We start from the raw sequence: 102,218 nt of genomic DNA, 5'->3' as shown, positions 1-102,218 counted from the left end.
CCGGCGCTGGCCGATCCGGCACCGCCCGACCAACCCCGGTAGGAGGCCAGCCCTCTGGCCGATCCGGCGCTGGCCGATCCGGCACCGCCCGACCAGGCGCCGCATGAGCCCCCGCAGCCCCATCACCCTCCCCTGGCTGGACCCGGATCACCCGGAGGCGCCGTTCCCGCCGGCGGAGACCGCACTGGACGAACCCAACGGCCTGCTCGCGGCCGGCGGCGATCTCTCGGTGCCGCGCCTGCTCAACGCCTACCGCAGCGGGATCTTCCCCTGGTTCGAGGCCGGGCAGCCGATCCTGTGGTGGAGCCCCGACCCACGCGCAGTGCTGGAACCCGGCGCTTTCCACATCCGCCGCTCGCTGCGCAAGACCCTGCGCAACGCCGGCTACACGGTCACCTTCGACCGCGCCTTCGAGCGCGTGATCGCCGGCTGTGCCGGCCCGCGCGCCCGCTCCGCCGGCACCTGGATCACCCAGAGCATGCAGGAGGCCTATACCGCGCTGCATCGCGTGGGCCACGCGCATTCGGTGGAGGTCTGGCAGGGGCCGCGGCTGATCGGCGGGCTCTACGGCGTGGCCGCCGGCCGGCTGTTCTGCGGCGAGTCCATGTTCAGCCTCGAGCGTGACGCCTCCAAGGTGGCCCTGGCCTGGCTGTGCCGCCACATGGTCGCCTGGGACTGGCCGCTGATCGACACCCAGATGGCCACCGAACACCTGGTGAACCTGGGCGCCGTGGAACTCCCGCGCGACACCTTCCTGCGCTACATCCGCCCGCTGGTCCACGACCCCGGCGCACCGCCCCCGGGCCCGTGGACCCTCGACCCCGCACTGCACCCGCTCGACGCGAACTGGCTGGCCCGGCCCGCCACGCCCGCGCGGCCCTGACGACCTCCCGGACACCGCTCCCGCGCGCTTGCCCGGCCGATGTCACCCCGGTTCACCCTGCTTTATACTCCGGGTATTCCACGCAACCACCTCGGGGAGGTCCGGGTGAATTCGACGATGGCACTGCGTACCCTGGTCCTTCTGGTGCTGATCCTGGCCACCAGCGGCTGTGCGATGTTCTCGCCCTCGCCGCCGCAGGAGCAGAGCAACATCTGCGAGATCTTCCGCGAGGAGCCCCGGTGGTACGACTACGCCCGGGATTCCGAGCAGGAATGGGGCACGCCCATCGCCACGCAGATGGCGATCATCCAGCAGGAATCGTCGTTCCGCTCGCACGTACGCCCCGACCGCGAGCGCCTGCTGGGGATCATCCCCTGGCGGCGGCCGTCCTCGGCCTACGGCTACGCCCAGGCCCAGGACCCGGTGTGGGGCGAATACCGCGAGGATGCCGGCAGCCGCTTCGCCCGGCGCACGCACATGAAGCATGCAACCGATTTCATCGGCTGGTACAACGACCGCACCCGCCGCATGACCGGGGTGTCGCTGGACAACCCGGAGCACCTGTATCTGGCCTACCACGAGGGCCAGGGCGGCTATAACCAGGGCAGCTACCGCGGCAAGCCGGGGGTGCAGCGGGCCGCGCGGCAGGTGCGCGACCGCACCGGCCGGTACGCGAGCCAGCTGGAGAGCTGCGAATCCGAGTTCCGCTGTCGCCGCTTCTGGCAGGTCGGCCCGTTCTGCCGCCAGTAGCCGCCTCGCCGCACCACCCCGGGGCCGACTGCCACGTCGGCTCCGCCTCCTCGCAGTGACGGGGCAAGACCCCCGTCACCGCAACCGTGTTCCCCGCATTGCGACCATAACCCCGTCGTCGCGACCGTGTTCCCGGCATTGTGACCATAACCCCGTCATCGCGAGCGTAGCGAAGCGATCTCCCGGCGAAACCCCCGGCGCCAGTGTCACCCCACCCGACTGCCGCGTCGGCTGCGCCTCCTCGCAGTGACGGGGCGGCGACGAGCCACCGAACACCCCACCGAGCGTCGGCGGTGCCGGCGACCTTGCGGGAACCCGCCGCGGCGTGTTCCATTCTTCGGGCATACCCCATCCGGCCGAAAAGGATCCCCACATGAGCGACAACCCCACCGCTGGCTTCCGCTTCAACCACACCATGCTGCGCGTGAAGGACCCGGACGCGTCGCTGGATTTCTACCGGCGCGTGTTCGGCATGGAGCTGGTGAAGACCCTGGACTTCCCGGAATTCGAGTTCACGCTGTATTTCCTCGCCCGCCAGGACGAAGGTGAGCCGGCGCCGCCGCAGGACGAGGGCGAGCGCACCCGCTGGATGTTCAGCCAGCGCGGCATCCTCGAGCTGACCTACAACTACGGCACCGAGAAGGATCCGGACTTTCACTACCACGACGGCAATACCGAACCGCAGGGCTTCGGCCACATCTGCTTCTCGGTACCCGACCTCGACGCCGCGGTGCGCTGGTTCGACCAGAACGACGTGGAGTTCGTGAAGCGCCCCGACGAGGGCGGGCTGAAGGACATCGCCTTCGTGAAGGACCTCGACGGCTACTGGATCGAGATCCTGGAGCCCGCGCGCCTCACCGGCCTGGGCCGCTGATCCCCTGCTACACCCCTGAAGCCCCCTGACAACCCCTTGCCGTCCCCCGTATCCCGGGGGACGGCTTGCTTCGCCCGTGATACTGTACAAATATACAGTATATGGACGAACGCGCACCCGAAGGCGAAACCGCCCCGGCCTTTGCCGAACTCACGGCGCTGAGCAACTTCTCGTTCCTGCGCGGGGCCTCGCACCCGGAGGAGCTGGTAGAGCGCGCGGCGGCGCTGGGCTATCGCGCGCTGGCACTGACCGACATCGCCTCGCTGGCGGGCCTGGTGCGCGCGCACGAGGCGGCGCAGCGCACCGGCGTGCACCTGATCGCAGGCGCCCGCCTGCGGCTGGCCGACGGCCCCGAGCTGACCGTGCTGGTGCGCGAGCGCACGGGCTACGCCGCGCTGTGCCGCCTGATCACCACCGCACGCGGGGCCGCGGACAAGGGCGAGCACCACCTGACCCGGGCGGATCTGGAGGCGGTCCCGCCGCAGGCCCGCGCCGGCTGGCATGTGCTGCTGCACCTGTGGCCGGAAACCGACGCCCCCGGCCTCTCCGACGCGGCGGCCTGGCTGCGGGCATGGGCCGCGCCGGGCCAGGGACATCTGGCGGTAGCGCTGCTGCGCACGCCCGGGGATCCGGCGCAGATCGCCCGGGCACGGCAGCTCGCGCAGGAACACGACCTGCCGGTGACGGCCTGCGGCGACGTGCACATGCATGCCCGCGGCCGCCGCGCACTGCAGGATGTCCTGACCGCCCTGCATCACCGCTGCACGGTCGCGCAGGCCGCCGGCGAGCTGTTCCCCAACGGCGAACGCTGCCTGCGCCCGCGCGCCGATCTGGCCACGCTGTATCCCGCCGCCTGGCTGTGCCACGCGGTCGCCATCGCCGACGACTGCCGCTTTTCCCTGGACGAACTCGAATACCACTACCCCACCGACCCGCTGCCACCCGGGCGCACGGCCACCGAGTACCTGCGCGAGGAGAGCCTGCGCGGGGCACGCGAGCGCTGGCCCGACGGCATCCCGGAGGCGGTACAGGCGCAGATCGAGCGCGAGCTGGGCACCATCGCCGAGCTGGGTTACGAGCCGTATTTCCTGACGGTCTATGACATCGTCCGCTTCGCGCGCAGCCGCGGCATCCTGTGCCAGGGGCGCGGGTCGGCGGCCAATTCGGCGGTGTGCTACGTGCTGGGCATCACCGCAGTGGACCCGTCGCGCTCGAACATGCTGTTCGAGCGTTTCATCTCCGCCGAACGCGGCGAGCCGCCGGATATCGACGTCGATTTCGAGCACGAACGCCGCGAGGAAGTCATCCAGTACATCTACCGGCGCTACGGCCGCGACCGCGCGGCACTGGCCTGTACCGTGATCCGCTATCGCCGCCGCAGCGCTCTGCGCGACGTGGGCCGGGCGCTGGGGATCTCGCGCGCGCGGCTGGATGCCCTGACCGCCAACCTCGCCGGCTGGGACGAGGGCATCCCGCCCGAACGCCTGCGCGAGGTCGGCCTGGAACCCGACGGCGGCCTGGCCCGCCAGTGGCAGACGCTGACCGCAGAGCTGGTCGGCTTCCCGCGCCATCTGTCGCAGCACACCGGTGGCTTCGTGATCGCCGCCGGGCGGCTCGACGAACTGGTGCCGATCGAGAACGCGGCGATGCCCGAACGCAGCGTGATCCAGTGGGACAAGGACGACCTCGACGCCGCCGGCCTGCTGAAGATCGACGTGCTGTCGCTGGGCATGCTCTCCTGCGTGCGCCGCGCGCTGGCGCTGATGCGGCAGCACCGCGGCCGCGACTGGGGCCTGGCCGACATCCCGGCCGAGGACCCGGCGGTCTACGCGATGCTGCAGAAGGCCGACAGCCTGGGGGTGTTCCAGATCGAGTCGCGCGCGCAGATGAGCATGCTGCCGCGCCTGAAGCCGAAGAATTTCTACGACCTGGTGATCGAGATCGCCATCGTGCGTCCCGGCCCCATCCAGGGCGAGATGGTGCATCCCTACCTCAAGCGCCGGGCGCGCCCCGAACGGGTGCGCTTCCCCAATGCGGAGATCGAGCGGGTGCTGGGGCGCACCCTGGGCGTGCCCATCTTCCAGGAACAGGTGATCGAACTGGCGATGGTGGCGGCCGGGTTCTCCGCCGGCGAGGCCGACGGGCTGCGCCGCTCCATCGGCGCCTGGCGCCGCCGCGGGGATCTCGGCCGCTGGCGCGAGCGGCTGCTGGAGGGGATGCGCGAGCGCGGCTATTCGGCGGAGTTCGCCGAGCGGCTGTATCGCCAGATCTGCGGCTTCGGCGAATACGGCTTCCCCGAGTCACATTCCGCCAGCTTCGCCCTGATCACCTGGGTCTCGGCCTGGCTCAAGTGCTTCGAGCCGGCGATCTTCACCTGTGCACTGCTCAACAGCCAGCCGATGGGCTTCTACGGCCCGGCGCAGATCGTGGCCGATGCCCGCCGCCACGGCGTGGAGGTACGGCCGGTGGACGTGAACCACAGCCTGCCCGAATGCAGCCTGGAGCCCGCCAGCGATGCACCGGACGCGCCGGATGCGCCGCTGGCCCTGCGTCTGGGCTTCAACCGCGTTCAGGGCCTGCGTCGGGAGGTCGCCGAACGCATCCACACGGCCCGCGCCGAGGGCCCGTTCACCGACGTGCCCGAGCTGGTCGCACGCGCCCGGCTGAGCCGTGCCGAGGCCGGCCGGCTGGCGCGCGCCGGGGCCCTGGCCGGGCTGGCCGGCAACCGCCACCAGGCGCGCTGGGCCGCCGATGCGGTGGAGGCCCCGCTGCCGCTGTTCGAGGGCCTGCCACAACACGCCGAGCCCGCCGACGCCCCGCACGAGCCGGGGCAGGCCGGGGACAACGCCCGCACGCCCCTGCTGCCGGTGCCCGACGCGGTGGACGACCTGGTCCAGGACTACGCCACCACCGGGCTCACGCTGGGGCCGCATCCGCTGGCCCTGCTGCGCCCGCAGCTCGAACGCCGGCGCCTGCCGGACTCCGCGACGCTTTCCGCGCGGCGGCGCCCCGGCCCGGCGCGCTACGCGGGTCTGGTGATCACCCGCCAGCGCCCGGGCTCGGCCAACGGCACGGTATTCCTGACCCTGGAGGACGAACACGGCACGCTGAACGTGATCGTCTGGCCCGACCGCGTGGAACGCTTCCGCGCCGAGGTCCTGCACGGCCAGCTGCTGGAGATCGACGGCGAATGGCAGTGGGCCGACGGCGTCGGCCACCTGGTCGCCCGCCGCCTGACCGACCGCAGCACCTGGCTCGGCGAGCTGGTCACCCGCTCCCGCGACTTCGGCTAGCGCAGGCTCAGGCGCGTTCGATGATCACGAAGGCCTGGGCGTAGTCGCGTTCGTCGGAGATACTGAGGTGGACGGGGCCGGCGCCGAGGCGTTCGGCGGTGGCGCGGGCGCGCCCTTCCAGCACGAATTCCGGGCGGCCGCGGGCATCGTGGGTGACGCCGGCGTCGACCAGGGCCATGCCGGCGCCGACGCCGCAGCCCAGCGCCTTGGACAGGGCCTCCTTGGCGGCGAAGCGCCGCGCGAGGAAGCCGGCCGGGTCCTGTGCGGGGAGATCGGCGCGTTCCACCGGATGCAGGATACGTTCGGCGAAACGTTCGCCGTGGCGCGTCCACAGCGCCTGCATGCGCGCCACCTGCACCAGGTCGGTGCCGATCCCGAGGATCACGCCGAGGACCTCGCCCGGGTCACACCGGGTACTGGCCGACCGGCGCGCCCTCGCGCGCGGCGTCCATCAGCCCGCGCATGTGGCTGACCGCCTCGGGCAGCCCGGTGAACAGCGCGCGGGCAACGATCGAGTGGCCGATGTTGAGCTCGTTGAACACCGGGTTGGCGGCGATCGCGCGCACGTTGTCGTAGTCCAGGCCGTGGCCGGCGTTGATCACCAGTCCCATCTGCCGCCCGGCCTCGGCCGCCTCGTTGATCTGCGTCAGCAGCCGCTCGCGTTCGCCGGCATCGGTGGCGTTGGCATATGCCCCGGTGTGCAGTTCCACCACCGGGGCGCCAATGGCCGCAGCGGCCTCCAGCTGCCGCACGTCGGGCTCGACGAACAGCGACACCGCGATGCCCGCCTCGCGCAGGGGAGCAACGAAGGCGGTCAGGCGCTCGCGCTGGCCGATGGCATCCAGTCCGCCCTCGGTGGTCAGTTCCTCGCGGCGCTCGGGGACGATGCAGCAGTATTCCGGCCGCAGGTCCAGCGCGATCGTCTGCATCCCGTCGGTGGCGGCCATCTCCAGGTTCATGGGCACGGTCAGGCGCGGCTTGATACCGAACACGTCGTCGTCCTGGATGTGCCGGCGATCCTCGCGCAGGTGCAGGGTGATGGAGTCGGCCCCGCTGGCCTCGGCCAGGCGCACCGCCTGCATCAGGTCCGGGTACGGCGTGTGCCGCGCCTGGCGGATGGTCGCGATGTGGTCGAGGTTGACCCCCAGCTTGAGCGCGGGAACGGATGCGGCGTCGGTCATGATATCGGTTTCCTGTTCAGAGCAGACCGCGGGTTTGCAGCGGCCGGCCGTCGAGATGGGCGTCGATCAGCGCGCGCATGAAGTCGCGGCTGGCCCGGGCGAGATTATCCGGGACGTCCCGCCCGCTGGCCAGTGCCTGCAGCGCACCGCCGGGCACGGCGCCGGCGGTGCGGGCAGGCACGTCGTGCAGGCCGTGTTCCGGTTCGTAGCGATACCAGGCTTCCGGCTCGAGATCATCCGGGTCGATGAACGCGAGACCGGAATCCAGCCCCCCCAGCAGCTGCCACTCGGCCCGGCGCAGGATGCGATCCGCCGGACGGTCCAGCGCGAGATCGGTGTAGGCCCCGGTCAGGGTCTGCAGGGTGTCCTCCAGCGGGGCATCGCGCGGGAACAGGCGCAGCACCAGTTCATTCAGATACAGGCCGCAGACCAGCCGGCGCCCGGTCAGCGGGTACACCCGGCGTTCCTCGGCCACATTCAGGCTGGGCAGTTCGCCGCGCCCGCGCCAGGCGAGATCCAGCAGCACGAACGGGCGCACGCTGCCGGCGCGCCCGCGCGCCACCGCGGCGACGCGCCCCGCCCGCTCGGTGACCAGTTCCACCACGCGGCTGTTCTCGCGCAGCGGACGCGAATGCAGGACCACGCCCGGGGTGACCTCGCTGGCGGCGCTGCTCATGTACGGATTCCGGTGGCTACCGCGGTTCCTCGATCCCGAGTTCGCGCAGGGCCCGCGGGCTGCGCGACCAGTCCGCCTCGACCCGCACGGTGAGGTTGAGCATCACCTTGCGCTCCAGCAGCGATTCGAGCTGGTGGCGCGAGGCCTGGCCGATCTGCTTGAGCCGGCGCCCGCCCTTGCCGATGACGATACCCTTCTGGCTGTCGCGCTCGACCAGGATCACCGCGTCGATATGCGCGGTGCGCGGCGTGTCTTCCCAGTTCTCGACGCGCACGGCGACCGAGTAGGGCACCTCCTCGCCCAGCTGTTCCAGCATGGCCTCGCGGATCATCTCCTCGGCGCGGAAGCGTTCCGGGCGGTCGGAGAGCTGGTCCGGGTCGTACAGGAACGGGCCCTCGGGCAGGTGGTTGCGGATCTCCTCGATCAGCCCCGGCACGTTGGTTCCGCGGCGCGCGCCGATGGGTACCACGCCGGCATACGGAAACGCGGCCATGCGCTGTTCGATAAACGGCAGCAGCTCTTCCTTGTTCTTCTGCCGGTCGACCTTGTTGATCACCAGCAGTGCCGGGCGCCCGGAGCTGCGTATCGCCGCCTCGATGCGCTCGTCGCCCTCGCCGAAGCGGCCCGCTTCGGTCAGGAAACAGATCAGGTCGGCATCCGCCAGCGCCTGGCTGGCCGTGCGGTTGAGCACCTGGTTCACCAGCTTGGTCCGTTCCTGGTCGATCCCCGGGGTGTCCATCAGCACGATCTGGTCGTCACCCTCGGTGACGATACCGAGGATGCGGTTGCGCGTGGTGTGCGGCCGGCGAGTGGTGGCCGCCAGCTTTTCGCCCACCAGGCGGTTCATCAGGGTGGTCTTGCCCACGTTGGGGCGGCCGATCAGCGCGACCAGCCCGCAGCGCGTGCCGTCGCGTGCCTCGTTCTCGGGTGTATTCATTGTTCCTGGGTCTGCTGGAGCCGGTGGAGGGCCGCTTCGGCCGCGGCCTGTTCGGCCCGGCGACGGCTGGAGCCGCGTCCGTGCTGTCCCCAGCCCTGGGTGGGCAGATGCACGGCCACGGTGAAATGGCGCTGATGGTCGGGTCCGGAGACCTCCAGCACCTCGTAGACCGGGAGTTCCGCGTTGCGGCCCTGCAGTTTCTCCTGCAGCCGGGTCTTCGGGTCCTTCAGGGTCTCGGCGGCGGGGAGGTTTTCCAGACGTTCGGCGTAGAGCGCGAGCGTGAAGTCGCGCGCGGCGTCGAAGCCCGCCTCGCGATAGGTGAGCCCGATCAGGGCCTCGACCGCATCGGCAAGGATGGAGTCGCGCCGCTGGCCGCCGCTCTTGCGCTCGCCCTGGCCCAGATTGAGCGTCCCTTCCAGGCCGGTCTCGCGCGCCAGGGCCGCCAGCGATTCGCGATTCACCAGCGCGGCCCGCAGCCGGGTCAGATCCCCCTCGGGCGAGTCCGGCAGGCGCTCGTACAGGGCATCGGCGACCACCAGGCCGAGCACCGCGTCACCGAGGAATTCCAGGCGCTCGTTATTGCGCCCGCCGGCACTGCGATGGGTCAGCGCCTGGCGCATGCCTTCGCCATCCCGCACCGCCTCGGGCAGCAGGGTTCGAAAATCCCGTTCAGCCATGCACGTCTGGATCCTTCCGTTCCCGTCCCGGTCGCATGTCGTCAGTCCGCCAGGGTCGCGGAATAGGAGAACTGCGCGACGATGTCGATGTTGCCCAGAAAGCCGCGCCGGATCTCGTAGTCGATCATCATCGCCGGGCCTTCGTCGCCCTCGCCAACCGAGAAGTGCTCCTCCTCGATCTCCTCCGGCACCGTGTTCAGCTGAAAGCGCCGGTTCATCTCGCTCCACAGCTCGTCTTCGCTCTTGTCGGCCGCCCCGGGCTGCTCCGCCACGTCCTGCATGATCGAGCGCACCGTCATGTACTGGGTGTACTGCGTGCCCATCTGGATGATGAAGGTCAGCACGATCAGGGCCAGGAAGATCATGGCCATGATGGTGGTTGCCCCGGCGCCCTTCATTCTGGTCTTCGATTGCATGGTTACCCCCGTCCCTGTCATGTATCAGCGTATGGCCTGCCCGATCCGGGAAAAGTCCATATGACTACCATTGTAATCCCAGTGCAGCCAGATGAAGAGCGCACGCCCCACCAGCAGCTCCTCGGACACGAAGCCCCACGACCGGCTGTCGTTGGAGTTGTCGCGGTTGTCCCCGACCATGAAGTAGTGCCCCTCCGGCACGACCACCCGGCCATCCGCGGTCGGGCGATCCTCGCGCATCAGGGTGTTGTACGTCCGGTCGCCCATGTTTTCTTCGAACAGCGTGGCACCGGACATCACCGCACCGGAGCCCTCGCCGTCGAAGGTGCCGACCTCTTCGGCCGGCTGCGGCTCGCCGTTGACGTACAGCACGCGGTCGCGAAACTCGATCTCGTCGCCGGGCAGGCCCACGACGCGCTTGATGTAGTCCTCGGCCGGATTGCGCGGATACTTGAACACCGCGACCTCGCCGCGTTCCGGGGCCCCGGTGTCGAGGATCTTCGTGCGCGTGACCGGCAGGCGTACGGCATAGGAGAACTTGTTCACCATGATGAAATCGCCCACCAGCAGGGTCGGCATCATGGAGCCCGAGGGGATGCGGAACGGTTCGGCAACGAATGAGCGCAGGACCAGCACGATCAGCAGGATCGGGAAAAACGAACGCGAGTAGTCCACGTACCACGGCATCTTCGCCCGACGTTCGGGGCTCAGCCGTCGGCGCAGCACCGCCCATGCCAGCCAGATCAGGCCGGTTACCGCGGTCGCCACGACCAGGATCAGTTCCAGATTCGCCATGTTGTTTCCCCGCCCCCGCTACCGGCCCGACGGCCCGGTGGTTCCCGTCATTTCTCGTCCACCGAGAGTACCGCGAGAAAGGCCTCCTGCGGAACGTCCACCTTGCCGATGGACTTCATCCGTTTCTTGCCTTCCTTCTGCTTCTCCAGCAGTTTGCGTTTGCGGCTCACGTCCCCGCCGTAGCACTTGGCGAGCACGTTCTTGCGCATCGCCTTGACCGTCGAGCGCGCGATGATCTTGGAGCCGATCGCCGCCTGGATGGCCACCTCGTACATCTGCCGCGGAATGATCTTCGCCATGCGCTCGGTGATCTCGCGTCCACGCGACTCGGATTGATCCCGGTGCACGATGGCCGACAGCGCATCCACCCGGTCGCCGTTGATCAGGATGTCGACCCGCACCAGCGGGGCCGCCTGGAAACGCAGCGGGTGGTAGTCGAACGAGGCATAGCCTCGGGTTGCGGACTTGAGCCGGTCGAAGAAGTCCAGCATGACCTCGGCCATCGGCAGTTCGTAGGACAGCTGCACCTGACGCCCGTGATAGGCCATGCGGGTCTGCACCCCGCGCTTTTCCACGCACAGGGTCATGACCGCGCCGACGTACTCCTGCGGCACGAGGATATTCGCCTCGATGACCGGCTCGCGGATCTCGGCGACCTCGTTGTTCGGCGGCAGCTCCGAGGGATTGTGCACGGACACCACGCTGCCGTCGTTCTTTTCCACCTCGTAGACCACGGTGGGAGCGGTATTGATCAGGTCCAGGCCGTATTCGCGCTCCAGGCGTTCCTGCACGATCTCCATGTGCAGCATGCCGAGAAAGCCGCAGCGAAAGCCGAAGCCCAGGGCCGCCGAGGTTTCCGGCTCGAACGACAGCGCGGCATCGTTCAGGCGCAGCTTGTCGAGCGCGTCGCGCAGGTCGTTGAAGTCGTCCGCGGAGACCGGGAACAGGCCGGCGAACACCCGCGGCTGGATCTCCTGGAACCCGGGGATCGGCTCGTCCGCCGGGTTGTTGAAGTCGGTGATCGTGTCACCGACCTTGGCCCCGGAGATGTCCTTGATGGTGGCGATCATGTAGCCCACCTCGCCGACGTCCAGATACTCGCGATCCACCGGCTTGGGCGTGAACACCCCCACGCGATTGACCTCGTGCGGGCGCTCCACCGCCATCGCCTTGATCTTCTGGCCGGCGTGCAGGCGCCCGGCCTTGACCCGCACCAGGGCCACCACGCCCAGGTAGTTGTCGTACCACGAGTCGATAATCAGCGCCTTCAGCGGGGCTTCCGAATCGCCCTGCGGCGGCGGGATGCGCCGCACCAGCTCTTCCAGCAGCTCGCTGATGCCCTCGCCGGTCTTGGCCGACACCCGCAGGGCGTCGGTGGCCTCGATCCCGATCACGTCCTCGATCTCGTCGGCCACGCGGTCGGGTTCGGCCGCGGGCAGGTCGATCTTGTTGAGGACCGGCACGACCTCCAGCCCCTGGTCGATGGCCGTGTAGCAGTTGGCCACACTCTGAGCCTCGACACCCTGGGAGGCATCCACCACCAGCAGCGCGCCCTCGCAGGCGTACAGCGAGCGCGAGACCTCGTAGGAGAAATCCACGTGGCCCGGGGTGTCGATGAAGTTCAGCTGGTAGCGCCGGCCGTCGTTGGCGTCGTAGTACAGCGACACGCTCTGCGCCTTGATGGTAATCCCGCGCTCGCGCTCGAGATCCATGGAGTCCAGCACCTGCTCCGACATCTCGCGCTCGGTCAGCCCGCGACAGCCCTGGATCAGGCGGTCCGCCAGGGTCGACTTGCCGTGGTCGATGTGGGCGATGATGGAAAAATTGCGGGTCAGACGGGTATCACTCATGCGGGCCCCAGCAGGTCCAGCAGTGCCTCTCGATCAAGAAAGTGGCAGCAGAGAATGTCGCCGTCGACGGCAAGAACCGGCACCTTGGTGTTGTAGCGTTCCCGCAGGTCCGGGTCCTCGTCGATGTCGACGACGTCGAGCGTAAAAGTATAACGGCTTTGCAAAGCAAAAAGCTCTGCGAGCATGTGCTCGCAGAGCCCGCAGCCTTCGCGATGGTACACCGTCAGTTGCGTCATGTGCGATGCACCGGCCCCGAAACCCGGCCCCGACACCCGGGACCGGCCGGCGGCCCCGTCAGTCCTGCGGAATGCGCAGGGCGATGAAGGTGGGGTTGCCACCGCGCTGGATCAGCACCGGGACGGTCGTGCCGGGGCCGGCCTGCTCGACGCGCTCTTCCAGCTCTTCCAGCGAATCCACCGGCTGCCGCGCGAACTGCACGATCACGTCACCCGGCCGCACGCCGGCGCTGCGCGCGGGGTTGTCCTCGACCTCCAGCACCACCAGGCCGTTGTCGACGCCGAGCTCCTCGCGCGTTTCGGCATCCAGCGGCTCGAGGCGCATGCCCAGAAGGCTCTGCGGCTCGGGCCGGGCCTCGCCCGGCTGTTCGGGGGCCGCGCGGCGTTCGGCAATGTCTTCGGGCAGCGCCTCGATGGTGACCTCGAGGGTCTTGTCCTCGGAACCGCGCCGAATGTCCACTTCGACCTCGGCACCCACCGGCGTGCGGCCGACGATCGGCGGCAGCGCGCTGGAATTCGGCACGTCCAGGCCATTGAAGCGCAGGATCACGTCACCGGCCTCGAACCCCGCCTTCTCCGCGGGGCTGTCCGCCTGCACGCGGGCCACCAGAGCACCGGAGGGCTTGTCCATGCCGAACGACTCGGCCAGATCCCGGGTAACCTCCTGGATCAGCACGCCCAGCCAGCCGCGGGTGACTTCGCCATGGTCGCGCAGCTGGGTCACCACGTCGCCCACCACTTCGATGGGCACTGCGAACGACAGCCCCATGAACCCGCCGGTACGGCTGTAGATCTGGGCGTTGATGCCGATCACCTCGCCGTCCAGGTTCATCAGCGGGCCGCCGGAGTTGCCCGGGTTAATGGCCACGTCGGTCTGGATGAAGGGCACGTAGTTCTCGCTCGGCAGGCTGCGCCCCTTGGCGCTGACGATCCCGGCGGTGACCGAATGATCAAAGCCGAACGGCGAGCCGATCGCCAGGACCCATTCCCCGACCCGGAGCTCTTCGGAGGAACCCAGCTCCAGCGTGGGCAGGTCCTCGGCGTCGATCTTCAGCAGGGCCACGTCGCTCTGCGGGTCGGTACCGACGACCTCGGCATTGAACACGCGGCGATCGGACAGGTGGACCACGATCTCCGAGGCACCCTCGACCACGTGGTTGGCGGTCACGATGTAGCCGTCTTCGCTGTAGATGAAGCCGGAGCCGAGCGAATCACGCTCGCGCTGGCGCGGGTCGCCACCGGAACCCGGGGGCTCGCCGAAGAAACGCTCGAACAGGTCCTCGAACGGTGTCCCTTCGAACTGGCGCATGCCGCCGTGCTCGGGCACCTCGGTGGTGCGGGTGGCCGAGATGTTCACCACCGCCGGGCTGTGTTCTTCCGCCAGCGGCACGAAATCAGGCAGAGGCCGCGCCGAAGCGGGCAGGGACAGGGCCAGAAAGACCAGGGCGACCAGCGCCCATTGCATCGGTTTCAGCATCATTGAACCCCTCTCCGGGAAGCTTGAAAGGACATGCCTCTGGACGCCGCGAAAGCGCGCAAGTTCCCCGCGGGCCGCGGCAGGATCAGCCGGTGCGGGTGGCAACCGGCCGCACTACGCCGCTGCCCGGCTGGCGCGCGAGCACCACCGGCTGGAACGCGGCATCGCGCTGGCTCATCCAGCGGCGCACGCTGAGCAGGCCTGCCCCCAGTCCCGCGAGGCCCGCCAGGAGCAGCATGCCCTCGCCGGCCCCGGGGAACAGGGCCATGCCCAGTGCGGGCACGCCGATCAGTCCGGCCAGCGGCAGCAGATACATCATCAGCGCACCCGCAACCAGCGCGGTATCGCGCACGCCGAGAGTGACGGTATCGCCGGCCTGCAGGTCGCCGGAATGGCCGACCCGAACTTCGATGGGCTTGCGCCCGAGGACGTCCGACAGAATCCCGCTGCCACAACCGCTGCGCGCGGAACAGCTGCCACAGGTGGAACGGCGCTGGATGCGCACGCGGGCGGTGTGCCCGTCCACTTCGATGACTTCACCCTGTTCCTCGATCCAGTCACTCATGCCGCCCCCCAACGGGCTGCGGCGGATGCATGGCAGCAGCGAGGCGCTCCACGGTTTCGCGGGGCACGTCGCCGACGGCCGTGATCTGATAATCGCCTTCGATCCGGGCCACCGCGTGCGTGGCACCGGCGCGGGTCGCGCCCTCGAACCGGCGCTCACCTTCCACCGGCTCTACGTACACCGAGACCGAGGCCAGGCCATCGCTGACCACGAAATAGCGGCCGGGCTGTTCCGGATCATCGCTGCTGCGTTCGCGCGCCACCACCAGGCGGAAGCCCGACGGCAGTTCACTGAAGCCCCAGTCCCGGCCGTCGGGGTCGGGGCGCAGATGTCCGCGCTCGGCGCGCACCTCGATGCGGTCGGCCCCTTCACTGACCGGCTCGAGGGCGGCGTCCGGCACGCGGTCCAGCAGTTCGAGATCGGTAAACGCCAGGCGTTCGAGCAGCTGGCCGCTCCCGGAATAGAGTTCGCTGAGCAGCGGCAGGCCGGTGTCTTCGTGCAGGCAGTAGCGGTGGCTGTAGCGCAGCAGGTCACCGGCGCGGGCCAGCAGCATGCGGCAGGCATGCCCGGCCACGCGGCTGCGACCCTGATCCTTGAGGGAATAGCCATCGTGTTCCGCGAGCAGGTGAACCGGGGAACTTACCGGCCAGCGCGGGGTGGAGCCGGCCTCCGCAGCCTGCCCGCCGGAGGCGGCCCCGGTCCCGGACTGGGCACTGAGACGGTCCACCGAGCGCACGACCTCGCGCTCCTGGCCACTGAGGGTATGCAGCCGCTCGCGATAGCCTCCGTCCTCGACGGCGTGGATCACGCGCACCGTATCGAGGCGATCCTTGCGCTGCAGGACGAATGTCCCCCGGTAACTTTCCGAGTGGACGCTCGCGGACATGCGTTCCAGCCACTCGGCGGGGCCGGGATCACTGGCGATCACCGGCAGCGGGAGCAGGGCGACGGAAGCCGCCAGCACCCAGGGCAGACCTCCGTACATCATGGTTTACTCTTCGCCAACCGAATAACGTACGCGCCCGAAGGCCGCGGAGCCCGGACCGGTCAGATCGGCGTGGTTCTCGAAGTAGCGCACGAAGCGCGGGTCCAGCTCCTCGCCAGGTCCGTCGGCCTCGGGCATGCCGGCGCCGGCGGACGCCTGCTCCGGGCCCTCGGCCGAGCGCGCCGTCTGCACCTCGGCCGGGGGCGCCCCGCCTTCGGCCATGCCGGGCGTCGCGTCACCACCGGGCTGGCCGGCACCCATCATCTGCATGCCCACCAGGGTCACCACCGCCACGGCGGCCGCGACCCCGGTACCGACCACCGGCCGGAACCACCGCGAACGGGTTGCCTGCTCGACGCCGGCGGGAGCCGGCGCGACATGCAGCGGCTCTTCCTCGGCCAGCTGTTCGCGCACGCCCTCAAGCAGGTCCGGTGGCGCGGTCATGCGCATCCCGCCGCGCAGCGAGTCCCCGATCAGGTGATAGCGTTCCCATTGCTTGCGATCTTCCTCCGACTGCAGCAGCTCGTCCACCAGGCGACGCGTCTCGAACGCCTCGGTCTCGTCGTCCACCAGGGCCGAGAGACGCTCCGTCTTGCTGACTTGTTCACTCATACGATCATGCTCATTCAGTCGTTCAACAATGGTCGCAAGGTCTCGTCGATGGCCTCGCGCGCCCGGAAGATGCGCGACCGGACCGTGCCGATCGGACATCCCATGGTCTGCGCGATTTCCTCGTAGCTCAGACCTTCGATCTCGCGCAGAGTGATCGCGGTCCGCAAATCGTCCGGCAGCTCGTCGATCGTGCGCTGGACGGCCGCCTCTATCTCCTGCGACAGCGCTTCCCCCTCGGGGGTTGCATTATCCTTGAGAGCGGAATCGCCCCCCATTTGTTCGGCATCCTGCGCATCGACTTCGGATTCGGGCCGGCGGCGCCCCTGGGAGACGAGATGATTCTTCGCGGTGTTGATGGCGATCCGGTACAGCCAGGTGTAGAACGCACTTTCGCCGCGAAAGTTCGCGAGACCGCGATAGGCCTTGATAAAGGCTTCCTGGGCGATGTCCAGGGCCGTGGCGTGGTCGTGCACATAGCGGCCGACAAGATTCACGATCTTGTGCTGATACTTCAGGACCAGGATATCGAAGGCCTCTTTCTCGCCATTCTGGACACGCCGAACCAGGGCCTCGTCGGAAGCCTTCTCGCTCATCCGGGGACTCCCGTTCGGCGACTCGTCTCCAGTATTCTAGGGTTCATGGACCGCCTGACCTGCATGAAGTTCGAAACCCGCTCGCCGGGGATTGCTCCCGGCTTCCCGGCCATTGCGCAACAAGCGCAAAACGTTACCTGACGCATGGATACAGCACAACAAGCCCGCAAAGCCGACGTGCTGGTAATCGGCAGCGGTGCGGCCGGACTGAGCGCGGCCCTGCATCTCGCCCCGCATCGCCGGGTCGTGGTCCTCAGCAAGGGCCCGGTGGACGAGGGCTCGACCCGCTATGCCCAGGGCGGCATCTCGGCAGTGCTCGACCGCCAGGATTCCTTCGACGCCCATATCGACGACACCATCGACGCCGGTGCCGGGCTGTGCGATGCGGACGCGGTGCGCCGCACCGTCGCGGCCGGGCCCGAGGCGATTCAGTGGCTGCTCAACCTCGGGGTGCCGTTCACGCGCGAATCGTTCGAGGGCCGCAGCCGGCTGCATCTGACGCGCGAGGGCGGGCACAGCGCCCGCCGCGTGGCACATGCCGCCGATGCCACCGGCCGCGCGATCGAGGACGCGCTGGTGCGCAGCACCGGCGACACCGCCAGCATCGACGTACTCGAACGCCATGTGGCGGTGGATCTGATCACCTCGCGGGTGGACGGCGTGCGCCGTGTGGTCGGGGCCTATGTCCAGGATACCGCGACCCGCGAGGTACAGACGATCATGGCGCCCACGGTGATCATGGCTACCGGGGGCGCCAGCCGGGTCTATCTCTACAGCTCCAATCCCGACGGCGCCACCGGCGACGGGATTGCGATGGCCTGGCGCGCCGGCTGCCGCATCGCCAACATGGAATTCATGCAGTTCCACCCGACCTGCCTGTACCACCCCCGGGCCAAGTCGTTCCTGATCTCGGAGGCAGTACGCGGCGAAGGCGGGCTACTGAAGCTGCCGGACGGGGAACGCTTCATGCCGCGCTTCGACGAGCGCGCCGAACTGGCCCCGCGCGACATCGTGGCGCGCGCGGTGGACCACGAGATGAAACGCCTCGGGATCGACCATGTCTATCTCGACATCAGCCACAAGGCGGCGGATTTCATCCGCGAGCACTTCCCCACCATTCACGAACGCTGCCTCGAATACGGCTTCGACATGACGCGCGAGCCGTTGCCGGTGGTTCCCGCCGCGCACTACACCTGCGGCGGGGTTGTGGTGAATCATTTCGGCCAGACCGACCTTCCGGGCCTGTATGCCGCCGGCGAGGTCTCATGCACCGGGCTGCACGGCGCCAACCGCATGGCCAGCAATTCGCTGCTGGAATGCCTGGTCTACGCCCGCGCCGCGGCCGAGCACATCCTGTCGCAGACCGATCTGCCCGCTCCGGAGGCCCTGCCGGTACCGGCGGCCTGGGACGAATCACGGGTAACCGAATCGGAAGAAGAAGTGGTGGTGGCGCACGACTGGGACGAACTGCGCCGGCTGATGTGGGACTATGTCGGGATCGTGCGCACCCGTAGCCGGTTGCTGCGCGCGCAGCGCCGAATCCGCATCCTGCAGGAAGAGATCCACGAATATTACAGCCACTACCGGATCTCGCCCGACCTGATCGAGCTGCGCAACCTCGGCATGGTGGCCGAGATCATCGTGCAGAGCGCGCTGGCCCGACGCGAGAGCCGCGGCCTGCACTATCTGCTGGACTACCCCGAGCGTGACCCGGAACTGGACGGCATCCCCACGGTTCTGGTGCCGCCCTCGCCCGCCGGTCAGCTGGCCGGGCGCGCGGCCGGCGGGAGCTGAATGAACTTTTCGCGGTAGTGGCGCAGCTCGTCGATCGAGTCACGGATGTCCTGCAGGGCCTGGTGCGAAGCGTTCTTCGACAGCCCCTGGAGCACGTCCGGCGCCCAGCGCCGCGCCAGCTCCTTGAGCGTGGATACGTCGAGGTTGCGATAGTGGAACCAGGCCTCCAGCTCGGGCATGCAGCGGGCGAGGAAACGCCGGTCCTGACAAATGGAATTGCCGCACATCGGCGACTGCCCCTTCGGTACCCACTTTTCCAGAAACGCCAGCGTCTCGCGCTCCGCGGCGGCCTCGTCGTGGTCGCTGTGGCGGACGCGATCCAGCAGGCCCGATTCGCCGTGCGTGCGCTGGTTCCAGGCGTCCAGCCCGTCCAGGACCTCCGGCGACTGGAACACCGCGATCACCGGGCCCTCGGCCAGGATCTCGAGGTGCTTGTCGGTTACGATGGTCGCCACTTCGATGATCCGGTCCGTTTGCGGCTCCAGGCCGGTCATTTCCAGATCGATCCAGATCAGATTTTCCGCACTCGCCGTCATTGTCTCTCCTCTGCGGCACTCGGTGGTGCCCTATGATGGCGCGATGCAGTCTATCATCATGGGGACGGGCCCCGGGGCCCGTCGCATCGAACAACGAACAAGACCGGCACCGACGAAGAAGGAGGGCCACATGCGACACCTCACCACCAGTCTGGCCGCCCTGACGCTGGCCGGCGGCATGGCCGCCACCGCGCAGGCCGACGACATCCGGATGGGCCAGGATCTGCACGACAACAACTGCGTCAGCTGCCATGCCGACATGCACGGCGGTGACGGCTCCGACATCTATACCCGCGACGGACGCATGGTCGGTGACCGCGAAGAACTCGTCGCGATGGTCCGGCGATGCGATGCCAACATCGGCACCGCCTTCTTCGATGACGAGATCGAAGCCATCGTGGCCTACCTCAACGATGAATACTACGGATTCGACTGAACCCCCATGAGCGACCTGAAGACGCGTCACTGCCAGGCCTGCGAAGGCTTTACCGACCCGATGCCGGCCGAGGAGGCGACCCGGGCCCTGGGCCAGCTGCACGAATCCTGGGAACTGGGCGGCGACACGAAGGACATCCGGCGCGAGTTCCGCTTTCGCAACTTCCACGAGACCATGGCCTTCGTGAACGCGGTGGCCTGGATCGCCCATGTCGAGGATCACCATCCCGACATGGAAGTCGGCTTCAACCGTTGCCGGGTCCAGTTCTCCACCCACGCGGTGGGCGGACTGACCGAAAACGATTTCATCTGCGCCGCGCGCGTGGATGCGCTGTTCGACTGACCCGTCGATGCAGCCTGCATGAGCCGGTCCGCCCGGAACCCGGGATCCGCGGACAGCACGACCGCGGATCCCCTGCCCGCCCGCGCGCGTGTCGCCGCCCGCCTCAACCAGAGGGCCGACCTCCTCGACGAGGACGGCCATCTGCATCGCGTGCAGCTGCAGCGCCGCACGGGGGATCTGGTCTGCGGGGACCGCGTGGAAACCGACGGCCACCGCATCCTGCGCCGCGAGCCGCGCCGCAATGCGCTGGTGCGGCGCGACGGCTACGGCCGCCGCAAGACCATCGCCGCCGGAGTGGACCGGGTCTGGATCGTGGTGGCGCCGGAACCGGCCCCGGCACGTTTCCTGATCGACCGCTTCCTGGTCGCAATCCACAACCTGCCAGCCGAGCCACGACTGCTGTTCAACAAATGCGAACTGGACCCCGGGGGCGCGCGGCGGCTGGACCGGCAGTACGGCCATCTGGGCCTGCACGCGCTGCCGGTCAGCGTGCACGAAGGCACCGGGCTGGACGCCCTGGCGGCGGCCGCCGAGGGGGGCAGCAACATCCTGGTTGGCCAGTCCGGAACCGGCAAGTCATCGCTAATCGATGCGCTGCTGCGCCGCGCCGGCAACGCGCCGGAACAGGCCCTGCAAACCGCGACCCTGGGGCAGACCGGCGAAGGGCGCCACACCACGACCACGGCGCGCTGGTATCCGCTGGCGGGCAATGGCGCGTGGATCGATTCCCCCGGGGTGCGCGACTTCACACCGGAGCTGGACGACGCTGACGCGCTCGAGCGCGGCTTCCCGGACATCGCCGAACGGGCTCGGGAATGCCGCTTTCGCGACTGCCGGCACGCGGCCGAACCGGGGTGTGCGGTGGGAGCGGCGGTCGCCGCCTGCGAGCTGCCGCGGGAACGGCTGGAGGCCTGGCAGGAGCTGCGAGCGGAGACCCGGCGCCGGGACTGAGCCCGGCAGCGGCCCCGCGGCACGATTCAGAACGAATCAGAAGGTCAGGCCCATCTCCACGCCGAACACCGACGAGGAACCGCCGGATTCGGGACGCATGCCGTCGAATTCCAGCCGCTCCTCCATCCAGCCTTCGGACGATTCCAGCGAATAGTCATCGTAGAACAGGCTCATCGACAGCTCGCTGTCGTTGCGCAGGCGGAGGCTGCCGTCCAGGCTCAGATAGCTGGCGCCGCGCGTGTGGTCGCGCGGTTGCAGGCCAGTCCCCGCACCGACCGTTTCCCGCGAATCGCCCGCCAGCGGCTGACGCACGCCGACCCGCAGCTGGCTGTCAAAACCGCCCGACTCGAAGGTGGGTCCGAAGCTGAAGTCGGTGAAATAGGAAGTGGTACCCGCATCCTCCCGCAGCTGCCCCGGCGCACTGCGCGACTCCATGCCGAAGCCCAGATCGATCCCGTACCCCAGGCCACTGGCCCCCAGGCGCTGACGGAAAGCGCCGGTCGCCTCGAAACGATCGCCCAGGCCGGTGATGTCGTCCTCCGGACGCGACACCGCGTCGGCATCCAGCATCAGGCGGTAACGCGGGTCGGGCCGGGCCTCCCCGCCCGCACCCGCCGCGCCGGAAAAGGAGGACAGGTCGCCCACGGCCGCAACCTGATCGCCGCCGTCGAGATTCAGGGTGCGGGTCAGAGAATAGCGGGTGGTGTCGTCTTCGGCCGCCGCAACCATCGGCGTCGCGAAAACCACGACCAGCATCAGCGGCACCGCCAGCCGGGCAACGACGCGCGCACGGCCCGGGGCATTTTTCCCCCCGCCCATGGCCGTTGTGCCGTCATGATATCCGCGTTGCGTCACGCCCGTTCCCCCGTTTGTCACCGCGCCGGCCTCCCCGGACCGTCGCGTTCGCTAGCCCGGGGGCCAGCCGAGGGGCCGACCGCCGAGCAGGTGCATATGTATATGATAGACCGTCTGACCGCCCTGCTGGTTGCAATTCATCACAGTCCGGTATCCGGCCTCCGCAAAGCCGCGTTCGGCCGCGACCTCCGCCGCAACCCGGGCCATGTTGCCCACCGTCACGGCATCCTCGGCGGCAAGGTCGTTCAGGGTGGCGATGTGCCGCCGCGGAATCACCAGCACATGGTGCGGCGCCTGGGGATGCAGATCCTCGAAGGCGATCACGTCATCGGTCTCGCGGACGATGGTCGCGGGGATCTCCCCGGCGACGATCTTGCAGAAGATACATTCTTCCATGGTGCCTCCACCGCGCCCGGCCGGCGCGGTTTATATCAGTAATCGCGGCGCCCCGACAAGGCGTGCGCCAGGGTCCCCGCATCCGTGTATTCCAGCTCCCCGCCGCTGGGGATCCCCTGCGCGATGCGCGTGGCGCGGATTCCCAGGCGCCCGGCCATCTCGGCCAGATAGTGAGCGGTAACCTCACCCTCCACCGAGGTGTTCGTGGCGAGAATCAGCTCCTCGGTGCCCTGCTGGCGCAGACGTTCCTCCAGCCGGTCCAGCCCCAGCTCCTCCGGGCCGATCCCGTCCAGCGGCGAGAGCCGTCCGAGCAGCACGTGGAAGCGACCGTTGAAATCGGTGGCCGCCTCGATCGCCATCACGTCGCCGGGGCTCTCGACCACGCACAGGACCTGGTCGTCGCGATCGGGATCGAGGCAGCGTTCGCAGGTCTCGCCCGAGGTCAGCGTCCGGCACACCGAGCAGTGGCCGATGTTCTCCACCGCGGCGTCCACCGCCCGCGCCAGGCGCCGCGCGCCCTCGCGGTCGCGTTCCAGCAGGTGCAGCGCCATGCGCCGGGCGGACTTGCCGCCCACGCCCGGCAGACAGCGCAGCGCCTGCACCAGATCGTCGAGTTCGGTATCCACCGCGACCCGGCTCAGAACGGCAGCTTCATGCCCGCCGGCAGGCCCATGCCGCTGGTCAGTTCACTCATGCGTTCCTGGCTGGTGGTGTCCACCTTGTGCACCGCATCGTTGATCGCCGCGGCCACCAGGTCCTCGATCATGTCCGGATCATCCTGAAACAGGCTCGGATCAATCCGAACCTTGCGCGCCTCGTGCTTGCCGGTCAGGGTCACGCTCACCAGCCCGCCGCCAGCCTGACCCTCGATCTCCATCTCGGCCAGCTCGGCCTGCACACGCTGCATTTCTTCCTGCATTTTCTGGGCCTGCTTCATCATGTTGCCCATGCCGCCTTTCATCATTTTCGGTTCTCCTGTCCCGCTGTTCCGGGGTCCTGATTAAGTGTCGGGTCGTCATCGCGCAGGCGCACCGGGCCAAGCTCGGCGCCGAAGCGTTCATGCAGCGCCTGCACCACCGGATCCTGCCGCATGGCGAACTCGGCCTCAGCCTGACGCGCCTCGGCATTTGCCGCAAGACGCGCAGCCGGCGTGTCGCCGCCGGCTTCTTCCTGGTCCACGATCTCCAGACGCACGCTGCGACCGAGATGCGCCTCCAGGGACCTGGACAAGCGTTCCCTGGCCCGTTCCGTACACAGCATGCGGTAGTCGGGTGGCAGCGCGAGGGTCAGCCGCTCCGTGTCCAGCGAACGAAATTCGGCCTGCAGCGCGAGCTCGCGCGCGGTGCCTGCGGGAAGACGTGCAGCGAACGCATGCCAGTCGAACTCGCCGGCAGGCACGGCCGGACCGTCGGGATCCCCGACGGGCTCCGACGACGGTGGCACGGCACCGGCGCCCGCGGCCGGTTCCGGCTTCGCTTCGGCCCGCGGTTCCCGTACCGCGGCCGGCCCCCCGGATTCCGACCGGGGGCTGGCGCGCGACGCCGCGGGCACCGAATCCCGGTCCGGAGCCACGGCCGCACCTCCGGCCTTTTCCTCTTCCTCCGCCGGCGGGACCGGGCGCGATGCGACCGCCGACCCCGATCCCGATCCCGAGGGGGATACCAACGCTGCAGCCGGGGAGCTCCCCGTGCCCGCGCTCCGGCCGGCGGTCGTACCTCCCGACGGGGCGCCCCCGGACTCCGTGTCCGGCGCCCCCTCGGGGCGGAAGGCCAGCAGCCGCAGCAGGGTCATCTCGACCCCCATTCGCGGGTCCGGGGCATACGGCAGGTCACGGACGCCGTGGATCAGGATCTGATAGGCGAGCTGGATCAGCTCGGGATCCTCGCGGCCGGCGGCATCCCGGACCCAATCCAGCCCCGCCTCGCCACTGTCGGCCACCTCGCCCGCCACCTGCAGCACCGCCACCCGGTGCAGCAGCGCGGCCAGTTCGTCCAGCAGGCGAGACCAGTCCGGCCCCAGGGTATCCAGCTCGGCCAGACCGTGGACGAGGGCCGCGCCGTCACCGGCGAACACCGCATCCAGCAGCCCCGTAAGTCGGGTGCGCGGCAGCAGCCCCAGCATGTCGCAGGTCGCGCCCTCGGTCAGCTCCTCGCCCGCGTAGGCAATCGCCTGATCGGTAAGACTGAGGGCGTCGCGCATCGAGCCCTCGGCCGCCTCGGCCAGACGCAGCAGGGCGCCGGATTCGGCGGTCACGCCCTCGGTCTCCAGCACCCCGGTCAGGTATTCGGCGATCAGGGGCGCCGGCATCGGCTTGAGATTGAACTGAAGGCAGCGCGACAGCACCGTCACCGGCAGCTTCTGCGGATCCGTGGTCGCCAGCAGGAACTTCACGTGTTCCGGCGGTTCCTCCAGGGTCTTGAGCAGCGCGTTGAAGCTCTTCTCCGACAGCATGTGCACCTCGTCGATGAGGTACACCTTGAAGCGGCCGGTGGCAGGGGCGTAGGAGACATTGTCCAGCAGCTCACGGGTATCATCCACCCGGGTGCGCGACGCGGCGTCGACCTCGATCAGATCGAGGTGCCGGCCTTCGGCGATCTCCACGCAGGAGCGGCACTGACCACAGGGCTCGGCGGTGACCCCGGTCTCGCAGTTGAGACAGCGCGCGAGAATCCGCGCGACGGTAGTCTTCCCCACCCCGCGGGTGCCGGCAAACAGATAGGCGTGATGCAGCCGCTCCCCGGACAGGGCGTTAGTGAGTGCGCGCACCACATGCGGCTGACCGACGAGATCCCCGAAACGCGCGGGCCGCCACTTGCGGGCCAGAACCTGGTGACTCATGCCTCCCCCATTAAGGAAACGCTGATTAATGGAGCAGTCACCGTGACCTCCGGGCACACGGCCCCACCGGAAAGCGAAACTGGAAGGGAGGTGGCCCGCACCCGCCACACCCCGGCGCCCGACGCAGTTGCTACCGTTGCTCCCTTCCGGGCCTGGCGGGGTTCACAACCTGTCGTCGCGAGGGGACTGATACGGACCACCATAACGCTGTTGGCCGCGAGTCCGGCCAGATGCGCAAGGGTCCGGGTTTCGGGCCGTTGCGTCAAGTTCCGCGGCCCGCCACTCCGGAGAGGATTCCGCCCGAACGCCGACCCCGGCATCATGGGCACAAGCCGGGCGGAGCCGCGACAATAGGATGAGCCTAACTATCAATTAACCAATTAAGATTGGATTTACCAATCGAGTGCCCTTAATCTTGCACCTGTCGTCGGCCACAGGCCGGCACATGACTTTTCACCCGTTTCCGTAACCGCAATCTGCAACAGGAGAGAGAACATGGAACTGGAAAATCGCGAAGGTCAGCGCGTCCCGGAAGTCACCTTCCGCTGCCGCAAGGACAACGACTGGAACGACGTCCGCAGCGCGGACATCTTCAACGGCCGCAACGTGGTGGTGTTCGCCCTGCCGGGCGCATTCACCCCGACCTGCTCCTCGGCCCACGTGCCGCGCTACAACGAGCTGGCACCGGTGCTGAAGAAACACGGCATCGACGAGATCGTCTGCATCTCGGTGAACGACGGCTTCGTGATGGAAGCCTGGCAGGCCGACCAGGAGGCCGACCGCGTCACCTTCCTGGCGGACGGCAACGGCGAGTTCACCGAGAAGATGGGCATGCTGGTGGACAAGAGCGACCTGGGCTTCGGCGAGCGTTCCTGGCGCTATTCCATGCTGGTGCGCGACGGCGTGATCGAGAAACAGTTCATCGAGCCGGATGAACCGGGCGACCCCTTCGTGGTCTCCGATGCCGACACCATGCTGTCGTACGTGGCGCCGGATGCGGCCTGCCCCGAGGACGTGGTGGTATTCACCAAGCCGGGCTGCCCCTACTGCGCCAGCGCGAAGCAGATGCTGGAGGACGCGGACCTGGACTATGAGGAGATCGTCCTCGGCCGTGACGCCAGCCTGCGCAGCCTGCGCGCCGCCACCGGCGCGATGACCGTGCCCCAGGTGTTCGTCGGCGGCCACCGCATCGGCGGCTCCGAAGATCTGGAGCAGTGGATCCACCGCGAGCGCCGGGCAGCGTAAGCCCCCGGCCGGGACGGGCCTGCGCCCCCCGGCCCTGGCCACCCCGGGGTGGCCATCCGTGTCCGCAGGTCTCACGACGGTTCGCCGGACGTGCGGACACGGATGGCGGACCCCGGCGACCGCTCCTTGAGCGCTCGCCGTGGCAGACTTCGAATCAGACTGACAACGAACAGGGAACAGAGCATGGAACACTACGACATCATCGTGATCGGCGGCGGCAGCGGCGGCCTGGCGGTGGCCGAGCGCGCCGCGCCCCATGGCGCCCGCGTCGCCGTGTTCGACCCGAAGCCGCTGGGCGGGACCTGCGTGAACGAGGGCTGCGTGCCCAAAAAGCTCACCTGGTACGCCGCGGAACACATGAGCCAGGCCCGCCAGGCCGGCGAATTTGCCGTGGACGTGGACATCCGGGGCATTCGCTACGGCGAGCTGGCCGAGCAACGGCAAAAGCTGCTCGGCAACCTGAACGACTTCTGGTCCGGGCACCTGGAAAAGCTGGGCGTGACCCACATCGCCGAGCGCGCCCGGCTGAGCGGAAGCGACCGCGTGATCAGTGAAAGCGGCACCGAATACCGAGCCGACCGCATCGTACTGGCCATGGGCGGCGCGCCGGTGGTGCCGCCGCTGGAGGGCGCCGAACTGGGCGCAACCTCGGACGACTTCTTCCAGTGGCGCGAGCTGCCCGAATCCATCGCGGTCATCGGGGCCGGCTACATCGGCCTGGAGATGGCCGGGATGCTGTGCTCCATGGGCGTCAGGACCGACGTGGTCGCGATGGAGGATCGCGTGCTCGAGATGTTCGACCCTGCAATCAGCCGGGCGCTGGACCAGCACATGGAGCATCAGGGCATCGGCCGCCACCTCGGGGTGAAGGTGGCCGGGCTGGGCGGCGAGCCCGGCGCGGTCACTGTGCAGCTGGAAGGCGGCGAAGAACTCGGCCCCTACCAGCAGGTGCTGTGGGCCGTCGGCCGCAAGCCGGCGACCGCGGACATGGGGCTGGAAGAGGCCGGGGTGGAAATCGGTCCCGGCGGCACCATCCCGGTGGACGAATGGCAGGCGACCAATGTCGAGGGGGTCTACGCCCTGGGGGACATCATCGGCAAGGCCCCGCTGACCCCGGTGGCAATCGCCGCCGGCCGGCGTCTGGCCGAGCACTGGTATGCCCCCGAAAACAACCCGGTGCCGGTGGACTACGAACAGATCCCCACGGTGACCTTCACCCATCCCACCGCCGGCATGGTCGGACTGACCGAGCCCGAGGCCGTGGAGCGTCACGGCGACTCGGTGCGGGTCTACGAGACGAGCTTCGGGGGGCTGGACCGGGCGTTTGCCGAGGGCGAGGTCCCGCCGGTGGTGATGAAGCTGGTGTGCGCCGGGAATGACGAAAAGGTCGTCGGCATCCACATGATCGGCCCCCACGTGGACGAGATGCTGCAGGGCTTCGCGGTCGCGGTGCGCATGGGCGCCACCAAGCGCGACCTCGACCTGACCATCCCGCTGCACCCGACCAGCGCCGAGGAACTGGTGACCCTCAAGCAGGGCCGTCCCGGTCGCGCCGAAGGCCTGGCCGAAGCCGCCTGAGCTCCCCCGCGCCACAGGGTCGCGGGTCGCGCCCGGACAGACGTCCGGCAGGCCCGGGACCCCCCGAACGCGCACGCCTGTGGCATACTCCGCGCTACGGAAAAAGCCGCCCGGAGTGCATCTTTTGGCTACCCGCACGGACGTCGAAAACTTCCTTGAAAAACTGCGCGGGGACCTGGACCGGCAGCTGGTGGATATCCCCACCCTGCCGGACATCTCGGTCCAGGCGTTGTTCATCGTGCAGGACGACAACAGCACGATCGCCGATCTGGTCAACCTGATCTCGCGCGACACCGCGCTCGCCTCCCGCCTGGTACGTCAGGCCAACAGCCCCGCCTACCGCGGACTCCATCGCTGCTCCACCATCCACTCGGCGGTCACCCGCCTGGGCATGGAGCGGGTGCGGCAGGTCGTGCTGACCCATTCCATGAAGGAGGTCTTCCAGACCGGCAACGAGGCGATCCGCGAGCGCATGGAGCAGCTGTGGGAACACAGCCTGGAGGTCGCCATACTCAGCTACCTGCTGGCGCGCAAGCAGCGGCACCTCGACCCGGACATCGCGCTGCTCGCGGGACTGGTCCACGACATCGGCGCGGTTCCGATCCTGCGGCGCGCGGAGAAGGTGGAAGTCATCTACGAGGACCCGCGCGCGGTGCAGGCGGCCATCGACGCGGCCCACGTCGCGATGGGCCGTGCCATGCTCAAGAGCTGGAACTTCGACCCGGAGATCGTGCGCGCGGTCGGGGACCACGAAAAGATCCGCCAGGATCCCGGAGACAGCGAACCCGTCTCCTACACCGACATCCTGCAGGCCGCCAACGTCGAATCCTACGGCGCTACCGGGCACCGCCTGGCGGCGGTGGACCGCCACGAAATCCCGGCCTTCCGCCGGCTGACCGGCGATCCCGACCGTCTGACCCTGGACTGGGACACCGACGAGGCCGGGCTCAAGCACATCAACCAGATCTTCGAGTAGCGCAGCGCGCTCGTCCCGCCCTGGCTACAGGTTCTCCGGCAGGCCACCCACAACGTCAAATCCGCCGACAGCGGAAAATCGCCCCGAATTGGTCTAAGGAAACACGGATGAATGCGCACGCTCGCGCGCGAGCCCGGGCTACATAAGGGAGATCGACGCCCGAATCGCTCCGGCCAGCTCTCTGTTCGGAGGTAACGCGCGGGTAAGCGGATCCGGTTTGCCAGCGCCGTCCGGAGATCCCCATGAGTGAACGCCATCTTGTTCAGTTCTACAGCCCCGAAACCGGGACCAGGTCCTATCGACAAACGCAGCGTCGCGGGCGCGCCACCGAGATCGACCTTCCCTACGACATCGAGGCCCGCATCACGCGGGAGCGCGGACAGAATGTCGACGAAGCCCGCACGGGGCGTGTCGTCCTCTACAAGGGCCCCGAACAGGAGCGCATCTGGGCGGGCGAGTGGCAGACCGGGACGACCTTTACCGGGACGCTCCCTGCCGACCTGGAGTTCGAGCCGACCGATGCCCTCATCCTGACGACCGAGATCCGCGACAACGGCGACTTTGCCGTCTGGCCGCGCTGCGAGCCGGTCTACATCGGGGCGCCTGCGTCGCTGGAAACCCCGCGCTGGGTAGCCGTGCGCTTTACCCGGAATCCGGGCGACGGAGACATCTGGCGGGGTGTCGGCTACGTCTGGTATCCGGGGCGGTTCCCCGACATCACCCCCAGCTACCACAAGCGCCGTGACCCCCTGATTGTCCGGGGCCGGCCGGGCGAGCACGACCTGTGGGCGCAGCGCATGACGTTCTGCACCGTCTATCAGCGCTCGGAATTCCAGTATACCGACAAGGGCCACGTCGCGAGTCACTTCAAGCACGAGTACCGCCGGCACGACTACTTCAAACCCCTGCACCTGCAAGTAGGCCTGTTCCGCGACGGCCACCGGAATCAAAGCACGATCCAGTCCACCTGCTCCGGATTCATCGACGAGGACCAGACCGCCGTGATCCTGAGCGCCCCGGGGCGTGTGGTGGAGGTGGACGTCCACGGCACGATGAAAACCCTGTGGGGGGTCCGGAACAAGAAGGACCTGATCACTCCGGCGCCGGGCAACCCGCATGTCTGGACGGTGCACCACCCCGACCATTTCGAGACGGTTCGCAAGGACATCGGGCACTGCTGGCAGATCTGCCCGCACCCGGACGACGAGGGGATCGTGTTCATCGCGGCGTCCCACCATCACTGCATCTATCGGGGCGACCGGCGCACGGGCGAGATCGAGGTGTTCGCCGGGACCGAGCACGAAAAGGGCTACCAGCGCGGCCTGTCCGAGCCTCGCGGCGTCGCCGCCCGCGACGGCTGGCTCTACATCAGCGACTACCGCAACCTGCGTATCGTCCGGACCCCACTGGACGGTGGCGGGGGTCTCGAGGAAGTCATTGCCAGCATGCGTCCGAGCGGCCTGTCGCGGAGACAGGACTTCCCCTTTTGGGACGGCACCCAGGAGATCGACGTACATTTCGACCAGGACGTCGAAGTGATGCGCGAGCGGGCGGTGTGGGGCGAAGCCGGCAAGGCCGCGTTCCTGTACCCGACGCAGATCGACTTCACCTCCGCCGGCGACCTGATCTGCACGCACGACCTGCAATTCTCGGTCTCCAGGATCCGCCTGGGCGATCCCGTGACGATCGAGCACCTGGGCGACGTCCAGTACTACCGGAAGGAGTACATGACCGTCTCGGTGGACCGGGAGGGTTCGCTGTACGCGGTGGACGACTTCATCGTCACCGCCGGCGACGACCGTTCCGACGTGCTGTTCAGCGTAGACGGGGAGAACCTCGGCATCCCCAGCTTCTTTCCGGACGGCGGGGGCTATGACCGCGACTGGAACCGCGCCAGCCGGATGAAATACAACAACCTGTGCATCGTCGGGCGCGGCGCCATGTGGTACGGGGGCAATACCGGCCTCATGCGTGTCACTCGCAAACGCGAGAGCGACCCAAAGATCAACAACGCCAGGTACAAGCGCGGTCGCCGTGCCTTCCGGCGTGCGCCGTCCCCATACCGCCCGGCGCTGGAGCTGGTCCACGGGCCGCGCGGCAACGGGCATTTCGGCCGGGAGACCATCGACGACCTGGGGGCCATGGACGAGCAGGCGTTCCGCAAGTGGCTGGATACGCAGGGCCGGCGGGACATACAGGGCGACGAATTCGACGACCTGTACTACTACATCGCGATGGAATCGGCGACCGGCAAGGGCATGGCCGAGGACGTCGAGGTCGCCGTCCCGGTTGCCCCGCCCTGGCCCGACCCGCAGCCAGGCGAACCAGAGCCCGAGAAGGAGGAGGGAGAGCAAGACGGGACGAGCCGGTAATGGCTGTCCTGGCCGTCACCTGCGGCATGGGCATCGCTCGACTGCCGGATCATGAAGCCCCGGCTGCGATGCCCGCCCGTTCCGGTCACTCCCACTCGATGGTAGCGGGGGGCTTGCCGGAGATGTCGTAGGTGACGCGCGAGATCCCGGGGATCTCGTTGATGATGCGCCGCGAGACGTGGTCGAGGAATTCGTACGGCAGATGAGCCCAGCGGGCGGTCATGAAGTCGATGGTCTCCACCGCGCGCAGCGCGACCACGTAGTCGTAGCGCCGGCCGTCGCCCATGACCCCCACCGACTTCACCGGCAGGAAGACCGCAAACGCCTGCGAGGTCTTGTCGTACAGATCGGCCTTGCGCAGTTCCTCGATGAATATCGCATCCGCCCGCCGCAGCAGGTCGGCGTATTCCTTCTTCACCTCGCCGAGAATGCGCACGCCCAGGCCCGGCCCGGGGAACGGATGGCGATAGACCATCTCGGTGGGCAGGCCCAGCTCGACGCCGATCTTGCGCACCTCGTCCTTGAACAGCTCGCGCAGCGGCTCGACCAGCCCCAGCTTCATGTTCTCCGGCAGGCCGCCCACATTGTGATGCGACTTGATCACGTGGGCCTTGCCGGTCTTGGAGTCGGCCGACTCGATCACGTCCGGGTAGATCGTGCCCTGGGCCAGCCACTTCACGTTCTCGAGCTTGCCCGCCTCTTCGTCGAAGACGTCGATGAACAGCCCGCCGATGATCTTGCGCTTGGCCTCCGGGTCCTCGATACCGGCCAGGGCGCTCATGAAGCGGTCCTCGGCATCCACGCGGATCACGTTCACGCCCAGATGACGGGCAAAGGTCGCCATCACCTGGTCGCCCTCGCCCTCGCGCAGCAGGCCGGTGTCCACGAACACGCACGTGAGCTGATCACCGATCGCCTTGTGCAGCAACGCGCCGACCACCGAGGAATCCACCCCGCCGGACAGGCCCAGCACCACGCGCTGGTCGCCGACCTGCTCGCGCACCCGCGCGGCCATGTCCTCGATGATGTTGTCGGCGGTCCACAGCGCCTCGCAGCCGCAGATCTCGTAGATGAAGCGTTCGAGGATCCGCTGCCCCTGGGTGGTATGCGTGACCTCGGGGTGGAACTGCACGCCGTAGAAGCCGCGGTCCGGATCGGCCATGCCGGCGATCGGCGCGGAGTCGGTGGAGGCCATCAGACGAAAGCCCTGCGGCAGCTCGGTCACGTGGTCGCCGTGCGACATCCACACGTCCAGCATCCCGTAGCCCTCGGGCGTGGTGTGGTCCTCGATATTGCGGAGCAGCGGGGTATGGCCGCGGGCGCGCACCTGGGCATAGCCGAACTCGCGGCGTTCGGAGGGTTCGACGCGCCCGCCCAGCTGTGCGGCCATGGTCTGCATGCCGTAGCAGATGCCCAGCACCGGCGCGCCCAGCTCGAACACCACGTCCTCGGCACGCGGTGGTGCCTCGACGTTCACCGACTCCGGTCCGCCCGAAAGGATGATGCCGGTGGGCGCGAACGCACGGATTTCCTCCGCCGGCATGTCCCAGGCATGGACCTCGGAATAGACTCCGGCCTCGCGGACGCGGCGGGCGATCAGCTGGGTGTACTGGGAACCGAAGTCCAGTACCAGAATGCGATGGGCGTGCAGATCCTGGGTCATGAGGTCATCCACTGCCCCGGCCGGGCGGCCGGGGGGGTGTGTCGGGGATCCGGCCGGCGGGCCGAATCAGTCCATGCGATAGTTCGGGGCTTCCTTGGTGATCGCCACGTCGTGCACGTGGCTCTCGCGCATGCCGGCGGCCGTCACGCGCACGAACTGTGGCTTGCTGCGCATTTCGGCGATGTTCTGCGCGCCCACGTAGCCCATCGAGGAGCGCAGGCCGCCCATCAACTGATAGATGATGGCGACGATCGAGCCCTTGTACGGCACCCGGCCCTCGATGCCTTCGGGGACGAACTTGTCGGCCGGGGCGTTCGGATCCTGGAAGTAGCGGTCGGAGGAACCCTGCTGCATCGCGCCCAGCGACCCCATGCCGCGGTAGATCTTGTACGAGCGCCCCTGGTAGAGCTCGACCTCGCCCGGCGCCTCCTCGGTGCCGGCGAACATCGAGCCCAGCATCACGCAATGGGCGCCGGCGGCCACCGCCTTGGCGAGATCGCCGGAGAAGCGCACGCCACCATCGGCGATCAGCGGCACGTCGGTCCCTTCCAGGGCCCCGGCCACCTCGGAGATCGCGGTGATCTGCGGCACGCCGACCCCGGCCACCACGCGGGTGGTGCAGATCGAGCCCGGGCCGATGCCGACCTTGACTCCGTCGGCGCCGGCGGCCACCAGGTCCTTCGCCGCATCGGCGGTGGCGATGTTGCCGCCCACCACCTGCACGTCCGGGTAGTGCTTCTTCACCCAGGCCACGCGGTCGAGCACGCCCTGCGAGTGGCCATGCGCGGTATCCACCACGACCAGGTCCACACCGGCCTCGACCAGCGCGGCCACGCGCTCGTCGGTTCCCTCGCCCACGCCCACCGCGGCACCCACGCGCAGGCGGCCGCGCTCGTCCTTGCTGGCATACGGGTGTTCGGTGGACTTCTGGATATCCTTCACGGTGATCATGCCGCGCAGCTCGAAGGCGTCGTTGACCACCAGCACCTTCTCGATGCGGTGCTTGTGCAGCAGCCCGAGGATCTCCTCGCGCCCGGCTCCCTCGCGCACCGTCACCAGCCGCTCGCGCGGGGTCATGATCTCGGAGACGGGGGCCTCCATACGGGTCTCGAAGCGCAGGTCGCGCGAGGTGACGATCCCGTGCAGATCGGTGCCGTCCACCACCGGCACCCCGGAGATGTGGCTGTCCCGTGTGAGCCGCACCACGTCGCCAATGGAGGCGTTCGGCCCCACGGTGATCGGCTCGCTGATCACCCCGCTCTCGTACTTCTTCACCTGCCAGACCTCGCGGGCCTGGACCTCGGCCGGCATGTTCTTGTGCACGATGCCGATGCCACCCTCCTGCGCCATGGCGATCGCCAGGCTGGCCTCGGTCACCGTATCCATGGCCGCGGAGACCAGCGGCGCGCTGAGGGTGATGCCGCGACTGATCCGGGTGGAGATATCGACGTCGCGCGGGATGACGTTCGAGTGCCCGGGAATCAGCAGAACGTCATCGAAGGTCAGGGCTTCACCGAGTATCCGCATGCACCACTCCAGACAGGGCCCGGGGACCGGGAGGAAAGAGCCGAACAGTATAGAATCCGGGGCTTGACGGGTAAAGGCGGATCGGGCAGGTGCGTCGCATCCGCAGCGCTGCGAAGTTACCCTTGTATCTCCGCATTCCGAAGGGTCCAGACATGTCATCGACATCCCGTCTTGCCGGCCGCCGCCGGTTCCTGTTCCGCCTCCTGCCGGCAACCGCGCTGCTGGCCGCCGCACCCGCCGGCGCCGACTGGTGGGAACGCGGCCGCGAGGCCCTGGGAAGCCTGACCGGGGGCGACAATGGCAGCGCTCTAAGCCAGGACGAGCGCATCGACGCCCTGCGCGAGGCGCTGTCCATCGCCACCCGCAACGCCACCGGCGAACTGGCGCGCCACGACGGCTTCTGGGGGAATCCGGAGGTGCGCATCCCGCTGCCCGGGCTGGTGCAGTCCACGCGCGACACCCTCGACCGCTTCGGTGCGGCGGGCCCGGTCGACGACCTGCACGAACGCATGAACCGGGCCGCCGAGGACGCCGCCCCGCAGGCCCGCGAGCTGTTCCTGGACGCCATCGAGGACCTGACCCTGGACGAGGCCCGCGAGATCATCCGGGGCCCCGACGATGCCGCCACCCGCCACTTCGAGACCCGCATGAGCGACCCGCTGGCCGCGCGCATGGAACCGGTCATCGACGAAGCCCTGCGCGAATCCGGTGCCATCAGCGCCTACAACGACCTGCTGGCCGAGGTCGAGGACATCCCGTTCGTCGCCGACATCGCCTTCGATCCGGTGGACCACGTACTGGGCTACGCGATGTCCGGTCTGTTCGACACCCTGGCGAAGGAAGAGGCGGCGCTGCGGGCCGACCCGGTCGGGCGCGGCACCGAACTTCTGGAACGCGTGTTCGGAGGCGGCGAATGAATGATTCCGCCGCGGTCCTGACCGTGGCCCAGCTGAACCAGTGCGCGGACGGACTGCTGCGCGACGGGCTGGGATCGGTGCGGGTCGAGGGCGAGGTCTCCAACCTGCGCCGCTACCCGTCGGGCCACCAGTACTTCTCGCTGAAGGACGAGAACGCCAGCGTCAACTGCGTGCTGTTCCGCGGCAACGCGCGGCGCGCCGCGGCCTTCGCCGACGGAGATGCGGTGCAGATCGGCGGGCGCGCCGGCATCTACCCGGCCCGCGGGCAGTTCCAGATCGTGGTCGAACGCCTGGAGCCAGCCGGCGAGGGACGCCTGCTGGCCGCCTTCCAGCGCCTGAAGAAACAACTGGAGGCCGAGGGCCTGTTCGACCCGGCGCGCAAGCGCCCGCTGCCCGCCTGGACCCACCGCCTGGGGGTCATCACCTCCGCCCAGGGCGACGTGCGCCACGACATCGAACGCACCCTGGCGCGGCGCTTCCCGCTGCTGCTGCCGGTCACCCTCTACCCCACCGCGGTGCAGGGCGCGGCCGCCGCCGACCAGATCGTCGCCGCGCTGGAACGCGCCGGCGCGGAGCAGGCAGTGGACGTACTACTGCTGGCCCGCGGCGGCGGCTCGCTGGAGGACCTGCAGGCATTCAACGAGGAGAACGTGGCGCGCGCGATCGCCGCCTGTCCGATCCCGGTGGTTACCGGCGTGGGGCACGAGAGCGACGTCACCATCGCCGATTTCGTCGCCGACCTGCGCGCCTCCACCCCCACTGCCGCGGCCGAGGCGGTCAGCCCCGACGGCCCGGCCCTGCGCCAGCAGCTCGGCGAGATCCGCGCCCGCCTGGAACAACGCCTGGAGCGCCGCATCACCACCGACCGCGCGCGCCTGGAGGCCCTGGCCAAACGGCTGCAGCGCCGCCATCCGCGCCAGCTCCTCGAGCGCCACGACCAGCGCCTGGATGAACAGCGCGAACGCCTGCAAAGAGCCTGGCGCCTGAACCATGAACGGGCCGAGCAACGGGTGCATCGGGCTCGGCTGCGGCTGGCCGGCGCCTCCCCCGGGGCGCGCCTGCAGCAGGCCCGGCTGCGCCTGGAGCACCTGCACAACCGCCTGCAGCACCAGCGGCCCGATCGGGATCTGGCCGCGCGGCGCGAACACCTGCGACGCCTGCAGGCACGTCTCGAGGGGACGACCCGCCGGCAACTGGACGCGCAACGACGCCAGTTCGAGGCCAGCCGGCGCCAGCTGCGCTCCCTGGACCCGACCGCGGTGCTGCAACGCGGCTACGCCATCCTCGCCACCGAGGCCGGCGAACTCCTGCGCGATGCCGCGGCGGTCTCCACCGGCAGCGCGGTCCATGCCCGCCTGGCCCGCGGCTCGCTGGAGCTGGCCGTAACGGGTACACATCCGCAGGGAACGGATGCCGGCGCCGAGTCAGACCGCAAGGCAGCCCCCGGGACCGCCAGCAACCGCCCGGCATCCCGCTCCGACGGAGACCCGTCATGACCGACACCGCCCCCCGCGACCCGTTCGTCCGCGGCCCTGCCGCACCCGACCCCGCCGCACTGGAACGCGAGGTGGCCGCGGCACTGGAGGAGGATCTCGGCCCCGGAGGCATGGCCGCCGACGTGACCGCGGCGCTGGTCCCGGCCGGGCGCCGGGCTCGGGCCTCGCTGTGGCTGCGCGAGGACGCGGTGATCTGTGGCCAGCCCTGGGCGGAGCACGTGCTCGCGCGGCTGGACCCTTCCCTGCGCATCGAATGGACGGTGGCCGAGGGGGAGGCCTGCACCGCGAACACCCGGATCGCCCGCATCGAGGGCCCGGCCCGCCCCCTGCTGGCGGGCGAGCGCGCCGCCCTCAACCTGCTGCAGACCCTGTCCGGCACCGCCACCGAAACCGCTCGCTGGGTAGCGCGCCTGCAGGACCACCACGCGCGCATCCTCGACACCCGCAAGACCCTTCCCGGCCTGCGCCACGCGCAGAAGTACGCGGTGCGCATCGGCGGCGGCCACAACCACCGCCTGGGCCTGTGGGACGCGGTGCTGATCAAGGAAAACCACATCGCCGCCTGCGGCTCCATCGCCGCCGCGGTGCAGCAGGCCCGGACACTGGGCGCGGGTCGCTGGGTGGAGGTGGAGACCGAGAACCTGGACGAGGTCGACCAGGCACTGGAGGCCGGGGCCGACGTGATCATGCTGGACGAGCTGAAGACCGGCGATCGCGCGGAGGCGGTGCGGCGCATCCGCGGGCGCGCCATCTCCGAGGCCTCCGGCGGAGTCTCGGCCGATACCCTGCTAAAGGTCGCCGCGTCCGGCGTGGACTACATCTCGGTGGGGGCGCTGACCAAGCACCTGCGGGCGGTGGACCTGTCGCTGCGGCTGGACGACGACCGCTGAACCGCCGCCCGCGCAGTGCCTACCACCACTTCTCGTATTTGAGCTGCGTCTCGGGGATACCCCAGTCGCCCAGCAGGGTCGCCATGTCCTCGATGAACTCGCGCGAGCCGCAGAAATAGAACAGCGCGTCGCGCGGCAGCTCCAGCGACTCCAGCAACGGGTGCGAGATGCGCCCGGTATGCCCCAGCCAGTCCTCGGCTTCACGCGTTACGGTCAGGGTCACGTCGATATTCGACGCTGAAGCGAGGCGCTCCAGCTCCTCGGGGAACAGGACCTCGTCGCGCCGCGCGACGCTGTAGACCAGATGCGCGTTCACCTCGGGGGCCGATTCGTGCACGTAGCGCAGGATGCTGAACAGCGGCGTCACGCCGATACCGGCGCCCAGCAGCACCACGTTGTCGGCCATGCCGCGCTCGAAGAAGAAATCGCCCTGCCCCGCGGTGATGTAGACAGTATCGCCCTCGCGCGCGGCGGTATGCAGGTGATGGGTCGCGGCGTGGTGATCGGCGTACTTGATGGCCAGCTGCAACCGGCCGTCGTCGCGCGGCGGCGGCGAGACCACCGAATACCCGCCAACGAACGGCTTCGCCTCGCCCTGCGGGATCACCAGATCCAGCCACTGCCCGGCACGCGAGACAAAACGCTGCGGATCCGCCGCCAGGGTGAAGGTCCGGATCAGCGGGGTCACCTGTTCGATGCGCTCGATGCGCGCCGGCATGAAGTGGTCGGGCAACGAGTCCGGGCCATGTTCCATTCGGGATTCCTTGTGGGTTGTCGGGATCGTTCAGGGGGTTGGTCCACCGGCACGGTGGCCCGGGGCGGACGGCGGGCTGACGGTCCGCGCGCTCAGGCTTGCGGGTCTTCGGGTTCGTCCGATTCGCCGCGCAGCTGGCGACGGGCCCGCTGGTACAGGCGCTCCTGGGCGTCGAATCCCAGCGCATCCAGCGACTGCCCCTCGGCAGCCGCCAGAGCCTCCATGCGCCGATAGCGCGCCTCGAACTTGCGGGTACTCCCGCGCAGGGCGCCCTCGGGATCCACGCCCAGGTGGCGCGCCCAGTTGGACACGGCGAACAGCACGTCGCCCACCTCCTCGGCCACCGCATCCGGGTCCACGCCCTCGGCCACGGCCACGCTCACCTCGGCCATTTCCTCATGGATCTTGTCGACCACAGGCCCGGCGTCGTCCCAGTCGAAGCCGTCACGCGCGGCCCGCCGCTGGGTCTTGACCGCGCGCGCCAGCGCCGGCAGCGCCAGCGGGATGTCGTCCATCGCGCTGGCATGGCCCCGCTGCTCGCGGGAGGCGGCCTTGTCGTCCTCCCAGGCTGCCTCGCGTTCGGCATCGTCACCGAAGGCGTGGCCGGCAAACACGTGCGGATGGCGCCGCACCAGCTTGTCGGCGATCCCGCGCGCGACGTCATCCAGATCGAAGCGCCCGGCTTCCTCGGCGATGCGCGCCTGGAAGACCACCTGAAACAGCAGGTCCCCGAGTTCTTCCCGCAGCTCGGCGGTGGAGGCCGCGTCACCGGCGTCACGCGCGACGGCGTCGGCCAGCTCATAGGCCTCTTCGAGGGTATGCGGGACGATGCTGGCGGCAGTCTGCGCACGGTCCCAGGCACAGCCGTGCTCGGGGTCGCGCAGTCGCGCCATGATCTCGCGCAGCCGGGTCAGGGGGTCGGATTCAGTCATGGCCGGGCAGTGTACGGACGGCGGGCGGCCTGCGCCAACGACCCGCAATCACGCGGCGGAAAACCCGGCCGTCGCTGCTGCACGGGCCGGGCTCCGGCCGGACTCGCTGCGGGCCTGCTGCGGGCCTATTTCGGGTCGGCCGGATTGAGACGCGGATGGGTCTCCTCGCCCCACCACCAGACGGCTGCACCGGACAAGAACATGGCGATGGCCACGAACCAGAAACCCCAGTCCACCGTACCGCCCACATGGGCCACGATACCCAGCCCCAGCGCACCGATCCCGTAACCCAGGTCACGCCAGAAACGGTAGGTGCCAATCGCCGAACCGCGCCAGTTCGGATGCGCGATGTCGGCCACCGCGGCACTCAGGTTGGGGTACAGCAACGCCATGCCGAAGCCGGTCACGGCCGCGGCGAACGACCACCAAAGCACGCCCTGGCCGAGCAGGGTCAGGGCCACCCCGGCACCGCAGATCCACATGCCCCAGACGATCGGCTTCATGCGGCCAATGTGGTCAGACAGCCGTCCGGTGGCGAACTGGGAACCACCCCAGACGAAACCGTAGATCCCGACCACCCAGCCAATGGCCGCAAGGCTGAGCCCCTGCTGATAGAGGAACACCGGGTAGAACACCCACACCAGGGCATCCACGAACTTCTCCACCAGGCCGGCCTGGGAAAACGCGGCCATGCGGCGATCGCGCCAGGACATCAGGGTGAACACCTGCCAGGTCGTGGGTGAATCCGCGATGTTCTGCGGATAGCGCGCCACCGGCCCGTCGTTGCGGCCGGCCGCGTGGCGAGCCCCTTCGGCCTTCGCCCAATCCAGGGTCTCGCGCACCAGCAGCACGGTCATGAGGATCGCCAGCGCGATCACCACCAGACCGAAGATCAGCAGACCGACACGCGGACCGAACGCCGCCGCCATGTAGCCGGTAACAATCCCGGCGACCGCCACCCCGACATAGCCGGAGAACTCGTTCATCCCCATGGTGAAGCCGCGCTCGTCGGCCCGGGTGATGTCCATCTTGGCGGTCTGGGTCATCGACCAGGCCAGACCCTGGTTCACGCCCAGCAGCACGGTCGCCGCCACGATCCAGCCCCAGGTCGGGGCGTACAGGATCATGAACGGGATCGGGATGGCCGACAGCCAGCCCAGCAGCAGGACATTCTTGCGGCCCATGCGCTCGGACAGCCGGCCGGCGACGAAATTGAGCGCCCCCTTCACGATACCGAAGGCCACCACGAAGGCCGTCAGCAGCATGAACGAGCCCTCGGCGACGCCGAACTCCTCCTCGGCCAGGGCCGGGATGACCGTACGCATCATCCCGATCGTCAGGCCGACGAAGAAAACCTGGATCAGCTGCTGGCTGAACTGCCCGAGGTTTTCGCGGATGCCATGCGTAATGTGATCGTAGGCCTCGGCGGCCTTGTGCTTGTCCATATTCCGGTTTCCTCTGGAAATGCGTTGTCTCACGGCCGGGGCCCCGGCCGCGTCAGTCCTGCTCATCGGCCAGCGGCAGGCCCGCGTGGCGCCATTCGGCCACGCCCTCCTCCACGCGTTGCGCAGCGATCCCGTGCTCGCGCAGCAGGGCGACGGCCTCTTTCGCCATCAGGCAGTAGGGGCCACGGCAGTAGGCGACCACCGGGCGGTCGGCCGGCAGTTCCTGCAGGCGCTGATTCAGCTCTTGCAGCGGGATGGAGCGCGCGCAGGGGAGATGCCCGGCGGCGTACTCGACCCCGGGGCGCACGTCCAGCACCACCACCTCGCCGCGCCGCGCCTGTTCCAGCAATTCCGGACCGGCGACCGGAGCCAGCTCGTCAACGCACTCGGTCAGCTCGCGGGTGGCCGCCTGCAGCTCCAGCAGGCGCTCCTCCGCGAGCGTGCGCAGCATGACCCAGAAGTCCGCGACGTGGCGGTCGGCGAGACGATAGTGGACATGACGCCCGGCGCGACGGGCTTCCACCAGGCGGGCCTCGCGCAGGGCCTTGAGGTGGGCACTGGCCAGCTTGACGCTGACGTCGGTGTCCGCTGCCAGCTGCTCGACGGTCTTCTCGCCCTGCACCAGCACCTCGATCAGCTCCAGGCGCCTGGGGCTGGCCGCGGCGCGCGTGATTCGCGCCACCTGCTCGTACAGCACGCCCTTCAGTTCGCGCTCGTCCATCCCGGCGTAACGCTCATTCCAATATTCTTTGGAATGAACGATACCGAGACCGGCCCGGCGACACAACCCCGGTTTCCACAGGCCCTTCGGCCCTTGTGCCTTTGTTGCGTGCCACCTATTTCGGAGTAAATTGGTCAACAATTCATTCAGCACATTCTGATTCGCTGAATGAAGCCACAATGCCCCCGGGCATCTTCCTCAAACCAAGGAGGACGTTATGAGCAACCTGATCCAGAACTTTCCGCCGGACGGCGTGGTGACCATCAACCGGGTCATCCTCAAGCCGGAATACAGCATCGACGACCTGCAGGAACGCGTGGCCGTACTGTGCGAGAACGTGAAGACCTACCACTCGGACAGCGGCTTTGTCGGCGGCTTCGTGGCCCTGAACTCGGGCTCGGTGTCCAACGAGGGTTCCACCATCGGCCAGGCCGTGGAGAGCCCGATGAAGGACAAGGAAGCGCTGATCATCACCTTCTGGCGCAGCTTCGAGGAGCACGAGGAGTCGCACCGCAGCGAGACCTTCCAGCCGCTGTTCCAGGAGGTCCTGGACCTGTGCGAGAACGGCAACGAGGAGATCGCCTACGAGATGTTGTGGTCCGGCGCGGCCTACGATCCCGAAGAGGCGAAGGCCGCGCGCGAGGCCAAGGAGACCCACGCAGCCTGATTCGGGCATCTCTCCGGACACCCCTTCGTACGAGAAGCGTGAACTTGCCGGGGCCTTCGGGCCCCGGCTTTTTTGTGCGCGAGCGGTTCTGCGCGAGCGGCTCCGGCGGGGGTCACCGAGTCCGACGGGCGTCCTGCGGGGAGCGGGAAGTCAGTCGTGGTCGCGTTTTTCGGTGGAGCCGGACGAGGCCTCGGAATCCTCCGAGGCAAGGGTATGGGTCTCGGGATCGTAGCGATTCTTCAGTTCGTCCTTGAGGGTGCCTTCCCACAGCGGGATGCCGACGAAATACCCGGCGCGACCGATCAGGTGCGCGGCCACCGGCGCGGTGAGGATGATGAACACCACGATCGCCAGCGCCCGCGCGGTTACCGCACCATCATCGAAAAACACGGCGACGGCTACCACCATGGTCCCGCCCCCCAGAGCACCCGCCTTGGTCGTCGCGTGCATGCGCGTCAGCAGGTCCGGCATGCGCAGGGCGCCCAGGGCAGCCAGCAGCATCAGCAACGAACCCAGCAGCAACAGGAACGCGGTGAGCAGTTCAATCATCACTACGCTCCCCTCCCTTTTCCAGATAACGCGCGAAGCCCACCGCGGCGAGGAACGCGGTGAGTGCCAGGACCACGGCCACGTCGAGGAAGTTGGCCATGCGCGTGGCCACCGCATGGGTCGCGATGAACCCGACCGTCAACGATGCGATCAGCTCCAGCGCCACCACCCGGTCGGGCAGGCTCGGTCCCTTGATCAGACGGATGAAGATGATCACCAGCGCCAGGCTGAGGATCACGAAGGTCGCGGTCACGGCCCAGTCGAGAATCGGCATCAGTCGATCAGCTCCATCACGCGGCTTTCCAGGTCCTGCAGTTCGCGCCTCAGCTTGTCCTCGTCCTGCAGATACATCGCATGAATGTACAGCACCTTGCGATCGGTGGAGACATCCAGGCTGAGGGTGCCCGGTGTCACCGAGATCAGGTTGGCCAGCACGGTGATCTGGGCATCGGTATGGGCGCGCAGCGGGAATGCGATCACGCCGGGCTTCATCAAATGGGTGGGCGTGAGCACGTCCCAGGCCACTACCAGGTTGGCCTTGACCAGATCATAGATGAAGAAGCCGATAAACGAGATCACTTTCGGCACCTTCCAGAAGAAGCTGCTGTGATCCGCCTTGCGGTTGAACGCGACCCACAGCGCCAGATAGCTGAAAACCAGCCCGGCAAGCAGGCTGTTGGCCGTGAAGCTGCCGGTCAGCATCATCCAGGCCACCGCCAGCAGCAGGTTGAGTGCGAGCAGGTTCATCGCGCGTCGGCCCCCAGAATCGCCTCGACATAGGCATCCACATCCAGCATCTGCTCACCCGCTGCGATCGACAGCTGCAGGAACGGCTCGGCCGCCACGCCCATCAGCACCGCCAGCGCCGCCAGCGCCGCCACCGGACCGTACAGCAGCCACAGGCCGCCGCGGCCGGGCCAGGCGGCCCCGTTGGCGGGGGCCTCCTCGCCACGTGGATCGGCCTTCCAGAACGCCTCGGCCCAGATCTTCACCATCGAGTAGAACGTCAGCAGGCCGGTCAGCAGGGCGATGCCCACGATCCAGTAGGCTTCGATCTCCAGACCGGCGCGCACCAGCATCAGCTTGACCAGGAAGCCGGACAGTGGCGGCAGGCCGGCCAGCGACAGGGCCGAGATCAGGAACAGCACCGACAGCCCGGGGTGGGTACGGTACAGGCCACCCAGGTCCTTCAGCTCGTGCGTCCCGCGGGCGAAATAGGAGATCCCGCTGATCAGGAACAGGTTGGTCTTGACCACGCTGTGATGGATGATGAACAACAGCGATCCGGCGAGCGCCAGCGGCGTATGCAGCGCCAGCCCCATGATGATGTAGCCGATCTGGCTGACACTGTGGAAGGCCAGGATGCGGCGGAACTCGAACTGCGCCGCCGCGCCCAGCACGCCTACCAGCATGGTGAAGCCGGAACCCCAGAGCAGGATGGTCTGGGTGACCTCCGGGGCCTCGGTGAACATCAGGGTGAAGAAGCGGATCAGCGCATACACCCCGACCTTGGTCAGCAGTGCGGCGAAGATCGCGGAGATCGCCACCGGCGGGGTGTGGTAGGAGGCCGGCAGCCAGAAGAACAGCGGGAAGGCTGCGGCCTTGATGGCGAAGGCGACCATGAACAGTACGCCGACCACGGTTACCAGCCCGGTATTCTCGGCCTCGCCCATCTTCGCGGCAAGATCCGCCATGTTCAGGGTACCGAACATGCCGTAGGTCAGGCCGACCGCCGCCAGCAGAATCAGCGAGGAGATGAGATTGAGGGTGACGTACTTGATCGCCCCCTCCATCTGTGCGCGTTCCCCGCCCAGGATCAGCAGGGCGAAGGACGCGACCAGCAGGACCTCGATCCACACATACAGGTTGAAGATGTCCCCGGTCAGGAAGGCCCCTGCCACCCCGGCCAGCAGCAGCTGCAGCAGCGGGTGGTAGCCGAAGCGCTCGTGATCCGGCGTCATCGACACCAGCGAGTACAGGGCCACGATCAGCCCCATCACCCCGGTGAGCAGGACCATGGTCGCGCTCAGCAGATCGGCCGCCAGCACGATGCCGAACGGCGCCTGCCAGCTCCCCATGTGCATGGCCAGGACGCCATCATTCCACACCGCGACCAGCAGCCAGATACCGGACGCGGTCAGCGCCGCGCTGCCCAGCACGCCCACCGCGCGCTGGACCCCGCGCCATTGCCAGAAGGCAAGCGCGAGGGCCCCGAAAAACAGGGGGATGATGACCGGAAGGGCGACCTCGATCCTCACGTGTCCGTATCCTTCATTTCGTCCAGGTCATCTGCACCCACGACCTCATAGGCGCGATGGATCAGCACCACCGCAAAGGCGAGCACACCGAAGCTGATGACGATCGCGGTGAGGATCAGGGCCTGCGGCAACGGGTCGGCCACCGGCCCTTCGGGCGTGAGCATGCCTTCGGGGATCAGCGGCGGCGCACCCCGGGTCAGCCCCGAGGTGGCAAAGATCAGCAGGTTGGCGGCGTTGGACAGCAGGATCAGGCCGATCACCAGCTTGACCAGGCTGCGCCGCAACATCAGGTAGGTGGCCGTGGCAAACAGCACGCCCACCAGGATCGCGAGCAGGGGTTCCGCAGTCATTCTTCCGCCTCCGCCAGGGCCAGGACGATGGTCAGCACGGTGCCGATCACCACGAGGTACACGCCGATGTCGAACACCAGCGGGGTGGAGAGCTTGAGCTCGCCGAACAGCGGGACCTCCACGTCCCACCACAGCGAGGTCAGATAGGCACGCCCCTGCAACAGCGCGGGCACTCCCGACACGGTCGCCAGCAGCAGACCGATGCCCAGCATGTTGCGCGGGTCGATGCGCAGGATGGCGCGCGCCTTATAGACATCGAAGGCGAACATGTACAGCGCGAACGCCATCGCCGCCACCAGACCGGCGATGAACCCGCCGCCCGGCTCGTCATGGCCACGCAGCAGCAGGAACACCGAGAACAGCAGCAGCAGTGGCAGCAGCAGCCGCGTCCCCGTCTGCAGGATGAGCGAGCCGGCCATCATGACTTGCGGTCCTCCGCGCGGAACTTGATCATCGCGTACACGCCCACCGCCGCCAGCGCGAGCACGAACAGCTCGCCCAGGGTATCCAGGGCGCGGAAGTCGACCAGGATCACGTTGACGATGTTGCGCCCGTAGGCCGACGGCTCGGACTCGGCGATGTGGTATTCGGAGATCGCCGGGAAGTACTGCACGCCCAGGGTGGCCATCAGGACCGCGGTCATGGTCACGCCCACCACCAGCGAGGCGATCACGTCACGCACCCGCGTCAGCGGATTGGAGAACTTCAGGAACCCGGGCAGGCGGAACAGCACCAGCACCAGCAGGATCACGGTCAGGGTCTCCACCAGGACCTGGGTGATGCCCAGGTCCGGCGCGCTGAAGAACACGTAGATCAGCGACACACCGAAACCGATGATGCCCAGCGAGGCCACCGCCGCCAGACGCGAGTTGGTGGTCGCCACGAACAGCGCCGCCAGCGCCACCAGCGCGGCGATCACCCACTCGTGGACCAGGATGTCGGCGAAACTGACCGTGATCTCAAGCCCGCCCAGGGTGGCGAAGGTCGCCAGCACCAGGGCCACGGTGGTCAGCATGGTCACCATCACGTAGGTGCGCAGGTAGCCGTTCTGCAGAACGCGGGTCTGGAACGCCGAGAACCACACCAGCCCGTCCATGAAACGATCGTAGCCGCGCTCCGGCGCAACCCGGAACGCCGGCGCCATGACCCGGCCGATCCCGGCGCGCACCGAATCCCAGAAGCGATAGATGACCAGACCCGCGGCGAGACTCAGCAGGGACAGGCCCAGCGGCAGGTTGATGCCGTGCCACAGCTTGAGCTGCATCTCCGGATCGGCGCCGTGGATGGAGGTGGCCGTGGCCACCACCAGCGGCTGCGCCAGGGCCGGGAAGATGCCGAAGATCAGGCCCAGGGTGGCCAGCACCGCCGGACCGGCGAGCATCGCACCGGGCGATTCATGCGGCGTGCGCGCGTACTCCGGGCGTGCGCCGAAGAACGGCCGCAGGCCGACGATGGCGGCCACGGCCACCACCAGGATCGCCGAAGCCACCGCCAGCAGCGGCAGGACCACGCCCAGCGCGTCCGGCGCACCCAGCGCCGCCTCGAGCATCAGCTCCTTGCCGACGAAACCGAACAGCGGCGGCAGCCCGGCCAGCGACAGCGCGGCAATCACCGAGAAGGCGGCGGTCAGTGGCATCGCGCGGCGCAGCCCGCCCATGTTCGGGACTTCCTTCTCGCCGGTGCCGTGGTCGATGGAACCGGCGAGCATGAACAGCGCGCCCTTGTACAGCGAGTGCGCCAGAAGGAAAGTCGCGCCGGCCATCGCGGCGTAGGGCGAATCGATGCCGATCAGCATCGTCAGCGTGCCCAGCGCCATCACCGTGGAGTAGGCCAGCAGCTTCTTGATCTCGGTGCTCTGGATGGCCATCCAGGCGCCGGTGAACATGGTCACCGCGCCAAACAGGCCGAGTGTCCAGGTCCACAGTTCGGTGCCGCCCAGCTCCGGATTCAGGCGGGCCATCAGGTACACGCCCGCCTTCACCATGGTGGCGGAATGCAGGTAGGCCGACACCGGCGTGGGCGCGGCCATCGCATTCGGCAGCCAGAAATGGAACGGGAACTGCGCCGACTTGGTGAAGGTACCCAGCAGGATCAGGATCACCAGCGGCAGATACAGCGCATGCTCGTGCAGCGAATCCTCGCCGGCGAGGATCTCCGAAAGCTCCCAGGACCCGGAGGCCACGCCCAGCAGCACCAATCCGGCCAGCAGGGCCAGGCCACCGCCGACGGTCACGACCAGGCCCTGCAGGGCGGCCTTGCGCGCCTTCAGCTGCTCGTGATTGAAGCCGATCAGCAGGTAGGAGGTGATGCTGGTCAGCTCCCAGAAGATGAACATCAGGATGATGTTGTCCGCCAGGACCAGCCCCAGCATGGAGCCCATGAACGACAGGATCAGGACATAGAAACGTCCGAGATCCCGGTGGCCTTCCAGATAGCGTCCGGCATAACTGACCACGAAAACGCCAATGCCCGCGATCAGCAGGGCGAACATCAGCGACAGGCCATCGATCAGGAAGGAGAACTGGACGTCCAGCCCGGGCATCCACTGCCAGGCCAGACGCACGGTTTCGCCGGCCGCCACAGTCGGGACGAAACTCGCGAAATAAACGAACAGGGCCGCCGGCAGCAGGGCCAGAACCCAGCCGCTGTGGCGCCCGGTCGCCCGATGCACCACGGGCGCCAGCGCCGCCACCACGAAGATTGAAAGAATCGCGAACAGCATCCAGACGGGGGTCCTGAAAGGGGATCGGGGAGCGCCCGCCGGGCGCCCGTCACGGAAGCGGGAAGGCTACCGGGTCAACCCCGACAGCGCAACAGACCCCACCCCCGGCCGGAGGGTCAGTTCAGCCAGTCGCTGCGCCGGCGGCGGGTCGGCAGCCGCGTCAGGATGATCCCCAGGATCGCGCTGCCCACGGCGACTGCAGCCCCGGTCATGAACCAGCGCCGGTCGCTGTCGGCGCGCATCACTTCGACCTGACGCCGGTAGTCCTCGGCGGCTTCGCGGGTCTCCAGGAGTTCCTCTTCCAGGCGCTCGTTGCGCCGCTGGATTTCCTGTGGCCGTTCGGCAATATCGCGCAGCTCCTCGAGCTCTTCCTGCATGCCGGCCATGCGTTCGGACTGCTCTTCAACTTCACGTTGCAGTGCATTGCGCTCGTCCAGCAGTTCGGCGATGCGGCCTTCCTGGTCGTCGGCCCCGGAACGGATCTCGGCCAGTTCCTCTTCCACCTCGGCGAGGCGTTCGCGCGCATGCGGCTCGTCCTGCAGGTAGCGGGTCAGGATCCATGCCTCGTTGCCACTGGGCAGACGGATACGGCTGTAGCCGCCGTCGTCCTCCAGCACCTGCACCTGGTCACCGGCATCCACCGAACTGACGATCCGCCCGCCCTGCGGACTGCTGTAAACGGCCGTCTCCAGACTGTCCGAGACGTATCGCGTCTGCGCCGCAGCCGGCGCAGTGCCTGCGACCATCAGGGCCCCCGCCAGCGACAGCACCACCAGCCCGTTTCGGATCTGCAACCTGCGCACCATGCCTTGCCTCGTCATTGGCCGCGCCCGAGCGGGGCGCGGCGATGTTTCGGAAGAGGGATCATTCTAGGCAGGCGTTGGCGAATGTGCACGCATCCCTCCGGCTTCCGGTGACACGGTTCACGCCCCGTTGCGGCGTGCGGCCAGCCAGCGCCGGATGGCGGCCGGCACGAAGATGATCAGCTCGAAGGTCGCCGGCAGCAGACGCCGCAGTTGACAGGCCCCTACCGCCGCCAGGTACAGGATGCCCGCGAGCACGCCGAGCCCGGCACTCAGCACACCCCCGGCGAGGATGCGGGTCGCCTGCAGAAAGCCCACCACCCACACCGGCACCAGCGCCAGCAGCAGCGGAATCAGCAGCCCCAGCGCCGCCCCCACCAGCTGTTCGGCATGACGGATGCCGGGCGGGAGGCCGCGCTCCTCGCCTTCCAGCAGCAGGGACACCAGTTCGTGCTGGTACACCAGCCAGTCGAGATGGAACCCGGTGAACGCCGATACCGCCGCCACCAGCACCAGCACCGCGATGGACAGTCCGGCCAGCGCCCGCGGCGCCCAGCCGCCCCCCTCCATCAGCGCATGCGGCAGGACGCGAGTCACGCCCCGGGTCTCGGCCAGGATCCACCCCGCCAGCACCGCGATGCCCAGCAGCAAATACAGCATCCATTCGGATCCCGGTGCCAGGAGCATCCCGGTATCCGAAGGCTCGGGGAACATGCCGGCCAGCGCCGGGCCGAACACATGCTGGTGGATCACCACAGCCAGCGCGGCCAGGGCCAGCCCGGCCGCCCCCATCAACCACTGGGTCGCCGCCTGGGCATGGGCCGGGAGGGCGCGCCGGACCGGACGGTGGACCTCCTCGCAGCGGGTCAGTGCCCGGTCCAGACGCTCGCCCTGGCGTTCGAGCCGTGCCAGGCGTTCCTGCACCCGCTCCAGACTGCCGACCATCTCGCGCAAAGGACTGTCCGCGCGTCGCCGGGCCGACAGCAGCGCGCTGGCCGAACGCCGCTGCTCCTCCAGCCCGGAGCGGGCAATCCGCAATACGGTATCCTCCATGTCCTGCGCCAGGCGCCGGCTTTCCGGCGTATCACTGGAAGGACCACGGGCCAGGGCCTCCAGCCGCGCGACCCATTCGGGCTCCTGGATCAGCCGCTGCTCGTCGCGCTGATAGGCCTCGTCCAGCACGCGCAGCGTGTCGCGCGCCTGCTGCCGCAATGCCGGCAACTGGGCGAGGTCATGCCCGACCATCTCGGCATAACGACGCTCCAGCGCCTCTACCGCGGAATGGATGCGTTCGGCCTCCAGGCGCTCCAGATGCCCCCCATGCCAGTCGCGCACCGCATCCCGCAGATGCAGGACCTGGCGTCGCAGGGCGCACACACCCCGTGCGACCGCACCCGCCAGCGCCACGAGAAAACGCCGTAGCGGTTGTCGCGCAAGATCCAGCACGCCGATGGCGATCACGATCGCCAGGATCCACAGCAGGACGGTAACCGCCACTCTTCCCCCTTTCGGTCCGCACCCGAAGCGACCGGAAGGCCGGCGTCCCCGGGAACGGTTTCGCGGTCTGTATGATGATCACGATTATGCACGACCCGTACCCGGCTCGCCGCCCGCACCACCGACGCAGGGCGATCGTCCCGGCCTCAAGTTCCGCGGGGCCGCGCCGATACCCCGAGTAAATCTTCGGAGGATCCGCGATGCTTGATCTCGATCTCCTGTCCGGCCCGTCGGTGACCACCCGCGAGGAACCGGAATGGCTGGACACCGGCTTCACCGCGGGCTGGATTCCGGCCTTTCGTCACCGGGGCAACGGCCAGGTCCATGCCAGCCATCTGGAGGACGGGCGCCTGGCCAGCGCCCACATCCTGGACACCCTGCCCGCCGAGTGGGTGGCCGAACGCGACGCCCGGGGGCGCCCCGGCACCCTGGTCCCGGAAGTCCAGGCCGGCTATCTGCGCGGGGACCGTTTCTTTACCCTTGCGGAGTTGCTGCGCTACCCGGCCGACGCCTGAACCGGCCTTTTCCCGCCGCCGTGCAACGCGGCGGGAATTGCTTTTGCCCGCCGGTTTCGGTCCAATACCGGGCTTTTCCCCCGAGCATCTTTCAATGCAGAAGAATCAGTACGATCGCGACGAACTCCTGGCCTGCGGCTACGGCAACATGTTCGGCCCGGGCAATGCTCAGCTGCCGGTGCCCAACATGCTGATGATGGACCGGGTCACGGAGATCAACAGCGACGGCGGGCAGTTCGGCAAGGGCGAGATGGTGGCCGAGCTGGACATCCACCCCGATCAGTGGTTCTTCGCCTGCCACTTCCCGGGCGATCCGGTGATGCCCGGCTGCCTCGGGCTGGACGCGATGTGGCAGCTGGTGGGGTTCTATCTGGCATGGCTGGGCAACCCGGGGCGCGGACGCGCGCTGGGCGTGGGCGAGGTGAAGTTCACCGGCCAGGTCCTGCCGACCGCAGAAAAGGTCACCTACCACGTGGAGATGAAGCGGGTGATCTCGCGCAAGCTGGTGCTGGGAATCGGCGACGGCACGGTGCAGGTGGACGGCCGCACGATCTACGAGGCCAGTGACCTGCGCGTCGGCCTGTTCACCTCCACCGAGAATTTCTGAGCGGCGTCACCCGGCAGCCACCCCCGAGCCCGAGCCCCGGCCCGGGGCCGGGGGCAACCCCAGAACGTCCCGATGCCCGACGCGCAGGCGGCAGCCGTCGCCGATCACTGCAGCCCGGCGCCGCCCGGCCCAGGCCCGAAAGTCCCCGGCCCGTGTCGGCTCCATGGCAGCCGCCGCTTCGGCCCAGCCGTCGATCAGGGCCCGCACCAGCGCCGGCCTGGCCGCATCCAGCTCCCACGGTGAGGCGGCCGCCTCCACGCGATAACCATGACGCTCCAGCGCTCGCTCCAGGTGCATCGCCGCCCCCGGCCCCAGCGCCGGCCCGAAACCCTTGTCGGTGCCCTAGTGGCGATTGACCGCCGCCAGCAGGGCCGCATCCTCCGGGTCCGGCTGCGACCATTCGATCCGGCCGTCGTAGCTCAGCGCGAACAGGACCGCGGCCCCGCGCGCGGCACAGGCAGCGACCAGTGCATCCAGCCACCGGGCCGAGACCAGATCCAGCAGCGCCGCGCCGGTCACCAGCAGCGGGGCGGGCGCCGCGCCCGGCAAGGCCGGAGGCGCGGCAGCGAAGTCCTCCACCCGCAGGTGTTCCACGCGTTCGCCGCCGGCGTCGCGGCGGGCCGCGTCCAGCAGGGAGGCATCATGATCCACCAGGGTCCAGACCTGCGGGTCCGGCAGCCGCGGAGCGAGCCAGCGCAGGTTCGAACCGCTGCCGGCGCCCAGATCCAGCACCCGCAGCGGTGCCTCGTTCGCTCCCCGAACCCGCACCACCCACTCCGCGAGCGCGTCGGCCAGGGACGCCGGGCGCGCCGCATGATCCACGGGCTCGCGCAGGCCCAGCCACTCGCGATCGAAGTGCTCGCTCACGGCGTCAGCTCGCGCAGCGCCCGATCCATCGCGACGACCGCCCGGGGCCAGTCGGGCATCTGCCGCGCGGCCCGCCGGCCGGCGGCCCCGGCGGCAAGCCAGGCCTCCGGGCGCTCCAGATAATCCGTCAGCGCGGCGCGCAACGCCGGGACGTCGCCCGGCGGCAGGCGGGCACCCGCGGCGGCCGGCACGGTGTACGGGATCGCACCACCGGTGGTGGCGATCACCGGCAGGCCACGTGCCATGGCCTCGGTGTACACCATGCCGAAACCCTCGTATGCGCTGGGCAGGACGAACAGCGACGCGCCGTCGAACCAGGCGTCCAGGCCGGCCTCGTCGCAGGTTCCGGTGACGGTGACCCGGTCCCGCAGACCGTGATCCTCGATCTGCTGGCGCAGGCGACGCACGAATACCGGGTCACGATCTGCCGGCCCGGCCAGCACCAGATGCCAGGCGCGATCCGTCAGTCCGGCCAGCGCAGCGATCAGGTGGTGCTGCCCCTTGCGCGGGATCAGGGCCCCCACCGCCAGCAGGCAGGGCGGCTCCCCGGGACCGGGCCCCGATGCCGCCGCCTGACGTTCCACACCGGGCGGGACCACCCGCAGGCGCGGACGCTCGATTCCCCATCCGGCCAGCACGTCGGCGGTATACGCGCTGGTGGTGACGATCCCGCGGCTGCTTCGCAACCCGGCCCGCTCCAGCGCGAGGAGCTCGCGGCTGCGCGCGGGTTCCAGGCCGGTCTCCAGCCCGAGCGGGTGATGCACCAGCGCGAGCAGACGCAGCCGCTGCGCGTGGCGCTCGAGCACCTCGGGGAAGGCGCCGCCCGCGAGGCCGTCGACCAGCACCCGCTGGCCGTCGGGGGCCGCCGCCAGGGCCGCATCCAGCGCCGCCGCAGCGTCCGCGGAAGGTCCGGGGAAGTCGCCCTGAAGCTCGTCGACTGCCGTCTTCCAGCCGCGCTCGCGCAGGCCCGCCAGCATGCGCGCATCGAATCGGTAGCCACCGGTGGGCTGATCCAGCGCCCCGGGAACCAGCAGGCGCAGATCGGCGGCCTCGCTCAAGGAGCCGCCTCGTAGGCGGCCCAGGCCACGTGGGATTCGTGCAGGGTCACGCAGACCGCGTCCAGGCCCCGTGCGGAAGCGCCGAGACGCTCCTCGTGGATGGCGGTGGCGATGCGTCCGTGAATCGCCCGGGCGAGAAATTCGGTCGTGGTGTTCTGCCCCTCGAACTCGGGTCGGTCGTCCAGGTTCTGGTAGTTCAGTTCGGCCAGGATGCTGCGCAGCACCTCGCCGGCCCGGCCGATGTCGACCACCAGACCATCGTCATCCAGCTCGGCCCGGCGGAAGGTCACGTCCACCACGTAGGTGGCGCCGTGCAGGTTCTGCGCGGGACCGAACACCTCGCCGGCGAAGCTGTGGGCAATCATGAAGTGGTCGCGGACGTTCAGGCTGTACATACAGAAGTCGCTCCTTAGACCCACACGGGGTCGGGATCGGGATAACGGATGCGATGGCACAGTGTCGTGGCGGCCTCGGGCCCGGCTACCCGCGGCATCACCCGCGGCAGATCCTCGAAACGATCCTCGCCGCTGATCAGGACCTCCAGCGCCGGATCGGCGAGCAGCTCCAGCGCCAGCGCCAGACGCCGGTGGTAATCCCAGCGCGCGGCGCGTGCCGGCGGGATACGGCCCACCTGGCTGCTGCGCAGCTCCAGACGCCGCGAATGGAACCCGGCGCCCAGCGGCAGGCTGACCGGCGCATCGCCATACCAGCTGGCCTCCACCACCCGGGCCTCGGTGCCCGCCAGCTCCAGCGCCTGCACCAGCCCGTCGCCCTGACCGCTGCAATGGATCACCGCATCGCGCGACGCGGCCGGCAGGGTCTCGCGGGCCGCCGCCGGTGTGTGCAGGGTCAGCCCCAGCGCCCGCGCCGGTTCCGCCCGCGCGGGCTCGGGGTCAATCAGATCCACCCGGGCGCCCGGGATCGCACGGATCAGCCAGGCGCACAGGAACCCGACCACGCCCGCACCGATCACCGCCACCCGGTCGCCGGGACCCACCCCGGCGTCCCACACGATGTTCACGGCCGTTTCCATGTTCGCCGCCAGTACCGCGCGCGCGTCCGGGACCGCATCCGGGATCGGCACCAGCATGGAATCCGGCGCGTTGTAACGGTCCTGGTGCGGGTGCAGGCAGAAGACCCGTTCGCCGGCACGCCCGCCGGACTCGACCACGCCTGCGCTGATGTAGCCGTATTTCACCGGTGCCGGGAAGTCCCCTTCCTGCAGCGGTGCCCGCATCGCGGCGTACTGATCCGGCGGCACCCGGCCCCGGAACACCAGCGACTCGGTACCGCGCGAGATCGCGCCATAACGCGCTCGCACCCGGCATTCCCCGGGGGACGGAGGCGGCAGTTCCATGTCGCGGATCTCGCCCTCGCCGGGCGCTGTAATCCAGAAGGCTCGTGCGCGGTTCATGCGGGCTTTCGCGACCAGAGGGACACTGCGCCATGCTCCCGAAGATGTGGAATCCGCAGTGTGCCGAGTCTCCACCACCCGCCGCAATCCCACCGAGGAAAGGTCGCCGATGTCCGTCTCCGCCGCCCTGCGAAAGCCGCTCCGGTCCGCCGACCTGGCGCTCGCCGGACTGCTTGCCATCGGCGTCGCAACCCTGACACCGATCGGTCCCGCGCTGCTGCTGGCGACCGCTTTCCTGTGGGGGCTGCTGTGGGCCCTGCTGGTCCGGGGGGCCGCGCATGCGGACGGTCTGTCCGGGATCCCGGGCCCCGGCAACCGCGTGACCCTGGTGCGCGCAGCCCTGGCCGCCCCGGTTGGCGGGGTCGCACTGCTGGCCCTGATACCAACGGTCGACCTGCCCGTTTACTGGCTGCCGGCCTGGGTCGTGACCCTCGCCCTGCTGGTGCTGTTGCTGGACGGAGTGGACGGAGCGGTGGCACGACGCAGCGGTACCGAGTCGGCCTTCGGCGCGCGTTTCGACATGGAGCTGGACGCGGCACTCATCCTCGCGCTGTCCGTGCTTGCGTGGCAGCCCGGACCCGCTGGCCCCTGGGTGCTGGCGATCGGGGCCATGCGCTATCTGTTCGTGCTGGCCGGGCGCGTTCTGCCCTGGCTGCGCGCGGAGCTGCCACCCAGCCGGCGCCGCCAGGCGGTATGCGTGCTGCAGACCCCGGCCCTGCTGGTCGCCCTCGCCCCGGCGGTTCCGACGTCAGTCGCCATCGCCGCCGCGGTCCTGGCGCTGGCCATGCTCACGGTTTCATTCGCCACCGATATCGTCTATCTGTATCGGAACAGACCCGGTTCACATCCCCAGCCCCCGGAGGAAACCCCATGAGCCACCGATTCCGCACCCTGGCCGCGACGGCCCTGCTGAGCCTGGCATCGGTGCTGCCCGGCGCCAGCCTGGCGATGGACGAATGGGAGATCGACCCCGAGCACTTCGCGGTCGGGTTTCTGGTGGATCATGCCGGATACGCCCGGGTGCTCGGCATGTTCCTCGAGGCCGAGGGGGCCTTCATGTTCGATCCGGACACGGGCGACCTGGGAGAAGGGTACTTCGTGGTACAGACCGACAGCGTGTTCTCCAACCACGAGGAACGCGACGATCATCTGCGCAGCGATGACTTCCTCGACGTGGAAAACCATCCGGAGATGCGCTTCACCGCCACGGACTACGAACCCACCGGGGAGGACAGCGGGCAGCTGACCGGTGATCTGGAACTACTGGGCGAAACCCGGCCGATCACCCTGGACGTAACCATCAACAAGGTCGGACGCTACCCGTTTCCGCTGGGCGGCATCTTCTCTCGCCCCTACGTGCTGGGCGCCTCGATGCGGGGCGAATTCCAGCGCAGCGACTTCGGCATGGACTACGGGCTGATCCGGGACATCGTGGGGGACACGGTGGAACTGATCATCGAATTCGAAGCGCAGCGGCAGTAGCTGCCCGCAGCAACCGCCCGGGAAAATTCGGAGACCCGAGCCGAGTCTCCGAGACTGCCTTCAGGCCGTGGTGTTGACCAGCGTACCGACGTTGTCGGGCAACGCCTCTGCCGCGCCGGCCGTCGCCTGCACACCGGCATTCCCCGAAGCTTCGGGCATGCCTTCGATCAACTGCGTCACCGCAGCCTCTTCGGCCTCCATGGCACGATTCATCACCGCGATATCCTTCTGCTGCATCAGGTTTGCCTGCTGCAGCTGCACGGATTGAGAAACCGCTGCATTGACATCCATGGGCACCTCCTTCGCATTGGCGGGCACTTCCGAATACACAAACCGCCCGCACCGGCGCTAACGGCAGGTCCCGGTCATCCTTGAGCCTCGTCTCCGGCCATCTTTGCCTCTGCCACCGGGCGCGCCGTGAACCGCCGCATCACGCCCCGCGCGACCCGATCCTGCGGATCGATGGCAAACCCTGCCGCCTCCACGCTCGCCTCGGTATCCCGGTTGGGATGACAGCCCCCCGCCACGCAGGTCCAGGCCGGCTGCACCCGGTCCTGCATGCGGGCGAGCATCGGCCGTGTATGCCGCACGTGCTCCAGCATCCGCAGTTCCCCGTCTGCCCGCAGGACCCGGCGCACCTCGCCCAGAGCAACCGGCGGATCCTGCACCGAACAGAACACCAGCCCGGATACCACCGCATCGAACTGCCCCTCGACGAACGGCAGGGCCTCGGCGCGGGCCACCACCAGCGGGACATCGGGAGCGCGACGCCGCGCACTCCGCAGCGCGAGGAAGTCCGGCTCCACGCCAATGACTTCCGCCGCCTGCGGATACAGCGGCAGATTGCGCCCGGTTCCGCAACCGACCTCCAGGATCCGTCCCCGGGCCCCGGATACCAGGCGTGTCCGCCAGCGACGCAGGCCCAGCGCATCGGCCAGCACCATGAAGCCATCGTAGAGCCAGGGGATCTGTTCCAGTCCGCGCATGTCCGTCGTTCCGTATTGATTCACCGCCAGAGAAACCGTGAACTGTATCGCATGTCGCACCCGCAACCGGAACCTCTCTCCGGTTATCCCGTCACAGCTAACGAGTGGTGACGAAAAACCCTCCCCGGGTGTTTCCGTAACCCCGGTCACGATGTGGCCACTGCATGGTGTTGACCCGGTCCCCGACCGGTACACCGAGACAACCGACTCCCTCCGTCACACGGTTGTTTCAGTACTTTGAGCCCGGCTTCCGGCCGGGCTTCTTTTTTTCGCCCTTCCCATCCGCCGCCCCTTCAATTGACACGGATCAACAAAGAAGCGGTCCGGATCCCGTCTGCGATGCGCAACCCGGCTCATTCTGTTACACGGTAGAGGGTTATATCTCCACTATCGGAAAGGGTGTTCCCCATGACCAGCCTCAACTGGAGCTCCAATCTGGAACTCGGCCTGGATGTGATCGACGAACAGCACAAGCGGATCTTCGAATACCTGCAGCAGACCGAACATGCGATCGCCACCGAGAACGAACAGGAAGTGCGCGAGGTGGTGGACGGTCTTCTCGACTACACCTCGTCCCACCTGGTGTTCGAAGAGGGCCTGATGGAGAAGGCCGGTTACCCGGCCCTGGATGCCCACCGCAAGGTGCACGAGGCCTTTGCCGCACGCATCGAGAAGCTGCGCGGGGAACTGGAGCAGGGGCACGACACGTTCGGCGTGGCACGCAAGATCCGCTCGGATCTGGGCCTGTGGCTGATGAACCACATCAAGCGCGATGACCTCGACTATGTCCCCTATGTCCGACCGATCCTGGAAGGGAGCTGGCTGTCGCGCTGGAAGAAAAAGATCTTCGGCGGCTGATTCCGATTCCGGACCAGAACGAAAAAGGCCCGGATCCAGCGGTACTGGATCCGGGCCTCCGGAATATGGCGTCCCCACGGGGATTCGAACCCCGGTCGCTGCCGTGAAAGGGCAGTGTCCTAGGCCTCTAGACGATGGGGACGCAGAGGCAACGTCATGTTGCAAACTAGTCAGGAGGTCCTTGCGGCCTTTCACTTCCGCGGCTGCCTTTCGGACGATGCAGGATGGTTGTCACCACACCGTTGAAAACCAGCAGGAACCCCAGCGGGACCATTGCGACCAGTGGCTTGGACCATGTCTGCTCACCGGCAAACATCAACCCGAAACCGCCGAACAATCCCACAATCGACAAAACCAGCCCAACGTAGATGGAGATCATTCCAAAACGATGCATCGCTGATCCTGCCATTCGCCGTAATGGTGGAGCCAGGCGGGATCGAACCGCCGACCTCCTGCATGCCATGCAGGCGCTCTCCCAGCTGAGCTATGGCCCCGTAACCGGCGAGGTGCGTAATGTAGCCACACCCCTTTTTTCTGTCAACCCGCTTGCGCGGAAATCTTCGCGATGGCCCGCTCGATCCGTTCCAGCGAGCGCTCGCGCCCGATCAGTACGAGCGTGTCGTCGATCGGAGGCGATACAGTACCGCCCGTCAGCGCCACACGCAATGGCTGAGCAACCTTCCCGAGCTTGAGGTCGAGGCGTTCGGCCGTATGCTGCACCACCTCGTGCAGTGCCTCCTTGTCCCAGGCGCCCAGGGCACTGAAGCCGTCGTGCAGGGTTTGCAGTACCTCGCGGGCCTCCGGCGTCAACTGCTTGCGTTCGGCCTTCGGATCGTATTCCTCAAAGGCGCGATAGAAATACACGCTGTTCTCGGCCATCTCGCGCAGCGTACGCGCCCGCTCCCGCTGCGCCAGCACCACCTGCCGCAGTTCCGGCCCCTCGGCGGGGTCCACGCCCAGCTGGCCCAGGTGCCAGCCCAGCTCCAGCGCCACATGGTCGGGGTCAAGGCTCTTGATGTAGTGCTGATTCAGCCACAGCAGCTTGTCGGGGTTGATGGCCGAGGCCGACTGATTGACGTCCTCGATATCGAACAGCCGCACCAGCTCGTCCAGCGAAAAGATCTCCTGGTCCCCGTGGGCCCAGCCCAGACGCACCAGATAGTTCAGCAGCGCCTCGGGCAGGTAGCCCTCCTCGCGGAACTGCATCACCGACACCGCCCCGTGGCGCTTGGACAGCTTGGCGCCGTCCGGGCCCATGATCATCGGCAGGTGGCCGTAGCGCGGCGGCTCCACACCCAGGGCCTTGAGGATATTGATCTGACGCGGGGTATTGTTCAGGTGGTCATCGCCACGCACCACATGGCTGATGCCCATGTCCATGTCGTCCACCACCACCGTGAGGTTGTAAGTCGGCGAACCATCGGAGCGGGCAATGATCAGGTCATCCAGTTCGCTGTTCTGGAACGCTACCTTGCCGCGCACCATGTCATCAACGACGGTCGCGCCCTCGTCCGGGGTGCGGAAACGGATCACCGGATCCACGCCCTCGCGCGGTTCGGTACGCGCACGGCAGCGGCCATCGTAGCGAGGCTTTTCCTTGCGCGCCTTCTGCTCCTCGCGCATCACGTCCAGCTCTTCCTTCGTGCAATAGCAGCGATAGGCGTGGCCGGAGGCCAGCAGCTGGTCGATCACCTCGCGGTACCGGTCGAAATGCTCGGTCTGGTAGAACGGGCCGTGGTCATAGGTCAGCCCCAGCCAGTTCATGCCCTCGAGGATCGCATTCACCGATTCCGCGCTGCTGCGTTCGAGATCGGTGTCCTCGATGCGCAGCACGAATTCGCCACCGTGGTGACGGGCGTACAGCCAGGAGAACAGCGCGGTGCGGGCACCGCCGATGTGCAGATAACCGGTCGGGCTGGGGGCAAAACGGGTACGAAAGGCCATGCGCGAACACTCGCTTCCGGTAGTCAAAAGGGCCGCCTAGGGTAGCAGAACGACCCGACCCCATACGCCTTTCATGGACTACACTCGAATGGAACCCCCAGCAGACCCGAATGCGGATCCAAGGAACTGCCATGAGAAGCTTCCCGTTTCCCCGAGTATCCAGCCTGGCCCTCCTGGCCGGCGGACTGGCCCTGGCCTCCGGGGCCCTTGCCGACCTCGAACGTATCGCCGCCCCGGAGGATGCCGAGGTCTATTTCATCAGCCCGCAGGACGGTGACACCGTGGAAGGCCCGGTACACGTCCAGATGGGCCTGCGTGGCATGGGCATCGCTCCGGCTGGTGTGGAGGCCGACGACACCGGTCATCATCACCTGCTCGTGAACAAACCACTGGACGAGGTTGATCTCGACGCCTCCCTGCCATTCACCGATCACAAGCACCACTTCGGAGGTGGCCAGACCGAAGGGGAAATCGAACTGGAGCCCGGGACTCACACCCTTCAGCTCCTGTTCATGGACTACCGCCATATCAGCTTCGATCCCCCACTGGTCTCCGAAGAGATCACCATCACCGTCGAATAACCGTTACGGCCACACGGGCTCCATAACGCACAAAAAAGCCCCCTCCACGCATGGAGGGGGCTTCGATGCAGGGATTCGCATCAACGCTCAGGCGCTGCGCGACCCCCCGTGCATCACGGCAGGGCCGGGATGGTGATATCAGGCATCTCGCCGGTCAGGGCGTGCATGAACGCCTCGATGTCTTCCAGCTCGTCTTCCGTGAAGTCGGTGTCCAGCATCTCCTGACCCATGATCTCAATGGCTTCCTTGAGCGTTTCCGTCTCGCCATTGTTCATGTAGGGGTAGGTCAGGGCCACGTTGCGCAACGTCGGGGTCTTGAAGGCGTACTTGTCGCGTTCCTCCCCGGTCACCAGATAGCGCCCCTTGTCCTCGGAGCCGGGCACCTGGATCCGGTGGAAATTCGAGTCGGTCAGCGCCGGGCCGCGATGACAGGCCACGCAGCCGTTGTCCGCGAACAGGGCCATGCCGCGCTTCTGCTGCTCGGTCATCGCATCCTCGTCACCCACCAGCCAGCGGTCCAGATCGGAGTTCGGCGTATTCAGGGTGCGCTGGAACGAAGCCAGGGCCTTGGCCACGTGATCGGTGTTCACGACGTTGTCGCCGTCATAGTCCGGGTACGCCGCGTCGAACATCTCGATGTACTCGGGGAACTCCTCCAGGCGCGCGATCGCCTCTTCCAGCGGCATCGCCATTTCCACGGCGTCCTGGATCGGACCCAGGGCCTGGCCTTCCAGGTCATCTTCGCGGCCGTCCCAGAACTGGGCCTCGAAGAAGCCGGAGTTCAGCACCGTCGGACTGTTGCGCTCGCCGACCTGGCCGTCGTGGCCGACCGCGCGCGGGATGCGGTCGCCCCAGCCCAGCGCCGGGTTGTGGCAGGTGGCGCAGGAGATCACGCCCGAGCTGGAGATCCGCGGCTCGAAGAACAGGAACTTGCCCAGCTCCACTTTCTCGTCGGTCAGGGAATTGTCGGCCGGGATCGGCGGCAGGGCCGGCAGCGGCTCGAACATGTCACGGTATTCGTCGTAGTCACCGGCGAACGCGGGGGCGGACAGCCCCAGGGCCACCGCAGTACAGGCCGACAGCAGCAGGCCACGGAAGATGCGGTTGTTCTGCATGGTGCACTCCTTTTTATTTTGGCGGACACATCCCCTGCCGGGGCGCGGAAGAGAATGCGTGGACTCAGTCTAAAAGAAGTGTTTGCTGTAGAAGGGCCCCTGGCAGCGTAATCCCGCTTAAAGTTGACACGGATCAACCTGTCGGCGATTTGCAGCGACGCCTCCCCCCGGTTAGAGTCCGCTCGCCTTCAGGTGCCCCGGCGTTGTAACGCCGGGGATAATCGGGAAGCCGGTGCGTGAATGAACGTTCGCAATGCCGGCACTGCCCCCGCAACGGTAGGCGGAGACAGGCGGATCCAGTGCCACTGCGGCGCATCCACGGGATGCCCGCGGGAAGGCGATCCGCCCGGGATGCCCTGCACCCCCTTCGCGAGTCCGGAGACCGGCCTGGAGGAAACCCGACGCCGCGGCGGGCGGCCGAGCGGGACGGGGCCGGCGTGTCCGCCCCCTTCCCCCTGCTCCCTTGCCCGACTGCCGGCGTCGTTTCATCCACGGCGTGCGGGGTCGCGCGCCCGGGGAGACACTGATTGCATCGCACGCCCGCGCTCGAGTCGCTTTTGCGTGCGAACAAGGCGCGGTGACCGCCGTGCAGTCATTCTGCACAAGGGAGCCGCAACGCCGTGCGCGCGCAAAAGCGGCCGAGCCCCTTCGGGGTTGGTGCCTCATGTTCCCCGGTCCTGCGTTGCGCCGCTTGCGGGTAGAACCACTACCCGCTGCACGACGCGCCTTGTCTCGGAAAACAGGAGGTACCAACGCGGGCGTGCGATGCAATCAGTGTCTCCCCAAGGGAGCATCACAACAATGAAAGCTATCCATCTCCGACCGGGGCGGCCTGCCGTGCCGGCCCTGGCTACCCTGTGCCTGGTGACGGCCACGGGCATCGCGCCGGCGCAGGCCGGTTTCGAATTCGGCGACGCGGAGGACGACCTGCAGGTCACCCTGGACCCGCTGATCCTGGGCCGCTACAGCTACGAACATGATCCGGACAACTCCAGCAGCGAATTCGATTTCCGGCGCGCCTGGCTGGACACCTCGGGCACCCTGTTTCACCCCGAACTGAGCTTTCGCCTGCAGCCGGATTTCAGCAACGGCGAGGTGTCCATGCGTGACATCTGGCTGGAATACAGCCCGGGCGAACACCTGGGCCTGCGGGCGGGCCAGTTCACCGTGCCCTTCGGTCTGGCGCGGGACATCGGCGGTCCCAACCGCCTGTTTACCGAACTGAGCATCGCCGGCAACCAGTTCGAGATTCCGGCCGGACGCGACACCGGCCTCGCCCTGCTGGGCGGCGCGGGCGACGACCGCGCCTGGGCGGTCGGGATATTCGATGGCCGCGGCCGTCTCGATCAGCGCGACGACCGGCCCTCCACCTCCGGACACCTGTTCAGCGCCCGCGGCGCCTGGGCCCCGGTGGGGTCGGTCCCGCGCGACAACACCACGGTGGGCCGGGCCGTGGAGCGCACCGTGGCCCTGGGCGCCGGCCTGCAGGCCGCCAGCCGCAACCACCTGCGCGACTGGAGCCGCGGGCAGGAAGACACGGTCGACCGTCAGCGCGCCGACTGGGTCACCGCCACCGCCGACGCGGTGGTCAAGTTCGGCCATACCTCGCTGTCGCTGGCGGCCTACCGCCGCGATGTTTCCCCCGACCGCACCGCGAGCTACCACGACCTGGGAGCCGAGCTGGAACTGGCGCAGTCGCTGCCGCTGGAGGGCCTCGAGCTCGCCGCCCGCCACGCGGTACTGCGCCACGACGCCGGCGACGATCTGGACGGGGACGAGCGCTGGCAGCGCGAATGGGGCGCCGGCCTCAACTGGTACCACCGGGGGCAGCGGCAGAAGACCCAGCTCATGTGGCTGGACCGCGACACCGACACCTCGAACTGGCAGCTGCACCTGCAGCACCAGTTCCGCTTCTGAACAAACAGGGAAAATCGCCATGAAACGGATGCCATCCACGCGCCGGCCGCTGACGGCCGGCCTGTCGCTGGTCCTGCTGCTCGCAGCGACCGGTACCGCCGGCGCGGAAGACGAGATCAGCGTGCCGATGCCGGGCCCCTGGGGCGAAGACTACGCGGAGACCCTGGACGACCCGGCCGGTGTGGACGCCACCGAGGCCTTCCAGCGCTTCCGTCAGCAGAGCATGCAGGGGACCTCGGCCACCTACCGCAGCATCGAGCAGATCCTGCGCTACGACGCGCCGTTCGCCGAGCGCCTGCCCGAGCTGGCCGAAGAGATGGCGCAGCGGGCCGCGGACGTCGACACCTGGTTCGCGCGCGAGACCCCGGCGCAGGCCGGCGAACCCGGCGCCCTGCCCGCGGCCTGGGAGGACCCGGAGTTCGCGGACTACAAGGCGTCCTACCGCGAGGCCGCCGAGCGGCTGCAGAGCAAGGTGGAGGCGGCCGACGACCTGGAGGACAAGGCCTTTCAGCTACGCGCCACCGAGGCGCTGAACGGCGTACGCCACCAGTGCCTCGCCTGCCACGACCACTACCGCCGCCGCTGAACCACGCGGAAAACGCGGAAACCGGGGCCGCCGCCCGGCGGTCCCCTTTCCGTTATCCTGACCAGGAGCCCCACCTTCGCCTGCAAGCAGGCTCCTACATCGTCGCGAACTTGTAGGACCTGCTTGCAGGCGAAAAGCCCCGTGCCCCACAACACCCACCGGAGTCATTCCTGCCTGCGGAAGACCGGGGACGAGCCGCTCAGTCCCCGTCCATGCCGCGGTAACGGCGCACATGCGCCGGGTCGTACAGCGCGCTGTCGCGGAAATCGCCCGGGTCCAGCGCCGGGCCCACCAGGATCAACGCCGAGCGCCGTGTGGTCAGGGCCTGCGCCCGTTCCGCGATATTCCCCAGCGAACCGCGCACCACGGTCTCGTCCGGCCAGCTGGCGCGGAAGACGATCGCCACCGGGCAGTCGCAGCCATAGTGCGGCCGCAGGTCCTCGACCACGGTCTCGATATTGTGCAGCGACAGGTGGATCGCCAGGGTCGCCCCGGTGGCGGCAAAGCTCGCCAGCCGTTCGCGCTCCGGCATGGAGGACGCCCGTCCCGGCGTGCGCGTCAGCACCACCGACTGCGCCACCTCCGGAACCGTCAGTTCCCGCCCCAGGGTGGCGGCGGCGGCGGAGAATGCCGGCACGCCGGGCGTGATGCTGTAATCGATCCCGGCCGCCTCCAGCCGGCGGATCTGCTCGCCCAGCGCGCTGTAGACCGAAAGATCGCCGGAGTGCAGGCGCGCCACGTCCTGGCCCGCCGCGTGGGCGCGTTCGATCTCCTCCATGATCGCGTCCAGCGTCAGCGGCGCGGTGTTGACCACGCGCGCCCCCTCCGGGGCATGCTCCAGCACCGCCTCCGGCACCAGCGAACCGGCGTACAGGCATACCGGGCAGGCCGCGATGCGATCGCGCCCGCGCAAGGTCAGCAGATCGGCCGCACCCGGCCCCGCTCCGACAAAATGAACCGTCATCACCCCTCCTCGAAAAGCTCGTCCGTCCCGTTCACCATGCGCACCGCGACCGCGCCGCTCGCCCGCGCGGAGAGCCGCCGCGGCAGCAGCAGGCGCGCCCCGTCGCCGGCCACCGCCAGCGCCGCCGCCTCCGCCACCGAACCGACCCCGGCGGCGGCACGCGAGCGCGAGGAGTCCGTGGACAGGGCCGCGTCGCGCGCGGCCAGCGCGGCCGCCGACGCGAACACCGGCTCCAGCTCCAGGTCGCGCGCGGCCGTCCACAGTACCGGGCTGTCGCCCTTGTGCGCCGAGGCCGCCAGCTGCCGGATCTCGATCGACTCGCCGCCCCCCGCCCGCAACCCGGCGTGCGCCTCGGCCAGCACCTCGCGGACCAGCGCCTCCAGCTCGCCGGCCGTGCAGGTCGAGGCGAAGCCGACGCCGGGGATCACCCGGACATGCGCCCCGCTCGGCGTTTCCCTCAGCTCCGGCGCAGCGACCACAGGGTCACCGGCCGCAGCGGCTGCCAGCCGGCCATGCCGCCCAGCGGCTCCGCGCGGCTGACGTTGATCCGCGTGAGCTCGCCGCCGTGGCGCTCGTGCGCCGTCGCCAGCACCGCGTCCCCTTCCACGGTCACGCTGCTGGCGACCAGCCGCCCGCCCGGGCGCAGCTGGTCGATGCAGTGCTCCAGCAGCCCCGGCGTGGTCAGCCCGCCGCCGATGAAGATCGCGTCGGGTGGCGGCAGGTCTTCCAGTACCTCCGGCGCCCGCCCGTAGATGCACCGCAGCGCCGGTACTCCCAGCGTGCTCGCGTTGCGCGCGATGCGTTCCAGGCGCTCCGCGCGCGGCTCGATGGCCACGGCGGTGTTGGCCGGATCCGCCAGCATCCACTCGATGCCGATGGCTCCGGAGCCGGCGCCCACGTCCCACAGCCGCTCGCCGCGTCCGGGCGCCAGCAGGGCCAGCGCCACCGCCCGCACCTCGCGCTTGGTAATCTGTCCGTCCTGCTCGAACTGCGCCTCCGGCCGGCCGGCACTGGCCGCCAGCACCTGCGCCGCCGGATCGGCCCGGCATTCCAGCGCCACGGTGTTCAGCGCCTCGATCGCGACCTCCGGCCAGGCCCCGGCGCGCGCGCGGACGAGCGCCTCGCGGTCCGCGCCCAGCGACTGCAGTACGGTCAGGGTGGAATCGCCGAAGCCGAGTCCGGTCAGCCAGTGCGCCAGTTCCGCCGGGGTATCCCCGTCGCGGCTCAGGATCAGCAGCCGCGCGCCGTCATGCAGCCAGGGCCGCAGCGCCTCCATCGGCCGGCCGTGCACCGACAGGCAGCGGGTCTGCTGCAGCGGCCAGCCCATGCGCGCGGCGGCCAGGCTGAACGCCGAGGGCGCCGGCCAGACACAGGTCTGCGCGACCGGAAAACGCCGCATCAGGGTCGCGCCCACCCCGAACCAGAAGGGGTCGCCGCTGGCGAGCACGCACAGCGGCTGCCCGGCGCGCGCCTCGATCCAGTCCAGCGCGGTCTCCAGCGGCGACGGCCACACCAGGCGCTCCTGCCCCGGCCGCTCCGGCAGCATCTCCAGATGCCTGGCGCCGCCGATCACCGTCGCCGCCGTGTCCAGCGCCATGCGGGCATCCGGGGCCAGCCCGGCGAGCCCCTCCGCGCCCACGCCGACGATGTTCAGCCATGGCGCTCGCTCCTCGTTCGTGGCTAGACTGGTCATCCTCATGAGCTCCCGTTCATCCACCGATACCGCTCCCCGGGCGGCGCGCCCGCGGCGGATCCTGCTGCTGGGCGGCACCACCGAGGCCGCGGCACTGGAACCGCTGCTGGACGGCCACCCGCGGCTGCACGCCACCGTCTCGCTGGCCGGACGCACGCGCAAACCGGCGCCCTCGCGGCTGACCCGGCGCACGGGCGGATTCGGCGGTGCCGACGGCCTCGCCGCCTGGCTGCGCGACCACGCCATCGACGCCGTGGTCGACGCCACCCACCCGTTCGCGCGGCAGATCTCGGCCAATGCCGTCGCCGCCACGCGCCGGGCCGGCGTGCCCCTGGCCCGGCTGACCCGGCCGCCGTGGCAGGCCGGCCCCGGGGATCACTGGCTGCGCGTGTCCGACCTGGAGGCCGCCGCCCGCGCGCTCCCCGGCCTCGGCCGGCGCGTGCTCATCACCACCGGGCGCCAGCACCTGGAGGCCTTCGCGGCCGCGCCCGAGCTGGACTACGTGATCCGCACCATCGACCCGCCGGAACCGCCGCCGGCGCTGCCCCGGGTCACCTGGCTGCGGGCCCGCGGCCCGTTCAGCCTGGCCGACGAGCACCGGCTGCTGGAGACCCACGCCATCGACGTGCTGGTCACCAAGGACAGCGGCGGCGAGGCCACCGCCCCCAAGCTGCAGGCCGCGCGCGAACGCGGCATCCCGGTGGTGATGGTGGATCGGCCGCCGGACGCCCCCGGGGTGCCCCGCTTCCACGCCCCGCAGGCGGCCCTGGAGTGGCTGGAAGGCCTCGCGCGCGTTCACCGCGACTCCGCCGACTCGACATAGCGCGGGGTGTACACATGGCGCCGGCCGGAGCGGCGCTCCAGCACCCGGGTGGAGGCGGCGCCGACGATCACCAGCGTGCTCATGTTGGCCGCCGCCGGATCCACCTCGCCGAGGGTGGCGACCCGCAGCTCCTCCCGCTCGCCGCGGCCCACCGCGGTGGCCAGCACCACCAGGGTGTCCGGACCCTGGACCTCGCGCACGATGTCCAGCGCCGCGCCCAGCTGCCATGGCCGCGCGCGCGAGATCGGGTTGTAGAAGGCCATGGCGAAGTCGGCCTCGGCCGCCAGCCGTACCCGCCGCCGGATCAGCGACCACGGCTTGAGATTGTCCGACAGCGAGATCGCGCAGAAGTCGTTGCCCAGCGGCGCCCCCAGCCGCGCCGCGGCCGCCTGCATCGCCGACACCCCGGGCAGCACCTCCACCGCCACCGCATCCCAGCGGCCCGGCTCCGCGCCCTCCAGGGCCTCGAACACCGCCGCGGCCATCGCGAACACCCCGGGATCCCCCCCGGAGACCACCGCCACGTCGCGCCCCTCGGCGGCCATGTCCAGCGCATGCGCCGCGCGCGCCAGTTCCTCGCGGTTGTCGGAGGCATGCACGCGGTGATGGGCCCCGGCCACGCGCTCCAGGTACGGCCCGTAGCCGACCAGATCGGTGGCATCCGCGAGCAGCGCGGTCACCTCCGGCGTGATCCATTCGGGGCCGGCCGGGCCGACCCCGACCACGCTCAGACGCCCGCTCATCGCCGCACCCCCTCGCCGTGGATCACGATCAGGGAGAAATACGGCGCCTCCCCGGGCGTCTCCTCGAGCGCCTCGGCCAGCGGCCGCACGCGTTCCTCGTCGAAGCTCGCGCGTTCGATGTACCAGGCGCGCGCGGTCAGCCCCAGGCGCTCCAGCACGCGGCGGATCTTCGGCAGCTGCTTGCCGAGCTTCATGATCACCGCGGCCTGCGCGGGCGCGAGCGCCGCCTCCAGTTCCGCCTCCGGCAGCGTCCCCGGCACGACGCTCAGGGTGTCGTCGCGCATCACCAGCGGCGCCGGCAGTTGCGCCGCCGCGGCGATCGGCGAGATCACCCCGGGGACCACCTCGCTGCGAAAGCGCTCGCGCAGGCGCAGGTGCACGTGCATGAACGAACCGTAGAAATACGGGTCACCCTCGTTGAGCACGCAGACCGAATGGCCGGCCTCCAGATGGGCCGCCAGGCGTTCGGCGCACTGGTCGAAGAACGCCTCGATGCGGCTGCGGTAGCTCTCCTCTTCGTGGGCGATCTCGTTGGTCACCGGATACTCCAGCGCCTCCTCGATCTGCCCGGGACCGATGTGCGCATCCGCGATGCGCCGCGCCTGCCCGGTGGTCCCGCGCTTGCAGAAATACGCCACCACCGGCGCCTCGGCGATGCGCCGCGCGGCGCGGAAGGTCATCAGTTCGGGGTCCCCGGGGCCGGTGCCGACCCCGCAGAGCACCCCGGGTTCGATCGTTCCGGGTTCGACCGTTCCGGGCCCGCTCGTGTCCGCCGCACTCATGCCGGCTCCCTCCCCAGGCCGTTGACCGCCCCGGCAGTGATCGCGCTGCCGCCGCGGCGCCCGGCCACGGTCAGGTATTCCAGCCCGAACGGGTTGTCCGCCAGCGCCTGCTTGCTCTCCACCGCGCCGACGAAGCCCACCGGGATGCCGATCACCGCCGCCGGGCGCGGCGCGCCGTCGCGCAGCATCTCCAGCAGGCGGAACAGCGCGGTGGGGGCATTGCCGATGGCCACCACGGCGCCGGCCAGCTCGGGACGCCACAGCTCCATCGCCGCCGCGCTGCGTGTGTGGTCCAGTTCGCGCGCCAGCTCCGGCACGCGCGCATCGCGCAGGGTGCAGCGCACCGGGTTGTCTGCCGGCAGGCGCGCGCGGGTGATGCCGTGGGCCACCATCTCGCTGTCGCACAGCACCGGGGCCCCGGCCTCCAGCGCCTGCCGGATCGCGCTGCCGGCACCCGGCGAGAAGCGGATGTCCTGCGCCAGATCGGGCATGCCGCAGCTGTGGATCATGCGTTCCACCGCCGCCACCAGATCCGCCGGGAAACGCTCCAGGTCCGCCTCGGCGCGGATGATCGCGAACGACTCCGCATAGATCGCCTTCCCGTCGCGCTCGTAGCGCCAGGCCTCAGTCTCCGTCACGTTCGTCCTCCTCGCACAGCGCCGCGTCCACCGCGGCATTCCAGGCCTCGGGCCCGATCCGTTCCAGCATGGTCTGCAACTCCTCTCCAGCATTGCGTTGACGGGCGAACGCCCGCTCCAGCGCCGCGATCCGGACGCGCGCCTGCGCCGGGGCCAGCCCGCTCCATTCAAGGGCCGCACCGGGCCGCGAGCGCAGCACCACGGCATGGCCGTCCGGCCGCGCGATCCACTCGACCACCCCGCCATCCGTCCGCGGCGGCGCCGCGCAGCGCTTGTCGCAGGCGGATACCTGCAGCCGCACCCCGCTCGCGGCCAGGGTCGGCATGCGCTGCACCAGCGCGGCCGCCTCGCTGCGCGCGGCGATGTGCGCCGAGGCGCAGCCCGGCCGCCCGACACAGGCATCCGCCGCCAGGCGCCGGTCCGCCCGCTCGGTCACCGCGCCCAGTTCCCGCAGCAGGCGCTGCAGCTCCGGGGCGGCCTCCGCGGCCACGCCGGTCGCCAGCAGCGCCCGCCACGGCGTCAGGCGCAGGCCGCCGCCGTGCGGCTCCAGCCACGCGGCCAGCCGCTGCAGCCGGTCGGCGTCGATCACGCCGAACGGGAAGACCGCCCCCACCCACGCCCCGCCGGCCGCCGCGCCGAGCCAGCCCCCGACGCGCACCGGCGTGTCGGCGTTGGCGACCGCCCCCGGCGTCTCCCTCTCCGCGCCCGGCAGGCGCAGCGCCTCGCTCCCGGGCATGCCCACCGCGTCACGCAACCGCCCCGGCGGCGGATCCAGCACGGCGCGCTGCTCGAGGAACGCGCACAGGGTGCGCACCACCGCCGCCGGGGCGTGCTGCGCCGACACCTCGCCGAGCGGGGTCGCCGTGGCCGCGGTGCCTCCGGCCGCCAGGCGGAAACGAGGCCCCGCGCCGGCGAGCGGATCCAGACGCAGATCCGCCGGCACCCCGCGCAGCGAGGCACGCCCGCCACCGTCGACCACCACGCCCACCTTGGCCGGCAGGCCCCGCAGCGCGGGCGCGTCGACGATCGCGGCGCTCACCGCGCGCGCCAGCGCCAGCACATCCACCGCCTCCGGGTCGAGGTCCGGCACCGGCGCCGCCAGCACGTTGCGCCGCGCCTCGCGCTCCGCCTGCGCATCCACCAGACCGGTGGGGGCCAGGGCCGCGCGCGCCGCGTCCAGGTCGCCGGCCGCCACGCCGCGCAGCTGCAGGTTGCCGCGCAGGGTCAGTTCCAGTTCGCCGTTGCCCAGCCGCCGCGCGGTGTCCGCCAGCACCCGCGCCGCGGCCGCCCCCAGCCCCCCGATCGGGTGGCGCAGGCGCAGCAGATAGCCGTCCCCGGTGGCCATCGGCGCCGCCACCCCGGGGCAGGCCCCGCGTACCCGCGGCGGCTGCGGCGCCGCCGGACGGTTCATGAGCGCAGCCTCCGGCTGTGGGCCAGCAGATACCAGGCCCCGCCGGCGACCAGTACACAGGCGGCGGCCAGCACCGCGAAGGTCGTGGTCCAGGCGACCGCGCTGACCCCCAGCAGGCCGTGGCGGAAGCCCTCGATCACGTAATAGAGCGGGTTCAGCTGCGCGATCCCCTGCCAGGGAGCGGCCAGGCGCTCCACCGGATAGAACAGCCCGCCGAGATAGATCAGCGGGGTCAGCACGAAGGTGCTGATCACCGAGGTGTGGTCGAAGCTGCGCGCGTACAGGCCGTTGATCAGGCCCGCCAGCGAGAACAGCACCGCGGTCAGCAGCGCGATCCCCAGCACCGCCCCGGCGTGATGCAGCTGCAGATCGCTGAACGGCAGCGCCACCGCCAGCACCAGCGCCCCGGCCAGCAGCCCGCGCAGTACCCCGGCGGTGGCAAACCCGGCCACCACCAGCCACGCCGGCATCGGCGCCACCAGGATCTCCTCGATGTGGCGCTGCAGGCGCGCGCCGAACAGCGCGAGGCTGCTGTTGCCGTAGGCGTTGGTCACCACCGCCAGCATCACCAGGCCCGGCAGGATGAAGTCGGCATAGGGCACGCCGCCCAGGGTGCCGATCTCGCGCCCCACCAGATGCCCCAGCACCGCGAGAAACAGCACCGCGGTCACCAGCGACGGCAGCAGGTTCTGCACCCAGCCGCGCAGGAAGCGGCGCACCTGCTTCACCACCAGCCCGCGCCAGGCGTACCAGTACAAGGCGGCGTTGTGCATCGGGCTCATGCCGCGCCCTCCCCGCCGCGCTCGCGCAGCAGTTCGAGAAAGCGGGTCTCCAGCCGGTTGCCCTTCTCGCGCAGCCCGGCGATACGCACCCCGGCGGCGGTCAGTTCGGCGAACACCGGGTTCAGCTCGGTGCCGCGCGGCACGTCCACCTCCAGGGTGTGCGCATCCACCGGACGCAGGGTGCCGGCGGACAGCGCGAGCTCCCCGGGCCGCGCCAGCGGCTCGGCCAGTTCCACCACCAGGGTCTGGAAGCGCAGCCCGCGCAGCAGCTCGCCGGTGCCGCCGCGGGCAATGATGCGCCCGCCATCGATGATGGCCAGCTCGCGGCACAGGCGCTCGGCTTCCTCCAGATAATGCGTGGTCAGCAGGATGGTCACGCCATCCGCGTTCAGTTCCTGCAGCAGGGTCCAGAGGTCGTGGCGCGCCTCCAGATCGACGCCGGCGGTGGGTTCGTCCAGCACCAGCAGGCGCGGCTGGTGCACCAGCGCGCGCGCCAGCAGCAGGCGCCGCTTGAAGCCCCCGGACAGCCCCCAGGCGGTCTGCCGGCGGCGGTCGGCCAGCCCCAGGCGCTCGCACAGTTCGTCGGTGCGGCGGCGCGCCCGGCGCGGCGACAGCCCGTAGTAGGCGCCCTGGGTCTCGATGATCTCGCCCACCGGCTCGAAGCTGTTGAAATTGACCTCCTGCGGCACCAGACCGACCAGACGCCGCGCCGCCACCGGCTCGCGCGCGACGTCATGGCCGAAGATCCGCACCGTGCCGCGCTCCAGGCGCAGCAGCGAGGTCAGCAGCCCGATCAGGGTGGTCTTGCCGGCGCCATTCGGCCCCAGCAGGCCGAAGAACGCCCCCGGCTCGACGTGCAGGCTGACCCCGTCCAGGCCGACCCGGCCACCGCGATAGCGCTTGGCGAGGTCGTCGATGGCGATGGCCGGGGCGCTCATCGCGTCACCCCCGTGGCATGGTCGTGGTCGCCCGCCGTCCCCACCACCCGGCCCTGGCGATCCACCGCGACCACCTCCAGCGTGGTCTCGGGCAGCTGATAGCTGCGCGCCTGCTCCAGGGCCAGCGCCGCGATGCGGTCCCCCAGTGCCACGCCGGCCTCCTGACAGGCGGCGAGGGCCTCGATGCTGGTGTTGCAGCCGCGGATCTGCCGCGCCAGCGCGGCATCCGCCCCGGCGGCCGCGGCGGTGGCGGCGATGAAATCCAGGTCGATCGAGCTGCTGCGGCTGTGGGTATCCGGGTGCCCGGCGGCGAACTTGCCCAGCTTGGCGAAGCCTGCCACCAGCGCGACGCGCGGCAGCGGCTGGCGCCGCAGGTACTTGAGCGCCGCGCCGAAGAAGTCGCCCATCTCCACCAGCCCCATCTCGTCCAGCCCGTAGCGCTCGCTCGCGGCGCGTTCGCTGGTGCCGCCGGTGCAGCAGGCGACCTGCGGCAGGCCGTTGGCCCGCGCCACGTCGATGGCCTGGTGGATGGAGGCGATGTAGGCGGAACAGGAGAAGGGCCGCACGATGCCGGTGGTGCCGAGGATCGAGATGCCGCCGAGGATGCCCAGACGCGGGTTCATGGTGCGGCGCGCAATGTTCTCGCCCCCGTCCACGCTGACGGTCACGCGGAAGCCGCCCGGGTGCCCGAGCTCGCGGGCCAGGCGCTCGAGGTGGTCCGTGATCATCCGCCGCGGCACCGGGTTGATCGCCGGTTCCCCCGGCGACAGCACCAGGCCGGTGCGGGTCACCGTGCCCACGCCGGGCCCGGCGATGAAGGTCACCCCCGCGGCCGGCCGCGGCTCCACCCGCGCGCGGATCCGGGCGCCGTGGGTGGCATCGGGATCGTCGCCGGCGTCCTTGATGACCGCGGACTCGGCGCCACCGGGTACCACTTCCAGCGCCGCCAGCGCGAGGCTGACCACCTGGCCGCGCGGCAGCACCACCTCGGCCGCCGCACTCCGCTCGCCGGCCAGCGCCAGCCGCGCCGCCCCCAGGGCCGCCGCGGTTGCGCTGGTGCCGGTGGTCAGGCCGGTGCGCAGCGGTGCGGTGCCGTCACGGCTCTCCGCGCGCATCGCTCCGGGTTGCGCGCCCGGCTCGGGTACGGGTTCAACCATGGATCCCGTCAACCGCGCCGAGGTCCATCGCGGGCGCCCCGGAAGCATCGCCGGTCAGCCGGGCACGTTCGCCCACCACGTCGCCCACGATCAGCAGACTGGGCGACTCCAGCGCCAGCGCCGCGGTGCGCCCGGGCAGGTCCCCCAGGGTGCCGGCGACCACGCGCTGCCCCGGCCGGGTCCCGTGCTCGATGATGGCGGCGGGCCGCTTGGCCGGGGCGCCGGCGGCGACCAGCCCGGCACAGATCTCCGCCAGCGGGTTCAGCCCCATGTAGATCACCACCGTCTGTCGCGGGGCGGCCAGCGCCTCCCAGTCCAGCTCGGTACTGCCATTGCGCCGGTGCGCGGTCACGAACTGGCAGCGATGGGCATGATCGCGGTGGGTCAGCGGGATGCCGGCGAACGCCGCGCAGCCACCAGCCGCGCTGATGCCGGGGATGACCCGCACCGGGATACCGGCCGCCGCCAGCGCCGCCGCCTCCTCGCCGCCACGGCCGAAGACATACGGATCCCCGCCCTTCAGCCGCACCACGTAACGCCCCTCGCGGGCACGCTCGATCATCAGCGCGTTCAGCTCCTCCTGGCGCAGGCTGTGGTTGGAGCGCGCCTTGCCCACATAGCGGCGTTCGGCCTGCGGACTGGCCATCGCAAGGATCGCCTCGGGGATCAAGCGGTCGTGCAGCAGCACCTCGGCATCGCGCAGCGCCGCGGCCGCGTCCAGCGTCAGCAGCCCGGGATCACCCGGCCCGGCGCCGACCAGATCCACGCGGCCGGCGGCCGGCGTGCTGTCCGTGAACGCCCGACTCATGACGCGAACAGTGCCGCGGCCGCCTCCGGATTGGAGGGGAACCAGGCGTGCAGGTAGGTGGCGGTCAGCCGGCCGTCGCGGTAGACCGCCTCGCCGGTGGAACCGGCGCCGCGGGCACGGGTGCAGTGCGCGACAGGTTCCAGCCCGACCTCGGCCCGGGTGTGGTGGAAGGTGTGGCCGCGCAGCTCGCCCTCCGGCAGCGGCGCGGCCTGCAACCCGAGGCCCTGCAGCTTGTCCTCCAGACGCGCATGCCCCGGCAGCAGACCGGCCATGGGCGCGGCGTGGCCGTTGCGGTCCGCCAGCTCTTCCAGCAGATAGAGGAAGCCGCCACACTCGGCCAGAATCGGCCGGCCGGCCCCGTGATGCGCGGCCAGGTCCGCCTTCAAACCGGTGTTGGCCGCCAGTGCATCCAGGTGCAGCTCGGGATAGCCGCCGGGCAACCACACCGCATCCACCTCGGGCAGGCGATCGCCGGCCACCGGGGAGAAGAACTCCAGCCGCGCGCCCTGTGCGCGCAGGAACTCGAGGTTGCCCGGATAGGTGAAGGCGAACGCCGCGTCGCGGGCGATGCCGATGCGCAACCCGTCCAGCCGCGGGGCCCGTTCAGTCCCGGAGTGCGAGTCGGGCTCCGCACCGGAGGCCGCTTCGGGGGCGAACGCCACCGGGGCCGGCAGCTCGGTCACCCCGGCCTCGGCGATCGCCTGCGCGGCGGCCTCCAGACGGGCGTCCAGGTCGGCGACCTCGCCGGCCTGCACCAGCCCGAGGTGGCGGTCGGGCACGCTCAGGGCCTCGTTGCGCTGGATCGCGCCAAAGAAATGCACGCCGTCCGGGGTCGCATCGCGCAGCATGCGCCCGTGTCCCGGGCTGCCGGTGCGGTTGGCGATCACCCCGGCCAGCGGCATCTCCGGGCGCCAGGTCGCCAGCCCGTGCACGATGGCGCCGAAGGTCTGGGCCATGCCGCCGGCATCCACCAGCGCCAGCACCGGCAGGCCGAAGGCCACCGCCAGATCGGCACCCGAAGGGTCGCCGTCGAACAGGCCCATGGAGCCCTCGACCAGGATCAGGTCCGCATCCTGTGCGGCGGCATGCAGCTTCGCCCGGCAGGCCGCCTCGCCCACCATCCACAGATGCAGCGGATCCACCGGATGCCCGGAGGCCTGCTCCAGGATCATCGGATCGAGGAAATCCGGGCCGGTCTTGAACACCCGCACCCGGCGTCCCTGGTTGCGATGGTAACGCGCGATCGCGGCGGTGACCGTGGTCTTGCCCTGCCCCGAGGCCGGCGCCGCCACGAACGCCGCCGGACAGCTCACCGGGGCACTCATGCCGACACCTCCAACTGCAGGCCGGCCGCCTGCCGACCCCGGTGCCCGTCCGGCCAAAGACCGCGCGCGGTCAGGCCTCGCCCGCGGGGGACTCCGGCGGTGCGTCCTCGAAGATGCGCCCGCCTTCCAGTGTCAGGCCGACGCTGCGCAGCTCCACGGCATCCCCCGTGGCATCGCGCCCCGTGGCATCGCACGCTTCGTGGGTGTACAGCACCCAGTGATCCTCCGGGTCGCGCCGGTAGAGCTCCACCGCGCCGCTGGCCGGGTCGATCATCAGGTATTCCTGCAGCGAGGCCAGGGAACGGTAGGCGGCGAACTTCGCCCCGCGGTCGAAGGCCTCGGTCGACGGCGACAGGACCTCCACCACCAGCAGCGGGGCCTGCTTGTACTGCTCGCGCCCCCGGTCCTGCGGATCGCAGGTGACCATCACGTCCGGATAGAAAAAGGCATCGGCCGCTTCCACCCGCAGCTTCATGTCCGCGATGAAGGTCCGGCAGGGTCCGCCGCGCAGGTGTTCGCGCAGGGCTGAAGCCACATTGAGCGAGATCGTCACGTGCCGATCCGAGGCCCCGCCCATCGCAAAGACCTCGCCGGCCACGAACTCGTGCTTCTCCGGCTGTTCGGCCTCCCACGCCAGAAAGGCGTCGGCATCCATCTGTGCGGGTTGCGGGTTGCCCATGCTGGAGTCTCCGGTTCGGGCCGTCGTCCCCCTGATAGTAGCGCAGCGCCATGGCTGCCCGCAGCGTCCGCCGTGTCACAGCTCGATGCCCTTCTGCGCCTTGATGCCGGCCTGGAAGGCGTGCTTGACGACCTGCAGTTCGGTCACCGTGTCGGCGGCGTCGATCAGGGCCTGCGGGGCCGCGCGGCCGGTGGTGATCACGTGCTGCATCTCCGGGCGCGCGGTAAGGTCCCGCACCACCTCGTCGACATCCAGATAGCCGTACTTCAGCGCGATGTGCAGCTCGTCCAGCAGCACCAGGTCGATGGCCGGATCGGTCAGCATGTCGCGGGCGTGGGCCCAGGCCTCGCGCGCGGCCTCGCCATCCTTGTCGCGGTCCTGGGTCTCCCAGGTGTAGCCCTCGCCCATCACGTGATACTGCACGTTGTCCTGGCGCTTGAAGAAGGCCTCCTCGCCGGTGGCAAAACGGCCCTTGATGAACTGCACGATGCCCACCTGCATGTCGTGGCCCAGCGCGCGCGCCGCCATGCCGAAGCCGGAGGAGCTCTTGCCCTTGCCGTTGCCGGTCAGCACCAGGAACACGCCGCGTTCCTCCTGCGCCTCGGCGATCTTGCGGTCCACTACTTCCTTCTTGCGCGCCATGCGCTCGGCATGGCGGCGCGCGCGTTCGTCCTGTTCACTCATGGTCCTGTTCCTCGATTCGGTTTGCGGCCATCGGGCGGCCGGCTCGGGTGTGCTCAGTCGCCACCCTCGATCAGCAGCATGCGGCCGGTCTCCGGGTCACGGTAGACCTGGCCCATGGATTCGAAACCGGAGCCGGCCTCGCCGGCACCGTCGGGCAGTTCGGGAACCTCCTCGCCGGCCTCGACCTCCACGCCACCGGCTTCCTGCTGTTCCAGCCCGTCGTCGGCGGCCACCAGGGCCACGATCAGGCCGACCGCGAACACCAGCATGATGTCCGCAAGGTTGGCCAGCGGCCCCATGGGTTCCTCGTCCGGGGCATCGAACCGGCTGGCACGGTAGTGCGGGACCCTCATGCCGCCTCCATGCGTTCCATCGCGCCGTCATACCAGCGCCGGCGCAGGCGGCCGAGCAGGAAGCCGAGGATACCGATCAGCAGCCCCAGGACCGTGGTGTTGAAGGCCACGGTCACCGCCTGCGCCAGTACGTCGAGTTCGCCCCGGCCCATGGCCGCCAGCCCCGGTCCCAGCGGGATCAGCGTCCCCATCAGCCCCAGCATCGGGCCGATGCGTGCCAGCAGGTCGGCACGGTCGATGCGCCGCCGCGCCAGGAACGCCAGCCGCTCGGCATTGCCGCTGACCTCCAGACGCCGCACCCCGCCGGTGCGCTCGCCCACGGCCTGTCCCAGCTCCCAGACGGCCACCGCGACCAGCACCAGCAGGCCGATGATCACCGGCTCCAGCAGCCAGCTCACCACCGTGTCCATCAGTTCCATCGTGATCGAGAACGACATTCGCGTTACCTCATTTCTCCTGATTCATTCGTGCCCCGTGGGAGCCTGCTTGCAGGCGAACTGCCCGTGGCTGGCCTCTGGCAGGGGCTTCGCCTGCAAGCAGGCTCCTACGGGGAAATATTCGGTCTCCGGTTAGCGGCGCCGGCCGGCGACGATGCCTCCGAGCAGCAGCACGAACAGCGCCCCGGAGACCAGCCAGGGAATCCATGGCATGGCGCGTGCCTCGCCCGATTCGCGGCCATCCTCGGCCTCCGCCGGCTCGACCTCGGCCGGCTCCGGGGCCTCCTGCATCTCGCGGGCATCCGGCTGTTCCAGCGGCTGGATCTCGGCCATGCGCGCCGGGTCGGTCTCGGCGGGCTCGCGTTCGATCTGCGCGGCCTCGCGCACGGCGTCGAAGGCCTCGGCCAGTTCCGCGTCGTCCAGGCGTTCGGCGACTTCGTCGAGCACGGGATGATCCGGCCGCGTATGACCGCTGCCGGGCAGGCCGTGCTCGACCACCAGTTCGGCGAAGTCCTCGGACAGCGCCTGCAGGACCTCGGGGTCGGCATCCCAGAACTCGCGGCTCGCGGCCACCAGCAGCGTGGCCTGCATGTGCGTCTTCACGTGCACCTTGTGGCCGTCTTCCAGGAACTCGTCGAGCCCCAGGTCGTGCCGGTCCTGCAGGTAGACGTCGTGCACGTGGTCCCAGGCTTCGGAACCGATCACGTGGGGACTGGTCACCTGCCAGCCCCACAGGTTGTTGACGAAATCGGCAGTGAAGGTCCGCGCCCCCGCATAGCCGTGGTCCATCAGCGGCTCGATCCACTGCGGGTTCAGGTTCTGCCCGTGCAGCTCGGTCATCAGCGCACGCTGCAGGCTCTCCACGCGCGGGTTGTCGGGGTCGGCATGCTGCAGGATGCGATTGTCCGGCGGGGTTCCGCGGGCGTGTTCCACCGCGGCCGACAGACCGCCCTGGAAGTCGAAGCCGTCGTCGTTGTCCAGCAGGCCGTAGAGATGGCTGGCGCGTCCCAGATAGGTGCGGCCCACGCCTTCCAGGCGCGCATCGAAGGCCTCGTGAGCGGGCTCGCCGCGGGTCCCGGCGCCATACGCATGCCCCATGCGCCGGGCATAGGCGTCGGCCAGCTCGGCGCGATCCTCCCAGGCCCCGGAGCGGTCGGCCAGACGGTTCACCCCGGCGCCATAGGCCCCCGGCGCGGTGCCGAACACCCGCAGCGCCGCCTGGCGGCCGGCCTCGACCGCCTCCACGCCATCGGATTTCAGCGCCCGGGTATCGGCTACCCACTGGCTCGCCACGTCGTTGCGCTCCAGCGGCTCCCGGCCCGGATCCCTCAGGTCCTCGCCCAGGGGTTTCAGGGCCACGTCCAGCGCTTCGTCCAGGTGGGGATATTCGGCGCGGATGGTCTTCGACGAGCCGTCCAGGGCCAGGCGCGCGGCCTGGTCCAGCCAGACCAGCTGATCCTCGTAGAGGTCGCGGAACAGGCCCGAGGTGGTGAACAGGGCATCCCGCCGACGCTCACGATCGGCCTCGTCGAGATCCATCAGCTTCAGGCCCTCGACGATCCCGCGGCTGTTCCACTCGGGCTCGACCCCCAGCATGTCGAGTCCGAAGGCCACCATCACGCCTTCGTCGCGCACGGTGTCGGAGGCCCACAGCACCACGGCCTCGCTGCCTTCGGCCTCGGGGTCGCCCTGCTCGCGGGCATCCGCGGCCAGGTCCTGGCCCAGGCTCCAGGCGATGCGGGTGGGCACCAGATCGGAGGACAGGGCGTGGAAATTGCGCCCGGTGGGCAGGACATCCGGGGTGCGTACCGGATCGTTGCCGCGGCTCGGCGGCACGAAACGGCCCTCGAGCCCCGCCAGCAGGTTCGCTCCCTCATTGGCGGGCGAACCCTCCAGGGCCTCGCGCATCGCCGCGTCCGGCTCCGCGTCGCCGGCCATGGAGTCGAGCATGGTGTCCACGGCCTCGCCATCCCAGTCGCGGGCCAGCACATGCAGCCCGAGGGGCATGTGCTCCTCCTGCATGTCGGTCACCCAGTGGCCCACGTCGTGGACCAGAAGCTCTTCGTCGAGATCGGCCAGACCGGCCTCGTGGTCCTCTTCATGACCATTCCCGGCCCCGTGTTCGTGCGCGTGCTCATGCTCGTGCGCGTGTTTCCCGTCATATCCCTCGGCATGATCCTCGTGCCGATCGTGCTCGTGCTCGTGCTCGTGCTCGTGCTCCCGATCGTGTTCCTTGCCCCTTTCACCGGAGTGGTCATGGTTGTGGTGGTCATCACCCTCGTGAGCATGTTCCTCGTCATGGTCGTGGTCATGGGCGTCCATCGCCTCCTCGATGGTCTCGCTCAGACCAAGCTCCTCGATTCGGGCCAGCAGCGTCTCCGCGGCCCGGGCCTGAGTCGGCGAATTCGGGTCGGTGCTCGCCTCATAGCTTTCGACCAGCTGGCGCAGTTCCAGCAGGTCGTCGTAGAGCTCGGTGGTCGCCAGCGCCGGCGTCAGATGGCTGATGATCACGCCCTGGGCGCGACGCTTGGCCTGGATGCCCTCGCCCACGCCATCGACGATGTAGGGATACAGCACCGGCAACGGGCCGCCGAGGAGTTCCGGATAGTCGTCCGGGGCCAGCCCGGCGCGGCGCCGCGGCAGGAATTCGCGGGTGGAGTGGCGCCCCATGTAGACCAGCGCATCCGCCTCGAAATGGTCGCGCAGCCAGTGGTAGAAGCCCACGTACTGATGGGTGGGCGGGAACGTGGTGTTGGCGTGCAGCAGACGCTCGCTGACCTCCCAGCCCCGCGGCGGCTGTGGGCCGATGAACACGTTGCCGTATGCGATCCCGGGGAAATGCATCGCCCCGTCGTGGATCATGGCCTCGCCCGGGGGTTCGCCCCAGCCGCTCAGGCCCGGGATGCCGGTGCGCGTGAGGGCGTCGCGCAGGGATTCCGCCCGGGCCAGATCGCCACCGCCGTCCAGCAGCGCCTCCCACTCGCGCTCCAGCTGGTCGATCAGTGACTGCGCACGCTCCTGTGCGTCGTGCGAGTGGTTCTGCACCATGTGGCGCAGGTCGCCGATGCCGTTCTCCAGCGCGCGCTCGGCGGCGTCGGTCGCGCCCAGTTCGCGGGCCTTGAGCAGCCGCTCGTGCAGATAGCCCACCGGACCGTGCACCAGTTCGGCCTGTACGGTCTCCGGCAGGGTCTCGAAATAAGACCGATAGGTCTCCGCATCCAGGCTGGCCACGCGGTCGGCGATGTCGGCGGCCGCGTCGGCATGCTCGGGCAGGTTGACGCCGCGGTCCTGGATGTCGTCCAGCAGGGCTTCTGCATCTTCCGGGTGATCCCCGGTGTCGTAGCCCGCGTCGCGCAGCAGATCCAGGGTCTCCAGCAGCGACTCGGGGACGTCCAGCTTGTCGGCCCCGATGTTGTGGCGCCCCGGCGGATGGTTGTAGTAGACGATGGCCACGCGCTTGTCGGCATTGGAGCGCTCGCGCAGGCGCTGCCAGCGGGCCATGCGTTCGGCCACCGCGTCGACCCGTTCCCGGATCGGCTCGGAGAGCATCAGGCGCACGCCGGTGCGGTCGTCGATCTCGGGCTCGCCGGCGGCGGCCAGCACCGTGGGCTGGCTCACGCCCTGCAGTTCGGGCATGGCCACCTGGTAGTGGATGCTGTCCCAGGGGATGCCGTCATGCGCGACCCGCCATTCATCCTCGCTGCGCGAGGCCAGGCGCAGCCCCTTGACCACCGGCACGTCCAGCTCGCCCAGCGCCCCGGCAACCGCCTCGCGGTTACCGCCGCCCCCGATCACGAAGTCCTGCAGGGAGACGATGCCGGCGAGATCGGCGGGTGCGGCCGACCGGGCCAGGTCCTCCACCGCCTGACGGCTGGCGCCGCCCCAGCGCGCCAGCACGCCGAAGCACTGCAGATCGCGCGATTCCAGCGCGTCGCAGGCGGCATCCAGCAGTGCACGGTCGCCCGGCCGGTCGCCGGTGTCCAGGTCCAGCAGGGCGACCGCCGGGCGTTCATCCAGATCCATTGCGGCGGCGTCATCCACCGCGCGGCCGTCGTGGTAGAAACGGATGGTCTCGCGCGGATCCGGCTGCGGCACGTCGATGTCGTGGCCGGCCTCGGCGGCCAGCCAGCGCATCAGACCCTCCATGCTCTCCGGCGTACGCCCCTGATAATACGCCCGGCCGGTGAGCCAGCCGGCCTGCTCGGGGAACGCCTGCCGCTGCTCCCGCAGGTGTTCGCGCGGATCCTCGTCGGCATCCGGGTTCTCCGCCAGCTCGGTCCGTTCGTCGTCTTCCAGACCGGCCAGCGGCTGCTCGCCATCCAGGCGCGACAGAGCCGTCAGCTGCCGGTCGCTGTTGATCGCCAGCAGCGGGACTTCGGCATCCGGACCGCGCTCGCGCAGCAGCCGCGTCAGGCGGCCGACCTCGTCGCCCAGCACCGCCGCCACCAGCACGGCGTCCGCGTCCTCCCACAACGCGGTGACCTCGGAGTCATCCTTGTCGGCCAGCTGCTCCGGAGTGCGCAGGCGCACGTCGGATTCGGGGAAGGCCTCGAGGAAACGATGCGCCCCGGCCGTGACCTCGGCGGCGGAGCGATCGGAGACGATGCCGAGGATATGCGGCGAAGGGTTCGTGTCCGCCGCCGGCACCCCCGGCAGCAGCAGCGCCAGCAACAGGGGGTAGCGTTTTTTCCATGTACTCATCATTCAACACCCGGATACGTGCACACACTGCCGCCGGGACACTCGAGGCGTCCCGACGGAGCGTGAAGAAAAGGAGATCGGCCGCGGGTCGCGTCAGCGTCGCGGCACTGTTGTCGATCGGGGCCTTCGCGGATCCGCCGTCACGGCGCCGCGGGCAGATTCAGCCGCCGGAGGCCTCGCGCCGCGCGGCGGGCTGCCACAGGACCTCGGAACCGTTCTCGTGGCGTGCCAGCACCCGGCACAGCACGAACAGCAGATCCGACAGGCGGTTGAGGTAGGCCAGCGAGCTGGGCCGCAGGGCCTCGTGGTGATTGACCGCGACCAGCCGCCGCTCGGCGCGGCGGCAGACGGTGCGGGCAATATGGCAATCCGCGGTGGCCGGGCCGCCCCCCGGGAGGATGAACTCCTCCAGCGGCGGCAGCTCGTCATTGAAGCCCTCGAGCTCGACATCGAGGCGCTCCACCGAGACCTCCGGCAGCGCCTGATGCCCCGGCACCGCCAGCTCCGCGCCCAGGTCGAACAGCTCATGCTGGATCAGCGACAGCGAACGCCGTACGTCCTCGGGCAGCTCGTGCACCAGCACCCGCCCGATCACGCTGTTCAGTTCGTCCACGTCACCAAAAGCCTCGACGCGATGCGAGTCCTTGTCCACGCGCGAGCCGTCACCCAGGCCGGTACGCCCCTCGTCACCCGTGCGGGTCGCGATCTTCGACAGTCGATTGCCCATGACCTTACCTCTGCTGCTGATAACGCAGTTTCACGAACGCAGCGCGGCCGGGGTTGTTGTAATCGGCATCGTTGGACGAGTCACGCGCGACCACGTAGTCGCGATCGAAAAGATTCGACACCGAAGCCTCGATACTCCATTCCGGGTCAAATCGATAGGCCGCACGCAGATTCACGGTGCCGTAGCCCGAGAGCCGCTCGTCATTGTCAGCATCGTTGTAGCTGCGGCTGCGGGCAAGGAGCGTACCGCCCACGGAGAAATCACCGATCCGGCGGTCCAGGTCGAAACGGGCTGACGCCGGCGGACGGCGACGCAGTTCATTGCCGGTGTCACGATTTTCCGTATCCAGCAGGGTCAGGGAGACCCGGGCATTCCACGGCCCAAGGTCATGCCCGCCTTCCAGTTCGAGACCCCGGATCCGCGCTTCGTCCACATTCACCGGCAGGAACTGGCCGCCGACCAGCCGGTTGTCGATCAATTCATCCACGCGTGTTTCGAACACCGCCACATCCACGTAGGCGAGGCTGGCCGAATACCGGGCACCCAGCTCCGCGGTACGGGATTCCTCGGGCTCAAGATCGGGGTTGCCGAATCCGGGGAAGTAGAGCTCATTGAAGGTGGGTGCCTTGAACGCGGTGCCGTAGCTGGCGCGCAGCCGCAGGGCGTCGGTGGCCTGCATGCCCCAGGCGACCTGCCCGGTGGTTTTGTCACCGAACTGCTCGTTGTCGTCGTAGCGCAGCGAGCCTTCCAGATCGTGGTTGCCGAGTTCGGTGCGCACGACCGAATAGACACCCACGTTATAACGTGAGTCTTCGTCGTAATCGGCGGTACTGTCGACACGGTCCTCGTAGGCATCCACCCCGGCGATCAGGTCGGTTCGCTCCCCCAGGCGGACATCGTTGCGCCAGGTCAGCTGATCCCGCCGAGTGTCGAATTGATCGACACTTCCCCCGGACACGCCGCCTTCCGTCACCTGGTCACCTTCATCCCGTGACTGGGCAAGCGTGAATTCTGTATCCCAGCGGTCGGTTAGCGGAACACGAATGCCGGCCCGGAGAGCGGCGTGCACAAAGTCCGTATAAGCTTGATCGTATGGAACCCCCGTGCCGAACTCGTCTGCATCGTATTCCGAGCGGCCTTCGGAATAGAGGACATTGCCGAAAAGTTCGATCCCGTTGTCGAGGCGGTGGGCAACCTTGCCGGCCAGCGAAGTGTTGTCATAGCCATCCGGATCGTCGTCACCCACGTCGTCCTGCACGTCGATGCCCTCGGTATCGAACATACTGACGGACAGGCTGTAATCGGTGCGCCCGGTGCCGCCGGCCACGCCGAGCCCGGCCTCCCAGGTGCTGAAGCTGCCGGCGCCAAGGAAGGCATTGACCCGCGGCGGCCCTTCGCGGCCCGCGCGGCTGAAGACCTGGGTCACCCCGCCGATGGCATCGGAGCCGTAGATGGAGGTGCGCGGCCCGCGCACGATCTCCACGCGATCGATCTCTTCGGGCGGCAGGAACTGCCAGCTGGCACCGCCGCTGGTGGCCGAGCCCATGCGCACGCCATCGATCAGCATCAGGTGGTGATCAGAGTTCGTTCCCCGAAGGAAGACACTGGACGTCTTGCCGAACGGGCCATTACCCGCCACCGAGACCCCGGCGCGCCCCTCCACCAGATCGGTGAACTGGCGCGGCTGCAGGCGTTCGATCTCTTCGCGGTCGATGACCGTCACCGAGGCCAGGGCCTCGTCCACGGTCTGGCTGAGACGGGTCGCAGTGACCTGAACGGGTTGCAGGGTCGCGGAGTCGGAGTCGGTGCCCGGCGCCTCGTCGGCCACGGCCGGGGACACGGCTGCAACGATGGCTGCGGAAAGGATGCTGCGTTTCATGTCTTCGGATCTCCCGGCGAGCCGCCCGCACGCCGCTGGTTCACGGGGATCGCGCCGGCGCGAGGGATGAAGACGAGGAACGCATTCCCGGCGGGAAACGGGTACGGGGACCCGTGGCGGGAACGGTCATCCGTCTCGCACGCCCTCCGCGTGCCGCACGACCATTCCCCGGCCGGTCTCCGGGCTGACGAGCGGGAGATTCCCGGCGGGCGGCGCCTTCCCGTGTCCATGACACAGTGGCATTCGGCCGCCAGCCTCGAGGATCCACTGCCGAAGGACTCCGGAATGGATCCGCGCTCGATCACCGTTGCGGGGGCAGCGCCGGACTCGCGCGTGAGCGCTCACCGGACTTCCCGTTTAACCCGGCGGCGAAACCGCCAGGGCACCGAGGAACGGGGCGCAGGGTACATGAGCCCCCCCTGATTTTCCACCCGTGCTCTCCGGCCGACCGCGCGGCGTTCAGTTCTGCCGCGCCTCCTCGGCCTGGCGATAGCGGGCGCCACGCCGCAGAAGGCGGCCCCATTCCTTGTCCTGGAGCATGGCGTCGAACTCGGGCGAGCGCTCGGCCCGCAGGGCCACGGGATGGTGGGATTCATCTCCGGTGTTCTGCGCCAGCATCGCCAGTCGCTCCGGGTTGGCCCCGTACTGACGCTGGAGGAATTCGCGCAGGCCCTCGGTCAGCGGGAGGTGATAGACCCGGGTCAGGCGCAGGGCCAGCCACTCGGCCGTCCGGCCGAGGTCCTGGCGCACCATGCGCACCATGGCCGATCCCAGCCCGGCCTTGGCGTCGGCACTCATGCCCACATACAGGCCGCCAAGATAGGCCGCCGGACTGGAATAGATCGCACGCTGGATACTCGGGTTGGTCAGATCCACCAGCGGGTCCAGCAACAGCGCCAGCTGGATCCCGATGCGCTTGGCGGTCTCGTTGTCGAGCGGTTTCTTGCCGAAATAGATGAAATCACCCTCGCGCCGGATCTGCAGCTCCTCGAGGTATTCGCACAGCCCGTCGGCCAGCTTGATCTTCTGGTTGTCATCCAGCTCGATCAGCTCCTCGGACACGCGGATGCGCCGCGCCGAACGCATTTCCCAGCGCCGCCCCCCCTTGCGGTCGCGTTCGCGGCGGCGCAGGGCTCCCCAGCGCTCCGCCGCGTCGCCATAGCGGCTCTGCGCCTGCATCAACCGGTTGCGCGCCTCGCGCAGCTCGTCCACCTGCGCCATCGCGACCCCCAGGATACGGCCGTCCGCGGTGCGGACGTCCGGTTCGGCCGCCAGCATGGCATGCAGGCCTGCCAGCACCTGCTGGCCCAGCACCGGCAGCGGTTCGCGCAGATGCTGCTGGGTGATGCCGCTGGTCTCGCTGTGTGCCAGCAACATGGCCAGCGAACGCAGACGACTGATGACCCCGGCCTGAGCCACGCGGAAGCGATTGCCCTGGTATTCCAGTCGATCCAGGGCCCGACCCAACTGCCACGACCCGGACCATTCGAAGGTCAGGCGCTTGATCTGACGGCCGTTGACCAGCTCGAAGGCGAGCACGAAGATCGCCTGCACGTCGTCCAGGCTGCAGCGGGACAGATCGTCGGCATCCGCCGCCGAGAACAGGCGCTCGAGGAACTGGTCGATGCGACGCACTCCCTCCTCGCGGGTGGGCGCAACCCCCTGCAGCCGGTCGCGCAGCAATTCCGCCAGCTCCGAATCCTCCGCATGCAGGCGCTCCAGCGCGGCCATGCGGGCATCGGCGGTGGCCTCCACCAGGTCCGCTACCCGCGCATGCAGCCCCAGGCGCCGGTAGATCTCGATCTGCTCGGCGGTGGAGGCCAGCGTCGGGTCACCGGTCATTTCGCGCACCGCGACCGCCACCGCCTCCGGCGATACCTCGACCTCGTGCAGCAGCACCGCCGCCGACTGCCGCCGCCGCATGTCCGGCGTCATCTCGCCCATGGCCAGGTCGCGGGTCGCGAACAGCAGATCCGGCAGCAAATCGATCGTGTTGCGCAGCTGGACCTGCGAGCGCTCCTGCCGCCTTCCCCGCGTGGCATCGGCGACGAAGCGGGCGATCAGGCCGATCACCCCGAACAGCAGGGTATAGACCGCGAAGAAGACGAAATTCTGGGTGGGAGCCGCATGGCCGAACCCGAGGAAGTAGCCGCCCTGCATCGCGAGGAAGGTCACGGGGCCGGCCGCCCACAAAAGCTGCAGCAGGTTCAGCGACCACGGGACCTTGCGGGCACTGGTCGCCACCTCGGTGATGCGGCTGCGTCCCGCAGCCTCGATCAGGACCTGGTCCTGAGTCGACTCCTGCGGTTCCGGGGCGCCCGGGGCCTCGGATTTGCGTTGACGAAAAAGGCGGAACACCCCTACTCCCCGAACACCGGAAACCCCGGTCAGTGTAAAGCGCGCAAGCCCCGCGCGTCGCCGTCAGCGACGACGGGAATCCACACTGGACCCGTGCCGGAGCCCGGGGTTCACCGCGCGGAAGAAATCAGCTCGTCCGCCGGCGGCACCGAACGCATCCCGGGGTCTTCCCGCCCGCAGAGATAGTCGCGGGTGAGCGGAACGGCATCCTGCCGGCGCGCCATCTGGATATGGAACACCACCTGCTTCCACCAGCGGAAGGTGCCCTCGCAGCTCGCCAGATAGAACTCCCACATGCGGCAGAAGCGTTCGTCGAAACTGGCCGCCGCGTCTTCACGGACTGCCTGAAAGCGCCGGTACCATTCGGCCAGGGTTTCGGCATAGTGCAGCCGCCAGAATTCGATGTCGGTGGTGTACAGCGGCGTGGGCTCCAGCGCTTCCATCACCTCGGACAGGGCGGGGGTGTAACCGCCGGGGAAGATGTATTTCTTCAGCCAGGGGTTGGCCGTGGCCGGCGGCTCCTGGCGACCGATGGTGTGGAGCACCGCGATCCCCTCTGGCTTGAGCAGCTCGTTGACCCGGTGGAAAAAGGTGCCGTAGTTCGGCTGCCCCACGTGTTCGAACATGCCGACACTGACGATCCGGTCGTACTGATCCTCGTGCTCGCGGTAATCCTGATAGAGAAACCGCACTTTATGCTCCAGACCCCGGCGCTTCGCCTCGTCCTGCGCTACCCGCAGCTGCTCGCGCGACAGGGTGATGCCGTCGACCCGAACATCCGCGTGCTCGGCCAGATACATCGCCAGCCCGCCCCAGCCGCAGCCAATGTCCAGCACGCGCATGCCGGGCTCCAGGCACAGTTTCCGGCGCAGGACCTCGCACTTCGCCTGCTGCGCCTCCTCCAGGGTCATCCCCGGCTCGGCGAAATAGGCGCAGCTGTAGAACATCCCCTCGTCGAGGAAGCGCCGGAACAACCATTCGTCCACGTCGTAATGGTGAGAGATATTCTTGTAGCTGCGCGCCACACGATTGCCCTGCTCCATCAGCCCGCGCAGCGTGCGTGTGAGAAAGCCGACCCGTTTCTGGAACATCGGCGCAAAATTGCGCATGGTCATATCAAGAAAGGCCCGCAGCCCCTCCGGCCCAGGCGACCACAGCCCGTCCATGTAGGTCTCGCCCAGCTCGAAGCCGGGATCCCGCGCGATGCGCTTCAGGGCGCTGGCATCATGCAGCCGCATGACCACTTCCGGCTCGCCGCTGCCAAAACGCTGCTCGGTGCCATCCGGGCGACGCAGGGTCAGCGTCCCGTGGCGAACATGCTGTTCCAGCATCCGTTCAATCATTACTGAGTGCCCTCGATTCCCTGAAATCCGGCACGATTCCGTGTCCGGCTATTTTTATACTGAGTCTAACTCTCACCTCCGAGCCCGTCCAGTGGAGCCGGTCCGCACATCATCCGTTGTACCAACGCATCAAGCGTAGTGCATCCGGGGAACACCGCCACCGCGAGCGCCGGCGTAAAAACCCGCAGCGTCTTCCCACATTGCGGCAAACGGGCTACCCTCCGGCCATGACCTTGCGCCCGACTCAAGCCTGCGATCAGTGCACCCTGCGCCAGTTGTGCCTGCCCATGGGGTTGCCCGACACCGAGCTATGGCAGCTCGACGAGATCGTGCAGCAGCGCCGGCCGATCGAGAAAGGCAGCACGCTGTTCTCCATGGGGTCGCCGTTTGAATATCTGTACGCCGTGCGCACCGGCACGATGAAGACGGTACTGATGGGAGACGACGGGACCGAACAGATCACCGGCTTTGCACTGGCCGGCGAGCTCCTGGGGCTGGACGCCATTCATCAGGGTTCCCATCCGGTCACCGCCATCGCCCTGGAGTCCACCAGCGTATGCGCGGTGCCCTGGTCGCTGGTGGAAGACCTCTCCGGCCGCCTGCCCACGTTCCGGCAGCACCTGATGGGGGTAATGAGCCGCGGCCTGGCCAGCGAGGAAAACCTGCACGCCCTGCTCGGCCAGCGCAGCGCGGAACAGCGCCTGGCCACCTTTCTGCTCTCGCTGTCCCAGCGCCACCAGGCACGCGGGCTTGCGGCCGACCGCTTCATCCTGCCGATGTCGCGCGCGGACATCGCCAACCACCTGGGCCTGACCCAGGAAACCATCAGCCGGCTGTTCACGCAGATGCGGCGCCAGGGACTGATCGAGCTGCACACCCGCGACCTCTACATCCCCGACCTGGATGCCCTGCGCACCACGGCCGGCGTCAGCACCTCCGCCGCCAGCAGTGCCTGACACCCGGGCGACCGGGGATTTCTGGTCGTTCGCCGAGACCGCCTGGAACGATCCGGCGCTGCACGAGCGGCTGATGGCCTGGCAGGATCACCATGGGGCTGACGTGATTCGGGTGCTGTTCGCCGCCTGGCACCCCGGTCCACTGGCCGCCGACGATCTCGATCGGCTGCACGCCCGGGCACGCGACTGGAGTACCCGCACCACCCTCCGGATCCGGGCCCTGCGCCGACGCCTGCACACCCCCGAACGGCATGCCCTGTACCGCGCCCTGCTGGAGCTGGAATTGCGCGCGGAGCACCTGGGGGCGCTGCACCTGCTGCGGGAATGCCCGCCTCCGGCCGCCACTGCGGACCCGTACCTGCGCCCGTGCGCGGCCACCATCGAGGAGCGCCTCGCCCGCCTCGAGCCCGGGCTCCCGCCGGCCGAGCGCTCCGCAGGGGCCGCCGAACTCGCCTCGGCCTCGGTCCCGGGCCTCCCCTGAGCCGCCGCGCCGGCAAAACACCGACCACACCCGGACCGCCCCTGCACGCAGCCCCCGGTTCCGGCTATCCTGACAGGTTCCACTCAGCCAGACGGCAACCGAACATGTCCGACGCAATGCGCGACCAGCTCCTCAAGACCGGCCTGGTCGACGAAAAGCAGGTCAAGAAGGCCCGCAGCGAACAGCACAAGGGCAAGAAAAAGGCCAAAAAGCCGAAGAAGGCGGCGCCACCCGCGGCCGAGCCCACGGCCGCCGAACAGCGTCAGGCGGAACAGGCCGAACGCTCGCGGCGCAAGAACGAGGAACGCCAGGCCCGCGCCGCGCGCAAGGCCCTAACCGCCCAGCTGCGCGAGCTGGTCAGTTCCAACCTGTATCCGGTGCCCGCCGGCGAGGACGCCGAGGACTATCACTTCCAGCAGGGCGGGCGGATCCGCAGCCTGCCGGTCACGCCGGCCCTGCGGCGCCAGCTGGCCGACGGACGCGCCGCGATCGCCGGCCTGGACCACCGACCGGAGGCCGGTTTTCGCCTGGTGCCCCGCGAGTCCGCGGATCGCATCCGCGAGCGCGACCCGCAGTGGCCGCTGGTCATCCCCGCCGAGGAGGCCGCGGACAGCGAACCGGCCGCCGACGACCCGTATGCGGATTACGTGGTGCCCGACGACCTGATGTGGTGACGCCCGGCGGCGTCAGTCGTCGTCGGTGCGCTTGACGTCGGCGGCCGGCATGCCCCGCTGCTGCGGGCGCCGCACGCCCTCGTTATCCGTTGGCTGCGGCTCCATCTGGCGATCGCCGAGGGCCTGAGGCGGACCGTCCTCCGCCTGCGGTTCGCCGTCGCAACCGGCCAGCCACAGGCCGGCGGCCAGCAGCAGGGCCGGACTTATCTTCCGGATGTTCATGTCTTTCCAATCTCCTCCGAAGGCTTCGCCATCAGCGTGCCGGCGCAAGGGCGCGGCGCCAAGAACTCGGGTCGCAACCGGGGGCACGTCCGTTACGGGGTCACCCGGGTACCGGCGGTACCGGCGAGGATGGCCGCGGCCGACCCCAGCGCCCCGATGCCCGCCATGCGGCCGCCCGCGGCCACCCGCCGCGCCGCATCCAGCTTGGGCCCCATGGACCCCGGCGGCCATTCGGCCGGATCAATGTCGCTGGCCTTCAGGCGGTCCAGCCGCCGGGCCCGGTCCGTGCCCCAGTCGGCATAGACCGCATCGACATCGGTGAGCATCAACAGGGCATCGGCCTCCACCTCGGCGGTCAGAAGGGCCGCGGCAAGATCCTTGTCCACCACCGCCTCCACGCCCGAGAGCCGGCCGTCGGCATCGCGCGCCACCGGCACCCCGCCGCCGCCGGCACACACCACCAGCGTCCCGCTGGCCGCCAGGGTCCGGATCGCGGGCACCCCCAGCAGCGCGCGCGGTTCGGGCGAGCCCACCACCCGCCGCCAGGCCTTGCCGTCGCGGGCGATGCGCCAGCCACGCTCCAGCGCCAGACGCCGCGCGGCCTCCTCGGCGTAGGTCGGTCCGATGAACTTGCTCGGCTCGTCGAAGGCCGGGTCCCGCGGGTCGACCTCGGTCTGCGTCAGCAGGCTTGCCACGCGATCATGTCCCAGTGCGTTGTGCAGCTCCTGCGCGAGGATATAGCCGATCATCCCGTGGCTCTCCGCACCCACCACGTCCAGCGGCCAGGCGATGCGGTCGCATTCCGCCTGGTTCGCCAGCAACCCCACCTGCGGGCCGTTGCCGTGGGTCACGATCACCTCGTGCTCCGCCGCCAGGCCGGCGATGGTCGCGGCCGCGCGCCGCGCGTTGTGCCGCTGATTCGCGGCCGAGGGCGTCTCGCCCCGCTGCAGCAGGGCGTTGCCTCCCAGAGCGACCACGATGCGCATGTCTCTACCTCCCGTCAGCCGTCCGTGAGCATGAATGCCTGCTGCCAGACCTGCTCGATCCGTTCGAGTTCATGATCCTCGATCTCGCCGAACTGACCGCGCTTGTTCCGTGACAGCCGGCCCTCGTTCTGGTGGAGCAAACGCAGCAACAGATCCAGGCGCCGATCCGGGAGATCCACGATCTCGCGGACGGCGCGGCGTGCAGCGTCATGACCACGAAGGAAACGCAGTTCTTCCACCAGATCTTCCCGGACGGTGCGGGCCACCGTTTCCGCGAGGTATTCGGTCTGGGCCGTCAGATCGGGATACCGATAGTAACTGGCCACTTCTTCCGGATTCCGCAGCTCCAGCCGTCCTTCGGGATCCAGATGGTAGTCGACCCGCTCCTCCATCAGCGGCCGCGAGTAACGTTCCAGAACCGCGTCGTATTCGGCAATCCGGCGCAGCATGGTGGCCGAAACCGGAAGCATGAGATTGCCTTCCACGAATCCGTCGCGATGCAGCAGATCGTGGATCAGGAAACGATGGAGCCGCCCGTTACCGTCTTCGAACGGGTGAATGAAGACAAAGCCGAACCCCACGGCCGCGGCGCGAACCAGCGGCGAAAGTCCGTGACTCCGCGTAGCCACCGTCGCCAGGCCTTCCATCATCGAGGCCAGCCATCCGGGCGGGGGGCATACGTAGTGCACACGCTGCGTGAAATCCGGCCGCTGCTCGCCCACGTAATTCTGGACAGAGCGAAAACCGCTTTCCGCATAGCGCGGGTCCACCACCAGATTCTGGCGCCGTGTCAGGCCGGCCTCGTCCAGCAGCTCCGCGAGCGGGACCCGCCCTGCTTCACGCAGCAATGCCACGAAGCGCTCGAGACGCCCGGAGACCGGTTCCGGCTCATGTTCGATCCCGTAGGTCGAGCGCGTTTCCTTGAGGTAGAGATAGTCGTTGGCCCGGGCAAACAGTTCCGGTGGAAATGCCCCGACCAGCCCGGACAGCTCCTCGGTCAGCGGCTGGGCCAGGGCCTCTCTCAAGCGCTGCGTCCGACGAATGACCGGACAGAAACCGCCATCCCCCAGAAGGTTGTCCCGGACCCGCCAGCGCCGATCGAATTCCGGTTCCGGCGCAGTCAGATAATGGTCGGGGTTCAGTGCGTCCACGTAGTTGCCGCCCGCTGTCCGCGAGACCGCGAGGCGCTCCCCGGTCAGGCGTTCGTAGAAGAACCCCATCAGCCGCCGATAACGCCCGGTGGGTTTTTCGCTTACCGCCGCCTCGATCGGTGCGGGGCCACAGGCACGGAACAGGTCCGCCAGAACCGCCAGATTCACGCCCTCGTGCTTCAGCGCGAATTCAAGCTGGTTCGCGAGCGCGTCACCGGCTGCGTACTGCGGCGGGTACTCATACTGGACCGTCCCGTCCTCCTGCCATGTCTCACGCAGGCGCGTGCCCAGACTCGAAGACACGGGCAGGGACGCGGACGGCAGTCCGAACGCACGAATCAGCCACCGATAACCCAATGGGCTCATACGCCGAATCCTGGATATTCAATGGCCCCAGATTGCAACAAAATCGATTCAGGCGAAACATTTTTGTTACAAAAAAGAGAAAGCGCGACAAAACGATTACGCAGCCACCGGTTGATCAGGGGCGCTCGGTGTAACCCTCGTGCAGCCAGTCGCGCAGGTCCTCGAACCCGGGGATGTCCTTGTCCCCGGTGGCCGGTGGCAGCTCGAAGCCGTCGTGGAAGCCGCGGGCCCGGAACGGCTCCAGCAGGTCCGGGTCCCCGGAGATCACGTGCACCGGCACCGCCCACGAGGGGTCCGGGCCGGTGATCAGGGCCGCCGGCTGGTGGTCGCCCGGCATCAGGAACAGGGTGTCCTCGTCCACGTGGTCGCGCGCCCAGTGGCCGCTGACCTCCAGCGAGTAGCGCACCGCCTCGGCGTAATGGTCGCGCACGCGGTCGAAGTCCCGCCACAGCACCTCGGGGGCGGGCCCGGCGCCGGCCTGTTCGTGGAACACCCGCCCGTCGTCCATCGCATCCGGGTCGTCCAGCACGTCCAGCACCGGGGTCCACGGGGCGTGGCTGCTGACCAGCGCGAGCATCGCGAACACCGGCGCCTCCCCGCCCTGCGGGTGCGGCCGCACGTCCTGTTCGAAGCGCCACCAGGTGAATTCGTCGGGCATGGTGACCCAGAAGAACGGGGGGCCGCGGTAGTCCATGCCGTCGCGATCCAGGATCCGGTCCCAGCCGAACCAGCGCCCCTGTGGCCAGTCGAGGGTGATGGCCGGGGCCAGCATGGCCGTGTGATGGCCGGTGGCCGCGAAGTCCTGCACCAGGGTCGCCCGCTCCCGCTCCTGCAGCCGGCGATACTGGCCGGCGTGCCGCACGGCCACGCCCGACAGCAGGGTGGCGTGCGCCAGCCACGACTGTCCGCCGGCGACGGGGGCCTTCATCACCCCGGTCACCGCGTGCAGATCCCGCGCGGCGAGATCCTGCTGCAGATCCTCCAGCGTCGGCTCGATGACCTCGGCATAGCGCGGGATCTCCAGCGCCGAGACCCCGTAGGACTCGATCAGGCCCACCACCACGTCAACACCGGCCAGACCCTCCAGCGGCCGGGGTTCGGCCAGCTGCGGATCCTCTTCCAGCCGGTGCGCCAGCGCGCGGTCCTCGCGCCGCGCCTCGCGCATGCCGTCGACCTGCTCCGTTACCAGCGCCACCGCCGGCGCCGCCGTGCGCGGCGGCTCCACACCCACCGCGTGGCCCGCGAGCCCGGCGAGGCCCGCGCCCAGCAGCACGAAACCCGCGCCCCGGGGCACGACCGGGCGCGCCAGCAGACGCGCCAGCGACCACACCGCCAGTCCGATCACGGCCAGCAGCGCCGCGACGGCCAGGATCACGCCGAAAGTGGGGAGGTTGCCGGTCAGCAGCCGGAAGACGGCATCCAGCAGGCCGATGTCCACGTAGACATTCAGCGGACGGGCGAGGCTGACGCGGGCCAGCGCCTCGAACAGCGCCAGTACGATCAGTGCAAGGAGGACGGCGGCTACCACCCGCGCCAGCACGCGGGCGACGGCCAAAGGAAGGACGGCGAACAGTCCGGCCAGGACCACGGCCTCCCAGGCCAGCCACCCCGGCCCCGCGTGGCGCGGGATGTCCAGGGCCAGAAACAGCCCGTTCAGAAGCAGCAGGGTCAGCAGGACGCGGACCCCGCCGGGGACGGCGCGCAGGCGCCAGCCGGACTGTTCGGGCGGGAAGCTCAACCCGCCCGAATCAGAAGCTCATCGAGCGATCAAACTCGGCCACCGCCTGGACGTAGTGGCCCATGCCGGCGTATTCGGCGGTGGCCAGGAAGTTGTCCGGGGTCACGTCCCGGCCACGGCCGCAGGCCTCGCAGACCCACAGCGGCACGCCGGCGTCGACCAGATCCTCGACGATGTCCTTCATCGCCGGCATGTTGTGGCCAACGATCTTGTCGTAGACGTTGCGGTTGGCGATGTTCGCCGCCTCGCCCTGCAGCCATACGGTCACGTCGTGGCCCTGATCCTTCGCCACCTTGGCGGCGATCATGCCCAGCGTGGCGCGGGTGGGGTCATCGGTTCCGGCGGTAACGGCAACGATAAAGCGCATGGTCGATTCTCCTGTGTCATCGCGTGTCGGCCTTGCGGCCGGTTGGCGGACCCGACGGGCCCGTTGTTGTTGCAGCAGTCCGCAGCGTACCCGATCAGGCACCGTTCCGGCTCTGGCGGGCCAGACGCAGCGCCATCAGCAGCCACGGCAGTCCGTGCAGCAGCAGACCGCCCCAGCCTGCCGCACCGGCGAGTTCACCGGCCAGCAGGTCGCGCACCAGTCCGGCGATCGCCGGCTCGGGCTGCCAGGGCCACAGGCCCACGGTTGCCACGATCAGGGCGAACAGCCACAGCGGCAGGCGGTCGAACAGGCGCAGAACGGTCGGCATGGCGCGCATCCTATCGCATACGGCCACCGGTACCGCGCATGCCCCGACGCGGCGGCGCGGATTCAGTGGCGAAAATGCACGAACAGCCGGCCGTGATTCTTCGAATCCTTCTCCACCCGGTGGTAACGCGCCTTGACCTCCGGCTGCTGCAGGAAACGCAGCACCCGCTTTTTCAGCTGCCCGCTGCCCTTGCCGTGGATGATCTCCACGGTCTTGATGCGTTTCTCGCAGGCCTCGTCGATCGCGCCGTTGAGCGCCTGATCGATGCGCCGGCCATCGCGAAAGCATTCGTGCAGGTCGATGGAAAGCCGCGACATACGGGCCTCCGTTCACACGTCCACGTCGGCCAGGTGCCCCTTGCCCTCCAGCCAGGCGCGGCGTTCCCCGGCGCGCTTCTTGCCCAGCAGCATGTCCATCAGGCTGCCGGTCTCCTCGGCCGAATCCAGGGTCAGTTGCACCAGCCGGCGGGTGTCGGGATTCATGGTGGTCTCGCGCAGCTGCATCGGGTTCATCTCGCCCAGCCCCTTGAAGCGGGTCACCGCGACCTTGCCCTTCAGCTTTTCCGCCTCGATGCGCTCCAGCACTCCGGCCTTTTCGTCCTCGTCCAGGGCATAGAAGGTCTGCTTGCCGACATCGATGCGGTACAGCGGCGGCATGGCCATGAACACATGGCCCTGCTCCACCAGCGGGCGGAAATGCTTCAGGAACAGCGCACACAGCAGCGTGGCGATATGGGCGCCGTCGGAATCGGCGTCCGCGAGGATGCAGATCTTGCCGTAGCGCAGCCCCTCCAGGCTCTGCGTCCCCGGATCCACGCCCAGCGCCACGGCGATGTCGTGGATCTCCTGCGAGGCCAGCACCTGATCGGGCTCCACTTCCCAGGCGTTCAGGATCTTGCCGCGCAGCGGCATGATCGCCTGAAAATCGCGGTCGCGCGCCTGCTTGGCGGAGCCACCGGCGGAGTCGCCCTCGACCAGGAACAGTTCGGTGCGCGCCAGCTCCTGGCTGGCGCAGTCGGCCAGCTTGCCCGGCAGGGTCGGGCCCTGGGTCACCTTCTTGCGCACCACCTTGCGCCCCGCGCGGCTGCGCTTCTGCGCGTTCTGGATCGCCAGCTCGGCGATGCGCTCGCCCTGCTGCGGGTGCTGGTTCAGCCACAGGCTGAAGGCATCCTTGACCACCCCGGAAATGAACGGCGCGGCCTGGCGCGAGGACAGCCGTTCCTTGGTCTGCCCGGCGAACTGCGGGTCCTGCATCTTGAACGACAGCACGCTGGAGACCCGCTCCCACACGTCCTCCGGCGCCAGCTTGATCCCGCGCGGGATGAGATTGCGGAACTCGCAGAACTCGCGCACCGCGTCAGTCAGCCCGGTGCGCAGGCCGTTCACGTGGGTGCCGCCCTGGGTCGTGGGGATCAGGTTCACGTAGCTCTCGGACACCACCTCGCCGCCGTCCGGCAGCCAGGTCACCGCCCAGTCCACCGCCTCGCTGTGGCCGGAGACCGAACCCATGAACGGTTCTTCCGGCAGGCGTTCCAGCCCCTCCAGGGCCTCCACCAGGTAGTCGCGCAGACCGGCCTGGTAGCACCACTCGCAGGCCTCGCCGGAGGTCTCGTCGCGGAAGGTGACGGTCAGGCCCGGGCACAGCACCGCCTTGGCGCGCAGGATGTGCTTGAGCCGCGGCACCGAGAACTTCGACGAGTCGAAGTACTGCGCATCGGGCCAGAAATGCAGCGTGGTGCCGGTATTGCGCTTGCCGACCTCGCCGACCGCTTCGAGGTCCTGCAGCTTGTGACCACCGGCGAAGGCCATCTGCCAGCGCCGGCCGTCGCGCCGGATGTCCACGTCCAGGCGTTCGGACAGCGCGTTGACCACCGATACCCCGACCCCGTGCAGCCCGCCGGAGAACTGATAGCTCTTGTCGGAAAACTTCCCGCCGGCATGCAGCGTGGACAGGATGACCTCGACCCCCGGGCGGTTCTCGCGCGGATGCAGGTCCACCGGCATGCCGCGCCCGTCATCGGTGACGGACACCGAGTCGTCCTTGTGCAGGACCACGTCGATACGGCTGGCGTAGCCGCTGACCGCCTCGTCCACCGAGTTGTCGATGACCTCCTGGGCGAGATGATTGGGACGCGCGGTGTCGGTGTACATCCCCGGGCGCTTGCGCACCGGGTCCAGCCCCTCGAGGACTTCGATGTCGGATGCGGAATAGCTCACTCAGGAACCCCTTTGTTGATCATGCCCTTTGCCGGGGCCGCCCGCACAGATCGCCACGGCGCTGCGCGCCTCGCGATGACGGTACCTGAGCGCCGGTCATTGCGAGGAGCGAAGCGACCTCCGGACGAAACCCGCGGCCCCGCGCGCCGCACAGTGCGCAGCGTACCAGAGCTCGCGGGCACTCGGCTGCTTGCAATCGCCGGGACGATCCCAACAATGCACCGCATATCCCGTATTCCGATCTTCCAGGAGGTTTCCGATGACCGAAGCCGAAAACGCCACCGGCGATGCCATTCTCGACGTCACCCGCGACAGCTTCCAGCAGGCGGTGCTGGACGAATCGCACCGGCGTCCGGTGCTGGTCGACTTCTGGGCCGCCTGGTGCGGACCCTGCAAACAGCTGATGCCCCTGCTGCAGAAGATCGCCGAAGATTATGGCGGCGCGTTCCGGCTGGCCAAGGTCAACAGCGACGAGAACCAGGAGCTGGCCGGGCAGTACGGGGTGCGCAGCCTGCCCACCATCATGTGCTTTCGTCACGGCGAGGTGGTGGATCAGCAGATGGGGGTACAGCCGGAGTCCACCATCCGCGAGATGATCGATCGCCACGTCGAGCGCCCCTCCGACGCCCACCGCCAGCAGGCCCTGGCCGCCCTGCAGGCCGGGGATGCGGCAGGTGCCGTGCGCGCGCTGGAAGAGGCCGTGGCGGTCGATCCGGGCAACAAGGACCTGCGCTCCGAACTGGCCCGCGCGCAGATCCGCGCCGGTGACACCGCGGCCGCCCGCACCACCCTGGAAACCGCGCTGGAGGCCTTCCCCGAGGACCCGGATCTGCGCATCGAGCTGGCGCGCGCGCTGTCCCAGGCGGGCGACCCCGATACCGCCGAGGCGCAGCTCAACCAGTTGCCGCTGAACCGCGCGGAGGACGACGCGGTGAAGACCCTGCGCGCCCACCTGCGGTTCTCCCGCCGGGCCGCCGGCGCCGACCCGCAGGCGCTGACACAGGAGATGCAGCAGGGCGATCCGGCGCCGGAGACCCTGGAAACCCTGGCCGCGTATTCCATGCTGCACGGCCGCTACGAGGAGGCCCTGGGCCTGTACCTGGAACTGATGAAGCAGCACCCGGACTACAAGGACAACGAGGGCGACAACGCCGGCAAGAAGGGGCTGCTGGCGGCCTTCAACGCCCTCGGCAACGACAATCCGCTGGTCAGCCAGTACCGCCGCAAGATGATGGCCGCGATGTACTGACCGCCGGCCGGCCGCTGCCGGTCGGGAAGCGGTTTCAGTCCGCGACGGCCACCTGATCGCGGCCGCTGTTCTTGGCGACGTAGAGGGCGTCGTCGGCCCGGCGCACCAGGCGCTGGTAGTCCGGGTGGCCGTCGTGACTGGCCAGTCCGATGCTCACGGTCAGCCCGAGCTGCTGGCCATGGGCACCCTGGAACGGCTCGGCACGGACCGCGGTGCGCAGTTTCTCGGCGATGCGTTCGGCATCGCGCGGGACCACGTCCACCAGCATCATCAGGAATTCCTCGCCGCCCAGGCGAAAGAGGTAATCGCCGGCCCGCGAGTTGCTGACCAGCAGCGTGGCGAACTGCTGCAGGATGCGGTCGCCGGTCTCGTGGCCATGTTCGTCATTGACCCGCTTGAAATAGTCGATATCCAGGGCCAGTACCGCGAAAGGGGCATGGGTCTGCTGTACGCTGGCGGTGTGCCGCCCCAGCACCACGGGCAGGAACTTGCGGTTCAGGGTCCGGGTAAGGACGTCGCGCCCGGACTCCAGTTCGTTGCTGCGCTCGAACAGCTGACCCAGATGGTAGTCGATGCTACGGACCTGCTCGCGCACGTCACGCAGGTAATCCTGCCGCTGCCGGGCCTCGACGCAGACCAGCGACGGCAGCAGGGCCTCGTCGATGCGGGCGACGGCCTCCAGCACCCGCTCGGTTTCCGCGGCCCCGCCAAAGGCGTCCACTCCCTTGTGCCGGAACCACAGGCCGAACTCGGAGGCCGACAGTCGCGGAAGCTGATCGCCCGAGGCCCCCATCGCCAGATCGAACATCAGCCCGTTCTCCCAGTCCAGCAGGCAGGCCCGCTGGCGGTCTTTCTCACTGGCGAGGTTCTCCGACACCGCGAACAGACGGTAGGCCTCCTCGGCGCGGGCGTTGCGCTCATGCGAGCGTGAATAGGCGTGGCTCATCAGCTCCATCGCCATGTCGATGCTGTCGGAGACGTGACGCACCGCCTGCAGCCGCATTTCGTGCCCCATCGCGGAATCCAGCTCCAGCAGGGTCAGGAACTGCTCCTTCACGCAGCGCGCGCCACGCATGACCAGATGGATGGGGATGGAGATGCGCGCGTGGATGCCGCCCACATGGGCCTGGCGCGCGGCCTGTTCTTCCACGCCGCTGTCGGCCTCCACGGAGAAGATGCCGCGGATCCATTCCTGCAGCGACGCGTTCAGCCGCGAATTGACGTCCTCGTGGTCGAGGAACACGCAGGCATCCGGGTCCGCCAGCATCTCGGCGTAGAACCGTTCCGCAAGCGAGGCACGGTGCTGCTCCGCCAGCTCGCGCACGCGGCCGCGCACCGGCCCGGGGCAGCGTTCGAGACGCCACTGCCATTCGTCCACCAGTTGCCGCTGTACCGCGGGCCCTCCGTCTGGCATCGCTTGCTCCCTGTCACCTGGTTCGCATCGCCCTCGCGCCGAGCGCGCGGGAAGCTTATTGGAACCCCCGGGGTGACGGGCGTCAACGCGAACGTGCACACTGATCAGTGTTTCCCTAGGGAAACACTGATCAATATACACGCTCGCGTTGGCACCCCGGGTTTTCCGAGACAAGGCGCGGTGCGCAGCCGGTAGTGGTTCTACCGGCAAGGGCCGCAACGCAGGATCGGGGAACCCGGGGTGCCAACCCCCACAAGTTATTGAATGCAGGGGCTCGGCCGCCCGTTGTTGATCAAAAACGGGCGCGCGCACGGCGTTGCGGCTCCCTTGTGCAGAATGACTGCACGGCGGTCGCCGCGCCTTGTTCGCACGCAAAAGCGACTCGAGCGCGAGCGTGTACATTGATCAGTGTTTCCCTAGACTCCGGATCGATACTCATAAGAAGGCAAAAGGACGCGACATGCTGATTATCGAATTGATTTCGGCTCGGTGGCCGCACTGAAATCCGCCCGGGGATCCTCCACCGTGGCGCTGGTCACCGCCTCCGGCATGATCACCATCTACATCCAGGGCCTGATCTTTGTCTGAACGACTCCGGGTCGTCG

102 protein-coding genes, 2 tRNA genes, 1 other RNA gene, 1 pseudogene and 2 riboswitches are annotated in these 102,218 nt (G+C 69.0%); of the genes and pseudogenes, 29 read left to right on the top strand and 77 right to left on the bottom strand.

From position 1 onward, the window contains the following. The first annotated feature begins 103 nt into the window (after window positions 1-103). The 4 genes from aat (at window position 104) to G020_RS0106905 (ending at window position 5,800) form a co-directional block, all read left to right on the top strand. Window positions 104-883, top strand: coding sequence for a leucyl/phenylalanyl-tRNA--protein transferase (gene aat / locus G020_RS0106920; protein WP_024329079.1), 780 nt, complete (start codon window positions 104-106; stop codon window positions 881-883). Between the two features lie 117 nt (window positions 884-1,000). Then, on the top strand, window positions 1,001-1,633 hold the full coding sequence (locus G020_RS0106915) for a lysozyme-like domain containing protein (RefSeq protein WP_196800306.1): 633 nt from the start codon (window positions 1,001-1,003) through the stop codon (window positions 1,631-1,633). Between the two features lie 373 nt (window positions 1,634-2,006). Further along, entirely contained in the window at window positions 2,007-2,507 is a 501-nt protein-coding gene (gene gloA, locus G020_RS0106910) for a lactoylglutathione lyase (protein WP_024329077.1), read from the top strand. A gap of 101 nt (window positions 2,508-2,608) precedes the next feature. Beyond that, window positions 2,609-5,800, top strand: coding sequence for an error-prone DNA polymerase (locus tag G020_RS0106905; RefSeq protein WP_024329076.1), 3,192 nt, complete (start codon window positions 2,609-2,611; stop codon window positions 5,798-5,800). Between the two features lie 7 nt (window positions 5,801-5,807). Here the strand turns inward: G020_RS0106905 and acpS are convergent, their stop codons facing one another. From acpS to rpoE, 14 genes are all read right to left on the bottom strand, one after another. Further along, complete coding sequence (gene acpS, locus G020_RS0106900) at window positions 5,808-6,185, bottom strand: holo-ACP synthase (protein WP_018947034.1); 378 nt, start codon at window positions 6,183-6,185, stop codon at window positions 5,808-5,810. Between the two features lie 19 nt (window positions 6,186-6,204). After that, window positions 6,205-6,981: a pyridoxine 5'-phosphate synthase gene (locus tag G020_RS0106895; RefSeq protein ID WP_019569770.1), complete on the bottom strand. Its 777-nt coding sequence runs from the start codon at window positions 6,979-6,981 to the stop codon at window positions 6,205-6,207. A 16-nt stretch (window positions 6,982-6,997) separates the two neighbouring features. Further along, window positions 6,998-7,657, bottom strand: a complete 660-nt coding sequence (locus G020_RS0106890) for a DNA repair protein RecO (protein WP_024329075.1) — start codon at window positions 7,655-7,657, stop codon at window positions 6,998-7,000. A 16-nt stretch (window positions 7,658-7,673) separates the two neighbouring features. Further along, a complete protein-coding gene (era, locus tag G020_RS0106885) occupies window positions 7,674-8,594 on the bottom strand; it encodes a GTPase Era (protein WP_024329074.1) in 921 nt (306 codons plus the stop codon). Beyond that, on the bottom strand, window positions 8,591-9,271 hold the full coding sequence (rnc, locus tag G020_RS0106880; protein WP_018947030.1) for a ribonuclease III: 681 nt from the start codon (window positions 9,269-9,271) through the stop codon (window positions 8,591-8,593). The genes era and rnc overlap by 4 nt, the downstream gene beginning before the upstream one ends. Before the next feature lie 41 nt (window positions 9,272-9,312). Further along, window positions 9,313-9,669 (bottom strand): DUF4845 domain-containing protein, encoded by a 357-nt coding sequence (locus tag G020_RS0106875; RefSeq protein WP_018947029.1) that lies wholly within the window; start codon window positions 9,667-9,669, stop codon window positions 9,313-9,315. A 42-nt stretch (window positions 9,670-9,711) separates the two neighbouring features. Beyond that, window positions 9,712-10,482 carry a signal peptidase I gene (lepB, locus tag G020_RS0106870; RefSeq protein WP_024329073.1) on the bottom strand — a complete coding sequence of 257 codons (771 nt, stop codon included), beginning with the start codon at window positions 10,480-10,482 and terminating at the stop codon, window positions 9,712-9,714. Between the two features lie 47 nt (window positions 10,483-10,529). After that, window positions 10,530-12,332, bottom strand: a complete 1,803-nt coding sequence (gene lepA / locus G020_RS0106865) for a translation elongation factor 4 (RefSeq protein WP_024329072.1) — start codon at window positions 12,330-12,332, stop codon at window positions 10,530-10,532. Beyond that, window positions 12,329-12,568 carry a glutaredoxin family protein gene (locus G020_RS0106860; RefSeq protein ID WP_018870153.1) on the bottom strand — a complete coding sequence of 80 codons (240 nt, stop codon included), beginning with the start codon at window positions 12,566-12,568 and terminating at the stop codon, window positions 12,329-12,331. Before G020_RS0106860 ends, lepA begins: the two co-directional genes overlap by 4 nt. A gap of 58 nt (window positions 12,569-12,626) precedes the next feature. Continuing rightward, the gene (locus tag G020_RS0106855) at window positions 12,627-14,048 is read right to left on the bottom strand and encodes a DegQ family serine endoprotease (RefSeq protein ID WP_024329071.1); all 1,422 of its coding nucleotides are present in this window, start codon (window positions 14,046-14,048) and stop codon (window positions 12,627-12,629) included. A gap of 82 nt (window positions 14,049-14,130) precedes the next feature. Next, window positions 14,131-14,610, bottom strand: a complete 480-nt coding sequence (locus G020_RS0106850; RefSeq protein WP_024329070.1) for a SoxR reducing system RseC family protein — start codon at window positions 14,608-14,610, stop codon at window positions 14,131-14,133. Beyond that, entirely contained in the window at window positions 14,603-15,598 is a 996-nt protein-coding gene (locus tag G020_RS0106845; RefSeq protein ID WP_018947023.1) for a MucB/RseB C-terminal domain-containing protein, read from the bottom strand. The genes G020_RS0106850 and G020_RS0106845 overlap by 8 nt, the downstream gene beginning before the upstream one ends. Window positions 15,599-15,601: 3 nt before the next feature. Beyond that, complete coding sequence (locus G020_RS0106840; protein ID WP_024329068.1) at window positions 15,602-16,207, bottom strand: sigma-E factor negative regulatory protein; 606 nt, start codon at window positions 16,205-16,207, stop codon at window positions 15,602-15,604. 14 nt (window positions 16,208-16,221) lie between these two features. Beyond that, entirely contained in the window at window positions 16,222-16,800 is a 579-nt protein-coding gene (rpoE, locus tag G020_RS0106835; protein WP_018870158.1) for an RNA polymerase sigma factor RpoE, read from the bottom strand. A 144-nt stretch (window positions 16,801-16,944) separates the two neighbouring features. On the opposite strand from rpoE, the gene nadB reads away from it, so the two are divergent. Further along, the gene (gene nadB / locus G020_RS0106830) at window positions 16,945-18,594 is read left to right on the top strand and encodes an L-aspartate oxidase (protein ID WP_024329067.1); all 1,650 of its coding nucleotides are present in this window, start codon (window positions 16,945-16,947) and stop codon (window positions 18,592-18,594) included. Here nadB and orn read toward each other — a convergent pair. After that, window positions 18,561-19,130 carry an oligoribonuclease gene (gene orn, locus G020_RS0106825; RefSeq protein ID WP_018947021.1) on the bottom strand — a complete coding sequence of 190 codons (570 nt, stop codon included), beginning with the start codon at window positions 19,128-19,130 and terminating at the stop codon, window positions 18,561-18,563. The genes nadB and orn overlap by 34 nt on opposite strands. Window positions 19,131-19,260: 130 nt before the next feature. On the opposite strand from orn, the gene G020_RS0106820 reads away from it, so the two are divergent. Genes G020_RS0106820 through rsgA form a run of 3 tightly spaced genes read left to right on the top strand, consistent with a single transcriptional unit; the run spans window position 19,261 to window position 20,859 of the window. Then, window positions 19,261-19,566 (top strand): cytochrome c, encoded by a 306-nt coding sequence (locus G020_RS0106820; protein ID WP_018947020.1) that lies wholly within the window; start codon window positions 19,261-19,263, stop codon window positions 19,564-19,566. 6 nt (window positions 19,567-19,572) lie between these two features. Next, window positions 19,573-19,908, top strand: a complete 336-nt coding sequence (locus G020_RS0106815; RefSeq protein ID WP_018947019.1) for a 4a-hydroxytetrahydrobiopterin dehydratase — start codon at window positions 19,573-19,575, stop codon at window positions 19,906-19,908. Window positions 19,909-19,926: 18 nt separating this feature from the next. Next, window positions 19,927-20,859 carry a ribosome small subunit-dependent GTPase A gene (gene rsgA, locus G020_RS0106810; RefSeq protein ID WP_024329066.1) on the top strand — a complete coding sequence of 311 codons (933 nt, stop codon included), beginning with the start codon at window positions 19,927-19,929 and terminating at the stop codon, window positions 20,857-20,859. A gap of 36 nt (window positions 20,860-20,895) precedes the next feature. Here the strand turns inward: rsgA and G020_RS0106805 are convergent, their stop codons facing one another. The 6 genes from G020_RS0106805 to ffs all read right to left on the bottom strand — a co-directional run bounded on the left by G020_RS0106805 (window position 20,896) and on the right by ffs (window position 25,140). Beyond that, a complete protein-coding gene (locus G020_RS0106805; RefSeq protein WP_024329065.1) occupies window positions 20,896-21,678 on the bottom strand; it encodes a hypothetical protein in 783 nt (260 codons plus the stop codon). Between the two features lie 87 nt (window positions 21,679-21,765). Next, a complete protein-coding gene (locus G020_RS0106800) occupies window positions 21,766-22,110 on the bottom strand; it encodes a histidine triad nucleotide-binding protein (protein WP_024329064.1) in 345 nt (114 codons plus the stop codon). A 35-nt stretch (window positions 22,111-22,145) separates the two neighbouring features. Beyond that, window positions 22,146-22,736, bottom strand: a complete 591-nt coding sequence (gene recR, locus G020_RS0106795) for a recombination mediator RecR (RefSeq protein ID WP_024329063.1) — start codon at window positions 22,734-22,736, stop codon at window positions 22,146-22,148. An 11-nt stretch (window positions 22,737-22,747) separates the two neighbouring features. Beyond that, window positions 22,748-23,074, bottom strand: a complete 327-nt coding sequence (locus G020_RS0106790) for a YbaB/EbfC family nucleoid-associated protein (RefSeq protein WP_024329062.1) — start codon at window positions 23,072-23,074, stop codon at window positions 22,748-22,750. Then, on the bottom strand, window positions 23,071-24,948 hold the full coding sequence (gene dnaX / locus G020_RS0106785; protein WP_024329061.1) for a DNA polymerase III subunit gamma/tau: 1,878 nt from the start codon (window positions 24,946-24,948) through the stop codon (window positions 23,071-23,073). The genes G020_RS0106790 and dnaX overlap by 4 nt, the downstream gene beginning before the upstream one ends. A gap of 95 nt (window positions 24,949-25,043) precedes the next feature. Then, window positions 25,044-25,140, bottom strand: an RNA gene (gene ffs / locus G020_RS14920) — signal recognition particle sRNA small type. Between the two features lie 303 nt (window positions 25,141-25,443). Here ffs and G020_RS0106780 point away from each other — a divergent pair. The 4 genes from G020_RS0106780 (at window position 25,444) to G020_RS0106765 (ending at window position 31,119) form a co-directional block, all read left to right on the top strand. Further along, window positions 25,444-26,193, top strand: coding sequence for a glutathione peroxidase (locus G020_RS0106780; RefSeq protein WP_024329060.1), 750 nt, complete (start codon window positions 25,444-25,446; stop codon window positions 26,191-26,193). A 183-nt stretch (window positions 26,194-26,376) separates the two neighbouring features. After that, the gene (gorA, locus tag G020_RS0106775) at window positions 26,377-27,771 is read left to right on the top strand and encodes a glutathione-disulfide reductase (protein ID WP_024329059.1); all 1,395 of its coding nucleotides are present in this window, start codon (window positions 26,377-26,379) and stop codon (window positions 27,769-27,771) included. Window positions 27,772-27,895: 124 nt separating this feature from the next. Further along, the gene (locus G020_RS0106770) at window positions 27,896-28,747 is read left to right on the top strand and encodes an HDOD domain-containing protein (RefSeq protein ID WP_018947011.1); all 852 of its coding nucleotides are present in this window, start codon (window positions 27,896-27,898) and stop codon (window positions 28,745-28,747) included. 242 nt (window positions 28,748-28,989) lie between these two features. Then, window positions 28,990-31,119 (top strand): hypothetical protein, encoded by a 2,130-nt coding sequence (locus tag G020_RS0106765; protein WP_024329058.1) that lies wholly within the window; start codon window positions 28,990-28,992, stop codon window positions 31,117-31,119. 85 nt (window positions 31,120-31,204) lie between these two features. Here G020_RS0106765 and guaA read toward each other — a convergent pair whose 3' ends face one another. Both guaA and guaB read right to left on the bottom strand, forming a co-directional pair. Next, window positions 31,205-32,782 carry a glutamine-hydrolyzing GMP synthase gene (gene guaA / locus G020_RS0106760; RefSeq protein WP_024329057.1) on the bottom strand — a complete coding sequence of 526 codons (1,578 nt, stop codon included), beginning with the start codon at window positions 32,780-32,782 and terminating at the stop codon, window positions 31,205-31,207. 66 nt (window positions 32,783-32,848) lie between these two features. Next, window positions 32,849-34,309 carry an IMP dehydrogenase gene (guaB, locus tag G020_RS0106755; protein WP_024329056.1) on the bottom strand — a complete coding sequence of 487 codons (1,461 nt, stop codon included), beginning with the start codon at window positions 34,307-34,309 and terminating at the stop codon, window positions 32,849-32,851. Between the two features lie 152 nt (window positions 34,310-34,461). On the opposite strand from guaB, the gene G020_RS0106750 reads away from it, so the two are divergent. From G020_RS0106750 to nadC, 3 genes are read left to right on the top strand one after another with little or no spacing between them, the layout of a single operon-like run. After that, entirely contained in the window at window positions 34,462-35,226 is a 765-nt protein-coding gene (locus G020_RS0106750; protein ID WP_018947007.1) for a DUF4197 domain-containing protein, read from the top strand. Further along, window positions 35,223-36,722, top strand: coding sequence for an exodeoxyribonuclease VII large subunit (xseA, locus tag G020_RS0106745; protein ID WP_024329055.1), 1,500 nt, complete (start codon window positions 35,223-35,225; stop codon window positions 36,720-36,722). The genes G020_RS0106750 and xseA overlap by 4 nt, the downstream gene beginning before the upstream one ends. Further along, window positions 36,719-37,612 (top strand): carboxylating nicotinate-nucleotide diphosphorylase, encoded by an 894-nt coding sequence (nadC, locus tag G020_RS0106740; protein ID WP_024329054.1) that lies wholly within the window; start codon window positions 36,719-36,721, stop codon window positions 37,610-37,612. The genes xseA and nadC overlap by 4 nt, the downstream gene beginning before the upstream one ends. A 19-nt stretch (window positions 37,613-37,631) precedes the next feature. Here nadC and G020_RS0106735 read toward each other — a convergent pair whose 3' ends face one another. The 4 genes from G020_RS0106735 to G020_RS0106715 all read right to left on the bottom strand — a co-directional run bounded on the left by G020_RS0106735 (window position 37,632) and on the right by G020_RS0106715 (window position 41,464). Beyond that, window positions 37,632-38,366, bottom strand: coding sequence for a ferredoxin--NADP reductase (locus tag G020_RS0106735; protein ID WP_024329053.1), 735 nt, complete (start codon window positions 38,364-38,366; stop codon window positions 37,632-37,634). Window positions 38,367-38,458: 92 nt separating this feature from the next. Beyond that, window positions 38,459-39,298, bottom strand: coding sequence for a nucleoside triphosphate pyrophosphohydrolase (gene mazG, locus G020_RS0106730; protein WP_024329052.1), 840 nt, complete (start codon window positions 39,296-39,298; stop codon window positions 38,459-38,461). A gap of 125 nt (window positions 39,299-39,423) precedes the next feature. Continuing rightward, entirely contained in the window at window positions 39,424-40,743 is a 1,320-nt protein-coding gene (locus G020_RS0106720; RefSeq protein WP_024329051.1) for an MFS transporter, read from the bottom strand. Window positions 40,744-40,795: 52 nt separating this feature from the next. Continuing rightward, window positions 40,796-41,464 carry a metalloregulator ArsR/SmtB family transcription factor gene (locus G020_RS0106715; protein WP_024329050.1) on the bottom strand — a complete coding sequence of 223 codons (669 nt, stop codon included), beginning with the start codon at window positions 41,462-41,464 and terminating at the stop codon, window positions 40,796-40,798. A 217-nt stretch (window positions 41,465-41,681) separates the two neighbouring features. Here G020_RS0106715 and G020_RS0106710 point away from each other — a divergent pair, with 217 nt between their 5' ends. Then, window positions 41,682-42,131: a hypothetical protein gene (locus G020_RS0106710; protein ID WP_018947000.1), complete on the top strand. Its 450-nt coding sequence runs from the start codon at window positions 41,682-41,684 to the stop codon at window positions 42,129-42,131. A 150-nt stretch (window positions 42,132-42,281) separates the two neighbouring features. Here G020_RS0106710 and mnhG read toward each other — a convergent pair whose 3' ends face one another. The 9 genes from mnhG to G020_RS0106665 all read right to left on the bottom strand — a co-directional run bounded on the left by mnhG (window position 42,282) and on the right by G020_RS0106665 (window position 50,310). Beyond that, window positions 42,282-42,680, bottom strand: coding sequence for a monovalent cation/H(+) antiporter subunit G (mnhG, locus tag G020_RS0106705; protein WP_018946999.1), 399 nt, complete (start codon window positions 42,678-42,680; stop codon window positions 42,282-42,284). Continuing rightward, window positions 42,673-42,954 (bottom strand): monovalent cation/H+ antiporter complex subunit F, encoded by a 282-nt coding sequence (locus G020_RS0106700; RefSeq protein ID WP_018946998.1) that lies wholly within the window; start codon window positions 42,952-42,954, stop codon window positions 42,673-42,675. The genes mnhG and G020_RS0106700 overlap by 8 nt, the downstream gene beginning before the upstream one ends. After that, a complete protein-coding gene (locus tag G020_RS0106695; RefSeq protein ID WP_018946997.1) occupies window positions 42,954-43,427 on the bottom strand; it encodes a Na+/H+ antiporter subunit E in 474 nt (157 codons plus the stop codon). Before G020_RS0106695 ends, G020_RS0106700 begins: the two co-directional genes overlap by 1 nt. Next, entirely contained in the window at window positions 43,424-44,938 is a 1,515-nt protein-coding gene (locus G020_RS0106690) for a Na+/H+ antiporter subunit D (protein WP_024329049.1), read from the bottom strand. Before G020_RS0106690 ends, G020_RS0106695 begins: the two co-directional genes overlap by 4 nt. Continuing rightward, window positions 44,935-45,288 carry a Na+/H+ antiporter subunit C gene (locus G020_RS0106685; protein WP_018946995.1) on the bottom strand — a complete coding sequence of 118 codons (354 nt, stop codon included), beginning with the start codon at window positions 45,286-45,288 and terminating at the stop codon, window positions 44,935-44,937. Before G020_RS0106685 ends, G020_RS0106690 begins: the two co-directional genes overlap by 4 nt. Continuing rightward, on the bottom strand, window positions 45,285-45,710 hold the full coding sequence (locus tag G020_RS0106680; RefSeq protein WP_018946994.1) for a Na+/H+ antiporter subunit B: 426 nt from the start codon (window positions 45,708-45,710) through the stop codon (window positions 45,285-45,287). Before G020_RS0106680 ends, G020_RS0106685 begins: the two co-directional genes overlap by 4 nt. Then, window positions 45,707-48,010: a putative monovalent cation/H+ antiporter subunit A gene (locus G020_RS0106675; RefSeq protein WP_024329048.1), complete on the bottom strand. Its 2,304-nt coding sequence runs from the start codon at window positions 48,008-48,010 to the stop codon at window positions 45,707-45,709. The genes G020_RS0106680 and G020_RS0106675 overlap by 4 nt, the downstream gene beginning before the upstream one ends. 116 nt (window positions 48,011-48,126) lie before the next feature. Then, window positions 48,127-48,816, bottom strand: coding sequence for a TIGR04211 family SH3 domain-containing protein (locus G020_RS0106670; RefSeq protein ID WP_018946992.1), 690 nt, complete (start codon window positions 48,814-48,816; stop codon window positions 48,127-48,129). Window positions 48,817-48,933: 117 nt separating this feature from the next. Continuing rightward, window positions 48,934-50,310 carry a hypothetical protein gene (locus G020_RS0106665; protein WP_081647395.1) on the bottom strand — a complete coding sequence of 459 codons (1,377 nt, stop codon included), beginning with the start codon at window positions 50,308-50,310 and terminating at the stop codon, window positions 48,934-48,936. A 200-nt stretch (window positions 50,311-50,510) separates the two neighbouring features. Here G020_RS0106665 and G020_RS0106660 point away from each other — a divergent pair, with 200 nt between their 5' ends. Together G020_RS0106660 and fabA are read left to right on the top strand one after the other, a co-directional pair. Beyond that, window positions 50,511-50,825 carry a hypothetical protein gene (locus tag G020_RS0106660; protein WP_024329046.1) on the top strand — a complete coding sequence of 105 codons (315 nt, stop codon included), beginning with the start codon at window positions 50,511-50,513 and terminating at the stop codon, window positions 50,823-50,825. A gap of 94 nt (window positions 50,826-50,919) precedes the next feature. Continuing rightward, the gene (gene fabA / locus G020_RS0106655) at window positions 50,920-51,432 is read left to right on the top strand and encodes a 3-hydroxyacyl-[acyl-carrier-protein] dehydratase FabA (RefSeq protein ID WP_024329045.1); all 513 of its coding nucleotides are present in this window, start codon (window positions 50,920-50,922) and stop codon (window positions 51,430-51,432) included. Window positions 51,433-51,438: 6 nt separating this feature from the next. Here fabA and G020_RS14660 read toward each other — a convergent pair. From G020_RS14660 to G020_RS0106635, 4 genes and pseudogenes are all read right to left on the bottom strand, one after another. Beyond that, window positions 51,439-52,299: pseudogene (locus tag G020_RS14660) on the bottom strand (class I SAM-dependent methyltransferase). Next, a complete protein-coding gene (locus G020_RS0106645) occupies window positions 52,296-53,357 on the bottom strand; it encodes a glycosyltransferase family 4 protein (protein ID WP_024329044.1) in 1,062 nt (353 codons plus the stop codon). The pseudogene G020_RS14660 and the gene G020_RS0106645 overlap by 4 nt, the downstream one beginning before the upstream one ends. After that, window positions 53,354-53,752 carry a 6-carboxytetrahydropterin synthase gene (locus G020_RS0106640; RefSeq protein ID WP_018870196.1) on the bottom strand — a complete coding sequence of 133 codons (399 nt, stop codon included), beginning with the start codon at window positions 53,750-53,752 and terminating at the stop codon, window positions 53,354-53,356. The genes G020_RS0106645 and G020_RS0106640 overlap by 4 nt, the downstream gene beginning before the upstream one ends. A gap of 14 nt (window positions 53,753-53,766) precedes the next feature. After that, window positions 53,767-54,771: a zinc-binding alcohol dehydrogenase gene (locus G020_RS0106635; RefSeq protein WP_024329043.1), complete on the bottom strand. Its 1,005-nt coding sequence runs from the start codon at window positions 54,769-54,771 to the stop codon at window positions 53,767-53,769. 109 nt (window positions 54,772-54,880) lie between these two features. On the opposite strand from G020_RS0106635, the gene G020_RS0106630 reads away from it, so the two are divergent. Beyond that, window positions 54,881-55,645: a CDP-alcohol phosphatidyltransferase family protein gene (locus G020_RS0106630; protein WP_024329042.1), complete on the top strand. Its 765-nt coding sequence runs from the start codon at window positions 54,881-54,883 to the stop codon at window positions 55,643-55,645. Then, window positions 55,642-56,253 (top strand): YceI family protein, encoded by a 612-nt coding sequence (locus G020_RS0106625; RefSeq protein WP_024329041.1) that lies wholly within the window; start codon window positions 55,642-55,644, stop codon window positions 56,251-56,253. The genes G020_RS0106630 and G020_RS0106625 overlap by 4 nt, the downstream gene beginning before the upstream one ends. A 60-nt stretch (window positions 56,254-56,313) precedes the next feature. Here the strand turns inward: G020_RS0106625 and G020_RS0106620 are convergent, their stop codons facing one another. Both G020_RS0106620 and G020_RS0106615 read right to left on the bottom strand, forming a co-directional pair. Further along, on the bottom strand, window positions 56,314-56,544 hold the full coding sequence (locus G020_RS0106620) for a putative motility protein (protein ID WP_024329040.1): 231 nt from the start codon (window positions 56,542-56,544) through the stop codon (window positions 56,314-56,316). A gap of 74 nt (window positions 56,545-56,618) precedes the next feature. Beyond that, window positions 56,619-57,239: a class I SAM-dependent methyltransferase gene (locus G020_RS0106615; protein ID WP_024329039.1), complete on the bottom strand. Its 621-nt coding sequence runs from the start codon at window positions 57,237-57,239 to the stop codon at window positions 56,619-56,621. A gap of 408 nt (window positions 57,240-57,647) precedes the next feature. Between G020_RS0106615 and G020_RS0106610 the strand changes: the two genes are divergently transcribed. After that, complete coding sequence (locus G020_RS0106610) at window positions 57,648-58,097, top strand: bacteriohemerythrin (protein ID WP_018946982.1); 450 nt, start codon at window positions 57,648-57,650, stop codon at window positions 58,095-58,097. Window positions 58,098-58,163: 66 nt separating this feature from the next. Here the strand turns inward: G020_RS0106610 and G020_RS0106605 are convergent. From G020_RS0106605 to gltX, 4 genes are all read right to left on the bottom strand, one after another. Further along, window positions 58,164-58,239, bottom strand: a tRNA-Glu gene (locus G020_RS0106605). Window positions 58,240-58,263: 24 nt separating this feature from the next. Beyond that, window positions 58,264-58,491 carry a hypothetical protein gene (locus G020_RS0106600; RefSeq protein WP_024329038.1) on the bottom strand — a complete coding sequence of 76 codons (228 nt, stop codon included), beginning with the start codon at window positions 58,489-58,491 and terminating at the stop codon, window positions 58,264-58,266. Window positions 58,492-58,515: 24 nt separating this feature from the next. Continuing rightward, window positions 58,516-58,591 (bottom strand) — tRNA-Ala (locus tag G020_RS0106595). A gap of 43 nt (window positions 58,592-58,634) precedes the next feature. Next, window positions 58,635-60,041: a glutamate--tRNA ligase gene (gene gltX / locus G020_RS0106590; protein ID WP_024329037.1), complete on the bottom strand. Its 1,407-nt coding sequence runs from the start codon at window positions 60,039-60,041 to the stop codon at window positions 58,635-58,637. Window positions 60,042-60,172: 131 nt separating this feature from the next. Here gltX and G020_RS0106585 point away from each other — a divergent pair, with 131 nt between their 5' ends. Beyond that, on the top strand, window positions 60,173-60,622 hold the full coding sequence (locus G020_RS0106585) for a DUF4399 domain-containing protein (protein ID WP_018946980.1): 450 nt from the start codon (window positions 60,173-60,175) through the stop codon (window positions 60,620-60,622). A gap of 113 nt (window positions 60,623-60,735) precedes the next feature. On the opposite strand, the gene G020_RS0106580 is transcribed toward G020_RS0106585, so the two are convergent. Further along, window positions 60,736-61,737: a cytochrome-c peroxidase gene (locus G020_RS0106580; protein WP_018946979.1), complete on the bottom strand. Its 1,002-nt coding sequence runs from the start codon at window positions 61,735-61,737 to the stop codon at window positions 60,736-60,738. A 173-nt stretch (window positions 61,738-61,910) separates the two neighbouring features. Next, window positions 61,911-62,143, top strand: a riboswitch (cobalamin riboswitch). A 395-nt stretch (window positions 62,144-62,538) separates the two neighbouring features. Here G020_RS0106580 and G020_RS0106575 point away from each other — a divergent pair. Further along, a complete protein-coding gene (locus G020_RS0106575) occupies window positions 62,539-63,654 on the top strand; it encodes a porin (protein ID WP_024329036.1) in 1,116 nt (371 codons plus the stop codon). Between the two features lie 19 nt (window positions 63,655-63,673). Continuing rightward, window positions 63,674-64,240 (top strand): cytochrome c, encoded by a 567-nt coding sequence (locus G020_RS0106570; RefSeq protein WP_024329035.1) that lies wholly within the window; start codon window positions 63,674-63,676, stop codon window positions 64,238-64,240. Window positions 64,241-64,439: 199 nt separating this feature from the next. Here G020_RS0106570 and cobM read toward each other — a convergent pair whose 3' ends face one another. From cobM to G020_RS0106555, 3 genes are read right to left on the bottom strand one after another with little or no spacing between them, the layout of a single operon-like run. Then, complete coding sequence (gene cobM / locus G020_RS0106565; RefSeq protein WP_018946976.1) at window positions 64,440-65,204, bottom strand: precorrin-4 C(11)-methyltransferase; 765 nt, start codon at window positions 65,202-65,204, stop codon at window positions 64,440-64,442. Next, window positions 65,204-65,632: a cobalamin biosynthesis protein gene (locus G020_RS0106560; protein ID WP_024329034.1), complete on the bottom strand. Its 429-nt coding sequence runs from the start codon at window positions 65,630-65,632 to the stop codon at window positions 65,204-65,206. The genes cobM and G020_RS0106560 overlap by 1 nt, the downstream gene beginning before the upstream one ends. Before the next feature lie 29 nt (window positions 65,633-65,661). After that, complete coding sequence (locus G020_RS0106555) at window positions 65,662-66,897, bottom strand: bifunctional cobalt-precorrin-7 (C(5))-methyltransferase/cobalt-precorrin-6B (C(15))-methyltransferase (protein WP_024329033.1); 1,236 nt, start codon at window positions 66,895-66,897, stop codon at window positions 65,662-65,664. A gap of 4 nt (window positions 66,898-66,901) precedes the next feature. Between G020_RS0106555 and G020_RS0106550 the strand changes: the two genes are divergently transcribed. Further along, on the top strand, window positions 66,902-67,720 hold the full coding sequence (locus G020_RS0106550; protein WP_024329032.1) for a cobalt-precorrin-6A reductase: 819 nt from the start codon (window positions 66,902-66,904) through the stop codon (window positions 67,718-67,720). On the opposite strand, the gene cobJ is transcribed toward G020_RS0106550, so the two are convergent. The 18 genes from cobJ to G020_RS0106460 form a co-directional block, all read right to left on the bottom strand. After that, window positions 67,693-68,463 (bottom strand): precorrin-3B C(17)-methyltransferase, encoded by a 771-nt coding sequence (cobJ, locus tag G020_RS0106545; protein WP_024329031.1) that lies wholly within the window; start codon window positions 68,461-68,463, stop codon window positions 67,693-67,695. The genes G020_RS0106550 and cobJ overlap by 28 nt on opposite strands. Next, window positions 68,460-69,245, bottom strand: a complete 786-nt coding sequence (locus G020_RS0106540; RefSeq protein WP_024329030.1) for a precorrin-2 C(20)-methyltransferase — start codon at window positions 69,243-69,245, stop codon at window positions 68,460-68,462. Before G020_RS0106540 ends, cobJ begins: the two co-directional genes overlap by 4 nt. Beyond that, complete coding sequence (locus G020_RS0106535; protein ID WP_018946970.1) at window positions 69,242-69,883, bottom strand: precorrin-8X methylmutase; 642 nt, start codon at window positions 69,881-69,883, stop codon at window positions 69,242-69,244. Before G020_RS0106535 ends, G020_RS0106540 begins: the two co-directional genes overlap by 4 nt. Next, complete coding sequence (gene cobG, locus G020_RS0106530; protein ID WP_018946969.1) at window positions 69,870-71,294, bottom strand: precorrin-3B synthase; 1,425 nt, start codon at window positions 71,292-71,294, stop codon at window positions 69,870-69,872. Before cobG ends, G020_RS0106535 begins: the two co-directional genes overlap by 14 nt. After that, window positions 71,291-72,076 carry an ABC transporter permease gene (locus G020_RS0106525; protein WP_043688996.1) on the bottom strand — a complete coding sequence of 262 codons (786 nt, stop codon included), beginning with the start codon at window positions 72,074-72,076 and terminating at the stop codon, window positions 71,291-71,293. Before G020_RS0106525 ends, cobG begins: the two co-directional genes overlap by 4 nt. Beyond that, complete coding sequence (locus G020_RS0106520; RefSeq protein ID WP_018946967.1) at window positions 72,073-73,014, bottom strand: ABC transporter ATP-binding protein; 942 nt, start codon at window positions 73,012-73,014, stop codon at window positions 72,073-72,075. Before G020_RS0106520 ends, G020_RS0106525 begins: the two co-directional genes overlap by 4 nt. After that, the gene (locus G020_RS0106515; RefSeq protein ID WP_024329028.1) at window positions 73,011-74,129 is read right to left on the bottom strand and encodes a cobalt-precorrin-5B (C(1))-methyltransferase; all 1,119 of its coding nucleotides are present in this window, start codon (window positions 74,127-74,129) and stop codon (window positions 73,011-73,013) included. Before G020_RS0106515 ends, G020_RS0106520 begins: the two co-directional genes overlap by 4 nt. 34 nt (window positions 74,130-74,163) lie before the next feature. Continuing rightward, entirely contained in the window at window positions 74,164-74,979 is an 816-nt protein-coding gene (cobA, locus tag G020_RS0106510) for a uroporphyrinogen-III C-methyltransferase (protein WP_024329027.1), read from the bottom strand. Next, the gene (locus G020_RS0106505; RefSeq protein ID WP_024329026.1) at window positions 74,976-76,304 is read right to left on the bottom strand and encodes a cobyrinate a,c-diamide synthase; all 1,329 of its coding nucleotides are present in this window, start codon (window positions 76,302-76,304) and stop codon (window positions 74,976-74,978) included. Before G020_RS0106505 ends, cobA begins: the two co-directional genes overlap by 4 nt. A gap of 70 nt (window positions 76,305-76,374) precedes the next feature. Beyond that, window positions 76,375-76,983, bottom strand: a complete 609-nt coding sequence (locus G020_RS0106500; RefSeq protein WP_024329025.1) for a Uma2 family endonuclease — start codon at window positions 76,981-76,983, stop codon at window positions 76,375-76,377. A gap of 75 nt (window positions 76,984-77,058) precedes the next feature. Further along, window positions 77,059-77,667, bottom strand: a complete 609-nt coding sequence (cobO, locus tag G020_RS0106495; RefSeq protein WP_024329024.1) for a cob(I)yrinic acid a,c-diamide adenosyltransferase — start codon at window positions 77,665-77,667, stop codon at window positions 77,059-77,061. A 53-nt stretch (window positions 77,668-77,720) separates the two neighbouring features. Beyond that, complete coding sequence (locus G020_RS0106490) at window positions 77,721-78,020, bottom strand: DUF2149 domain-containing protein (RefSeq protein WP_018946961.1); 300 nt, start codon at window positions 78,018-78,020, stop codon at window positions 77,721-77,723. Beyond that, a complete protein-coding gene (locus G020_RS0106485) occupies window positions 78,017-78,457 on the bottom strand; it encodes a MotA/TolQ/ExbB proton channel family protein (RefSeq protein WP_024329023.1) in 441 nt (146 codons plus the stop codon). Before G020_RS0106485 ends, G020_RS0106490 begins: the two co-directional genes overlap by 4 nt. Window positions 78,458-78,589: 132 nt before the next feature. Further along, window positions 78,590-83,128 (bottom strand): cobaltochelatase subunit CobN, encoded by a 4,539-nt coding sequence (locus tag G020_RS0106480; protein WP_024329022.1) that lies wholly within the window; start codon window positions 83,126-83,128, stop codon window positions 78,590-78,592. Between the two features lie 190 nt (window positions 83,129-83,318). Next, window positions 83,319-83,885: a cob(I)yrinic acid a,c-diamide adenosyltransferase gene (locus tag G020_RS0106475; protein ID WP_024329021.1), complete on the bottom strand. Its 567-nt coding sequence runs from the start codon at window positions 83,883-83,885 to the stop codon at window positions 83,319-83,321. Between the two features lie 4 nt (window positions 83,886-83,889). Then, window positions 83,890-85,764, bottom strand: coding sequence for a TonB-dependent receptor domain-containing protein (locus G020_RS0106470; RefSeq protein WP_024329020.1), 1,875 nt, complete (start codon window positions 85,762-85,764; stop codon window positions 83,890-83,892). A 152-nt stretch (window positions 85,765-85,916) separates the two neighbouring features. Next, window positions 85,917-86,169: riboswitch (cobalamin riboswitch) on the bottom strand. Window positions 86,170-86,223: 54 nt separating this feature from the next. Next, on the bottom strand, window positions 86,224-88,122 hold the full coding sequence (locus G020_RS0106465) for a hypothetical protein (RefSeq protein ID WP_024329019.1): 1,899 nt from the start codon (window positions 88,120-88,122) through the stop codon (window positions 86,224-86,226). Between the two features lie 110 nt (window positions 88,123-88,232). After that, window positions 88,233-89,465 carry a cyclopropane-fatty-acyl-phospholipid synthase family protein gene (locus G020_RS0106460; protein WP_018946956.1) on the bottom strand — a complete coding sequence of 411 codons (1,233 nt, stop codon included), beginning with the start codon at window positions 89,463-89,465 and terminating at the stop codon, window positions 88,233-88,235. Window positions 89,466-89,692: 227 nt separating this feature from the next. Between G020_RS0106460 and fnr the strand changes: the two genes are divergently transcribed. The 3 genes from fnr (at window position 89,693) to G020_RS0106445 (ending at window position 91,576) form a co-directional block, all read left to right on the top strand. Then, window positions 89,693-90,421 carry a fumarate/nitrate reduction transcriptional regulator Fnr gene (gene fnr, locus G020_RS0106455; RefSeq protein ID WP_024329018.1) on the top strand — a complete coding sequence of 243 codons (729 nt, stop codon included), beginning with the start codon at window positions 89,693-89,695 and terminating at the stop codon, window positions 90,419-90,421. Next, the gene (locus tag G020_RS0106450) at window positions 90,414-90,902 is read left to right on the top strand and encodes a DUF2390 domain-containing protein (protein WP_018946954.1); all 489 of its coding nucleotides are present in this window, start codon (window positions 90,414-90,416) and stop codon (window positions 90,900-90,902) included. Before fnr ends, G020_RS0106450 begins: the two co-directional genes overlap by 8 nt. Window positions 90,903-91,006: 104 nt before the next feature. Continuing rightward, a complete protein-coding gene (locus G020_RS0106445) occupies window positions 91,007-91,576 on the top strand; it encodes a DUF2058 domain-containing protein (RefSeq protein ID WP_018946953.1) in 570 nt (189 codons plus the stop codon). A 12-nt stretch (window positions 91,577-91,588) separates the two neighbouring features. On the opposite strand, the gene G020_RS0106440 is transcribed toward G020_RS0106445, so the two are convergent. The 8 genes from G020_RS0106440 to parE form a co-directional block, all read right to left on the bottom strand. Then, window positions 91,589-91,798, bottom strand: a complete 210-nt coding sequence (locus G020_RS0106440; protein ID WP_018946952.1) for a hypothetical protein — start codon at window positions 91,796-91,798, stop codon at window positions 91,589-91,591. Between the two features lie 92 nt (window positions 91,799-91,890). Further along, window positions 91,891-92,784 (bottom strand): carbamate kinase, encoded by an 894-nt coding sequence (locus tag G020_RS0106435; RefSeq protein ID WP_024329017.1) that lies wholly within the window; start codon window positions 92,782-92,784, stop codon window positions 91,891-91,893. Window positions 92,785-92,798: 14 nt separating this feature from the next. Further along, window positions 92,799-94,301 (bottom strand): Fic family protein, encoded by a 1,503-nt coding sequence (locus G020_RS0106430; protein WP_231363049.1) that lies wholly within the window; start codon window positions 94,299-94,301, stop codon window positions 92,799-92,801. A gap of 115 nt (window positions 94,302-94,416) precedes the next feature. Then, window positions 94,417-96,039: a hypothetical protein gene (locus tag G020_RS0106425; RefSeq protein WP_024329015.1), complete on the bottom strand. Its 1,623-nt coding sequence runs from the start codon at window positions 96,037-96,039 to the stop codon at window positions 94,417-94,419. A 10-nt stretch (window positions 96,040-96,049) separates the two neighbouring features. Continuing rightward, the gene (locus G020_RS0106420) at window positions 96,050-96,406 is read right to left on the bottom strand and encodes a DsrE family protein (RefSeq protein ID WP_018870237.1); all 357 of its coding nucleotides are present in this window, start codon (window positions 96,404-96,406) and stop codon (window positions 96,050-96,052) included. A gap of 94 nt (window positions 96,407-96,500) precedes the next feature. Then, the gene (locus G020_RS0106415) at window positions 96,501-96,734 is read right to left on the bottom strand and encodes a hypothetical protein (RefSeq protein WP_024329014.1); all 234 of its coding nucleotides are present in this window, start codon (window positions 96,732-96,734) and stop codon (window positions 96,501-96,503) included. Window positions 96,735-96,796: 62 nt separating this feature from the next. Then, complete coding sequence (locus G020_RS0106410; protein WP_018870239.1) at window positions 96,797-97,051, bottom strand: Smr/MutS family protein; 255 nt, start codon at window positions 97,049-97,051, stop codon at window positions 96,797-96,799. Window positions 97,052-97,063: 12 nt separating this feature from the next. Beyond that, window positions 97,064-98,950 (bottom strand): DNA topoisomerase IV subunit B, encoded by a 1,887-nt coding sequence (parE, locus tag G020_RS0106405; RefSeq protein WP_024329013.1) that lies wholly within the window; start codon window positions 98,948-98,950, stop codon window positions 97,064-97,066. Window positions 98,951-99,209: 259 nt separating this feature from the next. On the opposite strand from parE, the gene trxA reads away from it, so the two are divergent. After that, on the top strand, window positions 99,210-100,199 hold the full coding sequence (gene trxA / locus G020_RS0106400) for a thioredoxin (RefSeq protein ID WP_018946945.1): 990 nt from the start codon (window positions 99,210-99,212) through the stop codon (window positions 100,197-100,199). Between the two features lie 34 nt (window positions 100,200-100,233). Here trxA and G020_RS0106395 read toward each other — a convergent pair whose 3' ends face one another. Then, window positions 100,234-101,613: a diguanylate cyclase gene (locus G020_RS0106395; protein WP_024329012.1), complete on the bottom strand. Its 1,380-nt coding sequence runs from the start codon at window positions 101,611-101,613 to the stop codon at window positions 100,234-100,236. Window positions 101,614-102,218 lie beyond the last annotated feature (605 nt).

It is taken from the genome of Thioalkalivibrio sp. ALR17-21 (genome assembly GCF_000420185.1).
GTDB lineage: Bacteria > Pseudomonadota > Gammaproteobacteria > Ectothiorhodospirales > Ectothiorhodospiraceae > Thioalkalivibrio > Thioalkalivibrio halophilus.
This window is presented reverse-complemented; position numbering and strand designations above follow the sequence as displayed.

Excerpts from the sequence above, each read along its gene's own strand:
- era (WP_024329074.1), bottom strand. The coding sequence starts at position 8,594 with ATGAATACACCCGAGAACGAGGCACGCGACGGCACGCGCTGCGGGCTG.
- G020_RS0106680 (WP_018946994.1), bottom strand. The coding sequence starts at position 45,710 with ATGATGGCCGGCTCGCTCATCCTGCAGACGGGGACGCGGCTGCTGCTG.
- G020_RS0106445 (WP_018946953.1), top strand. The coding sequence starts at position 91,007 with ATGTCCGACGCAATGCGCGACCAGCTCCTCAAGACCGGCCTGGTCGAC.
- G020_RS0106525 (WP_043688996.1), bottom strand. The coding sequence starts at position 72,076 with ATGAGCCCGATGCACAACGCCGCCTTGTACTGGTACGCCTGGCGCGGG.
- G020_RS0106635 (WP_024329043.1), bottom strand. The coding sequence starts at position 54,771 with ATGAACCGCGCACGAGCCTTCTGGATTACAGCGCCCGGCGAGGGCGAG.
- G020_RS0106790 (WP_024329062.1), bottom strand. The coding sequence starts at position 23,074 with ATGATGAAAGGCGGCATGGGCAACATGATGAAGCAGGCCCAGAAAATG.
- rnc (WP_018947030.1), bottom strand. The coding sequence starts at position 9,271 with ATGGCTGAACGGGATTTTCGAACCCTGCTGCCCGAGGCGGTGCGGGAT.
- G020_RS0106555 (WP_024329033.1), bottom strand. The coding sequence starts at position 66,897 with ATGACCAGTCTAGCCACGAACGAGGAGCGAGCGCCATGGCTGAACATC.
- G020_RS0106875 (WP_018947029.1), bottom strand. The coding sequence starts at position 9,669 with ATGAAGGGCGCCGGGGCAACCACCATCATGGCCATGATCTTCCTGGCC.
- G020_RS0106440 (WP_018946952.1), bottom strand. The coding sequence starts at position 91,798 with ATGAACATCCGGAAGATAAGTCCGGCCCTGCTGCTGGCCGCCGGCCTG.
- G020_RS0106460 (WP_018946956.1), bottom strand. The coding sequence starts at position 89,465 with ATGATTGAACGGATGCTGGAACAGCATGTTCGCCACGGGACGCTGACC.
- G020_RS0106735 (WP_024329053.1), bottom strand. The coding sequence starts at position 38,366 with ATGGAACATGGCCCGGACTCGTTGCCCGACCACTTCATGCCGGCGCGC.
- G020_RS0106860 (WP_018870153.1), bottom strand. The coding sequence starts at position 12,568 with ATGACGCAACTGACGGTGTACCATCGCGAAGGCTGCGGGCTCTGCGAG.
- G020_RS0106685 (WP_018946995.1), bottom strand. The coding sequence starts at position 45,288 with ATGACTGCGGAACCCCTGCTCGCGATCCTGGTGGGCGTGCTGTTTGCC.
- cobM (WP_018946976.1), bottom strand. The coding sequence starts at position 65,204 with ATGACGGTTCATTTTGTCGGAGCGGGGCCGGGTGCGGCCGATCTGCTG.
- G020_RS0106895 (WP_019569770.1), bottom strand. The coding sequence starts at position 6,981 with ATGACCGACGCCGCATCCGTTCCCGCGCTCAAGCTGGGGGTCAACCTC.
- G020_RS0106620 (WP_024329040.1), bottom strand. The coding sequence starts at position 56,544 with ATGGATGTCAATGCAGCGGTTTCTCAATCCGTGCAGCTGCAGCAGGCA.
- fabA (WP_024329045.1), top strand. The coding sequence starts at position 50,920 with ATGCAGAAGAATCAGTACGATCGCGACGAACTCCTGGCCTGCGGCTAC.
- G020_RS0106540 (WP_024329030.1), bottom strand. The coding sequence starts at position 69,245 with ATGAGTGCGGCGGACACGAGCGGGCCCGGAACGGTCGAACCCGGAACG.
- mazG (WP_024329052.1), bottom strand. The coding sequence starts at position 39,298 with ATGACTGAATCCGACCCCCTGACCCGGCTGCGCGAGATCATGGCGCGA.
- G020_RS0106720 (WP_024329051.1), bottom strand. The coding sequence starts at position 40,743 with ATGGACAAGCACAAGGCCGCCGAGGCCTACGATCACATTACGCATGGC.
- gorA (WP_024329059.1), top strand. The coding sequence starts at position 26,377 with ATGGAACACTACGACATCATCGTGATCGGCGGCGGCAGCGGCGGCCTG.
- G020_RS0106585 (WP_018946980.1), top strand. The coding sequence starts at position 60,173 with ATGAGAAGCTTCCCGTTTCCCCGAGTATCCAGCCTGGCCCTCCTGGCC.
- gloA (WP_024329077.1), top strand. The coding sequence starts at position 2,007 with ATGAGCGACAACCCCACCGCTGGCTTCCGCTTCAACCACACCATGCTG.
- G020_RS0106845 (WP_018947023.1), bottom strand. The coding sequence starts at position 15,598 with ATGATGTACGGAGGTCTGCCCTGGGTGCTGGCGGCTTCCGTCGCCCTG.
- rsgA (WP_024329066.1), top strand. The coding sequence starts at position 19,927 with ATGAGCCGGTCCGCCCGGAACCCGGGATCCGCGGACAGCACGACCGCG.
- aat (WP_024329079.1), top strand. The coding sequence starts at position 104 with ATGAGCCCCCGCAGCCCCATCACCCTCCCCTGGCTGGACCCGGATCAC.
- cobJ (WP_024329031.1), bottom strand. The coding sequence starts at position 68,463 with ATGAGCGGGCGTCTGAGCGTGGTCGGGGTCGGCCCGGCCGGCCCCGAA.
- dnaX (WP_024329061.1), bottom strand. The coding sequence starts at position 24,948 with ATGAGTCACCAGGTTCTGGCCCGCAAGTGGCGGCCCGCGCGTTTCGGG.
- G020_RS0106815 (WP_018947019.1), top strand. The coding sequence starts at position 19,573 with ATGAGCGACCTGAAGACGCGTCACTGCCAGGCCTGCGAAGGCTTTACC.
- G020_RS0106805 (WP_024329065.1), bottom strand. The coding sequence starts at position 21,678 with ATGGGCGGGGGGAAAAATGCCCCGGGCCGTGCGCGCGTCGTTGCCCGG.
- G020_RS0106575 (WP_024329036.1), top strand. The coding sequence starts at position 62,539 with ATGAAAGCTATCCATCTCCGACCGGGGCGGCCTGCCGTGCCGGCCCTG.
- G020_RS0106820 (WP_018947020.1), top strand. The coding sequence starts at position 19,261 with ATGCGACACCTCACCACCAGTCTGGCCGCCCTGACGCTGGCCGGCGGC.
- guaB (WP_024329056.1), bottom strand. The coding sequence starts at position 34,309 with ATGCGGATACTCGGTGAAGCCCTGACCTTCGATGACGTTCTGCTGATT.
- G020_RS0106700 (WP_018946998.1), bottom strand. The coding sequence starts at position 42,954 with ATGCCGATTCTCGACTGGGCCGTGACCGCGACCTTCGTGATCCTCAGC.
- G020_RS0106570 (WP_024329035.1), top strand. The coding sequence starts at position 63,674 with ATGAAACGGATGCCATCCACGCGCCGGCCGCTGACGGCCGGCCTGTCG.
- G020_RS0106695 (WP_018946997.1), bottom strand. The coding sequence starts at position 43,427 with ATGAACCTGCTCGCACTCAACCTGCTGCTGGCGGTGGCCTGGATGATG.
- G020_RS0106505 (WP_024329026.1), bottom strand. The coding sequence starts at position 76,304 with ATGAGTGCCCCGGTGAGCTGTCCGGCGGCGTTCGTGGCGGCGCCGGCC.
- G020_RS0106850 (WP_024329070.1), bottom strand. The coding sequence starts at position 14,610 with ATGAGTGACTGGATCGAGGAACAGGGTGAAGTCATCGAAGTGGACGGG.
- G020_RS0106670 (WP_018946992.1), bottom strand. The coding sequence starts at position 48,816 with ATGGTGCGCAGGTTGCAGATCCGAAACGGGCTGGTGGTGCTGTCGCTG.
- cobG (WP_018946969.1), bottom strand. The coding sequence starts at position 71,294 with ATGAACCGTCCGGCGGCGCCGCAGCCGCCGCGGGTACGCGGGGCCTGC.
- G020_RS0106420 (WP_018870237.1), bottom strand. The coding sequence starts at position 96,406 with ATGCGCTTTATCGTTGCCGTTACCGCCGGAACCGATGACCCCACCCGC.
- trxA (WP_018946945.1), top strand. The coding sequence starts at position 99,210 with ATGACCGAAGCCGAAAACGCCACCGGCGATGCCATTCTCGACGTCACC.
- G020_RS0106435 (WP_024329017.1), bottom strand. The coding sequence starts at position 92,784 with ATGCGCATCGTGGTCGCTCTGGGAGGCAACGCCCTGCTGCAGCGGGGC.
- G020_RS0106615 (WP_024329039.1), bottom strand. The coding sequence starts at position 57,239 with ATGCGCGGACTGGAACAGATCCCCTGGCTCTACGATGGCTTCATGGTG.
- G020_RS0106415 (WP_024329014.1), bottom strand. The coding sequence starts at position 96,734 with ATGCCGACCGTTCTGCGCCTGTTCGACCGCCTGCCGCTGTGGCTGTTC.
- G020_RS0106660 (WP_024329046.1), top strand. The coding sequence starts at position 50,511 with ATGCTTGATCTCGATCTCCTGTCCGGCCCGTCGGTGACCACCCGCGAG.
- G020_RS0106800 (WP_024329064.1), bottom strand. The coding sequence starts at position 22,110 with ATGGAAGAATGTATCTTCTGCAAGATCGTCGCCGGGGAGATCCCCGCG.
- G020_RS0106915 (WP_196800306.1), top strand. The coding sequence starts at position 1,001 with ATGGCACTGCGTACCCTGGTCCTTCTGGTGCTGATCCTGGCCACCAGC.
- G020_RS0106610 (WP_018946982.1), top strand. The coding sequence starts at position 57,648 with ATGACCAGCCTCAACTGGAGCTCCAATCTGGAACTCGGCCTGGATGTG.
- G020_RS0106640 (WP_018870196.1), bottom strand. The coding sequence starts at position 53,752 with ATGTACAGCCTGAACGTCCGCGACCACTTCATGATTGCCCACAGCTTC.
- cobA (WP_024329027.1), bottom strand. The coding sequence starts at position 74,979 with ATGAGTCGGGCGTTCACGGACAGCACGCCGGCCGCCGGCCGCGTGGAT.
- G020_RS0106515 (WP_024329028.1), bottom strand. The coding sequence starts at position 74,129 with ATGCGCGCGGAGAGCCGTGACGGCACCGCACCGCTGCGCACCGGCCTG.
- G020_RS0106630 (WP_024329042.1), top strand. The coding sequence starts at position 54,881 with ATGTCCGTCTCCGCCGCCCTGCGAAAGCCGCTCCGGTCCGCCGACCTG.
- lepB (WP_024329073.1), bottom strand. The coding sequence starts at position 10,482 with ATGGCGAATCTGGAACTGATCCTGGTCGTGGCGACCGCGGTAACCGGC.
- cobO (WP_024329024.1), bottom strand. The coding sequence starts at position 77,667 with ATGAGTGAACAGGACGAACGCGCGCGCCGCCATGCCGAGCGCATGGCG.
- G020_RS0106780 (WP_024329060.1), top strand. The coding sequence starts at position 25,444 with ATGGAACTGGAAAATCGCGAAGGTCAGCGCGTCCCGGAAGTCACCTTC.
- gltX (WP_024329037.1), bottom strand. The coding sequence starts at position 60,041 with ATGGCCTTTCGTACCCGTTTTGCCCCCAGCCCGACCGGTTATCTGCAC.
- G020_RS0106765 (WP_024329058.1), top strand. The coding sequence starts at position 28,990 with ATGAGTGAACGCCATCTTGTTCAGTTCTACAGCCCCGAAACCGGGACC.
- G020_RS0106485 (WP_024329023.1), bottom strand. The coding sequence starts at position 78,457 with ATGTCGTTCTCGATCACGATGGAACTGATGGACACGGTGGTGAGCTGG.
- nadB (WP_024329067.1), top strand. The coding sequence starts at position 16,945 with ATGGATACAGCACAACAAGCCCGCAAAGCCGACGTGCTGGTAATCGGC.
- G020_RS0106520 (WP_018946967.1), bottom strand. The coding sequence starts at position 73,014 with ATGAGCGCCCCGGCCATCGCCATCGACGACCTCGCCAAGCGCTATCGC.
- G020_RS0106580 (WP_018946979.1), bottom strand. The coding sequence starts at position 61,737 with ATGCAGAACAACCGCATCTTCCGTGGCCTGCTGCTGTCGGCCTGTACT.
- G020_RS0106475 (WP_024329021.1), bottom strand. The coding sequence starts at position 83,885 with ATGGGCAATCGACTGTCGAAGATCGCGACCCGCACGGGTGACGAGGGG.
- G020_RS0106710 (WP_018947000.1), top strand. The coding sequence starts at position 41,682 with ATGAGCAACCTGATCCAGAACTTTCCGCCGGACGGCGTGGTGACCATC.
- G020_RS0106905 (WP_024329076.1), top strand. The coding sequence starts at position 2,609 with ATGGACGAACGCGCACCCGAAGGCGAAACCGCCCCGGCCTTTGCCGAA.
- G020_RS0106625 (WP_024329041.1), top strand. The coding sequence starts at position 55,642 with ATGAGCCACCGATTCCGCACCCTGGCCGCGACGGCCCTGCTGAGCCTG.
- G020_RS0106715 (WP_024329050.1), bottom strand. The coding sequence starts at position 41,464 with ATGGACGAGCGCGAACTGAAGGGCGTGCTGTACGAGCAGGTGGCGCGA.
- G020_RS0106490 (WP_018946961.1), bottom strand. The coding sequence starts at position 78,020 with ATGAGGGTCCCGCACTACCGTGCCAGCCGGTTCGATGCCCCGGACGAG.
- G020_RS0106395 (WP_024329012.1), bottom strand. The coding sequence starts at position 101,613 with ATGCCAGACGGAGGGCCCGCGGTACAGCGGCAACTGGTGGACGAATGG.
- orn (WP_018947021.1), bottom strand. The coding sequence starts at position 19,130 with ATGACGGCGAGTGCGGAAAATCTGATCTGGATCGATCTGGAAATGACC.
- G020_RS0106840 (WP_024329068.1), bottom strand. The coding sequence starts at position 16,207 with ATGAGTGAACAAGTCAGCAAGACGGAGCGTCTCTCGGCCCTGGTGGAC.
- G020_RS0106500 (WP_024329025.1), bottom strand. The coding sequence starts at position 76,983 with ATGGGCAACCCGCAACCCGCACAGATGGATGCCGACGCCTTTCTGGCG.
- G020_RS0106430 (WP_231363049.1), bottom strand. The coding sequence starts at position 94,301 with ATGAGCCCATTGGGTTATCGGTGGCTGATTCGTGCGTTCGGACTGCCG.
- G020_RS0106855 (WP_024329071.1), bottom strand. The coding sequence starts at position 14,048 with ATGATGCTGAAACCGATGCAATGGGCGCTGGTCGCCCTGGTCTTTCTG.
- G020_RS0106470 (WP_024329020.1), bottom strand. The coding sequence starts at position 85,764 with ATGAAACGCAGCATCCTTTCCGCAGCCATCGTTGCAGCCGTGTCCCCG.
- G020_RS0106550 (WP_024329032.1), top strand. The coding sequence starts at position 66,902 with ATGAGCTCCCGTTCATCCACCGATACCGCTCCCCGGGCGGCGCGCCCG.
- xseA (WP_024329055.1), top strand. The coding sequence starts at position 35,223 with ATGAATGATTCCGCCGCGGTCCTGACCGTGGCCCAGCTGAACCAGTGC.
- G020_RS0106600 (WP_024329038.1), bottom strand. The coding sequence starts at position 58,491 with ATGCATCGTTTTGGAATGATCTCCATCTACGTTGGGCTGGTTTTGTCG.
- G020_RS0106750 (WP_018947007.1), top strand. The coding sequence starts at position 34,462 with ATGTCATCGACATCCCGTCTTGCCGGCCGCCGCCGGTTCCTGTTCCGC.
- lepA (WP_024329072.1), bottom strand. The coding sequence starts at position 12,332 with ATGAGTGATACCCGTCTGACCCGCAATTTTTCCATCATCGCCCACATC.
- G020_RS0106410 (WP_018870239.1), bottom strand. The coding sequence starts at position 97,051 with ATGTCGCGGCTTTCCATCGACCTGCACGAATGCTTTCGCGATGGCCGG.
- nadC (WP_024329054.1), top strand. The coding sequence starts at position 36,719 with ATGACCGACACCGCCCCCCGCGACCCGTTCGTCCGCGGCCCTGCCGCA.
- guaA (WP_024329057.1), bottom strand. The coding sequence starts at position 32,782 with ATGACCCAGGATCTGCACGCCCATCGCATTCTGGTACTGGACTTCGGT.
- G020_RS0106675 (WP_024329048.1), bottom strand. The coding sequence starts at position 48,010 with ATGCTGTTCGCGATTCTTTCAATCTTCGTGGTGGCGGCGCTGGCGCCC.
- G020_RS0106890 (WP_024329075.1), bottom strand. The coding sequence starts at position 7,657 with ATGAGCAGCGCCGCCAGCGAGGTCACCCCGGGCGTGGTCCTGCATTCG.
- fnr (WP_024329018.1), top strand. The coding sequence starts at position 89,693 with ATGACCTTGCGCCCGACTCAAGCCTGCGATCAGTGCACCCTGCGCCAG.
- rpoE (WP_018870158.1), bottom strand. The coding sequence starts at position 16,800 with ATGAGCGAGAAGGCTTCCGACGAGGCCCTGGTTCGGCGTGTCCAGAAT.
- mnhG (WP_018946999.1), bottom strand. The coding sequence starts at position 42,680 with ATGATTGAACTGCTCACCGCGTTCCTGTTGCTGCTGGGTTCGTTGCTG.